This is a genomic window from Salmonella sp. SAL04202, assembly GCF_046550775.1.
In the GTDB taxonomy this organism is placed as follows: domain Bacteria; phylum Pseudomonadota; class Gammaproteobacteria; order Enterobacterales; family Enterobacteriaceae; genus Salmonella; species Salmonella enterica.
On record NZ_JBGDXK010000003.1, the window covers coordinates 112,009 to 226,820 of the forward strand.

Here is a 114,812-nt window from a genome sequence, read left to right on the forward strand (position 1 = left end):
GCTTTCTAAGCAAGCACTGGCGATCCTGAAACAGATAAAGCAGTTCTGTGGCAAGCATGAACTGATTTTTATTGGCGATCACGATCCGCGTAAGCCGATGAGTGAAAACACGGTGAACAGTGCGCTACGGGTGATGGGGTATGACACTAAAGTTGAGGTTTGTGGTCACGGCTTTCGCACGATGGCCTGTAGCTCATTGATTGAGTCAGGGCTATGGTCGAAGGATGCGGTAGAACGGCAGATGAGCCATATGGAACGTAACTCAGTGCGGGCAGCGTATATCCATAAGGCGGAGTTTATCGACGAACGCAAACTGATGCTGCAATGGTGGGCTGATTTCCTGGATGCTAATCGGGAGAAAGGGATCACGCCATTTGACTATGCGAAGATCAACCAGGGGCATGGTGAGTGAGACGAGTGCCGTTGTTTCGTGGTTGATGTTTAAATTAAAATGACCAACCAGCCCGATTAGGGCTGGTTGGTCGCTGTATTTTTTACCGTTGTTATCGGGTTTTCATCTGCCAGGTACAGAGCTGACAAATAAAAAAGATATCTGCAATAAAGCCTTGAATGTACATATAGTTGCGAGCATCATCGCAAATATGTGCTCATGGATTCTTCAATGTAATGGCCTCTGACAAAACCCTAAAGCAAGCGATATCAAGTATCACTATCTGGCGCAAAGGCGAACAGCGTGCGCCACATAAGCCATTATTGCTGCTGCACGTCCTCTCACACTATCGGCAGGGTCATGATCGCCTGTTTAACTATGGTTCTGAAATCTACGAGCCCTTGTTGGATCTTCTGGAACGTTATGGACCGCAGCGCCGTGACCAGCGCCCGGACATGCCGTTCTGGCGTCTGAAGGGCGATGGCTTTTGGGAACTACAAAACGCGGAACTGTGCTCAACCAATGGTAGCCGCCAGCCACCCCGACGTGAACTCATCGAATATAATGTCGCGGGTGGATTTGATGCCGATAGTTTTGCGTTGGTGGCAAAAAATCACAGGTTAATTGATACGCTGGCGCAGCAGCTCCTGGAGGCGCATTTCCCAGCCAGTATTCAGGAAGACATCGCTGATGAGATGGGGTTTGATATTCGCACCTCTCTCCGTCAACGCGATCCGAAGTTCCGTCAGATGGTGCTACGTGCTTACAATTATCAGTGCGCTATCTGCGGCTTCAACATGCGCCACGACAATGCGCCAATTGCCCTGGAAGCTGCCCATATCAGATGGAAGCAGAACCATGGCCCTTGTGAAGTACCTAATGGCCTGGCATTGTGCGCAATCCATCATAAAGCGTTTGATCGTGGTTCGATTGGCCTGGATGAAAATATGCGTGTGATAGTTTCCGACGCGGTAAATGGTGGTGGGGTGGTGCAGCGGCTGTTCTGGGATTTTGCGGGAAAGGCGATTGCGTTGCCCCCGGTTAAAGAAAATTATCCGGGCGAGCGGTTTGTGGAATGGCATAGGAAAGAGGTGTTTAGAGGAGAGCATTGATCTGGGGTCGGTTTAGTGCCAGGAGCGGAAGTTGCTACCATTTATTGTGTTAAAATCCACTGAGCGTAAGATAGGAAGTTAAATTGCTCCTCAAATATTAATCTCGAAAATTGCAAAAGGAAATTTCTATGGCTACTACTATGTTTTTCGAAGAAACAATCAAGGATCAAGGAGGTAAAACCTCTATGGTTCTAGAACTCGGTCGTTCTTCATTCTATGCCGAAGACAGCATCTATTTAACTGTTGATGGAAAAACCGTGATAATGGATCGAGAAATGGCGAAGAAATTTGTTGATGCCGTGATTTCTGTCGGTTCTTATCATGGCCTAGTGGAATAATAATGTGGCACCTGCCACTCATTACTACCGATGGCACAGGGTTAAGATTGTTTCTTAACTAGGTGTGATACCTGCCCTTGACATGAAGTTGTTCTTCTTCGTTTGAACTGCTTCGTGCCAGGAGCAAACGTTATTAATATCCGTCTTGTTATTTAACAGGTGAGTAGATCAGGTCTGAGCTAATACAAATATAACATCACCACTGTTTTAATACATCTTCGGGCACGTTTAATTCATTTCTTAACCTCTCAAACAGATCAAATGCATATTTTTGTGCAGATACAATCAGTATGTTAAAGTTGTCGATACAACCTGCTGTGCTATGTGAATTGATAAGATATGAAGTAGGATGCAACAATTTTGAAAATAGTTTAAATAACGCCGCGTACTCTTCCAATTCACCAACTTTTTCAGCAATGCTTTTGACTGTTTCAGGACTTTTGACACTTTTTAAGTCATGTTTATCTAAAATGGAGTTATTTAGTCTTTTTTTATTTTCGAACAACTCCAGTTCAGCGGCGTGGTTATCATTAGCAATCGTTGAAATAGCATCTAGAATTTGATTTTCATCCATAACCATCTCACTCATCCATGTGTTAAGCGAGTTTTCATCTTTAACTATCGATCTTAGTCTGATATTAAGCTCAAAAATATTTCTCGTGCATAATGCTACTAATGTTATGTCATAGTCATCTGACAGATTATTGGCCAGTAAGCTTAAAGAACGATGTGTTCCTTTTGCAATATTAGTTAGCGCTACATTTTTATTAGTTCTTTCAATATTTTTAGAACCTGAGCAAAAATGAATAAGTCTTTTATAATTCGAGTCTATTTTAAATAGATTTCTTTGGATATTTTTGATTGAGTCATGTTTCACAAACTCCCTAAGAGTTTTTTTAGACATATTTCCCCCTTCGAAAAATAAACTCATTACCGATTTAATGAAACCATTACATCACAGAGAATCCATAGACTGCATCAGCTCTAAAATAATTACAAGTTATATTTAATGACTTTGAGGTCCAGCCTTTCGTGAAATTGTGCCGTAAGATGCAAAGTTTGAGGTATAACTCATACATCACAGTTGTACCCGGTCAAAACAGCAGCACATGGTATTAAAGCCATGTTAAAAGTTACGGATGACCTTGATGAACAAGCCGGTAATGCACTAATGGCATGGTGGGAAGGGAATGGTGCTGCACAGGTGATTGCACATGAAGATGAAGCAATTCTTCTCTCAAGAGCCACAGGTCCTTCTTGATATTCGGGTATCCAGAAGTCAATAAAAAGGCAATCAGCTTATTCAATATTAGAGTAAGCTGATTGTTAATATTATTTCATTGATAGCATATTTAAACTATCGGATATAATTTTTTGATATCCATTGCTTGCTCAGTTAGCTCAGGGTATAGATAGCTCCTCGTTATACCTAACGAAGCTAGGTTGTCTAATATTTCTTTTTTTGCTTGAGCATTTATTGTTACACGCGTAGGAGCACAAAATCTCTCAATTCCCCAAAATTTATTCTCCATTGGAGGCCAGATAAGAAACAAGCCCTGCTGACGTTTAATTCTTTCATTGTTCATTTGAGAATGGACAATATTAAAAAAGGCGAACTGCTTTATAAAATAATCTAAATTATTAGTTAAACCATTCTTTAAACCAACTAAATTGGACAATACTTCAATGATAAGTTTTTGCATCTCATTAAAACGTCTATTAAATTCAAGGGCAAAAAGTTTTGTCTTAAGGCATGCTTGATGATCTAGCCCAATTTCAACATGAAGTTCATCATTTTGCCATCGTTGCGAAAAATCGACAATTTTGTCATGGATGCTTTGAAAAATACAAGCAATAGATAAAAAATCATTGATTTCTACTGTTGAGCCAATTGTTAATAATGCAGATGTACAGAAATCTAATAGTTGTATATATTCAGAATCAATCAATATATATCCACAGGTACGCTTTCTCTCTGCTGTAAAAAAATCAATTAGATAATTCACACTTCTATTGCTGAGATCATTAAATTGTATTTTATTTTCCACCCCAGCAAATGAGGCATCAGGAATTTCGCATGGATATAATATAGAATCCCTTCGCGGATTGAATAGAAAAATTTCACCATCATTATTCCATTCATTTTCACAAGCAAAAAATAATGCTACTAGCGGACTTTCCGTAAGATCCAATAACCGAGTAGGTAATCCGTGATGCTGCATTCGAATTAACCGTTCAAAAACTGATTTATCCTTTTCGAAAGCATCGGGACTACGACGTAGCATCTGCTGATATAAGTCATATTCATGAGCCCGATAACTTTTCCCTTCGCTATCTGTTCTGTATACACTTGGCTGGAGTTGCCATTTTTTATCAGCATGTCCTCGGTATAGATTTAAATTCCCTTTTTTTTCTTTGCTGGTGTCTTTCACCCATACCATGTATTCCGATAAAGATGATATCCTAATCTCATTTGACATTTTTTAACACCCTATATTATATTGCAAAATACAATAAACTAAGGAATGAGCCGAAAATAAAAACATGCCTAAATATTGCTAATCCGACTAATTCATCAAGACGATAACCTTTCCATGATGCATTCCTCCAACCTAACTGGAATAAGGTTGCCCATGATAGAGTAAATATTCCCGTGGCACTGATTACATTCTTCCAGACTAATGGAGCGGTAACTCGAAAATTCCCTGAATAAAATCCAATCAAAATAACCATGAAGAATACGCCCAACATTATCGATACTGAAACAAGAAGGGATGCTCTTAAGTCATCGCAACATTCTTCAAGATGATGTTTATGATCCTCTGGATTTAGGCTATAACGTCCTGCTTCAAGTTTCTTTTTACATTCATCTTTTTCAAGATCAAAGGCCATGCTATTAATAGCGCCAAGCGTAATAAATTTTTCCTTACTGAAGAAAAAATAAAACATTGCTTTATAAATATTTGCTTTTTTAGGTAACTGTACTGTATTCATATCTACCACAAAAAATAAAAATAACGAGGTTGACAGCAAGAAGCTGTCAACCTGAGATTTACATCGTCCAATGATTCGAAATAACTTCTGCTTGTTTTAGAATTAACTCTACCGCACCTGCTGTTTTATCCGGTGGATATTTGTACTTACGCAGCGTCTGGCGAACCAGAACCCGTAACCTCGCCCGCACGCTGTCTCGTACTTGCCAGTCTACGGTGGTGGATTTTCGCAGTTGCCGCGTGACTTCAATAGCCAGCTTTCTGAGAGTGTCGTCGCCCAGTTCACGTACTGCGCTTTCGTTTTCGGCTAACGCATCGTAGAAGGCGATTTCATCCGGGTTCAACCCCAGCGCATCATCGCGCGCCATTGCGTCCTGAAACGCTTTCGCCATCTCGATCAGCTCTTCAATTACCTGCGCGGTTTCAATCGCCCGGTTATTGTATTTGAGCAGTACGGCTTTCAGGCGGTCAGAATATTTCTTCTGCTGCACTACGTTGTTACCGGAACGTGCATGAATCCCGTCATTGAGCAGTTTTTCCAGCAATTCTACAGCCAGATTACGCTGCGGCATTTCCCGCACTTCCTCCAGGAACTCATCCGACAGCAAACCTATGTTCGGCTTATCCAATCCGGCCAAAGCAAAAACATCCTCAACCCCTGTTGCAACAACGGCATTATCAAGAATTTTACTCAGCAGCGAATTTTTTTCTGACTGGCTAAATTTGGCCTTCGGATCGAGTTTGATAAGCCCCACCCGGATCGCCGAAAGAAACGCGAACTCTTCCTGCAAAGGTTCGGCCTCATCCAGCGTGTTACATAGTGACCAGGCTTTGCTCATCGCCAGCGAGACATCAAGGTAGCGCTTTTTACCGTCCTCCAGCCCAAGAATGTAGTTCACGGCATCACGCAAGAAGGCCAGCGGATCGCGGGAGAAGCCCGTGTAATCAAACCCCGGTTTACCTGCCGAACGGGCAAACATCCCATGAATGACATCCATTTTTTCCAGCAGAATAGCAAAAGCTTCCCGGGCATCAACCGTCGTCTGTCCTTTGCCTTTTGAATCAGTATAGGTTTTCAGCGCCTGCTTCAGCTCGTTGGCAATGCCGATATAATCCACTACCAGCCCGCCGGGTTTATCCCGGAACACGCGGTTAACGCGGGCAATCGCCTGCATCAAATTATGACCGCGCATCGGTTTGTCGATATACATGGTGTGGCAGCATGGGGCATCAAACCCGGTCAGCCACATATCCCGCACAATCACCAGTTTCAGCGGATCGTTCAGATCCTTAAAGCGGGCTTCCAGGCGTTTTTTGGTCTGTTTGTTGTAGATATGCGATTGCAGATGATCTTTATCCGACGCCGATCCGGTCATGATGACTTTGATCGCCCCTTGTTCGACGTCTTCACTGTGCCATTCCGGGCGTATCGCCACGATAGCATCGTACAGTTTCACGCAGATCTCGCGGCTCATGGCGACAATCATCGCCTTGCCATTCATGGCCGCATTGCGCGTTTCAAAATGCTGAACCAGGTCAGCGGCGACCTGCTGAATACGTGGCTCTGAACCGACCAGCTTTTCCAGGCGGCTCCAGTCGCCTTTGGTTTTCTCCTGCTGCCCCGCCTCTTCGTCTTCTACCAGTTCATCGACCTGATCGGATAGCGTTTCCAGCTCTTCATGGTTCAGGTCGAGCTTTGCCAGCCGGGATTCATAGTAGATAGGCACCGTTGCGCCATCATCGACCGCATCCTGAATGTCGTAGATAGAGACATAATCGCCAAACACCGCACGGGTATCTTTATCTTCCGAGGCAATCGGCGTACCAGTGAAGCCCATAAACGACGCATTCGGCAGCGCATCGCGCATGTGTTTGGCGTAGCCGTATTTGTAGACGCCAGTTTGTCTGTCCAGCGTGGCGCTCAGGCCATACTGGCTACGGTGCGCTTCATCAGAAATCACCACGATATTACTGCGCTGATTAAGTGCCGGATGGCTCTGCTCACCATCCAGCGGCGCAAACTTCTGCACGGTGGTAAAGATGATGCCGCCGGATTCACGGGCATTAAGCAGCTCGCGCAGCTCGTCGCGGTCATTGGCCTGTAACGGCGTTTGCTTCAGCAAATCCTGCGCCTGGCAGAAGGTGGCGTATAACTGCCCGTCTAGATCGTTACGATCCGTTACCACCACAATCGTCGGGTTGTTCATCTCCGCCTGTTGCAGCAGTTTCCCGGCATAGCAGCACATGGAGATACTTTTGCCGGAACCCTGGGTATGCCAGACCACACCTGCCTTTTTACTGCCGGGCTGAATATTGCTGTGCAGCGGCAGATGTTTACCGGTCGAGGCCACAATCGTAGCTGCAACCGCTTCACGCACCGCGTGGAACTGGTGATAGGCGGCAATCTTCTTAATCAGCCGCTTACCGTCGTTCTCAAACAGGACAAAATAACGAATGTAATCGAGCAGAAGCGCACGGTTAAAGAAGCCCTGCACCACGGTTTTAAGCTGCCAGTCAAACTGTGGTTTATCATTTTCGTTCGCCACGGTTTTCCACGGCAGGAAGCGCTCTTCATCCGCCGTGAGAGAGCCAACGCGCGCGTTCTGCCCATCGCTCACCACCAGCGCTTCATTGCAAATAAACAGGTCGCTGAGTTCGTTTTTATAGGTCTGTAGCTGGTTAAACGCCGCCCAGATATCGGCGTTAGCATCAATCGGACTTTTTAGTTCGATCACCGCCACCGGCAGGCCGTTGATATAGCCAATAACATCCGGGCGACGTACCTGCTTTATTCCCTGAATGGCGACCTGGTTCACTACCATAAAGCGGTTGTTGTCTGGATGGTTGAAATCCATTAACAGCGCGTTGTCGTGAATCACCTTATCTTCATGCTTATATTCAACGGGCACGCCATTGAGCAATAGGTGATGAAAGGCTTTATTGCTGACGACCAGATCCGGGCTTTGGGCATGGGCGATACGCTGTATCACTTCTTCCAGCACGGCAACAGGGAGATGGGGATTAATGGTTTGCAACTGTTCCAGCATCACCGGGCGCAGAAACACATCATGAAATGAGGCACGTAGCGGGTTATCGCCATCCGGTGCGATATCTGGCCCGTGTAGCACTTCCCAGTCCTGTTCAGCAAACCATTGCAGGCATTGCTGTTCTAAATCGTCTTCGCTTAGCATCAGGCTTCCTCGCTGATTATCTGTTCTGCTTCCGGCAGGGTAATTTCGCCCGAGAGAAGTTTGGGGAGAAGGGTGTCGCGGAGTTGGGTTAAATTCTCATTGTATTTAACATTCGAAATCCATTTTAATATTAATCCATTAATTGATTTATTATAAATATCTATTAGATTTTCCGTTGGCTTACAGAAAACTGCGTTCTCTATAATGCCTTTATTTAAATTCTGCTGGGCTGAACCTGAAGCTTTTGATGCAATAACAGATGCACTATTGCACATTGAGAAATAAATAAAAAATGAATATTTTCTAGAGTAAAGAGCACAACAAGCCTGATTGGCAGACATTTCATTTGCAAGCAAACAAATTTTACCAGCGGTAGCTCCATACATTGCCATAACAGTTGAATACTTAGGCCAAAGCTTGGCGGTGCTATTTTGCAAACCAATCGCAGTTATTCTTTCTTTTGTCTCAAAAATTATTTTATCTCTAACTTCACCTGATGATAGCCATCGAATATCACCGTCATCCCAATAAGTCTCTTCTGATCTCTTTGGTGTTCCACCACTTTGAACAAAATCACAAAAAGAACGATAATTCTCTACACCCCATCCTTTAGGAATCGCCCCCAACTCACTTTCCTGCATCGCTGACGGAAACAGTTCTGCCGTGGCTTTTAACTCGGCATACTGCTCAGGATGTTCACGCTCAAAAACCACCAACGCATCGTCATCTTTCCCAGAAATGGCCGTCATGGCGGCAAGCGTTGCATCTGCCTGCGAACCGCCCGCTTCCAGCACCGCGATTTTGGCTTTTACCGGTTCAAAATCGATAAACCAGCTTTTAAACAAAGATTGGGCCATTTGTTCGAGGGTTTGGTTTATCTGATTATTGGTGAATACTTTCTCTTCCTGCAATTCGATGAGCTTACTAATATTACAAGCATTCTCAACAGGTAAAACACTTACTGGAATATTATTAATAAGGTCTTTGCTAACATTAGGGAAAGTTGATCCTGTCGCAGCTGCCAGCAATTTAGGAAGATAAGTCTCTAATACAGCTTTAACGTAAGGTGTCGGATATCCGTTTCGACCTCTTATTGCAGCAAGACCTCGACCTATACAATATTTTTGATCAGAATAGTTCATCCTGCCGGTTGTTGAACCACGAACACAAAATAAAATATCCCCTGGTAACGATGTTTTTTTTGCATATGCAGTATGCTGCACAGGTACAGGGTAACGGTCAGTAAACTCTGTAGGTCCATTCAATAAGGGGAGTCCTATCCCCTCATTATTAACATCTTCGCCTTTAGGGGATTGCCCCATAATAATCTCTGCAATATGCGAGAATGGGATCTCAAAACTCATAACCCAGTCCCCCCAGATTCGCCTTAATCTGCTTCTCCAGCTCAGCACTCTCTTCCAACTGGTCTTTAAGCTGCGCCGTCAGTCGTGCCATCTTCTCGGCAAACGGTTCATCATCTTCGTCTTGCTCGGCAGCACCGACATAACGCCCAGGGGTCAACACAAAGTCGTTTTTCTGAATATCTTTCAGTGTTGCTGAGAAGCAGAACCCGGCTTCGTCTTCATAGTCTTTATCCGTCTGCCAGGCGTGGAAGGTATCGGCGATTCTGGCGATATCCTCGCGGGTAAAGTCACGCAGCACGCGATCTTTCATATAACCAATCTGGCGCGCGTCGATAAACAGCACTTCGCCTTTACGGTGCGCTTTGCCGTTGCCGCCGGATTTGTCTTTGGTCAGGAACCAGATACAGGCCGGGATTTGGGTGTTGGTAAAGAGCTGGCCCGGCAGCGCCACCATGCACTCGACCAAATCGGCTTCAATCAGGTTGCGGCGGATTTCGCCTTCATTGTTGGTGTTGGAACTCATTGAGCCGTTCGCCAGCAGCAGCGCCATCGAACCTTTTGGCGCGAGGTGGTGGATCATGTGCTGCATCCACGCAAAGTTGGCGTTGCCCTGCGGCGGTGTGCCGTATTTCCAGCGCACGTCGTTTTCCAGCTTCGCGTTCCACCACTCCTTCATGTTGAACGGCGGGTTTGCCATCACGAAGTCGGCGCGCAGATCCGGGTGCTGATCGTCCAGCAGGGTATCGGCGTTTTTGCTGCCAAAGTTAAAGTCGATACCCCGGATCGCCATATTCATCGCCGCCAGCTTCCAGGTGGTCGGGTTCGACTCCTGGCCGTAAACAGAGATATTGCGCTTCTGCTCGGCGGCGTTGTACTGCTTCTCGCCCGCGTGCTCTTCAATAAAGCGGTCGCTGGAAACAAAGAACCCGCCGGAACCCATCGCCGGGTCATATACGCGCCCGTTGTACGGTTGCAGCATTTCAACAATCAGGGTGACGATACTTTTTGGCGTGTAATACTGGCCGCCCTGTTTACCTTCCGCCAGCGCGAACTGACCGAGGAAATATTCGTAGACGTGGCCGAGAATATCTTTGCTCTTTAAGCTCAGTTTCTCACCGTTATATTCCGGGTTGCTGAAGTTGGCGTCAGAGAAGGTGTTAATCAGCCCGGTCAGTACCTCGTTGCCCAACTGGTACTGGCTGATGCGGTTCAGAATGCCTTTCAGTTTCGGGTTGGTTTTTTCGATTTCATCCAGCGCGTTGTCCACCAGCCAGGAGACGGAGCGCAGCTTCACATCCTGTCCGGTCGTTTCATCCACCCACAGCACCGTACCGGTCGGCAGAATCGCTTTCGTTTTCAGCGTGTCCCAGCGAGCAGCTTTAGGGACCCAGAAGATGTTCTTTTCGGTGTAGTAATCCTCGACTTCCAGTTCATCAACTATCGCCTGCGCGTAGTCTTCGTCGGAGTCGTAATCATCGCGCGACATGGCGTAGATGTTGTCCGGGTTGCCAACATCGCGGAACAGGGTGATCAGCTCCTGCTGACGGGCTTCAAAAGCATCGGAGACATACTTCAGAAAGATAAGCCCTAACACTACATGCTTGTAGTTGGCGGCATCCATATTGGCACGCAGCTTGTCGGCGGCCTTCCAGAATTTGTTATCCAGCTCATTCAGGAACTGTTGTTCAGCGTTATTCATTAAAACCTCAAAAAATCAGCGCTACCCGGCACGATGTCCACCAGGCCGCATAAAATCGGCGAATGCGAAAGATCATACCCTGACGTCAGAGCGATACCAAGATAAGGGGAAAGTTTTCGCATCAATAGCTTGAGATTGGCGGGATTACTCTTTTGCATTTATGGCGCAAAATAACGGTACTTTTCTATCGGAGTATCCTACACATTATGACCACTCTCGTTTTTTCCTATTCTCATGCAGACGAAGCGCTGCGCAATGAGCTTGAGAAGCATCTTTCCCCCCTGAAGCGCATGGGCAAGATCACCACATGGCACGATCGCTGTATCATTCCAGGGCAAGAGTTTGAGAACCAAATAGACCTCTACTTTTCCCAGGCAGATATCATCCTGTTGCTGATTAGCAGTGATTTTATCGCTTCTGATTATTGCTATCAGGTAGAAATGACCAACGCTCTGGAGCGGCATAACCGGGGCGAGGCGGTGGTCATTCCGGTGATCTTAAGAGAGTGCGACTGGCATCAACTACCGTTCGGCAGAATTATGGCGGCAACAATTGACGGTAAGCCAATAACCAAATTTGCCAGCCATGATGACGGCTATTTTCAGGTTGCCGGTGCCGTTTCCCGCGCTATTGCCAATTTGGAAGCGAAAAAAACACATCAGGCTACGCAAATCTCTTCACCGGTTTCGGCAAACCCGACGTTTCAAGCAATAGAGACGGTTTTCGCACCACGTTCCAGCAATCTTTCGCTGCCAAAACGTTTTACCGACCTTGATAAGGATCGTGCTTGCCGTGATGGTTTTGAATATGTCGCCCGTTATTTTGAAGGATCGCTGGCAGAACTCAAAAAACGCCATGCCGGGCTAGAAGTCGATTTTCATAAGCGTGATGCAGACGCCTTCACTTGTGCGATCTACATGGGTGGGAGCAAAGTCGGTCAATGTGCAATCTGGCGTAATAGCGGGCGAAATATGGGGATGGGTGATATCGGTTATAGCCAGGATGGTACAATTGGCAATACTTACAATGAAAGCTTAACCATTGACAATAACGGTCAGATTCTCGGGTTTCGCCCATTAATGGGCGTCTTTGGCGCGGGTTCATCAAGGGAAGCATTGCTCACCAATGAAGGTATGGCTGAGCATCTCTGGGATATGTTTTTTGAGCCAATAAAACAGCGGGCCCGTTAGTGCAAGTGGGCGTCACTCATTGGCGTGACGCCCTTTCATTAGTTGTTCAAAGCTACGTAGTCTTCTATCTGCGACTGCAATGCCCAGAATGTCTGTAGCTTCTGATCTGTCCACGCTATCAGGGATTCCGAGGATAACCGGTGTAACTCCTTCCATTCGTTGTGATCGATGTCAGTTGCCAGTTCAGCCCAGCATAACAGTGTTAACCTTTCTCTGATCCCTGGCCCTTTGAATTGTTGAAACAATGACTGTAGCTTATTGCTGAGACGACGCATCCCCAGCCGCTCGCATTCGCTAAGCAGCACACCCGGCAGCAGTAACGACATCAGGCCTGTGTTGATGTCCTGCGCCGCTGTCATTGGTGCTGTTGTTGGAATATTGAGAATGCGCTGGAGGCGTTCAGGGATAACCAGTTCGGCAAGATCGCCTCCGGGAAGTGTACAGGACACTATCGCCAGCGTGTGCCATCGGATTATCTCGGGCTGGCACTGACCATGAATAATGGCCGGATGAGTATAATCGTTCAGGCAGGCCTGGTAGTGGTTGAGTAATGTGTTCATTGTTTTTTCCTTACGTTAGTTAGCAGGCAGGCAGGCAGCGGCCGCCGCAGAGTGCCGGAGCGCCGATGTGCCAGGGATGGATTGAAATCAGATAGTGCAGAGAATTATTTGCGGAATGGTTCAGGTGCTCACGAGAGGAATGGTCTTGGTGAGCCACAGGGATCAGTAGTGCATAAACACGACGTACTCATCCATCAGCGCCGTCAGCACCGTATTCTCCTCCTGCCGGTGTATCAGCCAGGTGGTAATTTGTACATCGTCCGCCAGCGCCAGCATATCCAGCCAGTCGTCTACCGGAGCCCCCATCATCAAATCGTACCAGCACAGCCAGATAAGCTTCTGGCGAAGCTCACGCGACCTGACCCGCGTCAGAAGATGGCGCAGTTTGCTGGCAAGGTGGTTTTGTTTCAGCCTGACGCATTCACTCAATAAAACCCCTTCCAGCCCGGCATGGGTGAACAACAGTTCCGTGTTGATGTCGAGGCTGATTAGAAAATCACGCTGAATGCTCAGTGGGTCGGGGCGCGTTTTGCCATAAATCATTCGGTACAGGCACTGCGGCACCACCGCAGTGGCGGCCCCAATGCTAGGGAGGTACAGCGCTGAGAGTGTAAGACCGTGGCTGGACTGGACGTTCGGGTGGCACATGCCATTTTTGATGGCGATACTGGTCAGATCGCTCAACCAACGCTGATAGGAGTTGAGCAGTACATCATGACGAGCCGTGGTTTCTTTCATCGATCGATACCTTGTAAAGCAGACAGCCGCAGCAGGTAGCTTGTCCGGCGAGGTTCAGGGAACAATGGTGCAGGAAATGGAAAACGCTACTGACGTGATTCATCAATGCGCTTCTGGAACCAGGTTTCCACCTCACTGCGTAACCAGCGGGAACTGCGACCCAGCTTTATAGGTTTTGGAAACTCGCCATCTTTAATCAGCTTGTAAAACCATTTGTCCGTTAGTTTTGAATATTTAGTAATAAATTTCATATCGACTAATTCATCGTTTACTTCAGAAGGTAATGTTGTCATGGTTAAATTCCCGGTTGAGAATGATAATCCGGAAAGGCGTTTTCATCGTTGCCTTGCTCCGTCCATAACAACCGGTGCTTACGTAAAAAATAATAATGCTGTTATCAGCGCTGACTGCATCCAAAAGAACGATTATCACGACTGTAGATTTTAGAACGTTCTTTAGCAAAATAGCTCAGGCGAAACGTTAGGCTATTGTAGATGTCAACAAAGTCAGTTGAATGAGCATGCAGGTAATACAATGGATTATCAGGAAAGTGGACCAGTGTTCGATATTCAGAGAATGCAGAAAGAGATAACGCGCTCAGCCATGCATCCGCAATAAGCGTCCCCAGATTGTCAGATTCATTTCGATAGTGTCCCAGCGTATTGAATGTGTCGTGATTGAATAATAAAACGATATGATAGTGTGGCTTTTTACCTGACTCATATTCCCTGACCCAGGCATAGCGTAACTCACTATAATGAACTCGAATATTCTGTTTGGCTTTACGTTTTTGATAGGCGGTTATCTTTTCTCTCAGTGATTCAATAAATCTGGACATAATATTTCCATTGTGGTCTGGGATGCTACTGATACTGTCGCCAATATCCCGATACTCAGGTAATCTGAGTATGGCTATTACAGCCAGAGTTCTTGAATGTTGGTTGATAGCATTATTCAACACTATCCACATTCTTTCCAGATAACGTTCGTTGAAAGGAGCATGTCTGTTATCAAGGTTATAACGTTGGTTCATTTCAATATCCTCACGGGTATGTTGGTAGTACATACCAGAAAGGTGTGTTTGTATTTTTTTAGCATAACCCTGTCATAGTAATCGAATCTCTTCAGGTATCCATGATGAGGTGATCATCCGCCGGTTATAACGGAGTAGATATATCAGATAGGGACAGAAGACATATATTACTAAACAGACAATATTCATAACCCAGAAAACCTTTCCCGCTCTGGCTTTGCCCGCCATTTTATCGTCAATTTTTACTCCGAAGTTATGTTTCCTGATTCAGGAGAAAATCATTCATTTTTTTCCTTTCCAAAGATAACCTGATGTTCCTTATTTTGTGAAATGACAAGTGCTAAGGAGGCTGTTGAACCCCATGTCGCAATGTAAAAAACAAGAAAAAGACACAAAATAATCTACGTATTTTTCTACGTAAAATGCGACGTAAATCTCTACGTAGAATCAATTAAAAATGTACTATCTGAATAGATAAAGTTGATTGTTTTTGGAGATAATATGAATAAGTCCGGAGATGGAAAAAAGCCAAACATCAGAGTAGATAACGCGCTATTTAATGTGATTAAATATAATAAAGGCGAATCTGTGTTTAGTGATGCTACAGGCAACCAAATATTTGGGTGTGAGTGGGAAAATATAAAAAATAAAATAAGCATTTATTTTCATGAGGGGAATGAGTTTAAAGATGCGTTTTCCAGTGTAATGAAATGCAAATGCGATGGTGAAAACATTGAAAAATATGTAACTGGACTTAGGGAAATAGCATTAAAATATCTGATAAATGAAAATTTATTGTCCTGGTGTAAAGGGCAGAGAGAAATGATGTTGGTATTACATACGGTAATGCGGAGATACAAACTAATGTATTCTACGCCAACAATTTCATCGTTTTGTTTTTCTACTGATGTATTTGACTGTGAAAAAGGTTGCGTAGACAAAACGGCTTTTCTACTTGCGCTGGATGAAATGAGTTTTTATATAGATCGTGAATGTGTTCAAAGCGAAATTATGGAGGCGAAAAGATCGTGGGAAGTAATCCAGGATATGGCCGAAAACCCTCTCCCATTCCCAGAGAAGACTTATTCTGCAAAATATAAAGATGATTATTTTTGGGCTATTAAGTACATAGATAAAGTTTACGGAAAAGATATCATCCTTCATATCGATAAAATTAATAACGCCTGCATATCGGATCAGTTGAGGGTATATCACAAATACGATATTTATTTCTCAACCAGAAAGATGAATGAGTCAGAACTAAAGCTTTTTGTTATGCGAATGAAAAAGACCAGAAGTCAGAATAAATATCGTGAATCCGTGAAGGATAAAAAAGTACTAAATACATATATTAGCTCCGGAGCCAAAGCGAGACTTACGGCTATGGCTAAATATCATGGAATGAATATCAATGAGGAACTGGAACAACTCATTAATCATGCCTATACAAAATATCGGTAGCCTTACAACTATTTTCAGACAGATATTATCTCCGTGACAACACTCAATAACCCGCCGTGAATCACTTCCGGCGGGTTTTCTTTTCGCGGTTTAAGGAGATAAAAATGATCTGCCCTCATTGCGGTTCTACGAATACGCAGAAGCGAAATATTGGCCGAAAAGTCGGTGGCGGGATTGGTGCCATCGCAGGCGGCGTTGCCGGTGCGGAGGGTGCCACGATCGGCGCAGCGGCAGGCTCCATTATTCCTGGCATTGGAACGATCGCCGGAGGTGTGATTGGCTTCCTCGTCGGAATGGGAAGTGGCGCTGCGCTGGGCGCAATGACTGGCGGAAGTCTGGATGGTGAGGTGCTTGATGAGTATCTCTGCCATGACTGTCTGCTGACATTCAATGATTAAATATTTTCTGGCTCTTGCCCCAGGCATCATTCCGCGTTGTACGGCTTAACCTCACTTTTCCTGCTGTAGCCCTGTTGCTTCCCGCGACAGGGCTGTTTTATTTCGTTTCTTTATTGAGGAATTAGTCTTACAGGTAGTGATGGAAGTGCGGTTATAACATATCCACGTGATTTAAATGGTTATTAAAATGTTAAAAAATGACACATCCTGTCATTTTTATTACCCCGTTATCAGTAGTTTCCCATCTTAACTCTCAGCATCCCTGATGAGAGCCGGATCGCCGCGATATGAAAAATAGTTCAGGTTGCGGACATACCCTGTCATCCCCCTTCTTTAGAATTAGATTTTTTCAGGCGCTTAACTCGTATGGAGAAACAATAATGACACGGACAGAGCGCCGCCACGACAGGCTGGCGATCAGGTTGTCACTGATTATCAGCCGTCTTGTCACGGGTGAAACGTTAGATATGCACAAGCTGGCCGCTGAGTTTGGTGTCTCGACACGGACTCTGTACCGGGATTTTCATGAACGGCTGATGTATCTGGATCTTGAATGTCACAACGGTTGCTACCGTCTGCGAAACAGTGGTGGTGGCCCGCAGGCCGAACTGGATGTCCTGACCTTTATCCACCGTGCCGGTATGTCTGGTTTATTTCCGGGCCTTAACCGCCGCCTGGTCAGTTTGTTTCTGGCCTGTGATGATGTTCCCTGCCTTGTCGGAGAGACTCTCACGGATCTTGGTACCTCCGCGCCACTCTCTTTTTATCACCTGGTTAAAGCCATCACGACCTGTCAGCGCGTGACGCTGCTGGCAGAGGGGCAGCGTTGTGAACACCTTGCGCCTTATCGCCTGGTTGCCAGGGAGAATGACTGGTATCTGATCGCTGAACATCACGGGCGGCCCGTGGTTTTTGTTCTGCGTGAAATCCATGTGGTTCAGCTTACCGGGGAGGTATTCAGGCGCAACGAACGGCTTTACCGAATGGCGGAAAACACAGGATTCATCCAGGCGCTGCCGCATTTTCGCTGCATTCAGCAGTCGTTGGATGCGCTTTCTTCACCATAACGTTTTGCACTGACCTGTATCCATTTTACGTGGATGCAGGTCTTTTTTATTTATTACACACAACAGGAATGTATCAATGAAACGAGGTCTGAACACCAGCTACCGGCTGGTATGGAATACGGTACAGGGGGCATTTGTGGTGGTCTCCGAACTGGCAAAAGCAAACGGTAAACGTGCCAGCGCCGTGCTGGTGGCTGCGGGGCTGGTGGTCAGCCCGATAGTGATGGCGGAGGAGACAACCAGCGTTCCTTTTGGTGAAGTGGTTAACGGCGCGGTCATCGACAATCACGACACACAACGGGTGTCTGGTGAAACCAACGACACGGTGATTAATACCGGCCTTGGCCCTGACAGTGAGGGCAATGGTGGAGGTCAGGGTGTTGAAGATGGCGGTGTATCAAACCGAACAACTATCAATGATGGTGGATTACAGTGGGTGGATGCTGGCGGCCTGGCCACTGATACCACGGTAAACTCCGGTGGCGGTCAGTCTGTCGCGGGGCAAACTAAAGGGACGGTTCTGAATGGGGGTGAGCAGTATGTTCATTCAGGTGGTGTTGCCGATGGTACGGTGATCAATACTGGTGGCTATCAGACCGTCAAAGCGGGAGGAACAGCAGCAAACACCGTTGTTAATACGGGTTCAGAAGGTGGTCCCGATTCAGAAAATGATGATGCCGGTCAGTGGGTTTATGGGACGGCTCAGAATACCACTATCAATGCCAATGGTCGCCAGGTTGTCCAGGAAGGCGGTGTATCTACTGATACTGTAATTAATTCAGGCGGCGATCAGAGCGTACATGGTAATGCAGAAAACACTCAGCTTGATGGCGGGTATCAGTATGTTCATTCAGGTGGAGTTGCTGATGGCACAGTAATTAATGAGGGAGGGTATCAAACGGTTAAAGCCGGAGGAACAGCGACAAATACCGTTGTTAATACAGGTTCTGAAGGTGGCCCGGATGCAGAAAATAGTGACGGCCAGTGGGTCTACGGAACCGCAGAGAATACCACCATCAATGCGAATGGACGCCAGGTTATTAATGAAGGGGGAGTTGCCACAACGACAACCATTTATTCAGGCGGCGATCAGAGCGTACATGGGTATGCAGAAGATACGGTACTCGATGGTGGGTATCAGTACGTTCATTCAGGTGGCATGGCGGTTAATACAACCATTAATTCCAGTGGCTGGCAGGTGGTCAAAGAGGGCGCTCAGGCGCGCGATACCACGGTAAACAGCAACGGCATTCTCCAGGTCAATGCGGACGGCGTGGCCTCAGATGTCACCATCAACGCCGGTGGTGCGCTGGTCACCAATACCGACGCCGATGTTTCCGGCACCAACCGGCTGGGCGGTTTTAGCGTGGATTCGGTTACCGGCAGCGCCAGCAACGTGGTGCTGGAAAACGGCGGGCAGCTCAACGTGTTCACCGGTGATTCTGCCAGTGCCACCACCGTGGATAATGGCGGCACGCTCAGCGTAGCGGCTGGCGGTACGGCGACTGATACCACGATTTACGCAGGCGGGGCGTTAATCGCCGATACCCGCTCTACGGTCAGCGGCACCAACGCGCAGGGCGAGTTCAGCATTGACGGCGCAACCGGTCAGGCCAGCAGCCTGTATCTGGAAAACGGCGGCTACTTTTCCGTACGCTCCGGCGGGAATGCGGCAGATACTCGCGTTGGCAGTGGCGGTGAACTGAACGTGGAGGATGGCGGGACGTTGAGCGGCACGACCCGTCTGACCGAAGACGCCACCCTGACGCTTACCGGCGATGCCGTCAGCACCGGCACCATCGACAGCGCCGGGACGATCACTTTTGCGCAGGCTGATGATACCGGTTTTACGCCGCATACCCTCACGACCACCAGCCTGGTGGGCAACGGCGGCACCATCAACATGTCCGTTAACCTCAACGATCCGGCGTTCCCGACCGATATGCTGATCATTGACGGCGGGCAGGCGACGGGCACCACCAACCTGAATATCACCAATACCGGCAGCGTCGGGCTGGGGCTTGCCACCACGGGTGAGGGCATCAAAGTTGTGGATGCTGTGAATGGCGCAACCACCGACGATAACGCTTTCGCTCTCAGCCAGCCGCTTCAGGCGGGCGCATACAATTACACCCTGGATCACGGCACGACGGATGAGGACTGGTATCTGTCCAGCGAAGCGGACTATCGCGCTGAAGCCGCTCTCTACTCCTCGATGCTCACGCAAAGCATGGATTATGATCGCCTGCTGGCGGGCAGCTACAACCAGCGCCGCGCGGCGCAGGGTGGTCAGGGTGTGTGGGCGCGGATTCAGGGCGGGCACATTGGGCATGACGATAATGGCGGCATTGCCGGAGGCGACACGCCGGAAAGCAGCGGCAGCTACGGTTTTATCCAGACAGGCGCTGACCTGCTGCGCAGCGACGCAGGTCCGGTCTCGCTGACTACCGGGATCTACGGCGCGGCAGGTTTGTCCTCGGTTGACGTCAAAAACGACGATCACTCTGATGCAGGCGACGTGCGCGACAACGTGTACAGCCTGGGCGGCTACCTGACGATGGTGCATAACGCCAGCGGCGGTTGGGTGGATATGGTTGCGCAGGGCTCGCGTCACTATCTTGAAGCGACGTCTGATAATAATGACTTTAACACTCACGGCTGGGGCTGGCTGGGATCGCTGGAAACGGGGCTTCCGCTCAGCGTCGGCCATGGCCTGGTGCTGGAACCGCAGATCCAGTACATCTGGCAGGGGCTTTCACTCGAGGATGGTCACGACAACGGTGGCTACGTGAACTTCGGCGACGGCAGCGCTCAGCATCTCCGCGCCGGTCTGCGCTTCGGCAATATGTCAGAAATGGCGTTTGGCCGGGGAAGCTCATCGCAGGCAGGATTCGGCGACAGCATGAAACACCGCGTCAGCGAACTGCCGGTAAACTGGTGGGTGCGCCCCTCGGTTATTCGCACCTTCAGCTCTGACGGCGACATGAGTATGGGGACCGACACGGCGGGCAGCAATGTGATCTTCAGCCCGTCGCAGGATGGCACCTCGCTGGATTTGCAGGTGGGCGTTGAAACCCTCGTGCGCCAGAACGTCAGCCTGGGCGTACAGGGCGGCTACACCCGCAGCGTCAGCGGGGAAAGCGCCGACGGATATAACGGTCAGGCCACGCTGAAGGTGACGTTCTGAGCACGTCATTAACACCGTTCCTGCTGCTCAGGTGGCAGGGGTATTCCTGACGCTGTAATCTGTTCCCGCAATGGAAAATAATGACATACTGAAAATAAGGAATATGAATAATGAGTATTGCCAAAAAAATCATCCTGTCAGCAGTGATGATGGGCGCGTGCCTGGTCTCATCCAGTTTTGCCAGTGAGCAGCGTTATATCAGTATTCGTAATACCGACAACGTCTGGATGCCGGGTAATATCTGTTCTCTCCAGTTTCGGCTGGATAATGGCGGCAGCGGCGAAGGGTTCGGTAGCCTGGCGATAACCCTGCGGCTGAAAGATAAAGGCGGCAACGTTTTGAGCGAGGGCGTCATGAATGTTGAACCTTTTGGCGACAGCGATGCTGCACGCTCGCAGGATGCTTTTCTTGAGGGTGAGTGTCAGGACGATACCAGCACTATTGAAGTGGTAAAAGCGACGGAAAGCCGGAACGGCAAAGAGGTCAACCTGCCGTTATCCATCTTTGATCCGCAGTATTACAAACCCCTGCCGGTGACGGTAAAAGGACACAAATAGCGACGCCTGTTACTGCCACAACCGCTGATTTTTACTCACGCCTCTGTTGCTGACGCATCAGGGGCTTTTTGTTTTTAAGGAACCTGATATGCCTCAACCTTTACGCCTGCCGGACGGGCCGTTTACCCGTGCGGAGGCCAGCGCCGTTGCCGCTTGCTATCAGAACGTCGCTATCGAAGATGACCAGCAGACCCACTTTCGTCTGGTCGTTCGCGATACGGACGGAAGCCTTATCTGGCGGGACTGGAACTTTGCTGCTGAAGCCGGACAGGGGCTGAACCGCTTTATTGCCGATTACGGTATTCCGGTTACTGAAGCCCCGGACAACGCCTGACCACAGTCGGTATTACCTACCCATAACCATACCATCGGACCATGTTCCTGCCCGGAGCATGGTCTTTTTTATACCGTTACCCCACTACTAAGGAATAAATCATGCGATTAGCCAGCCGCTTCGGGCGGATAAACCAGATACGCCGCGACCGTCCATTAACCCATGAGGAACTGATGCAGGTGGTCCCCAGCGTATTCAGTGAAGACCGCCACGAATCCCGCAGTGACCGATACGCTTACATCCCCACTATTACGCTGCTGGAAAACCTGCAACGCGAAGGGTTTCAGCCGTTCTTTGCCTGCCAGTCCAGAGTCAGGGATCCCGGCAAACGTGAACACACCAAGCATCTGCTGCGTCTGCGTCGTGCCGGGCAGATTACCGGGGCGCAGGTGCCGGAGATTATTTTACTCAACAGCCACGATGGTTCCAGTTCATACCAGATGCTGCCGGGGTACTTCAGAAGCGTCTGTACCAATTCACTCGTCTGTGGTCAGTCGTTTGGTGAAATCCGCGTGCCGCACCGGGGAGACGTGGTGGAGAAGGTTATCGAAGGGGCTTACGAGGTACTCGGCGTGTTTGACCGCGTGGAGGAAAAGCGCGAAGCCATGCAGTCGCTGCAACTCCCGCCTCCGGTACAGCAGGCTTTTGCCAGAGCCGCGCTGACTTACCGTTTTGGTGAAGAGCATCAACCGGTGACTGAAGCACAAATTCTGGCCCCCCGCCGTTGGCAGGACGAGTCCGGCGACCTGTGGACGGTCTATAACCGTATCCAGGAGTCGCTGATAAAAGGCGGTCTGGGCGGCCATTCCGCACAGGGCAAACGCAGTCGTACCCGCGCCGTTCAGGGCATTGATGGCGATCTGAAGCTCAACCGGGCGTTATGGGTAATGGCCGAAGAACTCCAGCAGGTACTGAGTTGAAGAGGAGGACAAATGAATACTGTAATATCACTGATACCGGCATCCGCGCCCGATGCGCCACCCGCCTTAACGCCGTATGCACAGCGCACTATCAGAAGGGCCGTGAATCTGCTGGATAAACACCTGCGCCAGCCTGGCGTGATTTTTACTTCCGCAGCATCCGTTCGCGACTGGCTGCGTCTGCAACTTTCGCCGCTGGAGCGGGAGGTATTTATGGTGCTGTTTCTGAATAATCAACACCAGTTACTGGCGCATGAGACGCTGTTCACCGGTGGTGTCCGCCATACGGAAGTTCATCCACGGGAAGTCCTGCGCGCCGCCATGCGCCATAACGCTGCGGCAGTGGTGCTGGCTCATAATCACCCGTCCGGGGATGCCGAACCCAGTCAGGCCGATCGACTAATTACCACACGGCTGGTGAACACGCTGGACCTGGTCGATATCCGCGTTCTCGACCATTTCGTTGTCGGCCACCGGGATATCCTGTCCTTTGCCGAACGGGGCTGGCTGTGAAAATCATCAGCAAGCGCCAGGCGATGACGCTTTGTTAATCCCCCTTCTTAAGGAAAACCACAATGCCCCAAAACCAACCCTCCGTGCCTGTCTGGGGCCTGCGGAGCGATATCACGCCCTCGTTTGGCGCGCGGTTAGTGCAGGAAGGCTGTCGCCTGCACTTTCTGGCTGACCGCGCCAGCCTTTGCGGTAATTTCACGCCGGAGCAACTGCAAACACTGGAGGTCACCTTTCCGCAGTTCGTGAAACAACTGGAATCGGTGCTAAAAAGCGGGGCGCTCGATCCGCGCCAGCCGCACCGCCACAGCATCACCCTCAATGGCCTGACCTGCGAGGCCGACACCAACGGTAGCCACGGCTACGTTTACCTCACTATCTACCCAGCCGAATAAACAAGGACATTACCATGCAAAACGTTTTATCACTGTCTTCACCGGCAGCGACCCCGTCACGCTTGTCGCCCGTCGAAGCCTGGCGAAAACTGCTGTCGTATTTACTGCAACGCCACTACGGCCTGGAACTCAACGACACGCCATTCTGCGACGATAGTGTTATTCAGGAACATATCAACGCAGGCGTTACGCTTGCCGATGCCGTGAACTTTCTGGTGGAAAAGTACGAACTTGTTCGTATCGATCGCAAGGGATTTAGCTGGCAGGAACAATCACCCTATCTTCGAGCTGTAGACATTCTGCGGGCGCGACAGGCTACGGGTCTGTTGCGACGTCAACGCTATCTCGCGGCACACTGAATCTTGCGAGCAGCCTTCCCATATTACATTTCCGATCTTTCTTCCCTGTTAACTCCCTGCATAATGCGCCTGCCATTCCCGGCAGGCGTGTTTGCTTTTATACGGACAAAAAATTATGCAAACAGAAGCTGAAGTGTTAACTAACCATAACGAACTTATCTGCTCGACAAATATTGAACGGATCGTCACCGGGCGGAATGCTGCGCTGCAACAGATTGAAGCCGTCATCCACCAGCTTAATGAGATTTCCCGCCTGACATCCAGTATTGGCGGCAACACGGCGGAGCACTGGGCGATGCGGCAAGGGCGGGCTTTTGACTGCTGGTTGATGCAGTCGGTGGATAAATCCTTGCCGGTAATCGCCCGCAATATCGATCGCGGTATCTGGCGTGACCTGATGCTGAAATCGGGGATGCTGACTCTGATGGACGCTGAAGCCCGCAGCCAGTGGGCAAAGGATCTGGAGGAGGGCGATCTTCCGGTCATCAGTGAAGCCAATATCCTGAGTACCTTTGAGCAGTTGCACCACAATAAGCAGGACGTTTTTGAACGCGGCATTATCAATGTGTTCAAAGGACTAAGCTGGGACTATAAAACCAATAATCCCTGCTACTTCGGTAAGCGGATTATCGTTAATAGCCTGGTGAAGTACGACAAATGGGGTTTCAGCCCGAACTGGGGCTGGCGGCGTGACCAGCTCGCCGATCTGGAGAGGATGCTGTACCTGCTTGACGGGAAGACTATTCCCGATAACCGGCATGATGTCTCCATCCGGTTTATGGACTTCGTGCGTGGCAATCCGCATCAGCAGGTTTTCGAAGACGAACTTTTCATTATTCGTTACTTTCAGAAGGGGAGCGGGCACATTACGTTCAAACGGTTGGATCTGGTAGAGAAGATGAATGATATCGTGGCAAAACACTATCCAGGGATGTTAGCCGCAAAATGAGGTTGATGTTTTTATAAGCATTGTTTTATCAAACTCCCCTAGGGCTTTTAGCGAGGTAATCTTAATGAATTCGCTTGCAATACAAACCATTAATGTACAAATTCCCGTGGAGTTGACCGCAGCTATTGAACATCTTGCAATTGAATTAGGCTGTTCCAGGAACTGTATTATTAATGAAGCGCTGACCCGTTTTCTGGCAGAAAGAGAACGGCGTCATCAGAGCATCCAGGCCGGTCTTGCCGATGTGGATGCTGGTCGTGTAGTGAGTCATTCGGATATGGTAGATTTTGACAACCGTTTAAAGGAAACCTGACAGGCAAAGATGTTGCTATCCGAGCGAGATAGTCGCCTCTCATTGCCATTTGCTTAAATACTCCCCATACTAGATACATGTGTTTATTACACGTGTAATTTCAGGAGGCTCTATGTCGGGTATGAGTGTACGACATAAAAAAACAGTCAGTGTCACGCTGGAACCTGCATTGCTTCAGCAAGCCCGTGATGCAGGTATTAATCTGTCAGCGGTGCTTACCGCCGCGCTGAAAGAGGAAATCAGTGCCACAGGCGTTGAACGCTGGAAAGCAGAAAATAGAGCGGGTTTGCAGGAGCTCAATCGTATTACTGATGAGCACGGCCTTTTATCGGACGATTACAGGACGTTTTAATCATGCAATACATGGTTTATCGCAATAAAGGAAACAGCAAGGCTTATCCTTATTTACTTGATGTGCAAAGCGATATTATTGATGAACTGCATACTCGCATGGTTATCCCATTGTTTCCTGTGAGCAGATTGGTAAATAACTCAGTTAAGCGCCTCACGCCCACTCTGAATGTGGAAGGTAATGACTATCTGGTGATGACTCACGAAATGGCGAGTATCAGGCTTTCGCAGATTGGTGATGAGGTGATGGATGTTCGTTCCCACAGGCAAACCATCAAAAATGCTCTCGATTTTATCTTTGACGGGTTCTGAATGGCTTGCATGTCAAATGGAGAGTTGTTCACCGTTCTGGAGGGGACTTGACGCGCTTGAACCTGTGGAAGAAGATGAGGCGTGATTTTAAGTTAACTGCGTTTTCAGAGAATCGCGCATGAGTATACATGTGAGTATATATAGCGGTTCTCTTGTTTTGTAATCTTATTTACTTCAATAGGTTACGTCGAGAATCGCGGTGCGGCCTTCGCACCGAGTGATGCAATAATTAGCTACCTAAGGGTGGCTTTTTTTGTGTCCATTTTCGTCCAGATTCGTCTATATCAATCTGTAATTCAAAGATAATTTATTTTTCTGTAATAGAAATATTTATTTTGTGGTCTTTCCGTATTGGTCGTTTTTCATCCATTAACATCCACGCGATCTGGGGGCAAAAAAGGGGCAAACCCGGTTCGATAGAGGAGTGCCCCCAAATGGCGCTTACAGATCTCGCAATCCGGCATGCCAACCGCCTGGCAAGGCATACAGGCTCTTTGACTGCCACGGTCTTTACATTCAGGTGAACCCCAGCGGATCCAAGCTGTGGTATCTGAAATTTCGCTTTGTAAACAAAGAGAACCGTATGGCATTAGGCCCTTATCCGCTCATTTCTCTTGCACTGGCAAGGGAGAAGCAAGCGGATATAAGAAGGCTTATTTTAGAAGGTATTAATCCGGCGGAAAAACGCAGAGAGGAAAAGCGGGGGGGGGGGGGGGGCGAACCTCTTTAATACGTTTGAGTCCGTAACGCGCGAATGGGTTTCCAGCAACGTGAACTGGTCGACGGAACATTCGACAGCGTTATTTTCTGAATTTACAGGTTCCAATATTGCACTGAACGCTGTCCAGTCGGGTTCACGGGCTTCTGGAGCGTGCTGCGCAACCGCTGGTTCAGTTATAACGCTTTTAGGTGACATGCAGCATGATATGGTCGTTTTCTGAACTCCGTATAACCTGAGTATTTTTATCGAAGCGTGAACAAAACATTGCAGCCAGCCTTTCAACGTGGACAATAGTTATCCATACGGTGATTTTATATTCGATAAATCAATGGGTTTCATTGAAACATAGGACTGGTAATGGATGACAATGCTTTAGGGTTTGCCTCATACTGGCGCAATTCGCTGGCAGATGCTGAGTCAGGAAAGGGCAGCTTTGAACGCAAAGATGCCAAAAATTTCACCCACTGGCATGGGATAGCGGCGGGACGTCTTGACGAAACTTCAGCGACAGGCTTGGACACTCCGGGGATAAGTTTCCGCTGGCAAAGGCTCAGCGCGATGCCTTAAGCCATTTTCTGGATGCGAGGCATGGCGATATCCTTGCCGTTAATGGTCCCCCGGGGACCGGAAAAACCACGCTGGTGCTTTCTATCATCGCCACGCAGTGGGCCCGAGCGGCTCTCGAAAAATCTGAGCCTCCGGTTATTATCGCGACTTCAACGAATAACCAGGCTGTAACGAACATTATCGAGGCGTTCGGGAAAGATTTTTCCCAGGGCACTGGTGCAATGGCCGGACGATGGTTGCCAGATCTGAAAAGCTTCGGCGCTTATTTTCCCTCAAGCACTCGTAAAGCCGAGGCCGCCAAAAAATATCAAACTGAAGATTTCTTCAACCAGGTTGAGTCAAAAGAGTATGTAGAGGATGCACTGCTGTTTTATCTGGAGAAAGCTAAGGCAGCCTTTCCTGAAAAAGAGTGTTCATCCCCTGAAAAGGTTATTGAACTCCTGCATGGTCAGTTGGCAGCAAAATCCGAACAACTGGTAAGGTTGAACGCTGTATGGCAAACGTTAAGCCAGGTTCGGGCAACGCGAGAGCTTATTGATAACGATATTGAGCAATATCTCGATAATTTAAATAAATTACTCTCCGGGCAAGAACAAAAAGTCACTCTACTAAAAAGTGCTAAAGCGGAATGGAAAAAATATCGGGCCAGTGAATCACTGATCTATCCATTATTTTCCTGGCTTCCAGCGGTTCGCAGTAAGCGGCAGTACCAAATACAACTGTTTCTCGAAGATAAATTAGGTGCGCTGATTGCGGGGAATCAGTGGTCTGATCCTGAAACCATCGAACGTAATATCGATAGGTTGCTTAATTCCGCCGAGCGCGAGCAAACAACCTACCGGCAGCAGATTGACTCCGCGCATGAAATCGTTCTTAAAGAACAGCAGGCGGCTCAGGAATGGCAGAGGCTGGCATTTGATTTAGGGCATGAGGGCGACGAGGAACTGAGCTTCTCACAGGCAGATGAACTGGCTGATACGCAGATTCGCTTCCCTGCATTCTTACTGACGACCCACTACTGGGAAGGTCGTTGGTTGATGGATATGGCCGGCATTGATGATCTACAGAAAGAAAAGGGCAAGAAAGGTGCTAAAGGGGTAACAGCTCGCTGGCAACGCCGAATGAAACTTACCCCATGCGTGGTCATGACCTGCTATATGCTGCCCGGCAATATGCAGATAAGTGAACATAAAGGGCAGCGTAAATTCGAGAAAAGCTATTTATATGACTTCGCCGATTTACTCATTGTCGATGAAGCCGGGCAGGTGCTTCCTGAAGTGGCTGCTGCCTCGTTTGCCTTAGCTAAAAAGGCATTAGTGATTGGTGATACGGAACAGATCCCGCCAATATGGAGTATTACTCCTGCTATTGATATAGGTAACATGCTGGCGGAAAAAATTCTGTCAGGCAGTACGCAAGAGGAGATTACTGAGAAATATACGGCAATCGCAGAGCTTGGTAAAAGCGCCGCATCTGGCAGCGTCATGAAAATAGCGCAGTGTGCCTCACGCTATCAATATGATCCCGAACTGGCTCGTGGAATGTACTTATATGAACACCGCCGGTGCTTCGATAATATTATTGGATACTGCAATACGCTCTGCTATCACGGTAAGTTGTTGCCTAAAAGAGGGTGTGAAGAGAGCAATTTAATGCCAGCAATGGGTTATCTCCATATTGATGGTAAAGGAGAGCTGGCAAGTAGCGGAAGTCGATATAATTTGCTGGAGGCTGAAACGATAGCGGCCTGGCTGACAGATAACCAGCAAAGTATTGAAGCGCATTACGGAAAATCGCTTCATGAAGTTGTCGGTATCGTGACGCCTTTTAGTGCGCAGGTACCGACCATCAAACAGGCGCTGGATAAACAAGGCATCAGCGTAGGCACCAATGAAACGTCGCTCACGGTGGGCACCGTGCATTCTCTTCAGGGGGCGGAAAGAGCGATTGTTATATTCTCGCCAGTCTATTCAAAGCATGAGGATGGTGGGTTTATTGATAGTGATAACAGCATGCTGAACGTTGCTGTCTCCCGTGCGAAGGACAGTTTCCTGGTCTTCGGCGATATGGACCTGTTTGAGATCCAGCCAGCCTCATCTCCGCGGGGATTGCTGGCAAAATATCTCTTTGAGTCAGAGAAAAATGCACTCTTTTTTGACTATAAAGAGCGTAAGGATTTAAAAACTGCCGAGACCAAAATCTACACACTCCATGGTGTGGAGCAGCATGATAATTTCCTGAATCAGACGTTTGAAAATACCGATAAACACATCACGATAGTTTCTCCATGGCTAACCTGGCAAAAGCTGGAACAAACCGGTTTTCTTGATTCCATGATTGCGGCATGTTCACGTGGTATTAACGTCACGATTGTCACTGACAGAAGCTATAACACTGAACATAATGATTTTGAGAAGCGAAAAGAGAAGCAGCAGAACCTCAAAGCGGCGCTGGAGAAACTTAATGCCCTTGGTATTGCGACAAAACTGGTCAATCGTGTTCATAGCAAAATTGTTATTGGTGATGATGGTTTGCTGTGCGTGGGATCGTTCAACTGGTTTAGTGCGACACGTGAAGCGCGATATGAACGATACGATACATCGATGGTTTATTGCGGTGATAACCTGAAGGGTGAGATTGAGGCAATTTACAATAGCCTTGAGAGGCGTCAGGTTTAGGGTGGGAATCTTGATTAGCCATCTTATCGATTGTTTTCCAGCGTAAGATGGCTGTATTACCTGGTGTGATACAGAAAATATATGATTTAGCAAACAATTATGTATGCCTGATACTGTAAGATTCACTGCGCAGTTTGTATGTACGCCCCAGAACAATTGGCAACACTATTGGCTAGCTCTCATAATTAGTACGCTCTGTTGAACGCATATACTGATCAAATATCCAGAACAAATCGTTTCATCTGGGTCAAATGAGTGATATATTTTCACCCATAAACCCCGAGGAGGCATTATGTCTGAATTCGATTTATTTGCGCAGGAACTGCTAGAAAAAGCAGAAGCAGAAGAAAAACAACAACAAGAGCGCGACAGGAAGCTGATTGATCGGGTGCTTGAAATTTACGACCAGAAGTATGTCGCAGAACTACTAAGAAAAATAGGTAAAAATGAGTGGAGCCGCGAAACACTTAACCGTTGGGTAAATGGCAAGTGTGAGCCAAAATCGCTCACCATGGCTGAAGAAGCGCTGTTACGGAAAATGTTGCCGGAGCAACCCGCTCATCATCCTGACTATGATTTCCGCTTTATTGACCTGTTTGCCGGTATTGGTGGTATCCGTAAAGGATTCGAGGCCATCGGCGGGCAATGCGTTTTTACCAGCGAATGGAATAAAGAAGCGATACGTACCTACAAAGCAAACTGGTACAACGATGAAGATGCGCACACATTCAATCTGGATATCCGCGAAGTCACGCTAAGCGGAGAAGAAGGCATCTCAGAAGAGAAAGCCTACGCTCATATCGATCAACATATCCCGGATCATGACGTCCTGCTGGCCGGTTTTCCCTGCCAGCCATTCAGTCTGGCTGGAGTAAGTAAGAAAAACTCGCTCGGACGCGCACATGGATTCGAATGTGAAGCGCAGGGCACTCTGTTTTTCGATGTCGCCCGCATAATCAAGGCAAAGCAACCAGCCATTTTTGTGCTGGAAAACGTGAAAAACCTTAAGAGCCATGACAAAGGCAAAACGTTTAAAGTCATTATGGATACCCTTGATGAATTAGGCTATGAAGTCGCTGATGCCAATATCACAGGGAAAGATGATCCTAAAATTATTGATGGTAAAAATTTCCTGCCACAACATCGTGAGCGTATTGTTCTGGTCGGATTCCGCCGTGACCTTAATATCCATCAGGGATTCACATTAAAGAATATTGATAAATTCTACCCTGAGAAAAGACCAACATTTGGTCAGCTTCTGGACTCTGTGGTTGACAGTAAATATATACTGAGCCCTAAGTTATGGGAATATCTCTATAACTATGCTAAAAAGCATGCTGCCAAAGGTAATGGATTCGGTTTTGGTCTGGTTGATCCGAATAATGAAAATAGCGTCGCGAGAACATTATCCGCTCGTTACCATAAAGATGGATCTGAAATTCTCATCGACAGAGGATGGGATAAAGAACTCGGCGAAATCGATTTCTCTAATCCAGAGAATCAGGAACAAAGGCCAAGAAGACTGACGCCCCATGAATGCGCAAGATTAATGGGATTTGAACAACCCGGAGGAAAGCCATTCCGAATCCCCGTTTCCGATACTCAGGCCTATCGCCAGTTTGGGAACTCAGTGGTCGTTCCCGTTTTTGAAGCCGTGGCAAAACTGCTTCAGCCTTATATTATGAAAGCCGCTGCTAGTAAGGTGACCAAAAAATAATATAAACAGATCCCCCCGGAATTTATCCGGGGGGAAACAGAATCAAATTATTTCATCGGCATACAATGATTTAGTTTCATCAATAAATGTTTCTAACGAAATAAGATATTCCCGTATAGCTTTTGGGTACTTATCATGAAAGCTACTGGGAACAACTAACCTGACCCTTTCCTGCTGCATCTCTTGAAATTGAGCAACAGAAACACCTTCCTGAAGGGTAAATAGATAAATATCCTGAATCCTGTCTGCCTCATTTAATATCTGCCGCCAGCGATCTTTACAGGTCGTTTTTACCGCTAACATACGCAGCTTCTGCTCTGGAAAAGCTTCATTGTGATAAGCTTGCGCAGAGGGGAATAAAAAATCTGGTTTCTTATTTCCTTCCGTAACGGCCTGAGTCTCAAAAGTTTTCAGTCCATACTCATTAAAAAGCTGTTCAAGATGCAGCTCCAGTGATTTTCCGGCTCGTGATTTTCGTCTGTTGCTCACGGAATTCGCCAGTGCAATAAATTCATTTACGGAACCAAACCCAGACTGAACTATACCCAGCACATGCATTTCCTCCACCAGCAGAAAAATTTCGTATTCAACACGACGACGTTCAATCAGTTGCTTATCCGGGCCTACGACATTGGGGGAATAGTGAGCTGCTGCATACTGGATAATCTCTTTACCCGAAGGGAAATTTGTTCTCCACTCTTCCGGAAGACAATACCCACTGGAAACCGGTTCTTTTAAAGCCAGACCGCCCAGAATCTCATTTGCGGGACCATAGACTAACGATCCGGGAACAATTTCTCCGAGCGATGACTCAACAATATCTTCTTCTTCAGCGTCATGACACACCCAGATATCAACGCATTGACAATCTGCTCCCTGACGATGATCAAACGCCAATAAGGCCAGTGCCCCCGTGTTTTCAGCGTTTTGCAGAGGATTCTTTCCTCCTCCCCATCGGGTGATACGCTTTTCATTTCGGGTCTTACCAAAAAAACGTCCATTGTAATAAACGGCTCTGGCCTCACTGTCCGGGCAACTGTGCGAGGAGGTATGTGCATTCAGCGTCACGGACGGGTTAAGATCCCTTGTATGATTAATTGAAGGGAAAAGATGCTCAACAATGCCAGAAGGTATGTAAATGCCAACCTGATGCCCGCCCGTCGCACCGGTATCGTTGGCTGACAGGCGCTTGATGAACATATAGGTGTCACTGGTTGACTTATCTAAAAGCCATGAATGTAGCCCCGACATCATCACTTCCTCGCTGTAAAAATATCTCTGATTTATAGAGGTTATCCTGCCACAGCTCTGCTTTTGTGAATACTCACGATGCCGTTTTATATGATGTCGTTCTTTTCCTTGTTCTCCCGTATTTAGTTCAGATCCCAAGATACTTTAAAAACCGTTTTCTGGTCGTTTTCTGAAATCTCAGTTAAGAGATTTTCACGTGCCAGGGTGCGCAGGTCATTACGCGCAGTGTTATCCGATACGCCAAGCGCTTCCGCTACGCCTGCCGTGGAATATTTCTTGCCAGGTTCCGCCAGAGTGATGTTCAGGAGTGTGACTTGCCGTCCACTCAGCCGCGATAAGCGCCCAGATTTATACGAAAAAAGATCAATTCGGGCAGCGCGGGCAACCAGATTGTCTACATGCTGTAAAAGCCTTGTCGTAGCTCGATGGATAATACTTGTAGTGGTCAAGTAATCGGCCACGGTTCTCGCACTATGGTCTGTAGCGCGCTGGTGGAGTCACACCTGTAGTCAAGCGACGCGTAGAGCGCCAGATGAACCATTACGAGCGCAAGCAGAATTTATAAGGGCGGTGCCTTAAAGAGCACAGGGAGATTGTAAGTAGCCCGATATTGCTGGCTTTTGCTTAGCTTGCTGACGGGATTCGTCGTATGAAACATGAAAATTACCTCATGTTTTATATAAGGATTCGACACTATATCAAAACCGGTAACTCTCAATCTTTCAAAGCTATGTGTCAGATCAGGTCGTGATAAGACACATAAATTTAAAGATCTATATATCTGGCCAGATAGACTTTTTTATAACAGCTTTATAAATTAAACAAATCTGCCATAGAGACAGATTTGTTTAATTTATAATTAGAGGTTTGCAACGTTATGATATACTTTTTGCACATCATCATCATCTTCAAGGGCATCAACAAGTCCTTCAAAGATTTCTAAATCTTCTGGTGAAAGTTCAACTTCTGATTGAGCAATCATTTCTAATTCTGTTGTTGAAAATTCAGTAATTCCAGCTGCTTTTAGCGCTGCAATTCCTTTGTGCAGGTCTGTAGCTTCAGTATAAATAACGATGTTTCCTTCTTCTTCGGTTACATCACGAACATCAACTTCAGCATCAAGCAAAATTTCAAAAATATGGTCAGGGTCTGTTCCTTTAAATACAATCACTCCAGTATTGTCAAACATATAGCTGACAGCACCTGCCGCTCCGATATTCCCGCCTTTTTTATTAAAAATTGTGCGGATATTAGCAATCGTACGGTTAACATTAGACGTCAACGTTTCAGCGATAACCATTGAACCATTGGGTCCAAAGCCTTCATAACGCCCTTGCACGAACGTTTCATCTCCGCCACCTTTGGCTTTATCAATGGCTTTATCAATAACATGTTTTGGAACCTGTGCTTGTTTCGCACGTTCAATAACGAATTTTAAAGCTGAGTTTGATTCCGGGTCTGGTTCACCTTGTTTAGCCGCAGCATAGATTTCTACACCAAATTTTGCATATACTTTAGACGTTGCACCGTCTTTAGCCGTTTTTTTAGCAACAATATTTGCCCATTTACGTCCCACTGGAAACATCTCCTCAAAAAATTATTTACATTAATGGCAGGTTAATAACCTGCATGTTTTTCTGCCGTATTATATCATAATATATAAATTCTCGTCTATGAGAAATAAAAACATCCAGCTTTTACGGGGATTACTTTGATTTTAACAATGGCTAATATGGTGGGTAAGTCATTTTTTAATTTTCTTCTGGTTCTTTTTTTATTTTTAATAATTGAATCGCAGCAATAACGTCTTATTGATGGTGGTTTCGCTCATCAGGTGAGGTGGAACGCTTGCACGTCTTGCGACATATTGTGGCAGAAACTTAATGGCGAAATTAAGAGCCTATCCCATTAGGGCTATTTTACTTGCCATTTTGGACCTGGGCAGTGCTCAAAATCCTCACGTACTACGTGTACGCTCCGGTTTTTGCGCGCTGTCCGTGTCCAAACTGGCTGCGCCAATAACGCCTGGTGGGATAGTCTCCAAGACGATATATTCCCGCCTTGAGCCGTGTTAATTTGTTGCATACTTTTAAACGGAGGTATACCTCTTGTAGGCTATACCTCCTGCTTCACGTTATCGCGCGATTAACGCAAATACGCCCCAGCCAAAGTATTCTCGCGTCCAGGTGACGTGACGTTTGGGGGCTACCGTCAGTTCTGTTCGAACCTCTTGCGCAAACTCATCGTCAGGGTTTTCCTCCAGCCAGCGGCGCATGGTCATCCACTTCGCGGCTTCATATCTGTCCCAGCCTTGCGGGTCCGCCAGCACCATTTCCACTACGTCATAGCCGAGTTGGTCGAAAAAGGCGACCAGCTCGGGCAGGGGACGAAAATCGGCGACGGATGAGACGCCACAGGCGTGGGCGATCTCTTCCGTTGCGGGGATCTGACGCCAGTACGGTTCACCGATGAGAATGATCCCGCCTGGTTTGAGGCTTTTGGCCAGCAGATCTATTGTCCCCGCGACACCGCCCGCAATCCAGGTCGCGCCTACGCAGGCCGCCACGTCATATTTTTCCTCGTCGATATAACCGGCCGCGTCGTTATGAATAAAATGTACGTATTCACTGACGCCGAGCTCTTCTGCACGTTGTTTTGCCTGTGTGGTGAAGAGCGGGCTTATGTCAATGCCAGTACCTGTAACACCGTAATCGCGAGCCCAGGTGCAGAGCATCTCACCCGAACCGCTACCGAGATCGAGAATCCGCATGCCTGGTTTCATGCGTAACGCATGGCCCAGCGTGGCGTACTTTTCCGCTGTAAACGGATTATGGATACGGTGTTCGCTTTCGCTAATGGTAAAAATACGTGGGATATCCATTGGGTTATTCCTTTTACTGAGGGCAATACCCTCAGAAGTGGATGCTTTTTCAGCCAGCAGCGCAAACAGCTTGCCTGCAAAAGTCTCGCCGACCGGCCAGGTGTGACTGTCCGGGCGCTGCAACACAGTGAAGCCAGCATCACCAAGCAGGCTGATATATTCATCATCGCGCCAGGCCTTCATTTGACTGCCGAAACGGGTGGTACAGCCGTTTTCCGCTATCGCCCAGAACTGCGTTGAGCTGGTTTGGGCCTCTTCATCCCAGGCATTTTCCGTTAACAGCAGATGAGGCTCGGCAAGAAACAGGCCGTGCGGACAACGCTGCCAGCCTGGCTGCGCCATGCCCTGGCGTTTAACTTCATCGAAGGTATGCACTTCAACAAGCAGTTTGCCATCCGGTTTCAACCACTGAGCGCAATGACTGATGAGGCTTTGCGCATCAGCAGCGCTAAAGACATTCAGTTCCCCAAACGTCATCATAATGAAATCAAAAGGTTCCGTGGGGTGGTATGTACGAATATCCTGCTGAATGTAGTCAATATTCAGGTTTGCGGCTTGCGCCTGCTGGCGAGCCCATGTGATGGATGCCGGAGAGAAATCTACGCCTGTGCAGTGAAACCCACGCTCCGCTAACAGGCGGGTATAAAAACCGGGGCCACAGCCGAGATCCAGAATGCGGGCGCCAGCGGGTAACTGACGGGTAATCCATGTTACCTGTTGCTCAATCACGGTTAGCCGGCGGCTGGCCCAGTCGTGGTCCTGCGACAGATGATTTTCCAGCATGCGTTGGCTGAAGGCTGGCTCGTCCCAGGGGATTTTGCCTTCATCGGGTAATAGCCGAATGTGATGCGTTGCAAAAATAACGGCGCTGATATCCATCATCATCTCCTTAGCGATTATCAGGCTGGGCGCGAACGCTGTTCAGCCCGGTTGTATTAATGCGGTAGGGCTGACCGTTAACGGATTTGATCAGCTTTTTGGTTTTGAGTTTTTTGAATACAGCGAGCGTGCAATCGGCGAGCAACAACCCTTCGCGGCTATAGCACTCAACGGCGGTGACGCGGCCTGACGCATCGCGGATGTGCGTAATGCGTCCGCCTTTGGCGAGAACGTGTAAGGTACGTTGTTCCTGACGGGATAAATTCATACTGAAGAACCTGTTTAATCATCATAGGCAAAACGTGCAAACACACTGCGGTGTCCGCATTCGATTTCGGCGCATTGATAATCAGTCCGGCCTGAAAAGGTCGGGGAACTGATTATCAGATGATGACATTCTCCAGCATCAAAGCCTCGGGTTGAGTTGAAAGGTATTTACGTCGTGAATGATAACACCTGATTTCTGTAAGTGAATAACCGGGAGTGAAAAATGTGATCTCAAAGGGAGGATCATGCGTTTAGTAAGTCAGTTGAATAGATCCTGCCGCTACCATAATGAATATTGATTAAACTCATATACCCGATAATGGCCGTTTTGATAATCTCGGCGTATCTTTTTAGCCATTGACAGGGTTGTTGCGTTGGAAATCTTTTTTTAACCCACTGAAAAATATCACTTAAATATTTTTCATACACAAACATTTATGGTCCGCTGAGTTCGGATCCGGTTTTGTATGGGTTAAAAAAGGTACGTTATGAAAGTCATATGGACTGTCACTCCTGTGGGGTATCAGCGCATAGCGAAACGTTGCCCTTCATGCAGCGTAAAACGGGACTTCACGCCTTCTGGGGCATTTCGGGTTAATTCGCAAAAGAAGGTACTCGATGTCTGGAGTATCTATAAATGCACACACTGCGATTACACCTGGAATATCTCCCTGTTCTCGCGCCTGCCAGTCAGCAAAATTAACCGCGATCTTTATGGCCGACTGATGGCGAATGATGCCGCCACGGTGCAATATTTTGCTTATGACAACGCGATCCTGAAGCGAAACAATGCTGAATTATCGGGGCAGCCTGATTTTCACATTCAGGAACGGTGGCTGGTCAGTATCGCCTCCCACAAGCAGGTCAGTGTTAGCGTCAGGATTTCCCGTTCTTTTCAGGTCAGCCTGCTGTCGATTTTGAAGAAGCAACTCCTGCTAAGCGCAGCCGAAATCAAGAGACGGATTGAAACAGGGCAAATAAGTGGCGTCACGATGAAAATGCTTAAATCGCGAAAACTGAAGAATGCGAAATATGATTTGCAGCTCTCAGTTGAAACACTGTATGACCGGCGAAGGATTGTTCTGACCCGTCGATAAAAATAATAAGCTCACCTTACGTTTAAGTGTGCTGGTATGGCAACGAAGTAACGGAATGAAAGAAGGGTTAAGGGACAGGTGAGCTTTAGTTGAATAACCCTTGTCTGTGGCATTCAGTGAAGACTGAATGCCATGGATAATCCAGATTTTCGCACCAGTGATGATATTGTATGGATTCTTTGCGCAAGCCAGCAGAATGACAAAGGGCGATGGGTTACAATTATCTGTAGAGTAAACAAAAGGAATATAATGTGGCGCTATACAATATCTCTGAGAAAATACTGACTACCCTTGAAAAAACATCTTTCACCATCGAAAGGCTGCAGGAACGCTATGATCTTCAGGAGGCTATCAAGAAGAATATTGATATTGTCGCGCCGGGCTGCCTTGTCATATCCGAAGAATTCTCTGATTGGGAGGATAGTCGGCGGAGGATTGATTTATTAGCGATTGACAAGCAGGCCAATTTGGTTGTCATTGAACTGAAACGTGATGAAATCGGCGCGCATATGGAACTGCAGGCGCTAAGGTATGCGGCAATGATTTCAACGATGAGTTTTGCGAAAGCATGCGAATATTATCAGGCATATCTTTGGAAGCATGGGATCGATGAGAATGCAAAAGAGAAGTTACTGGATTTTGTGGAGTTAGAAGAAAACGAACTCGCTGATTTTGGTAAAGATATTCGCATCGTTCTGGCATCAGCGGATTTCAGTAAAGAATTAACGACAACCGCAATATGGCTAAGAGATAAAGGTGTCGATATTCGCTGTGTTCGCTTAACGCCTTACAACTTTAAGGGTGAAGTGCTGATTAATGCTGAACAAATAATACCAGTCCCTGAACTGGAAGAATATCAGGTCAGATTCAGAGAGAAACGCACGGAACAAATTATTAGCAGTCAAAAGTCGGAGAGGGATTATTCCTTATATAAATATAAAGGAAAAACCTTCAATAAACGGAAGCTTGCACTTGAACTTTTCACTGACTGGATTAATAAACATAATCCTGCGAATATAGATGATCTCAAGAATAAATTGAGTGAAGACTTACAGAAAAGAACAGTAGCACTGGTTGAGCAGATCCCTGAAAAAAGGAAAAACAGATATCATATGCAGGAAGATGCGTTGATTGAGTTGCCGTCCGGTGAGCGTATTGCTATATCGAATCAATGGGGGTTAGGGACTATAGAACTGCTTATTGATTTTGTTCGTCAGGATAATTTTGTAGTTGAAAAAGTGGGTTGACAGGAAGTAATAATAAAATAGATTCCATTCATTAATGGGATCTCACGTTTCATCCGATACGAAGACCCTGGTCTCTTTGTCAGTAGCATCATAATTACGCAAGCCTCTTTACTTTGCTTATCATTTATATTTAATGTAAATATTCACGCAACACCATTAAAAAATAAGAAAAAATGGCTCACTGTTGAGCTGATATTAATACCTGAACCACTGAATTAGAGTAATGTGGCGCTATTCATAGCGTAATTTTTTCTGTTGCGGTTACAGGGGGAGGAATGCACACCTTTAGACCATACTCACTAAGGCATAGCGATCTGTTATATGAAGATATTCCGTTAGAAATACGCGAGCAAATAATCTTATTGATTATTAATACGTTAGGGAATTGCTCCTCTTTTTATGATATGACATTATACTGCTATCATAATAGTCATTCTGACGAAGTTTATCGAAGAATATGTAAAACGTTGCGCAAAGAGTATGGCTTATTCACCTTATATGCGCATTCAACGTCATATCTGGATGAAATGAGTAATCTGTTATTAAAAACAGATGATAAAAGAAAGCATATTGATACCATTGAGCTTGCTTTTAACTATATAGATACCTACCTTCGAACCTATGAAGTTACGCTTGGGTTAGAACCGGATAAGGCGATTAGTGAATTAAATAATATATTTCATGAGCATAGTTTAAAATATCGCTATGAAAATGGTAGAATTGTAAGGTTGCGCAGAATAAAACGGCTTAAAAACATATGTTATTATTTGTACTCTCCTGGAGAGTATGGCTTTGTCGAATATGATCTTATGGAAGCGTATAATCGCCTGATACTTAATGATTTTTCCTGTGTCGTAAAGGAATGTCATGCAGCCTTCAGAAGCGTTCTTCTCAGAATTCATGAGAGAAAAGGTATCGTATATCATGAACAAGATAGTTTAAATACCTTAATGGCTAATCTGATGGCGAGAGGCGTTATATCTGCTGAATATGCACATAAATTTCATTTTTTAAGTGACGTGCTGGAGTCAGAAATATTTCTGCCGATGGCGCCAGAAAAATCGCATCATCACTACGCAATGATGCTCCGTATCTCTGAAGAGTTGGCCTGTAGTATTTATTATCTTACTGAGCGGAGTATATTTTTTCTTACCCAGCGGGCTGAAGAAGATAGTGTCGCGCCATAATAATGATCGCGCTGTCGCTCAGTCAGATTGGATCATCGTTATTTAAATTTGTTCAGACGTCGGAATTTTTTGTTCTGCCGTCTGTTTTTTTAGTGATGAGCTGTTCAGTGCAATAATAAGGGGTACAGTACGATGACTGATTTTTAAACTGCATATCATCTGTGTCGCATTTACTCATGGGTATTGGGTCAGGGAGAGAGAAGAATGAGCACTATTTTAAAGCCTTTTTTATTGGCGGTAACCCTGATGTTAATCTTAATAAGGCCTGGCTTTGCAACGGAGGATGGAGCGATAACCATGGTTAAAACCTACAGCGCTTATGACTATTTGCAGACCCGAGCGCGGTTGATGCACGCTGTTGCCGATCACGGTCTGGTGTTATTTGGGGAATTTGATCATGCCAGAGCGGCACAGAATGTTAACCTGAAAATGCCGCCGACAACGGTTCTGGTCTTTGGCAATCCTAAAGGCGGAACGCCTCTCATGCTGGCGCATCCCGAACTGGCGCTGGATTTACCGTTTCGGGTGCTCATTAGCCAGCAAGCCGATGGGCGAACGTTAGTCAGTTATCATCCCGCTGAAACGCTGCAACGTTATGGTCTTGATGCCGCAGATATACAGGCTTTGAAAAAACTGGAACAGCTCGTTGAAAAAAGTCTCCACTAAAGCTGAAAATCGGGCGATGTGTTTGCACGGGTGATGTCGCGAATAAATGCGCTCACATCGTCCATTACCTGATGCGACAAGGCGGCATCGAACGTGGCGCTATCAGCATCACAGAACCCGTGCCGCGCATCGTACATTTTACACTGTACCCGGGGGCGCTTTTCCAGCGTCTGTCGCATGGCGAGGGGATCAAACGCCGGCTCATAACGCGCGATAATAACCAGTGCCGGACAGAGAGGCGCAAGATGAAGGTACTGGCGTATACGGGAACCGTAATAGCAAATGACGCCATCGCATAACCCACTGGCTGCACTTAGCCATGCGAGCGTTGCGCCGACGCTATATCCTACGACGATTAGCGTCTCGTACTGCGTTCTGAGCTCGTGGAGTAATGTGGTAACGACGGCGGGATCAAAGCCGACATTTGCTGAAAAGTGACGGTAAGCCTCCTGCTGCTGTTCATAGCGAAAGGGGGTATGGTGAGGAAACAGCGCGGGAATATAGATGTCGAATCCGCGCGTCATCCATTCATGGCCTGCGCGTTGGATATGAGCGTTAATACCATAAATTTCATGCAGAATAATCGCTGCCCGGCGATGGCGGCTCGACAAACTGGAGGCGTTGCTTCCCCCGGATACGCCTGGGGCGAAAAACACGGTGTCTTTTATCATAACGCGTTCTTGATACAAAGAGAGCGGCTGGATTTTCGCCGATCACGCTATGTCAGAGACATTGTTCCTGTCAATGTACAGACACATTTTATGGCCTGATTTTTGGTTGATAAATTTTATATTGGTAAACCAATGTGCTGTTCATATTCAGGCATCAGGGCTAAAGGTGGAACATCAGTCGTGTATTGTCTACTGCCTTTCCTTTCATCTGGCCTCACTAGCGAAACGGGGCGCATTATTATTTTGTTGGTTGACCAGTTTCGCGTTTTTGGTGTGCTATGCGTGCTATCCCTCTTTACAAATGCTATAGTCTGATACCGGGAAATCGCATCGGACGGGCACGACCAATATGAAATCAAACACTTCTCAGCAAAGACCTTACCAGGAAGTGGGCGCAATGATACGGGATCTGATTGTTCAGACGCCGTACCGCCCCGGGGAGCGCTTGCCACCGGAAAGAGAGATCGCTGAGAGGCTCAATGTGACGCGTACCGTCGTGCGTGAAGCACTGATCATGCTGGAAATTAAGGGTCTGGTTGAAGTCCGCCGCGGCGCCGGGATCTACGTGCTCGACAGCGCGGATAATAACGAGATGGAAGGCGCTGACGTCAATCACTGTAATGACGCCGGGCCTTTTGAACTGTTGCAGGCGCGTCAGTTGCTGGAAAGCAATATCGCTGAATTTGCCGCTCTGCAGGCCACCCGCGAAGACATCATTAAAATGCGCCAGGCGTTACAACTGGAAGAGCGAGAGCTCGCCTCCAGCGCGCCGGGCGGCTCAGAAAGCGGCGATATGCAGTTTCATCTGGCCATTGCCGAAGCGACCCATAACAGTATGTTGGTAGAGCTCTTCCGTCAGTCCTGGCAATGGCGTGAAAATAATCCGATGTGGCTCCAGCTTCATAGCCATCTGGGCGATACGCTTTACCGTAAGGAGTGGCTGGTCGATCATAAGCAGATCCTCGCGGCGTTAATTAAGAAAGACGCCCGCGCAGCGAAGCTGGCGATGTGGCAGCACCTGGAAAACGTGAAGCAGCGTCTGCTGGAGTTTTCCAATGTTGATGACATCTACTTTGATGGCTATCTGTTTGAGTCATGGCCGCTGGACAACGTTGATGCCTGATTATACCTGGAATAGCGTGGGCAGGCCCAGTCCACGTTTTACTTCCTGTAGCGTCTTTTGAGTGACCTCATGCGCCCGCTCGCTACCTTTTTTCAGTAATTCCATTAGCATTCCCTTATCTGCAATAAAGGTTGCCCGTCGTTCGCGTATGGGCGCGATCAGTTCTTGCAGGCAGGTCTCCAGCTCATTTTTACAGACACGGTCGCCTAATCCGCCTTGTTGATAATGTACTTTCATCGCCGCGACTTTGGCTTTATCCGGATGGAACGCATCCAGCCACGTAAAGACGACGTTACCTTCTATTTTTCCCGGATCGCTAATTTTTAAATGACCGGGATCGGTGTACATTGCGCTGACCGCACGGTGGATGGTCTCTTCGCTGGCGGAAAGAAGCAGGGTATTGCCGAGCGATTTCGACATCTTGGCGCTGCCGTCAATGCCTGGCAGACGGCCCGTATCGCTCAGGAGCGCCTGACAGGGTCGCAATACCGGCGAGGAGAAAAGACTATTCATCTTATGAACGATCTCATTCGTTTGCTCAATCATGGGCAATTGGTCGTCGCCAACCGGTACCATTTCGGCCTTAAAGGCGGTGATATCTGCCGCCTGGCTAATGGGATACGCCATGAACCCGACCGGCAGGGAACGGGTAAAGCCTTTTTGGGCAATCTCATTTTTTACCGTAGGATTACGCTCCACTCGGGCGACGGTAACAATATTCATATACAGCACCGTTAATTCAGCGAGGGCGGGTAACGCGGATTGCAGGCAGATCGTCGTTAGCGCGGGATCGATGCCGACGGCCAGATAGTCAGCTAACACTTGCGGAATATTATCGCGGATTTTTTGCGGATTACTGCCGTTATCGGTGAGTCCCTGCAGATCGGCAATCAGGACATACTGTTGGTGATCCTGCTGTAGCGCGACGCGCTGGCGCAGTGAACCGACATAATGGCCGAGGTGCAACGAGCCGGTGGGGCGATCGCCAGTCAGAATGATGGGAAGGGTGTTCATTAAGGACTCCTTTATGCTTACTGTAAAGCCGAAAGACGTCCCGAAACGCAGTAGCCGCCTTTCGGCGGCTACTTAAAAAGGGATAGTGATCCGTGCCGCCTTCAGGAAGGCAGCCACCAGCGGAGATGACGTTGCGTAGCGTTGGATCGTTTCGTGTTCATGTGATCTAACGTATCACGACTAAACGTAAGGGTAAAGCGGCTGGCGTGTCGTCCGGGCATAAAGTCATATCGCCTGAACAGAGAACATGTTACTGACTTTGAAACGCGATTTTATAATCTGCTGCCCAAAATACGTGGCGCTGAAAGGCGCATTTTTGATGCAAATCATTTATTACTGTGATAACACTGCGCGCGATAAAAACATTAAATATATTCACATAGTAAATATGTTCTATTGAAATGGTTGTTTTCGATATGACAAAAGTCTAAAAAACCCATTGATGTGAAAAGGAATAAGAATTGTCTATATTCCGATTCGGTGTAATTAAGTAATTTCTCGGATAAAAATAAGAAATGATATTGATATTTCTTTTTTGATATGGTTCTTATAGCGGCTATGGTTATTCAGGAAACGATGCTTGAATGCCTGGCGTAATAGATTTCAGGTCAGTAGCGCTATTGTAAAATGGATTGTTGATGGCAGAAGGTATTTAGCAAGAATCCAGTTATAGCAGATTGTCGGTATTTAATCTGGTATACAGAGACACCAACGAAATGGCTGGAAAATGGAACGTTCTTTCATTGTTGGCGTTCCGTCCTTGTCAGCCTGCTTTGCCGCATGATAATCACGGAGGGGGGATGGACGCCATCTATTTAAAACTGGACGGTATTGAAGGCGAAAGCCGGATCAAAGGTTTTGAAAACCAAATAAAACTTATTGCTTACAACCACAACCCGACGAAACGGGAGTCCGGCGAAGCGAGAGGGACATATATTGGAGGGTTGACGCTGACAAAGCCAGTCGATCTTGCTACGCCTGGCCTCTATGAGCACTATTGTAACGGGAAAACGGTGAAAGAAGGCGTGCTGACATTATGCCGTCGTGATAAGGGCGCAATGCTGCCATTTATTATTTATACGCTCACCAATGTGCGAATTTCACGCATGAGCAATCATGGCGACGCCGAAGGCAGCGCCACGGAGACCGTGGATTTGGTTTATAGCCATATTCGCTGGGATATTCCCGCATTAGCGTCGAAAAGCAAAACACGGCGGCCTCTTCACCGACAGGCGCTGTGGCGATGAGGACAAAACAAGCTTGCGGACTCGCAGTGGGCGATGCTGTATAGCGAAATGGCATTTAGCGGCTTGCGAAGGCTGGTGAGCGCTCATGTAACCAATCGATTGCCTGAAAAGGCGATAACGCATGGCCCTTACACCCGTTATGATTTTTACGCATAGCCGCTAATAAAACGGCATTTTTTATATACACATCAAGTTGATAGTGTGTTTCTGACCTTGACGTAAATAAGCGGGAAAAGCGATGAAACACACCATTGGGATACTGGGGGGGATGGGACCTGCGGCAACGGCGGATATGTTGGAAAAATTTGTTGAATTGCGACATGCCAGTTGTGATCAACAACACATCCCGCTCATTGTCAGCTCTATCCCTGATATTCCCGATCGTACAGCATGTCTGTTATCCGGCGGGCCTTCGCCATACCGTTATCTGGAGCGTTATCTGCATATGCTGGAAGACGCCGGGGCGGAGTGTATCGTTATCCCATGCAACACTGCGCATTATTGGTTTGATGATTTACAGAACGTCGCGAAAGCGCGAATGATCAGCATCCTGGACGCTACCCTGGGGGATATTCCGCCATCGGCGCGGCACGTTGGTCTGCTGGCGACCAATGCGACGCTGGCAACCGGGTTATATCAAAAGAAAGCGCTGGCGCGGGGGCTGACGTTAATTCAGCCAGAAGACGCGGGGCAGGCGTTGGTAATGCAGGCTATTTATACGCTTAAACGTGGCGATAAAACTGCGGCGCAAGCGCTGCTGCTGCCGCAAATCGATAGCCTTATTGCCCGTGGCGCTCAGGCAATTATTATGGGGTGTACCGAAATTCCGCTTATTGTGGCCGGACATGAACGCGCGATAGCGTGCCCGATGATTGATTCCACAGCGTCGCTGGTGCGCGCGGCGATTCGTTGGTATGAGTCCTGGCCAGACACCCGCGCCTCTTTGACCGGGGAACAACGCCTTACCGCCTGAGGTGTTTACAGCGCGGCCTGAAGTCCACGCAGGTCGCGCCAAAATGTTTCGGCTACCTGACTCATGCGGGTATTCATGCGATAAGCATAAGCCTGGATCGGGATAACCAGTTCGTCGGCATCAAGCACTATCAGGCGCCCGTCGGTAATCTCCTGACGGATAGCATACTCGGGCAACCAGGCGATTCCGCAGCCGTCCATCGCAACCTGTTTTAACAATTCACTCATCGAAGAGACGAAAAATGTACTGAAACTCAGTTCAGCATGGCGAGTCAGGGTACGATTTATCAATCGGCCCATATAGGAGTTCTGACTGTAATTAAGCAGGGGAAAGTGCGGTTGCTCAAGCGTATAGCGCGGCTCGCCCCGGCCATTGCTGGCGCAAACCGGAAACAGTCTCGACTCAAACAGGCGGATGTTATCAAACGGCGCTTGTTGCAGGTTTTCATCGTGATAAGAAAAGATAAAATCGCTTTGTCCCTCACGTAACATATCCACCGCCTGGTCGACATCTATCGCCTCAACGGCGTAGGTAAACTGCGTCGGCATCTGCTTAACGATGGTCGGTAACAGGCCGAGGGAGAGCGAGTGGGCGGCGGCAATCTTGATTTTACGCAGCGTATAATCGCTGCCGCCGCGCAGTTCGGTCAGATTACTTTCCAGTTGCTGTAACAGGTGGCGAACCTGGGAGTGAAATATTTTACCCTGTTCGGAAAGCTGTAGCGGCGAGACCTGTCGGTTAAACAGTTCAACGCCCACGGCATGTTCCAGGGCGCGAATCCGCCGGCTAAAAGCGGGTTGCGATACGTTGCGGATAATGGCGGCCTGAGAGAAATTGCGGCACTTTTCCAGCGTCAGAAAATCATACAGCCATTTTGTCTCAATATTGTGCAAACCTGCTCCAGTTACATCCATTTACCGTTATCCTGTCAGCCGTCCGAAGGGGCATTCTACGTCCATTCGGGCGGCTGACAACCGCTTATCCCGTCCTCTTTCAGAATGCCGTGATGGGGCAGCCTGAAACTAGCGGGAATTACGCCGGTTCAAAGGTACCTTTTACGCAGGCTTTCCCCTCATTGACCATGCGTTTGCCGCGCGCATACACCTGCTCAATGCGTAAATCTGCGCTAAAGACGAGCAGATCCGCATCGTTACCGGGACGGATTTCGCCTTTGCTGTCCAGACTGAGGAAGGCGGCTACGCTGGTCGTCAGCGGGCGCAGAGCATCGGTCAGGCTGAATCCGTAGTGGTTAACCAGCGTCTGCAACGTCTCCAGCAAACTTTCGAAGCCCGCGACGCCGATACCCGTCAGATTTCCGGCAGCGTCAAATAGCGGCTGGCTGCCGTTACCGTCTGAACTGAGCGTCACCCGGGAAAGCGGGACGCCGGCTTTTACCGCTCTGGCAATGCCCTCCGCCGGCGCGACGGGATCCGGGATACTGGTGGTCATGTCGATCACGCCGCCTTTAAGCGCAAACGCCAGCGCCTGCTCGAAAAGAGATTCGCTACGGTTGACGTGGGTAGGCAGCAGTTTACCGATCGGCACGTCGCTGTTTTCCAGGATGTCATACAGCGGCTGTAACCCTTTTTTGCTGCTGCCCATATGAAAAACGCTGACACCAGGTTTGCCCCCCAGCAGGCCGCCAACGCGTGATTCGGCGGCCATGCTGGCGAGTTGATTCCCGCTGGGCGCGGCGGAACGGTGGTCGGAGACTGCGCATTTCACGCCAATGACGCGGTCGATCAGCGCGACGTCTTTTTCTACCGAGCCAGTAATGGTCGGCGACGGAACGTGATAAGCGCCCGTGAGCATCCAGGCGGTGATCCCCTCCTCATTTAGCGCTCGCGTTTTGGCTAACAGCGACGCGGGATGACGGCTGACGGAGTCGGTGCCAAGCAGACCGACGACCGTTGTTATCCCGGCTTCCGTCAGGCGGCTCAGGGAGACTTCCGGCGTCCGCGTCGTCGGCCCCGCTTCGCCGCCGCCGCCGATCAGATGAACGTGTTGGTCGATAAAGCCCGGGCACAGCATACGACCGCTAAGATTAATCACCGCACAGTCCGGTACGATATCGCCGGGGATGTCAGCGCCGACGGCAATAATTTTGCCATTCGCGAGTAGAACATCGCAGATGCCCCGGTCTTCTGGCGCAAACAGGTGTGCACCCTGTAACAAAGTAAACTCCGCGGCGGATAAATCAGGCATGATAACTCCTTATTAAACAATAAGCTGCATGACCCAGATCGACAGCAGCGCATTGATGGCGCAGACTGCGATAATATGCGGGTAATATTTGGCGTTGACTTCGGCAGTACCGAGACAGCGGCCGACATTCTGTACCGGGTTTCCCATCAGGTAAATGGCTGGCAGTAGTACGGTAACATCGTGGCCGCTTAGCGCGCCGGCGGTAGCCAGACTGGCCGCCACGCCAACGGCGCCGCCCATACTCATCAGCGAAGCCAGAAGCACCGTAGCCGCTTCGCCGGGAAGCCCCCACAACGCCATCACGGGCTGGCAGATATGGCCTACCCAGTCGAGCAGACCGGTAATTTTCAGCGCCTGAATAATGACAAATGCCATGACCACATTGGGTAACAGGTTGGTCGTGGCGATGGTAAAACCGCGGCGTGCGCCATCGATAAACATATCCATGACATTCTTACGTACCTGAGTCGTCATGATTGGGCTCCTTGCGCAGGGTGACGGCGTTCTTCGATGTTAATCCAGACGCGCAAAAGGTTTGCGCCGATAAATTTGAATAGCAGAATGACCACCAGCGGAATGATGACTGACGTCCCCAGAAAGGCGAATACCGCAACGCCGGAGGAGAAATAGTTGGTGATAATAGCGCTGCCGCTGGTCTGCCAGGCGGCAAAAATCACTTTATCGCGTTCGGTGATTTCGCCTTCCTGCGCCAGCTCTTTGGTCATACCCGCCGCGGCGTCGGTATTTTGCAGGTTGGCGATCAGCGCCAGTGAGCAAATACCGGGAATGCCAAGCAATGGTTTCAGGATAGGCGTCATCAATTGCTGCGCCGCCCGCAGACCGCCCAGTCCATCCGTAATCGCGATGATACCCAGAGAAAGGATAACCGACGGTGCCAGCTCCAGCGCAAAAAGGAAGCCATCTTTCGCGCCCGTTCCGCCCGCGCCGCGAAAGGTCTGCGTACCGGTCACATGACCGAATGACCCGTTGAGTACGGTAAAATCAAAAACGCGCCACCAGCCTTCGCTTCCGGAAAATACGCCGGAAAAGAAAATAATGGTGAGAAAAAACGCCAGGTATCCCTTTATCCCGACCTTTTCTGTATCAAGCGGCATGGCCGCCCCGTCCACTTGTTGCGCCATAGCGATCCCCGAATTTTTTTGATGATGTGTTGGTTGTAGCCACAGGCCAAAAAGCCCGAAACAGAAAGACCTTATCAGTCATGAGGGTAAGGGCAAAATGCAAGTATGTATCGTGCTATGCGTTTCTTGCATAGCAGCGCGAAAAATCACCATCCTCGCTACTGCCGGAGACGCGGGGAACCGTGGACGGTATAACGCGCGGTAAAAAAGCAAAGAAACAGGTGTTGACGCAGGCCGGAGCCGGGAGCAGGAAAAAGGAGAAATAAATTTGACGTTAGTCAATTTCACGCCACTTAATTATCGTTGTTAAAAAATAGGATTTTTTAACCTAAATTTTACTTTTTTACTGTAATTTTTCACGCCTTAAGAGGAATTGTCACGGTCAGGTCAGTAGCCGCTGATGGGTCAGCTTGCGCCCTAAGAATCCTACGGGCAGGTAATAAAAAACGAATAATCGAATTAATTTCATGATGTGATTTATTTATAATTGTGATGATTTGAGAGGCAGCGAAAATCATCATAATGGAATATATAGCCAAAATAATTCGAGTTGCGTAAAGGCGGCAAGGGAGTGAGTCCCCAGGAGCATAGATAACGATGTAACTGGGGTGAGCAACGGCCCGTCAGGGCGAGGCCCATGGATGGGCCGGGTAATCCGTAGCCAACACATAATCCACTTGAAGTATGAAGGGTATATAAAATAATAGGCAGATTGATAACACTAAAAACCATAGAATAAGTATAGTTTTTAGTGGCATCTTTACCTTGAAATAACGTGTTGAGGATGTGCTATTAAAAACAGATCCGCATTGCGCCGCGAATAGCGTTAAAGATACAACCCGGTGCGGATAGCGCGGGTTTACTCTACCGCTTATTCACGTATCACAAACCGTTTTTGTTTTATCTGCTGCGCGGCGCTGATCAGCGCGGCAAAAAAGAGCGCCGCGGCACCGCAAAGCGTGGCGTTGATAATTGCCGACGCGCCATTGCCTGACAGACTGGCGGCGAGCGGACCGAGAATTTGCCCAATACCATACGTTAGCGTCACCAGGCCTAACAAATTAATATTGCCCGGCGCGCTGAGTTGTCGGGCTAGCGGCATCACCAGCGAGGTTGTGCCCATAAACGTGGCGCCAAAACCAATACTGCTCAGTATTAACAGCAACAATGAGTCGCTGGCGAGAGACAGCAGCACGCAGGCGCTCTGGATCAACAGGTTCGCGGTCAGACATGGCAGGACGCCCCAATGTTTTGCCGCCCACAGCCAGCCGAAGCAGCCGGGAATGATCGCCAGGCCGACCAACGACCAAAGATGCGCCGTGAGTAGCGGAGAGCCCGCGCTTTTCGCCATCAGCGGCAAATAGGTAGCGACAATGATGTAGCCGAATCCGGCGAAACCGTACAACAGCGCCAGTTGCCACCAGGGCATAGGCTGATTTTCGATTCTTGCTAAGGGCGCAGGCGGCAGCGCATGAGCGCGGGGGGGAATCAACATTGCCACGATTAATAGCAATATACCGGCGAGCGCTCCGGCCCCCAGCCATAGCGAATGGGCCGAAAGCGCATAATGTAAACCGCCAATGACATATTCGTTGCCCAGTGCAATCCCGGCCCCGACGCCGGAAAAGAGCGCGGCGATCACAAACGGATGGCGGGTATGATGCAACACAATCATTGATCCAAAAATCATCATTCCCGCGCTCGCGACGCCTGCCAGGAAGCGCACCAACATGACGACCACGGGTTGGGTAAATATCGCCATGGCCAGAATAAGAATACCGGTGGCGACCGCCGAAGCCAGCAGCATGGGGCGTAGACGAGAGGGGAGATGAAAAAGGCCAAAGGAAAACAGTAAGCTTCCCGCCAGGTACCCTGCATAATTGGCGCTGGCAATCCAGGAGAGTTGGTTAAACGTTAGCTGCTTTTCCGCCAGCATTACCGGCAGCATGGGCGTATACAGAAAGCGGCCAACTCCCATCCCCAGCGTCAATACCATCATACCGAAAAGCGCCGTAAAAATGGGATGGCGAGGTGAAGCGCTCTGAGCATGAACCATGGTTTTTCTCTTTGCTAAAGTAAGGCAGGAATGCCGGATTGTTGTTGCAAATGATAATAAAAAGTAAAATTAATGTTTCAAATTTGCAAGAAAAGAAAGTGAAGCGCAGGCGAATAACGGATTGAGAAGAGGGGCATCGGTGGGAAATGGCATTAAATTAATGCCTCCCACGTGCGGGGTTTGGCAGTTAATCTGAACGAGAATTGCGCCTTCCCCTTCTTAGATACTGAGCAGTGCCGGTATTTGCGACAGTAAATATAACACCAGACCGATAGCGCCGCCGACCAGCGTGCCGTTCACGCGGATAAACTGCAAATCTTTACCGATATTAAGCTCAATCTGCTGCGACATATCGCGCGCATCCCAGCCTTTTACGGTATCGCTGATGTGGCGCGTCAGGAAGGCGGCGAATTCCGGCGCGACGCGGTGCGCGGCCTGTTCCAGATGACCGTTAAGCGAAGCGCGTAATGCGTCGTCGGCGATCAGCGTCTCGCCAAACCATTGTCCGGCATGAGCGATGCGCTGCTTCACCTTTGAGTCTTCGGCGTTGATATCTGTTTTTAACCACTGACGTAGATCCGCCCAGATCTCGCCGAGATAACGATTAAACGCCTCATCTTCCTTCAGGTAACTTTTAATGTTTTCTGCCCGGGCAGCCATTTCCGGATCATGTTTAAGTTTATCGATCAGCTTATACGTCGCGCGATCGAAGGCATGACGAATCTGATGCGCGCGGTCGTGACTGATATCATCCAGCAGAGAATTCACCGCGTCGGAGACCAGTTCAGCGCTGTGTTCTCCCAGCCATTCGGTCGGCAGAATCTTCGCTTTTAACGGATGCTCGGTTTCCAGCCAGCGTATGATCTGTCTGGCGATAAATGTTCGGGAGCTGTCACGCTGTAACAGGGCGATAAGCTGGGCGATCAGCGTATCGAGTAACACCTGGTGACGATCGTTTTTGGTCATGCTTTCCAGCATCAGGGCGCTGGTGCCGGAAAGATCCACTTTATCAATCGCCTTATGTACCGCTCGCTTGAGCAGCCGCTGAATACGGGCGTCATCGGTCAGTTCCAGAAAGCCGCTCATAATTTGCAGCAGATGCTGCCCGACCCGGCTGGCGTTGTCCGGCTGGCTGAACCAGTTTCCGATAAGCAGCGCGGGTTCATGGCGGCGGATTAGCGCGATCAGCGACTGCGTATCAAGGAACTTCTCCTGCACAAATTGCCCAAGGTTTTCGCCGATTCGGTCTTTGTTACGGGGAATAATCGCCGTATGTCGTGAAATAAACGGAATGGGAATGCGGCGAAACAGCGCCACCACGGCAAACCAGTCCGCCAGCGCGCCAACCATCGCCGCTTCGGCAATAGCTTTTACGCCCAGCACCCAAAAACTGGGCGGCAGGAAAAGCGTGGTTACAAACGTCGCGGCGGCTATCAGCAACAGTGAGAGCGCCAGGCGTTTGGCGCGTTTGAGTTCGGCGATTTTATTCATAGGGTTAAGGATAGAGCCAGACGGCAGGAACGTGCAAAAAACATCAGATTATCCTGTGCCGGATAAGCCTCTATCCGGCAGAGTGTTTACTTCTCAGCGGCCAGTTCTGCTGCCTCATGCTGGCGCACGCGCTGTAATAGTGTCGCCAGGGTGAAGACCACAATCACCCCGGCCACCGCTGCCAGCAGGTGAAACGGCAGTCTCCCGCCGTGAAACCACAGCCAGCGGCCAACTTCGACCGACACCGCCATCACCGTCAGAATCACCATGTTCAGCGAGGCCGAAACCGTCCCTTTTGGCAAGTTGTTGGAGAAAAGCGTGAAGCGAAACAGCGTCGGGAAAATCATGCCAATACCGAACGCGTACAGGCTGGTGCCCAGCACAGACCAAAGCCAGACGTGCGGCAGAAGAAGATTACCGAGGAGTAATGTCGCCAGCCCGCTTAACTGGATTGGTACGGCGCGCCAGATAAAACGCGGTCGGGTCGGATCTTTCACCAGGCGCACAACGATCATATTGGCCACGATCACCGCGCCGAATACGGGCACCTGCGCCCAGGCGAATTGCGAAGTACTCATCCCGCCGGCATCGATCAGGATCACCGGCGACACCGCCACCCAGCTCATCATCGGGATGTAGCTCAACGACAGCGTCGCCGCCCCGGTGAGAAAAATCGGGTTGCGAAACACATTACGAAAATCGCGCAGTACGCTCACCGCGCTGAACGGCACCGCGCCGCGTTGCACCGTTTCTGGCATCGCCAGCAGCAGGCCGCACAACGCCAACAGTCCCATCACCGCAATAATACCGAACAGCACCTTCCAGTGAACGAAGTGCATCAGCGCGGCGCCGGAGAGCGGGCCGATAACCGGAGCGACCAGCACAATGGAGGTAATAATCGCCATCAGCTTAATGGCTTTGGTTTGACCGAAGGCCTCCTGTACCGTGACGTAGCCGACCGTTGCGATAAAGCAAATGCTGGTGCCCTGCACAAAACGGGCAATCAGAAACTGCGTCATTGAGGTCGTCAACAGCGTTGCCGCGCAGGAGAGAGTAAAAATTAATGCCCCTGCGATCAGCACTGGCCGGCGGCCAATCCTGTCGGATAGCGGCCCCAGAAGCCATTGCAACGCCATTCCTCCCGCCAGATAGAGACTGACCGAGGCCGGCGCAAGACTGACGTCAGCATTAAAATCGCGCACGACGTTAATGATGCCAGGCTGAATCAGATCCGTCGTCAGATAGGCGGCAAAATCGTACAAAATCAGCGCCATCGGGAAAAATAACGTTGTGGCGCGTTGGGAGAAAAACTGAATAATCCGTTGCATAAAAAATGCGCTCCATGTCGGAGAACCCCATGATGGGACAGCGAAACTCAATACCGTCATCGTGACGTCAGGCAGGCGATGGAAACAGCGGCTGCGGATGTACTGAATTTCATGTAATCAAAAACGCTGCCGGTGAAAACACAGACAGGAAGAGACGCGTTCTGAATCTCGTCAGAACGTGTGGCGATTACAGATAACAATCAGCACATCACACCTCGGGAAATTTACGTTGCACGGAAAATATACACATTAAGTGTAATTAAATTTTGATGTTAATCAAAAGAGTTTGTCTGGTTAATAAAGATAAAGGCAGGGCGCGCAGGCTGGTATTTTGCGTGTTCAGTTCCGAAAATGCATGTGCATTACAGATAACAGGATTTATCTTCCGTCGCGCCTCGCAATGCTGAAAAGGTACGGATGAGAAAGGAATTTTCAGGAGGTAGAGTCGCAGCATCCTGGTTTGGGGTGACGGAGCGCCATGAAAAAATCGACGACCTCAACACCGCATGATGCGGTGTTTAAAACCTTTTTGCGCCACCCGGAAACCGCCCGCGATTTTATGGAGATTCATCTGCCGGTGTCGTTACGCCAGCTTTGCGACCTGCGGACGCTAAAGCTGGAGCCCGGCAGTTTTATTGAAAAAAATCTGCGAGCCTATTATTCCGATGTGCTTTGGTCGCTGAAAACGCGCGAGGGCGACGGTTATATCTATGTCGTGATTGAACATCAGAGCACGCCGGATGCGCATATGGCGTTTCGGCTGATACGGTATGCGATGGCGGCAATGCAACAGCATCTGGATGCGGGGCATAAGCATCTTCCGCTGGTGGTGCCGATGCTGTTTTATCACGGTGTTGATAGCCCGTATCCTTTTTCGCTGTGCTGGCTGGATGAGTTTGCGAACCCGGAAGTGGCAAGAAGACTCTATGCCGCTGCCTTTCCGCTGGTCGACATTACGGTGGTATCGGATGATGACATTATGCAGCACCGCCGCATTGCGCTGCTGGAGCTCATCCAAAAACATATCCGCCAGCGCGACCTGCTGGGACTGGTTGAACGAATTGCTTCGCTGTTAGTTACTGGTTGCGCTAATGACAGGCAGCTTAAAGCGCTGTTTAATTATCTTATGATTCAGCACGGACATACGCCTCGTTTCACCACGTTTATTCGTGATGTGGTAGGGCATGTCCCGCACACTAAGGAGAGACTGATGACGCTGATAGAGAGGATCCGCGCAGCGGATCGCAGAAAAGGGGAACGGCAAGGAAGACAGCTCGGTCTGGAGGAAGGATTAGCAGAAGGATTAGAAAAAGGGCTGGAAAAAGGTCAGCATGTTGCCGCATTGCGTATCGCCAGACAGATGCTGGCGGACGGACTTGACCGCGAGACTGTCCAGCGGTTCACCGGCCTTACGGCTGAAGAGCTTCAGGATGTTAGTCACTAACGCGGCTCCAGTCTGAATGTTGCAGGCCCGGTGCCCACCGGGCAACGCGCTCTATAATTATCGTTGATAACCGTACGAATATACCGAACTTTACCGATAGCGCCAGCCATCTCTACTACCCTTATTGTTCTGAGCGGCATTTCCGGCTGCCTTAATGACGATAACAAGGAGACATGTGATATGGCTTACCAGACAGTGAATCCTGCCAATAATCAGCTCATTAAAGAGTATCCCCCGCACACGGACGCGGATATTGAAGCCGCGCTGCAAAAAGCTGACGCGCTCTATCACTCCGACTGGTCCAGGGGAGAGATTGACCAACGTTTGCCGGTACTGCATAAGCTGGCTGACTTGATCGACAGCCGTGTTGAAGAACTGGCAAAAATCGCCAGCCAGGAGATGGGCAAGCTCATCGAGCAGAGCCGTGGCGAAGTCAAACTGTGTGCGCAGATCGCTCGCTATTATGCGGATAACGCGAAGCAGTTTCTTGCCCCGGTGCCTTATAAAACCGAGTTTGGCGACGCGTGGGTAGAACATCATCCGATTGGCGTCATCATGGCTGTTGAGCCGTGGAACTTCCCGTACTATCAGTTGATGCGTGTGCTGGCGCCGAACCTGGCCGCAGGTAACCCGGTGCTGGCGAAACATGCCAGCATCGTACCGCACTGCGCCGAGACGTTTGCCCATCTGGTGCGTGAAGCCGGCGCGCCGGAAGGCGCATGGACCAACCTGTTTATTTCCTCCGATCAGGTGGCGAACATCATCGCCGACCCGCGCGTGCAGGGCGCGGCGCTGACCGGATCTGAAAAAGCGGGGAGCGCCGTGGCGGCACAGGCGGCGAAGCACATTAAAAAATCGACGCTGGAACTGGGCGGGAACGATGTGTTCGTCGTGCTGGACGATGCCGATCTTGAGAAAGCGGTGAAAATTGGCGTGCAGGCACGACTCACTAATGCAGGGCAGGTATGTACGGCGGCGAAGCGCTTTATCCTGCATGAGAAAATCGCCGATCAATTCCTCAGCCAGTTCACCGAGGCATTCAGGAAGGTGAAGGTGGGGGATCAGATGGACGCTTCTACCGAACTGGGGCCGCTGTCATCGAAAGATGCTCTGGATACACTGACCAGACAGGTCGAGGAAGCGGTGAAAAATGGCGCGACGCTGCACGTTGGCGGCAAGCCGCTGGAAAGCAAAGGCAACTTCTTTGAGCCGACCATTCTGACCCACATTACGCGTGACAACCCGGCGTACTTTGAAGAGTTCTTCGGCCCGGTGGCGCAGATGTATGTGGTGAAAGACGATGACGAGGCGGTAAAACTCGCCAACGATTCCCACTACGGTCTGGGCGGCGCGGTGTTTAGTCAGGATATTGAGCGTGCTAAACGCATGGCCTCCCGGATTGAAACCGGGATGGTTTATATCAACTGGCTGACTGACACCGCAGCGGAGCTGCCGTTCGGCGGCGTTAAGCGTTCGGGCTTCGGACGCGAGCTATCGGATCTGGGGATTAAGGAGTTTGTGAACCAGAAGCTGGTAGTGGTGCGCCGCTAATCCCTGTTGCCCCTCTGAAAACGGGAGGGGCCTGGCTTTTTTGCAGCGAAGGACGCGGATCTTAAATCAGAACGAAATAAGCGAACAAAACACCCTCAATCGCCCTCCTTATTTATCCACGTTGCACTAACCGTGCTTTTTATCCCGATATTGTTTGTACAGACATTCATGATGCCCGCATTTTCTGTTCTATGCGGAGGTCGGTATGGAATTTTACGAGAACCGCCCCAGACAACCATTTATTGGCTTTGTGCAGCTCAGACGGGCGCTAAAAAGGTGGTGGCTGCGTAAGCGGGCCTGTCAGGCGCTGCGACGAATGAGTGACGAGCAGTTAAGGGATATCGGGTTGGAAAGGAAGGATGTGGAATAACAGATAAGAGCCAGTAAAACTGGAAAGGCTGGATAATCTTATCTTAACCTCTCCAGTAGGCGGGTATCCTGGAACGCTAATTTTCCTGCCAGGCTTTCTCGATCAGCAGTTTGGCTTTATCCAGATCGTGTTCGTTACGCACAATCAATTCGACGTCGCCGGTTCCCCAGTGGCCAATGTTTGTGACGTCCCGGCTAAATCCTTCTTCAAGCTGGATATGTTGAGGATTGATTTTCAGCCACAGGCGTAGGTGTGGGTCGGTCACGGGATAAACGGCCACGCACAGAAAGTTACGAATGAGGTGGAAGGCGTCATAGAGCTTAAGCTCTTTAAACTGAACCTCATCACTGAGTGACAGCACATAACTTTTTAGCTGTTCATATAATGAAAGCAGCGCGGGAGAGGCCGAAGAGAGCTGTTCGCGCTGCGTGCGGGTATGGCGTTTACCGCTGCTGACGGAACCGTTCGCGATGATGTGCTGAGGGCTATTTTCGACCACGGCGTTAACCAGTTCCAGCATTAACAGGTCGTCGGCAAAAAGCTTGTAGCGAATCAGGTTGATATTGCGGTTGATTTGCTGAACGGCATGTTCGTCGTATTTATTAAAATCGGCGGCAATACAGATTAACCGTGTGCCGGACCAGTCAATGGCTTTGGCCGCGGTTTTACTTATTTTCTCCATCACCAGCAACTGAAATTCCGCTTTATGATCGAGCAGCCAGTCGAGATAAAACAGCCCTTGGTTAATGACGTTTTCATTGCTGTGGCGCTTATATTCAATAATCACCGGGCAGTTATTTTCATCGAGGCCGAGGGAATCAATTCGCCCACGATGGGTTTTACCCGTGCGGTATTCGGTGCCGAGAAAGCGGACGCCAAGGAATGTTTCCATATGGGATTCGATCAGCATTTGCAGATCTTTTTCAATGGCTGCGGCTTTGCCCGGTAGTTCTTGTACTTTCCCGCCACCGAGGCGGAAAAGCTGGATATCGCTCATGGATCCCTCCTGAATTTCATATTACCGGGTATGATACTGCACAGAGTAGAATCAGAAAGCATAAAATTGAGTCTGAGGATATGTTATTTGTGGTAATTTATTAATTTGAAAAGAGAAAATGGCAGGAGCGCCAGAATGAGTACGTTTGACACGACGAAAATTGCTTTAAAAGATATCCTGGGGCAGATTACTGATGGACGGGTACAGTTGCCTGATTTCCAGAGAGGGTGGGTATGGGATGATGAGCATGTCCGGTCTTTGCTGGTCAGTATTGCCCGTTCTTTTCCCGTTGGTGCGGTTATGCTGCTGGAGACTGGGGGAGAAGTTCGCTTCCAGGTGCGTCCAGTTGAAAATGTAGAATTGCAGAAAACCGAGCCTGAGATGTTGATTCTGGATGGCCAGCAACGTTTAACGTCCTTGACTCAAGTCCTGATGCTGGATACGCCCGTTAAGACTTTTAACGAGAAAGGAAAGCAGATAGACCGTTTTTATTATATTGATATTGAGGCCGCTCTGGACAATAGGCTTGATGAAGCTTTTATTTCTGTTGAAAAGTCTAAAAAAGTAACGATGAATTTTGGTCGTGATATAAAAACTTTTGTTAACTCCTTTGGAGAAACGGTTGAAATGGATTTTTCTACCGTGCAAAAAGAGTGCGAAGCATTATTTTTCCCTTGTAACCAAATTATCAACTCTGATGCATGGGAAAGTCATTTATATAAGTGTTCACAAGAAAAGTTTTTCACTTATATGCAGTTCCGTGAAAAAATTCTGAATGCCTTTAGGAACTATTTGCTGCCTGTTATCAAATTGGGTAAATCAACTAGCAAAGAGGCCGTTTGCCTGGTGTTTGAAAAGGTTAATACCGGTGGTGTTCCACTATCCGTATTTGAACTGGTGACCGCCAGTTTTGCGGCTGATGGGTTTAATCTTCGGGATGACTGGTTTGGCAGTAATTTGCGTCAAAAATTTGGCCGCCGAAATGTACTGAATAAAGAAGCTATCCTACAGGGCGTAGAGCCGACTGACTTTTTACAGGCTATCAGCATATTGAATACGCTAAAAAAACGGCGTGCCGATCTGGCTGAAGGGAAGACAGGGAAATCAGTTACTGCAGTAAGTGCTAAACGAGTTTCAGTATTAGCGCTTTCTCTTGAAGATTATCATTGCTGGGCCGACGATGTGGAAAAAGGCTTCTTACTTGCCGCTAAATTTCTCCATCATGAATGTTTTATGCACTCATGGGATCTTCCTTATCGTACGCAGCTTGTGCCGCTGGCGGCAGTATTATCGCAATTACAAGGCAATTGGCTGGAGCCCAAAATTTATGACAAACTGGCGCGCTGGTTCTGGTGCGGTGTCCTGGGGGAACTGTACGGCGGCGCGGTAGAAACACGTATCGCAAACGATGTGGAAGAGTTACTAAACTGGATTGAGAGGGACGGTGAAGAACCGCGTACCATTTATGAAGCATCATTCCAGCCCGGGCGTTTATTGACGTTACGCTCCCGATTGAGCGCCGCGTATAAAGCGCTAAGCGTGTTGATCCTACGCAATGGTGCTCAAGACTTTTTCTGGAAGTCGACGATCCAAAAGTTAGATTATGGTGAGATTGCACTCGATATTCACCATATTTTCCCAAAGATATGGTGCGAAACTAATAATATTAGTCCAGCAGTGTATAACTCTATCATTAATAAAACATCAATCTCCTATAAGGCCAATCGAATGATTGGTGGGAGATCTCCGGCTGAATATCTGTCGCAGATCCAGACGCATCCGCAGGTAGGTCTGGAGAATGCCGAGATGGATGCGATCCTACGCAGCCACTTTATTGAGCCTTCGCTGTTACGGCAGGATAGTTTCGAGGCATTTTTTGCCGATCGAAAAAAACAATTGCTGAAATTGATCGAAGCGGCAATGGGGAAAAATATTAGTCAGGATGATGTTGCTGAATTAGAGACAGCAACAGACGAGATTGATGTCTGATACTGCAACCCAGGTACGAATTAAATCGCACCTGGGTTTCCTGCCTATTTAGAAGAAATCACGCGGATAAACGTTTGAACTTGCTTTTGTTTACGTACTGACAGCTTGCTTACTTGCCGTAAAGACTCAACCAGCTCAGGCTCTGGTGGTTTCACGGTCAGCACGATGCAGCCTTCCATCACCTTAATATCCATTTTGGTGCCGGTGGCAAAACCGGCAGCTTCCAGCCACTGGCCTTTCATGATAATCGCCGGGATACGCTGATGATCTTCAAAGCGGCTCGCATAGCTGACGGTGCCTTTACGGTTATTTTCCGGGGAGACTTCTGGATCGGTGAATTCTGCAATAGAATGCGGGTAGTCATGGTGGCTATTCCTTGAAAATAGTGATTGTGATTAGCGAGGCGCTCGTGTTGCAGCACGGGCGTCTTGCGAAAAATACCTGGATATATCATCAGGGAATAGACGGAAAGTCCAGCTGAAAATGAATGAAAATAACGGCGGGGATAAAGGGAAGGATTATTTCTGGTGATGGGAATAAAGCGGCTATTTAGCCGCTTTATTGGTTTCTGGGGGCGGGTTAATTTATGGCGGCGTCGGTGAGGGCGTCGGCCAGGTGGAGCTGGGTTTGTTGGGCGGATTGAATTTGTAATTTAAGTTTTTCACATAATTCATTAAAATCATTCAATTTGAGCATGATTTTTTCTGCTTCACTACTTGGAGGGATCGCTACAGGGCAACCTCTTAACTGAGTCTTATTAATGGATGCTAAGTTGGTTGTTTGCTTGCTTGCACTAGCAAAATAATCTCTTGAATAAGGACTATTCATGTATGTCTCAAGCCAGTAAGGATCAATGCCTTGTCCTATAATTCTTCCTTTGAAAACATGGTTTTGATTTGCTATATACCAATCATGGCACCACACAGTTGTTCTACCAACAGTATCCCAGTCACCACCTTCTGTTATTAAAAGATCTCCTTTAATAACATGATATTTATCCTTCTCTTCCTCAGGGATATCAATCTCTTTAACTTCTGAAAGGTCAAGATAACCACGCTGAACGTTAGCCACACGTAGATAAGGGATTGAAATCAGCTTTCGGTTGGCTAAATTTCTTCCTTTAGTTATACCACTTTGAATATCAACGACGTCTTCGAATAGGCTCCATTCCCACCCCTCCGGCAGTTCAAACGGTTTTTCCTCATCACTAATCGGCGGCAGCGGTTTTTGTTTTTTAATTTTCCCGTCTTTTACCAGTTGCGCTTTTTCCTGCGCAATACGTTTAAGTAGTTCAGAGGCCGGTTCATCGTTCGGATCCTGCGGCACCAGTTTGCCCATCACCGCCAGTTGCAGAATGGTCTGTTTTAAGGCGTCAATGCTGGCTTCGGTGGTAAATAGCGTGCCGAAATGCTCGCTGATATGCGCCCAATTTTCAGCCAGTTCTTCGGCGTTCTGGCTGTCGGTTAGCGTGGTTAGCAGGGTTTCAACCAACTGTTGGTGGGCGTCCAGACTGGTCAGTGAGTGCTGTTCCAGTTGGTCGCAGAGATTCAATAATGTTTGAACTCTTGAACATATTTTATTTTGCTCATTACTTGGTGGCAGTGGGAAAAACATTTTTTTTAATGTATTTCCATTTACATTAGGCTGACCAGTACCAGTAACTCCGTTATATAATTGTAACCAGTATAATTGGCTACCTAAGAAGATTTTAGTATAGTTTGCATTTGTGAATTTTATATATTTAAGGCGTATTAGGTATGAGGCAAAAACAGCAATATACTGAAGGTCATCAACAAGATAAGATTTCCCGACCGTTCCGCCAGTCCGGGCAATGACAATGTCATTAGGTTGGAGCTGATACTGTTCAATATCGCTATCCTTTATTTCACAACCCGGAACATTACGCCAAATGACTTTATCATCTTGGATATCAGTAATCCTCAATAACTTTACTTTTTTTGTTACATCGGCTGATGCGGTATATCCATAATGGATATTATCTGTAACATCTTCTAATCGCACCCATTCCCACCCTACCGGCAGCTCAAACGGTTTCTCCTCTTCACTAATCTCCGGCAGCGGCTTCTGCTTTTTAATTTTTCCCTGCTTCACCAGCTCGGCCTTTTCCGCCGCAATACGTTTTAGCAGCTCCGACGCCGGTTCATCGTTCGGATCCTGCGGCACCAGCTTGCCGCGCACCGCCAGCTCCAGAATCAGCTCGCGCAGCTTCTTAATGCCGTACAAGTCAATCTTACCCGAACTGCCGCGCCCCGCCGTGGAGCGGGTTTGCAGCGCCGTGGTCCAGGTGTCGATATGGTCGACAATCAGTTTTTCCACCGCCATCAGTTGGCCTCCTTACCGGAGAGCGCCGCGCCGAGGATATCGCGCAGCTGGTGGCGCAGGGTCTGAATTGCTTCCTGCTGCTTCGCGTATTGTGTGAGCAGTTCGTCCGGGTCGTGGCTGACGGTTTCCGCCTGGTGCGGGTTCTTGATATCGAGGTTAAAGTTGCGGGCAATCACTTCGTCGATGCTGACCTTCCACGCTTGCTCGTTCTCGACGCGGCTGGCGAAGCCGTCGGCTTCGTTGCCCCACCAGTCGATCTCGGCCTGAAATTCTTCAAACTTCATCGGCTTGGTTTTGCTGTAGCTCTTCACGCCCGCCGGGTACGGGTGCTCGTAGAACCAGATGTCTTGGGTCGGCTGGCCTTTGGTAAAGAACAGCAGGTTGGTTTTGATCCCGGTGTACGGGTTAAACACACCGTTCGGCAGACGCACGATGGTGTGCAGGTTGCACTCCTCGGTGAGCAGCTTTTTGATCTTGGTTTTCACGCCTTCGCCAAACAGCGTACCGTCTGGCAGCACCACCGCCGCACGGCCGTTTTTCGCCAGCACTTCAATAATTAGTTGCAGGAACAGATCTGCCGTTTCGCGGGTCTGCATATCGGAAGGGAAGTTCTTCTCGATGCCGTCTTCTTCGGTGCCGCCGAACGGCGGGTTGGTGATAATCACATCCATCTGCTCGTCCCAGGAGGAGAGCGGTTTGTTCAGGGTGTTGTCGTGACGGATCTGTACCGGTACTTCAATGCCGTGCAGCAGCATATTGGTGGTGCAAAGCAGATGCGGCAGCTGCTTTTTCTCCACGCCGTGGATCTGTTTTTGCAGGATCTGGTGGTCGGTGACCGTGTGCGCATAATGATTTTTAACATGATCAAACGCGCAGGCGAGGAAGCCGCCGGTGCCGCAGGCCGGATCCATAATCGATTCGCCGAGTTTCGGATCGACGCGCTCGACCATAAAACGGGTTACGGCGCGTGGGGTGTAGAATTCACCCGCGTTGCCCGCCGCCTGGAGATCCCGGAGGATCTGTTCGTAGATATCGCCGAACAGATGACGTTCGCTGGCGCGGGTAAAATCGATCTCGTTCAGCTTGTTGATCACCTGACGCAGCAGGGTGCCGTTTTTCATATAGTTGTAGGCATCGCTGAACGCCTGCTTAACCACATAGCCGCGCGGGTTGATATCGATCTGCGCGGGCAGATCTTTCAGTGTCGGAAACAGGTCGTCGTTGACGAACGCCAGCAGTTTATCGCCGGTGATCCCTTCGTTATCGGCCGCCCAGTTGCGCCACAGGTAGCGCTCCGGCATCGGCAGCCTGTATTTTTCCTGCTCGATTTCCAGCGCCTGTTCCTGGGCGTCGAAGATCTTCAGGAACAATAACCAGGAGAGCTGACCCAGACGCTGTGCGTCGCCATCGACGCCTGCATCTTTGCGCATGATGTCTTGTAATGATTTGATAGCCGAGCTGATTGACATGGGGTCGTCCCTTTATAAAAAAACAAAGCCACCTGCGGCAGACGGGCCGCAGGTGGCGTAATCAGGATGTTCAGGCGGAGCGGGGAGGAAGCTGGTAAATTTCGCTTTCCAGGTCACTCACTGCCTGCATATAGGTGCCTTTGTCACCAAAGCCGTCGGTGATGATCTCCTGCAGAGTGCCCATCTGGTCGAACGGTTTGAGCTTCAGTACCTGAATATTCTCGATTTCTTCCACGCCCGCATCGGCGTATTTGTCCAGCAGATTGCTGAGTACGCTCTGGGCGGCATCGGAATATTTGGTGAAATAATTACGCTTGCGAACATTGTCTGCGCGCTCTTTGCGCGTGAGCGGCGGCTGACCATACACCACATGACAGAGCATGTCGAACGGGTCAAGATCTTTGCCCACCTCTTCCGCCAGAACATCCCAAAGGATGCCCTGTAATTCGAGCTCTTTGATCACCGCCGCTTTGCGGTCAGCATCTTGCCATTTCCGGACAAAATCATCCAGCGAGGCGCATTCTTTGAGCACGGTTTTACGGGTGTAATCTTTGAAGGATTCGGTGACCAGCCTGCCGTCGGCGTCGTAATACTGGACGCGTTGCGAGACCACACCAACGGTGACGCCGTTAATGTGGAATTTACGGACCCGGTTGTCTTCCTCTTCCGGTAACGGGCTGGAGTCGCCCATCGGGCTGGTGGTGTAGGTGGCCGGATCTTCGTCTGCCCCGTTGATATCTTCGTCGGCAAACACGTCAGGCGTTTCTTCCTCCAGCGTTTCGTTGAACCCGGAGTCCGGGTCCGCAATGTCATCTGGCGTGGCTTCCATCACTTTTTCCGGGATACCGTCAAAGCGCTCGTCGGCAAACAGTTCAGTGGCCTTTTTGAAATCAAGAATGGTGAACCACAGTTTGCCGTAGTCTTGTTCGATGCGGGTACCCCGGCCAATGATCTGTTTAAATTTAGTCATTGAGCGGATGGTTTGGTCCAGCACGATCAGTTTGCAGGTCTTAACGTTTACGCCAGTAGTCATGAGTTCTGAGGTGGTCACAATCACCGGCCATTCTTTTTTCTTGTCGCTGAAATTCTGCAGCTGGCCTTTCCCTTCTTCGTCATCACCGGTGATTTTCATCACATATTTATCGTTACGTTTTACCATCTCCGGGTTGAGGTTGATCAGCGCCCGGCGCATGCGTTCAGCATGCGGAATGTCTTCGCAAAACACGATGGTTTTATCCATCGGATTGGTGCGTTTGAGGTAATCGGTAATGGTTTTCGCCACCAGTTCAGTCCGCTCGTCGATGACCATGGTGCGATCAAAATCTTTCTGGTTATAGATTCTGTCATCGATCAGTTCACCGTTGAGGTCGCTCTGGCCGCGCACGGGTCGCCAGCCTTGTAAATCAACATCAATATCGACACGAACCACTTTGTAAGGAGCGAGGAATCCGTCCTCGATCCCTTCTTTCAACGAATAAGTGTAAATAGGATCGCCAAAGTAGTCGCTATTGGAGACCTCGTGAGTTTCCTTCGGCGTGGCGGTCATACCAATCTGTGTGGCGGAGCTGAAATAATCCAGAATTTCACGCCAGGCGCTGTCTTCAGAGGCGCTGCCTCGGTGGCATTCGTCGATGATAATCAGATCAAAGAAATCCGGCGAAACCTGCTTAAACGCTTTTTGATGCTCTTCATTGCCGGTTAACGCCTGATAGAGCGCAAGATGGATTTCGAAAGCGGGGTCGAGAGTGCGCCCGGTGATTTTGGTCATTGCGGAGCCGAAAGGCTGAAAGTCATCAAGTCGGGTCTGGTCAACAAGGACGTTTCGGTCTGCCAGGAACAGGATGCGTTTTTTAACGCCTGACCGCCATAAACGCCAGATGATGTGAAACGCCGTCAGCGTTTTACCGGTTCCTGTCGCCATGACCAGTAATAATCTGTTTTGCCCGTTAGACACAGCCTCCAGCGTTTTGTTGATGGCCTGAAGCTGGTAGTAGCGCAGCCGCTTTTCGCTGCCGTCGTTGTAATAATCCTGGGTGACGATCGGCATTTGCGCGGCGGTGTACCCTTTCCACTGGCAGTATTTTTGCCACAATTCGTCAGGCGTTGGGAATTCGTCGAGGGTAATTTCTCGCTCAATCGCGCCGGTTGCCGTTTTATCATGGAAGATAAAGCCATCGCCATTGGTAGCGAAGACGAAAGGAACGTCCAGTAGGTGCGCATAACCCAGCGCCTGCTGCATCCCTTTGCCGATTTCATGCTTATTGGCTTTGGCCTCAATCACCGCCAGCGGCATGTTTAATTTATGATAGAGCACGATATCGGCGGATTTCACCGTTCTGCGTGCCGCCACCTTACCGCGTACGATGACCTTTCCATCCCGGAGTTTAACCTCCTGTCTGATCTGTACCGTATCATCCCACCCTGCGCGAACGACCGCGGGCATAATGCGTTTGGTGATGATGTCTGCTTCCGTCAGGGTACTCAGGTTCAGGTCAGCCATTGGGGATTCTCATCGAATAGCGATGCGCAAATTCTACACACAAAATCAGATGAAATCATTACACTCTGTGTGCATTATTGGTGTTAAGTCTCTGTTTTAGATGAATTCGTGAATTCTGTACCCAACATATAAGGTTTTAATATGGAAGTTATTAAGATTTGGAGATCCTTTCTTAAACATTTTAAACAGAAAAAATTAGATTCTGCGGTGATTGTCTATGGCGTGATCGCAATCTATTTAATCCCCTATAAATTTCCTTTAAAAAGTTACCTGGTTGCATTTCTCTTTGTATCTGTTCTAATATTCTCTTTCACTCAAGGAAATCGAGTTAGGGAATATATCAGTTTCTTTGTACGCACAGACAATGATCATTTATTGACTCGGTTTGCTGGTATTCTATCGCTAACTGCATGGTCAATTTTTTTGCTTTTGTTGTTGTCTGCTAATGTGTTTGTCAACACCATAACGTATTGGTTAGCTATTTTATTTTCAGTCTCTATCCTCATTAGTAGCATTTTGACTATTTTAGATTTTGCCAGAAATAATACAGCAAAAACCTTTAAGGTAATCGGCCTGGCGGTTACCGCATTTTCAGGTGTTTTTGCTTTTACTAGTAGTTACTCTGCCAGCATTTTCTGGCAAATCAGTAATCTGGAGCTATCCTCTTCTCCATGGTTAGAATATTGTTGGAAAGCCACCGCATTTCTTATGTTTTTCCTGTGGTTATCACAACCTATTTGCTATGGGCTATTTCTGCGTTACGGTGATAAAGCAAAAGGGTATCGAATTTTTACATTAACAGGAGCTTTTATTATGTCTATGTTTTTGTTTCTGCTTGTTCCTATGTTGATTGGTGATGTCGCTTATTTTGTGCTAAAAAAGACCATCAATCATGAATGGCGCAATGAAGCAAAGTGCGGTGAATTGGAAGTGAAGAATAAAAACGAAAAATATTTTGGTTTTAATACTGATAAATATACTGTGTTTTATTCGGATAAAAATGATAAGTGGGGTTTCTATGAGATCACCTGCAAAAAAGGGAGCGACAGGAGAGATACTTATAGTGTGGAGCCTTTGCCGGAGTATAATATCCCCTCGTGGTTAAGGTAGTTTGTATTTATCATTATGTAGTGGTGCGCTGGTGGAAGATATAATATGGTAACGGTGAATAGAGAGTGCCATATCTGCTCTGAAGGCCATCATTCTGTGATGGCCTTGATGCGGGTTACTTCCTTAACCCCGCAAACGCCGCTCTGATCTCGTCTTCCGGCAACTGGATCCCAATAAATACCAGCGTGCTGTGCGGCTTCTCATCGCCCCACGGTCTGTCCCAGTCGGCGCTGTAGAGACGCTGCACGCCCTGGAACAGCAGGCGGTTGGGTTCGCCGTCGATCCACAGCATCCCTTTGTAACGCAGCAGTTTATCCGCTGATTCCAGCAGCAGGTTTTCCATCACCCGCGACACCTCGCTGATATCCACCGGGTAATCCAGTTCCACCACAATTGACGATACATCGTTCTGTTTATCGGCAATAAAGTGGAAACGCGGTTGGCTTGCCAGCACGTTCTCTTCCAGCATAAAGCCGCTGGTATTAAACAACTGACTCAGGTCAATATCGCCGTGTACCACGGTGTAAACCGGGGCGCGGGCGTTGATACGCGCCAGCCGCTCGCGCAGTTTCTCGCTGTCGCCTGCCACGTCGGTTTTGGTCAGCAGGATACGGTCGGCGTAGCCTATCTGCGACTGGGCGATGGTGAACTGGTTCATCTGCTCGTTAGCGTGCACCGCGTCGACCAGCGCAATCACGCCGTCTAACAGGTAGCGTTCGCATAATACGTCATGGGAGAAAAAGGTCTGAATAATCGGGCCGGGGTCAGCCATGCCGGTGCATTCAATCACCAGGCGGTCGAAAGCAATATCGCCGCGGTCGCGGCTGTCGAGCAGGTCTAATAGCGCATCTTCCAGCTCGTTGGAGCGGGTACAGCAGATGCAGCCGTTAGTCAGGGTTTTGATCTGTGTGGCGCGATCGCCAATCAGTTGATCGTCAACGGAGACTTCGCCAAATTCGTTTTCGATAACGGCGATTTTAAAACCATGTTGTTCGTTGAGGATATGGCGTAGTAGGGTGGTTTTGCCGGCACCAAGAAAACCGGTAAGTAGGGTAACTGCAATCGGGATCATAGTCTCTCCATTAACAACAGCGCATACCGCCTTTGCCATCGCCGCCGTAACGTGCTTGCTGACGTTCGCGGAAGAACTCTTCATAGGTCATGTACGGCTTGTCGGGATGATTAGTTTTCATGTGCTCGACATAGTTGTCGTAGTCCGGAATACCAATCAACATTTTTGCCGCCTGGCCGAGATATTTTTTTGCCTGACCTAAAGTATCAAACATTCTGCCGTCCTGTTAATGAATAAAGCCGGATGGCGGCTTGCGCCTTATCCGGCCTACACTAGCCGGGATCGCTGTGCGCTACCCGGCATCAGTTTTAGTGGTGTGAAGAGATCTTCACGCCGCCTTCCGGCACGGGCACATACGGGGTTTCTTTATCGGTACGTTTATCGCTGTTGCGTACCTTCATCCAGGTGGTGAAACCGTAGAAGATAATACTGTACACCACCACCAGGAACAGAATACTCAAACCAGCGTTAGTGTAGTTGTTCACCACGATATGGTTCATGTTGGCAATCTGCTGCGCGGTCAGGTTGGTGCCGTTGGCAATCTTCTCTTTATACAGGTTTGCCATGTAGAAGAAACCTTCCATCTGTGGGTTGGCGCTGAACAGTTTCAGGCCCAGTGCCCAGGTGGTGCAGATCAGCAGCCATACCGCCGGGATTACCGTCACCCAGATGTATTTGGTGCGCTGCATTTTGATCAGTACCACGGTGCTCAACACCAGCGCCACGGCGGCCAGCATCTGGTTAGAGATACCGAACAGCGGCCACAGGCTCTTCACGCCGCCCAGCGGGTCGACCACGCCCTGATACAGCAGATAGCCCCACAAACCGACGCAGCCTGCGGTACCGATGATACCCGCGACCAGAGAATCGGTTTTTTTCAGGAACGGGACGAAGTTACCCAGCAAATCCTGCAACATAAAGCGGCCGGAACGGGTACCCGCATCTAGCGCGGTCAGGATAAACAGCGCTTCGAACAGAATACCGAAGTGATACCAGAAGCCCATATCCGCCATCGGCAGGACTTTGTGGAACACGTGCGCGATACCTACTGCCAGCGTTGGCGCGCCGCCTGCGCGGTTCAATACTGACGGTTCACCGATATCTTTCGCAGTTTGCAGGATTTGTTCCGGGGAAATCACAAAGCCCCAGGAGCTGACGGTCGCCGCTGCATGTGCGGTAACGTCTTTCAACTGCGCCATAATCAGCGGCGCGTTCTCGCCGCCCATCTCGTGCAGGTTTGGCATGGTAATGCCCAGACCCGCCGGCGGGGTGTTCATCGCGAAGTAGAGACCCGGTTCAATGATCGAGGCCGCCACCAGCGCCATCACCGCAACAAAGGACTCCATCAGCATCGCGCCGTAGCCGATAAAACGCGCATCGGTCTCACAGGCCAGCAGTTTCGGCGTGGTACCGGAAGAGATGAGCGCGTGGAAGCCAGAGACGGCACCACAGGCGATGGTGATGAACAGGAATGGGAACAGAGCGCCTTTCCACAGCGGGCCGGTACCGTCGACGTACTGCGTCAACGCCGGCATTTTCAGTTCCGGGTTGAGGATCACAATCCCCAGCGCCAGACCGACGATCACGCCGATTTTCAGGAAGGTAGCGAGATAGTCGCGCGGGGCGAGGATCAGCCATACCGGCAGCAGCGCGGAAACAAAGGCGTAGCCGATCAGCGCGAAGGTAATGGTGGTGTCTTTAAAGGTCAGCGCCGGGCCCCAGTACGGGTCGTGGGCAATCACGCCGCCGAAGTAAATAGACGCCACCAGCAGCACGATACCAATAACGGAGACTTCGCCTACGCGTCCCGGACGCAGGAAGCGCATGTAGATGCCCATAAACAGCGCAATCGGCACCGTGGAGCAGACGGTGAAGACGCCCCACGGGCTTTCGGCCAGCGCTTTAACCACAATTAATGCCAGCACTGCGAGGATGATGATCATGATTAAGAAGCAGCCGAACAGCGCGATGGTGCCTGGAACGGTACCCATCTCTTCTTTGATCATCTCGCCAAGAGAGGCGCCGTTACGGCGGGAGGAGATGAACAGCACCATAAAGTCCTGCACTGCGCCCGCGAGCACTACGCCCGCCAGCAGCCACAGCGTCCCCGGCAGATAGCCCATCTGCGCGGCCAATACCGGCCCGACCAGCGGACCTGCGCCGGCGATGGCGGCGAAGTGGTGACCAAACAGCACGTAGCGGTTAGTCGGCACGTAGTTCAGGCCGTCGTTATTGATAACCGCCGGCGTCGCGCGCGTCGGGTCGAGTTTCATGACCTTCTGGGCGATGTACAGGCTGTAGTAGCGATAAGCCACCAGATAGACGGAAACGGAAGCGACCACGATCCACAGGGCGCTCACGTGTTCACCCCGACGTAGGGCAACGACCGAGAGGCAGAAAGCACCGATGATTCCGAGAATCACCCAGGGTATGTGCTTGAATATCTTTTTCGTATCCATAGTAAAACCTGGTTGTAAGTTTAATTATCAGCCGAAGCTGGGTGGACATTGAGTTCGTGTTTGAGGAGGTAGATTGACTGCTATGCTGAGAGGATCTTGCCAGATCATCGCGCGCGTAAAGTTAGGTAAATCAGTGAGTGGTTGTATGGCGGTTTAAGCGGTCGGACGTACCGGTAAGCGGTTTCGCGGAGGAGGGCGTGGGCTATTTTATGTGATTGAGATCACGATATAAAATGGGACGATCCTTGTTGCGCGGGGCGTCATAACGACTTCACTGAGCTAATCGTGATATTAATGGCGCGCATCCCATAAAGTTTTCCCTTTCCAGGCCGAAAATTCTGTATCTGTCTAGCGGAAAGAGAAAACATGTTAAAGCGAATTAAAATTGTTACCAGCTTACTGCTGGTATTGGCGCTATTTGGCCTTTTACAACTGACATCCGGCGGGCTGTTCTTCAACTCGCTGAAGAATGACAAAGAAAACTTCACCGTATTGCAAACTATTCGTCAGCAGCAGTCTGCCCTGAATGCAACCTGGGTGGAGCTGTTGCAAACGCGTAATACCCTGAATCGCGCGGGTATCCGCTGGATGATGGACCAGAGCAATATTGGCAGCGGCGCAACTGTCGCTGAACTGATGCAGGGGGCGACCAATACGCTGAAGCTGACCGAAAAAAACTGGGAGCAGTATGAGGCGTTACCGCGCGATCCACGTCAGAGTGAAGCGGCTTTCCTTGAGATCAAACGAACCTATGATATCTACCACGGCGCGTTGGCGGAGCTTATTCAGCTTCTTGGCGCGGGTAAGATTAACGAGTTTTTTGATCAACCGACTCAAAGCTATCAGGACGCTTTTGAGAAGCAGTACATGGCCTATATGCAGCAAAACGATCGTCTGTACGATATTGCTGTTGAGGATAACAACAGTTCCTACAACCAGGCGATGTGGGTACTGGTCAGTGTGCTGATTGCCGTTCTGGTGGTCATTATCGCCGTCTGGTTCGGCATCAAACTGTCGCTTATCGCCCCGATGAATCGTCTGATTGAAAGCATTCGTCATATCGCCAGCGGCGATCTGGTGAAGCGTATCGACGTGGAAGGCTCCAACGAAATGGGGCAGTTGGCTGAAAACCTGCGTCATATGCAAAGTGAACTGATGCGTACCGTTGGCGATGTACGTAACGGCGCGAATGCAATCTATAGCGGTGCCAGCGAGATTGCGATGGGTAACAACGATCTCTCTTCCCGTACTGAGCAGCAGGCAGCGTCTCTGGAAGAGACCGCCGCCAGTATGGAACAACTGACCGCCACCGTGAAACAGAACGCCGAAAACGCCCGTCAGGCCAGTCACCTGGCATTGAGCGCCTCTGAAACAGCGCAAAAAGGCGGCAAAGTGGTGGATAACGTCGTACAAACAATGCGCGATATCGCCTCCAGTTCGCAGAAAATCGCCGATATTATCAGCGTAATCGACGGTATTGCTTTCCAGACCAATATCCTGGCGCTGAATGCGGCGGTAGAAGCGGCGCGCGCAGGCGAGCAGGGGCGCGGGTTCGCGGTGGTAGCCGGTGAAGTCCGTAATCTGGCCCAGCGTAGCGCGCAGGCTGCACGGGAGATCAAGAGTCTGATTGAGGATTCCGTGAGCCGTGTTGATGTGGGGTCGACGCTGGTCGAAAGCGCCGGTGAAACCATGGATGAGATCGTCAATGCAGTGACCCGCGTGACCGATATCATGGGCGAGATTGCCTCGGCGTCTGACGAGCAAAGCCGTGGTATCGACCAGGTGGGCCTGGCGGTAGCGGAGATGGATCGCGTAACGCAGCAGAACGCCTCGCTGGTGGAAGAGTCCGCCGCCGCGGCTGCGGCGCTGGAAGAGCAAGCCAGCCGTCTGACCCAGGCCGTCGCGGTGTTCCGTATTCAACAGCAACAGCAGCGTGCGCGTGATGTGGCTGCGGTAAAAACCCCGGCAGCCGTGTCGTCACCAAAGGCCGCAGTGGCCGACGGCAGCGATAATTGGGAAACGTTTTAAGGGCGTATGGTGAACAGTCGGCCTACAGATGATCGTAGGCCGGATGAGATGTTCACACTTTTGCCTGATGGCGTAGCGCTTACCAGGCCTGGCAGTCCGCGCAGGCCGATTTTAAACCAGCATCAGGCGCATGGCGCAGCGTGATTCATACGCCAGGCCGTGCGCCGCTTCCTCCTCTCTTTTCTGATATCGCGCGCTAATCCAACGTTGAGTGAAGGTGTGCGGTGATCCACAAAAAATGAATAAAGCGAGAGAACGCACGACAGGAGAGCCTTGTTTCGCGGCATCATAATTGCTGATGTGATAATCGTGAGAGGATACGATGCGCAAAGATGCCCTGCTTGCTTTCCTGATGAACCAAACGGATTTTTTTGATCCGGAAAATGTCAGTGAGGTGTTTACCGCGCGCTATCTGGCGCAGCGTTTTAATATGCAGCGCAATACCGCCAGCCATTATCTGAACCAACTGGTGGCGCAGGGCGTGCTCTGCAAAATCAATACCCGTCCCGTCTATTTCCTGCATAAGCAGGCATTTAGCCAACAGTTTTTTACCCTTTCGCGTAATGAATACGCCAGCGTCGCGGAGCTGTTAGCGCACGGGGAGCAGGAGTGCGCGCCGGACGATCACTTTTCCCTATTGATTGGCCATAACGAAAGCCTGAAGCGTCCGATTGAGCAACTGAAAACCGCGCTGTTTTATCCCGACGGCGGACTGCCGCTACTGATGACCGGCGAAAGCGGCACCGGGAAAAGTTATCTGGCGCAGCTCATGCACGAATATGCTATCGCCCAGGCGCTTCTGTCGCCGGATGCGCCATTTATCAGTTTTAATTGCGCCCAGTATGCGAGCAATCCCGAACTGCTGGCGGCGAATCTTTTTGGCTATGTGAAGGGCGCGTTTACCGGCGCGCAGAGCGACAGACCGGGCGCGTTCGAGGCGGCTGACGGCGGCATGTTATTTCTGGATGAAGTCCACCGGCTGAGCGCCGAAGGGCAGGAGAAGCTCTTTACCTGGCTCGATCGTGGTGAAATTTATCGGGTAGGCGACACCGCGCAGGGGCATCCGGTTTCGGTACGTCTGGTATTTGCGACGACCGAAGAGATACACAGTACCTTTCTGACGACATTTTTGCGACGCATCCCGATTCAGGTCAACCTGCCGGATCTCCAGCACCGCAGCCGCCAGGAAAAAGAGGCGCTGATCTTACTGTTTTTCTGGACGGAGGCGAAAAAACTTTCGGCCACGCTTATCCTCAAACCGCGTTTGTTGCAGATCCTCAATCAGTATGTTTATCGCGGCAACGTCGGCGAGCTGAAAAATGTGGTGAAGTATGCGGTGGCGACGGCATGGGCGAAAAAGCCTGGGCAGGAAACCGTTACCGTGTCGCTGCACGATCTGCCGGATGCCATGCTGTCGGCATTGCCGTCACTGAATGAACCGCTGGCGGACGACACGCCGGTGAGCATCTCGCCCGACACGAACCTGACCTGGCTGCTGCGCGCCCGCGACGAGATGCAGGGCATGATCCATGATACGCAGTGTCATGTGCTGGCGCTATACGAACTGGTACGTAGCGGGAAAGAGGAGTGGGAGACGGTACAAAAAAGAATGGGCGATGAAATTGAGACTCTCTTCGATCGCCTGATTTTTACCGGCGACGATAATGTGCACTCCCAGCGGTTGCTGTTAATTACAAGCCAGGTGCGGGAAGAGTTTTATCGTCTGGAGAAGCGTTTCAATATGCAGATTAACGGCAACTGTATTTACGCGCTTAGCCACTATTTAATCCATCGTACCGCACTGGCGCCTTCTCGTCTCAACAGCGAGCAGATCCGCCAACTGGACGCCTTCCTCGCCCAGAAATATCCGCTGCTGTACAGCTTCTGTTTACAAATTCTGGAGACGCTGGGCCAGAAGCTGGATCTGGAGCCGAGACGCATTGATATGCTGCTGCTGGCGCTTTGGCTGCATAAACAGGGGGCTAACAACCAAAAACAGGTGACGCATGCGGTGATTCTGGCGCATGGCTATGCCACAGCCAGCAGTATCGCCAACGTCGCCAACCGGTTACTGAAAAATACGATTTTTGAATCGTTCGATATGCCGCTGGACGTCACGCCGGAGGCGATAGCGCAGCAGGTGATGCGCTATCTGGAAGAGCATCCGCTCGCCTCCGGCCTGATGATTCTGGTGGATATGGGATCGCTCAAGGCCATTCATCGTCATTTTGATCGCGCGCTTTCCACGCCGGTGACGATTATCAACAACGTCTCGACCAGCATGGCCCTGTATGTAGGAGAGCGTATTTTACAGGGGCATTTTATTGAAGAGATCGCTCGCGATATCGCCCGGGATGTGCCGGTCGAGTATCAGCTCTACTGGCCGAAAAGCAACAAACCGCGCGCCATACTGACCACCTGCGCGACCGGTATCGGTGTGGCGACAAATCTTTGCGCATTACTGAGCGCCAGTATTCCGCAGGCGCTGGAGATTGACGTCGTCGCCTGCGATTATGCGATGCTGGCGAGCAATAAAACCCAGGAGCCGGTATTTATGCGCTACGACGTACTGGCGATAGTCGGCACGCTGGATCCGCACATCGCCAGCGTGCCGTGGATTTCGCTCGACTCGCTGATCTCCGGCGAGGGGAACCACTATCTGATGCGGCTGTTTGGTTCGCTGACCACGCCGGAGCAGGTGGCGGAGATCAACAACCTGCTGCTGAAAAACTTCTCGCTCCGACGAGTGATCGAATCCGTCACCATCCTCGACACCAGCAAAGTCATCAACCACGTTGAGCAGTTTCTGCTGCGCTATGAGCATCTGGCGGGCGTTACCGTCTCGAATGAAAGAAAGGTGGCGCTCTATGTGCATATTAGTTGCCTGATTGAGCGTCTGATCCGCCATGCGGGTATTACTGCCTGGAGTGGGCAACAGTGTCCGGAACAGGAACTGAATCGGCTACGGGAAGCGTTTAGTGTCATTGAGAGTAACTACAGTGTCAAAATCCCCACCGCCGAGCTTGGCTATATCCATAATATCCTGACCTTCGAAACAGAACTTATCGAGCAAGATCAACAGTTTTAACTATTTCCCTCTGTTAACCCGCATCTTTTTTCGGCGCGCCACTTTTTCTGGCACGCCGCTTGCTCTCTCTTATCACAGTGGAATGTGTTTTAGAGGTCAGGATGAAGAGACATTATATTTTCGCCAGCCACGGCACGCTGGCCAGCGGGGTTTTAAACTCCGTGGAGCTGATTTTAGGCAAACGGTCAAATGTCTGGACGCTGTGCGCTTACGTTGAAGAGAGCGTGGATTTAAGCCAGCAGGTAGATACGCTAATTGCCCGGATCCCGCCGGAAGATGAAATTATTGCGCTGACCGATATTTTTGCCGGCAGCGTGAATAACGAATTTGTCCGTTATTTATCACGGGAAAATTTTCATCTGCTGGCAGGGATTAACCTGCCGCTGGTTATCGATCTCTTTATGTCGGAAAACGATGGCAATACCACGCATACCATAATGACGGCGTTAGCGGATTCAAAAGAAAATATTCAGTATTGCAATCAAACTATCACCAGCGCCATGCAAAGCGATAAAGATTTTTAAGGGGAGGAAGCGTCATGATTGTTTTTTTACGGGTGGATCATCGTTTATTACATGGACAGGTCGCCTTTTCCTGGACGCAGTACGTTGGCGCCGACTGTATTTTAATTGCCAACGACAGCGTACCTAATGATGACCTGCGTAAAACCACCATTAAAATGGCGAAGCCGCCCGCGGTGAAGCTGGTTATTAAAAATATTGCCGATTCAATTGAAGCGATAAAAAGCGGCGTTACCGATAAATATAAACTTTTTATTGTTGTTGAATCCGTGGCGGATGCGTACCGGCTGGCGCGCGAATTACCCGACATTAAAAGCATTAATTTAGGCGGCACGAAGGTACGTGAAGGGAGCCAGAATATTGCTAAAGCCATCAATCTGTTAGCGGATGAAATGACTCAACTTCGGGAGCTGGCGGCTGGCGGAGTAGAGATAGAAATTCGGCTGGTGCCTAACGATCGTAAACAACTTTTTGCCTGAGCGGATACCCTCCTGAGGACATATTATGGTAGAGGCGCTTTTACTTGGACTGGTGGCGTTTATCGCCCAGTCTGAATATGCATTAGGGACGTCGCTGATTTCCAGACCTATCGTGACCGGACTTTTAACCGGACTGGTGCTGGGCGACATGGAAACCGGAATTGTGATGGGCGCGACGCTGGAGTTGGCGTTTATCGGTTCCTTTTCGGTGGGCGCGTCGCTGCCGCCGGATGTGGTCACTGGCGGTATTTTAGGTGTGGCCTTTGCAATTAATTCCGGCGCTGGGGCGGAAACCGCGCTGTTATTAGGTTTGCCAATCGCGACACTGGCGTTAATTGTGAAAAATATCTATAACGGAATGTTTATTCCGTTGCTCTGTCATAAAGCCGATGCTTACGCTGAGGTGGGGGATTCCCGGGGCATTGAGCGTATGCATTTAATCTCCGGCATTGGGCTGTCGCTGACGCTGGGGATTATCGTCACGGTCTCTTATTTAGCGGGCGTGAATATGGTTAAAGGTTTTCTGGATGCCATTCCAGAATTTATTAAACATGGATTAAGCGTTGCCACCGGTATTATTCCCGCGCTGGGTTTTGCCATGCTGGCGCGCTTATTAATTAATAAAAAGGTCGCCCCCTATTTTTTCCTCGGTTTTGTTTTAATGGCGTATTTAAAAATTCCGGTGACGGGTATTGCGATTCTCGGCGCGATCGTCGCCGTCGTGATGGTCAATATGCCGAAATTTGCGGCCTCGCAACCGGCACCTGCGCAAGGAGCGTCTCATGACGATGAAGATGATTTCTGATAAAGACCGCCAGCAGGCGGAAACCACTGGTCTGGTCACCGCGCGTGATTTACGCCGCGTCTTCTGGCGGTCATTCCAGATGGAGTTTTCCTGGAACTATGAACGACAAATGAACCTGGCGTTCGTCTATACGCTCATTCCGGTATTAAAGAAACTGTATAGCCGAAAAGAAGATCTTGCCGAAGCGCTAAAACGCCATCTGGCTTTCTTTAATACCACGCCGCACATTGTGACGTTGATCCTCGGTATTACCGTGGCGATGGAGGAGAAAAATAGCCAGCAGAAAGAGATGGACGCCAGTTCTATCGATAACGTCAAAGCGTCGTTAATGGGGCCGCTGGCGGGTATTGGCGACTCTTTTTTCTGGGGAACATTGCGTCTTATCGCCACTGGCATCGGTACCAGCCTGGCGCTGAAAGGCAATATTCTGGGGCCGATTTTATTTCTGCTGGTGTTTAACGTACCGCATATTCTGGCCCGCTGGTTCTTTACCCGCTGGGGCTATGTGCTGGGAACCGGCGTACTGCAACGTATTCAGCAAAGCGGAATGATGGAAAGCCTAACCTATGGCGCCTCGATTATCGGTCTGATGGTGGTTGGCGCGATGACGGCCTCCATGATTGATATCACCATTCCCATTACGTTTGGTACGGGAGAGGCGAAAACCCATGTCCAGGACATTATTAACGACATCATGCCTTGTCTGCTGCCGTTAATTAGCTTCGCCATTGTGTACTGGCTGTTAGGGAAAAAAGTGAAACCGTTAACCATCATTGGCGGTATAGCGCTGGTGGGAATTTTCGGTTCCTGGATAGGGTTATTTTAAGAGGGATACACAATGTCACCAACCATGCTGACCTATATTAACGAAGAGTCTGACGTCCTGGCGAATATTATTCGCCGCCATCGCCAGTCGCTGGAAGATGTATCGCGGTTCGCCAGCCAAAAAACGTTACGACGAATCCTGATATTAGCCACCGGATCGTCATTGAATGCCGCCTTTTGCGCCCGTTATTTCTTTGAGCTCTGCGGTATCTCTATCGATATTAAAGAGCCGTACACCTTTAGCCAGTATGAGAATAGCGATCCGCAAGCCGATATGGTTATTGCTATTTCCCAGAGCGGGAAAAGCGCTTCTACCCTGGAGGCGATGCGTAAAGTTCAGGCGCAGGGACGTCCGGTATTCGCTCTGACCGCCGATCCGCAAAGCCCTCTTGGCAAGGCCAGTGATTATCCACTGGATATTCTGACCGGGATTGAGTCCGTCGGCTTTGTTACCCGTGGATTTAGCGCGACGGTACTGAATCTGTTGCTTATCGCGTTGTTAATTGCCCGTCAGCAGCAGCGACTGACGGAATCGCAGGTCGAGGAGTATGTGGCGCAGCTTCAACGCATCGCGGCAACCCTGCCGTTGGTTATCGTGCGTACGGAAGCGTTTATTCACCAGCACCAGGCCGTTTTACGAAACGGGACGCGTTTTGTGGCGACAGGCTACGGCGCGCTGGTTGGGGTGGCAAAAGAGTTGGAAACTAAATTTACCGAGACGGTACGTGTTCCCTCAAGCGGGTTTGAGCTGGAAGCCTATATGCACGGCCCGTATCTGGAAGCCAATGCGGAACACGTGATGTTCTTCTTTGAGGACCGGCCCGACGCACGCTCCAGGGCGCTACGGGAGTATATGACGCCTGCGGTTGCCAAAACCTTTACTCTCACGCTGGCGAAGGCGGCGCAGGATGACCAGACGCTTGCGCTGGATGTAGCGGTTGATCACCATTTCTCGCCATTGCTGTTGATTGTGCCGGTACAACTCATGGCGTTTCATATCGCCTCACTGAAAGGCATCGACCTTTCGGTACGCATTTTTGACGATTTCGATCGCGTTTTAAAAAGTAAAATCTGAACAATCAGGAGAAAAATATGTTGGGTTTTAATCAGGACGAGTACCTGACGAGTGCTCGTGAGATCATCGCTGCGCGCCAGAAGGCAGAACAGGTTGCTGACGAGATTTATCAGGCCGGGTTCAGTTCTTTATTTTTCGCCTCTGTTGGCGGTTCACTGGCGCCAATGATGGCAATTAATGAATTTGCCAAAGAATTAACAACGTTGCCGGTTTATGTTGAGCAGGCGGCAGAATTAATTCATAAAGGAAATAAGCGGCTGAATAAAGACTCTGTGGTTATTACGCTGTCTAAATCCGGTGATACCAAAGAATCGGTGGCGATCGCCGAGTGGTGTAAAGCGCAGGGAATACGCGTAGTCGCCATTACCAAAAATGCGGACTCTCCGCTGGCGCAGGCGGCGACATGGCATATTCCGATGCGTCACAAAAATGGCGTGGAATATGAATATATGCTGCTGTACTGGCTGTTTTTCCGCGTGCTGTCGCGCAATAACGAATTCGCCAGTTACGATCGCTTCGCCAGCCAACTGGAAATTCTGCCGGCGAATCTGCTGAAAGCGAAACAAAAATTTGATCCGCAGGCCGATGCTATCGCCAGCCGTTATCATAACAGCGATTATATGATGTGGGTCGGCGGCGCGGAGATGTGGGGCGAGGTCTATCTGTTCTCCATGTGTATCCTGGAAGAGATGCAGTGGAAGCGCACGCGCCCCGTCAGCTCTGCGGAATTTTTCCACGGCGCTCTGGAGCTGCTGGAAAAAGAGGTGCCGCTCATTCTAGTGAAAGGGGAAGGGAAATGCCGCGCGCTGGATGAACGCGTTGAGCGCTTCGCCAGTCAGATTACCGATAACCTGGTGGTGATTGATCCGAAAGCGTATGCGCTGGACGGTATTGATGATGAGTTCCGCTGGATCATGGCGCCGAGTGTTGTTTCGACATTGTTAGTTGACCGACTGGCGGCGCACTTCGAGAAATATACCGGCCACAGTCTGGATATTCGTCGTTACTACCGTCAGTTCGATTATTAACAGAAAGGGGCGTGTAATATATACAGTGCCTGATGGCGCTTCGCTTATCAGGCCTGTGCGCCAGTTTATGGATAAAGATGATGTGTAGGCCGGGTAAGGCGCAGCCGCCACCCGGCATATATGACCTTCTCTTTTAACCCTCAACATTCACCACTTTGATCTCCACCATGCCAATCCCCAATTTGCGCGGCGAATGGCCCAAAATATTACCTTCGTTGGTGGAGACGGGAGCGGGCGGCGCAATGACTAGGGTATTCGCATCCGTCGGGTTGTTGAAATGCAGCGTGATAGTGGACACATCGTGACCCAGCACCAGCGTCTGTTCTTCGTTGCCTACGCGTACCGGGATCGGCCGATTCGCGTTGTCGCCGAAGGCTTTGGCGGTGATCACCAGATCAAACTTTTTCGGCAGCGGCGCTTTATATTCGATTTTAACCTCATCGCCCAACTGCGCATTTGACCAGCGCCCCCAGGACTCCGGCCGGGAAATGCCGCTAAACTGCTTCACCTCCTCCGGGGCGCCCGCCACGTTAAAGATAAAGCTATCGGCTTTATAACGAATATCGTTATCGACAATCTTTAAGGTATCAACATTGCCTTTGTAGCGTTCCATATCGATCATCGTGTCTTTAAACGCCGTCTTACCCTGCCACTGCGCTTTATCGACATGCTGTACGGTTTGCTGCCCGCCAAGCTGCCCCTGCGAGACGCACCAGTCGGTGGAGAGCGCCAGCGCCGGCGCCCATAGCTGCGCCATTTTGTAGCAGCGATCGACCCAAACGAAATTATCGCGCGGGGCGAAGTCGGCCAACTGGAACCGTAGCGGAGCGGAGTATTCACTTTCCGGTAACGGCTCGACGCGCTTATCCGATACGCGCAGTAGTAACGGCAGGCGGAAGTGGCTCCCGGAAAAAGCGATCATGTTTTTGTCCCGATCGACGGTAAAATCTTTTATCTCTTTCGGAAAATTCCACAGGCGAATAATATCCGGCTTCATCGCCAGCACTTTCTCTTTTACATTCAGGAATACTTCCGACAGCGACTGCCCGGAAAGGCTGCTACGTCCCAGACCGATAAAATTATCGCCGCCGAGAATATCCAGCACCGTTGCGCCGTTGTCCATCGTGTTGCGTTTGACCGCCAGCGTCTCCTGCTGCGGTTTATCGCCGCGCAGAATGAAAAACAGATTGTTGCGATCTTGCTTATTCAGGTACTTCCAGGCCGTATTATTCATCGCCAGATGGTCGGAAGAGACGACGATAACGGTATCTTTAAACCACGGTGACGCTTTGATTTTGTTGATAAACTCGGCGATGTTTTCCTGGCTGCAACTTACGGCGCTAAAGGACTGGTTGGGCTTGCCGTCGTAATCGTAGCGTTTACGGTTGCAGGTGCGTGAGATAAACCCGTCCGGATGGTGAGTATCTACGGTCAGCGTAAACAGCGAAAACCGCTGGCCTGAGCGGGAAAGCGCTTCAAATTTCTTCCATGCCTCATCGAGCACCGTATCGTCGTAGAAGCCCCAGTCGTTACGATAAGACGGGTCCGCCACCACCGTTTTTAGCTCTTCAGCGCCGTACAGATGATCAAATCCATGTGATTTCAGGAACACGTCTTTCCCGGCAAAACGCAGGTTAGCGCCCTGCACGAAATAGTTCTGGTAGCCGGAGTTTTTCAGAATATCGCCGAGGCAGATATTCTGCGGGAAGAAGCTGGAAACCGACGCTGAGGCATTGCCCTCAAACGGCGCAAACAGCGGAATACCACACTGGGAAGCCACCATCCCGGCGATGGTGTAATCCGTTCCCGGCAGTTGCATGGTATGGCTGAAATCCAGCCCTTCATTTTTCAGCGCGCCCAACTCTGGCGTGAGATTGGGGAACGCGTCATTATCAAAATAGGTCCGTTCCAGGCTCTCGCCGTAGATATAGACCAGATTGAGCTTCGGATTAGGAATGGTTTTTGCTGGTTCTTTATAATAAACGGCAAAATCCGGATCGCCATCGCGCATTTGTGATTTTACCAGTTCGGTAATCTGGCGAAACGCCGGGCTGGCGTCGACCGAACCCAACGCCAGCAGTAACGCCAGCAGGCTGTAACCGACATGATGAGGATGATGACGGCGGCGGCGTAGTACCCATCCCAGCGCGCCGAATACCGCCACTAACGCCAGGGCAATGCCGATTCCCGGCAGAATATATTTGCCGACTCCCGCTCCCGTCAGACTATTCGTGAGCGTATAAAGCACTGCGTCGTTGATCCCGTCGCCGGTAAAATAGTCGCTGGCATACAGGGTAATATTCAGAATGACAAAAAGTCCCAGCACCGTGAGAGTGGCGGCAAACCACCAGGTGTTACGACCCGCCTTCCAGGCATATATCAGCACAGAGGCGAGAAACAGAGCGACAGAGAGCAACTCGGACAACTGACGATCCTCAATAAACCAGGCTTATCGCTGGCAGGAAAAAATTTCTAACAATGTAATAGCGATGTCACATTGCTGCAATTCTAATGACTTTACACGGCGCTGTTATTTAGAATGAGTTTAGAAAGTTGGTTTTTTGATCGGCATCACTTCCTGACATAGCGGTTAATAACAGGAAAAGACGAAGAGAAAAGTCGGGTTAATGCCGTGTTGGCGGGTAAAAGGCCAAAACACGGCTTTTAACAGGGCGTCCCGGCGTGGCGCATGGTCAGAAAAGCGCAGTCAGGAGAGGAAATTCAGCCCTTGCTGCAACACCAGATCGCAAGCTTTGGTTTTCACCTTTTCCGCCAGCGGCGTACTGCCGATATTATTGAGGTTCAACTGCTGGCCGTCCTTCGTCTTGAGCAACCCTTGCAGGCCGTTCAGGTAGTTAGTGTCCTGTTCCTGCTGTGTGGTATCCAACCCCAACTTGTTCAGAATCTGATTTTTAACGTTTTCCACGTTGGTAGCGGACGCCAGTTTCTGTTTTGCGCAGTACTGCAAAATACCGGCGGCATTATTCATATTATCGGCGCTGAGCGACTGGGCACCTCTGCTGAGCAGACCGGTTAGCGCAGAAAGCGACATCCCGCCCTGCTGTGCGTTCGCGCCCTGAGCGCTTAACTGACTGGCGGCGATACCGCTGGTGGAAATCAGTATGCTGGCGATCGCCGCGCAGCACAGAACATGTTTCACTGTATTCATGGTAATCACCTGTGTTATGCCAGCCAGGCGTCGTATCGCCCTGGCCACGTTGCAATTTAATACTCTTTACCCGTCACCCGGCTGCGGTAACTGTCCCAGGTAAAATTAACCCATAAACTGTTGCCGAGACGCATACGGTCCATGACGCGTTCGCCAAGCATTTTCGTCATCTCTTCCATATTGCTGTTCGTCAACATGCCGGTGGGACGTTTTGACGAGGAACGACGATCGACAATTTGATTGATGATCACTTTTTCATAGCGGGATTCGGTCTGCACGCCGATCTCGTCGATCACCAACAGATCAACGTTACTCAGATCGTTAAGCAACTGCTCTTCGCTGGTTTCCCGATTGCTGAACGTGTCTTTCATCGCTGACATAATATCCGCTACGGTGATAATCAGTACCGACTTTCCGCGCAGCAGCAGCTCGTTACAAATAGCCGCGGCGAGATGGTTTTTACCGGTTCCAGGCTTGCCGGAAAAGACAAAGCTGGCGATATTGCCGTCAAACTCATCAACGTACTGTCGGGCTTTGCTTAACGCGTTCATTTGTCCGTCGCACTCAACCCGATAGTTATCAAACGAACAGTTCTGATGCAGCGGTCGAATGCCGGAACGGTTAAAGGTGCGCTGCATTTTCATCGCCCGGTTTTCCCGCGCCAGCGCTGCCGCCCGGATCTCGCCTTGCTCTTTCTGCCACGCCAGCAATTCTTCGCCCGTTTTAAACGCCGGCGTAATATGCGCAGGCATCATTTTTTGTAGACGCTGCATCAGGTCGCCAACATTTTTCATCGTTACCCCCTAAAACCTGGTGGAATATGATTGTCAGGTTCGCTGACGCTATTGATGTCGCGCTGCGGCATTCCGCCATTGCTGGAACGGCTGATTTGCACGCTGCGCGCCAGCTTTTGCTGCCACTGGATATGGTGAAAAACCTTACCTTCCGCCTGCCAGTAGGCGATAAACGCCGCCAGCTCTTCTGCGGTGACCGGCTCCCGAAGCGCCACGCCCCAAAGGGCAGCCTGACGCTGAAAATCCGCATCCGGTTGCCAGGCGGGATACATGGCGAATTTTCCGCAGGGAATCGCAACGGGGGCGGCTTCGGGTTCTTCGTAAAATTGCGCGTCTAACGCCACATCGCTTCCCGGACGCGATAACTTTTCTTCAAGCGCCAGCAGTTCAGCCATGCGTGCAGGCGTCACGGCATAAAAGGCAGGCGCATTATTAGCGAATACCGCCACTGCGCCGCCCGTTGACTTCGCCAGCACAGCATGATGATCGTGTAAAAGGGCGTCAATACCGATGACGTTCGACGTTAAAATTCTGGAAGACATAATGTTTCTCAATATGGAACAACAACCGAGAAGGGCGACTGTTTTTATAGTACCACACAGACCTGTAAGAACAGCAGGAGGCGTTCCACCGATCACACGCGGGGGCGTTTGCGGTACAGCCATAATCCCGGTACAGAGAGGCCAATTGAGAGCGCGCCAACAATGGAAGAGGCTTTCAGAAAATTGGTCAGCAGCGTAATCATCATCGGTTCGCTATAGCCCAGATGGCTAATTTTTACTGCGGAAATCATCGCGGTATAGGCGGAAATCCCCGGAAACATCGGGATCACGGCCGCGACGGTAAACACTTTAGGGTGAGCGAGATACCAGCGTGACCACTGAATACCAATACTGCCGACCAGCAGCGAAGCCATAAACGTCGACCATTCGATATTAAAACCAGCGCTCATCATCAGCATACGCGAGCCATGACCCAGCGCCCCCAGTAGCGCGCACCACGGAAGCGCCCGGTGGGGAACATTAAAGACCATCGCAAACCCGACGGCGGGGATCGCAGACAAGATCATGTCCTGCATTAGCGCCAGTAAAAAGTCGATTATACCCATCCTCGTAGCCCCCATATTGTCATTGACATCACTACGCCCACACAGGTGGCCAGTGTCAACAGGCTGGCGATAGCCCAGCGCGCCAGCCCGGTATTAATATGTCCTTTAAACATATCTGCGACGGAATTAATCAGCGGAAAGCCCGGCACCAGTAGCAGTACGCTCGCCGCCATGGCGATAGTGGGCGTCTGGCTAAAGGCGGGAAGGGTGAGCATCAGCCCGGAAATCGTGGTAGCGACAAAGGCGGTAATGCAAAAATTGATCTGCGGATGTAAATGCCGCTGCGCCAGCATCTGGCGGATATACATGGCTATCATACTGGCGAAAAAGGTGATAACCGCGCCATCCCAGCCGCCATTATTCAGCTTACAAAAGCAGGAGCAGGAAAGACCGACCATAAACGCCACCAGCCAGCGCGGATAACGCAGCGGGCGGAGCTGGCTAAAGCGTTTTTCCACGCCTTTGTAATCCAGCAGACGATGTTCCGCGAGGATAACGATATGCTGAACCTCCGTGACGACGTGCATATTAATGCCGCGATCCTGGTTTTTACGTGTCGATGTCAGACATTGTCCGTCTTTAATGGTCGTCAGGACAATGGCGTTAGAGGAGATCGCGCTTTCGACGCTATCCATACCGAGCGCCAAACCGAGGCGGGTGGAAAGCTCATCAACCAGTGCGCTTTCCGCCCCGTGCTGCAATAAAAGCAGCCCGCATTGAATACATAACCGTGTTACTGCTCGTTGAATTGATTGCTCTTCTTGCATGACTCGTCCTGTCCGAAAAGACATTCTATGCGCCGCCACTATGACAGAGGCTTTCTTTTTAACACGAAGCGCAGGCATGATGGCGTTGGTTAAGATCAATTTCTTGTTGATAAAAACGTCAACCGCCAGACGCAACGCATAAGCTTCCTGAGACGTGCGCTTCGTCACAGGCAGGATATCCTTATGGGCGACGGTTCTTGTATGTCCGTTTCCAGAATAGAGGCATTATGCCAGCCTGGCCGCTCATTTTTGAATCAATGATGTGGTGAATTTTATCAACAATATGCATTAATGGTTTAACCACAATGGCGTGAGCAGCGGGCGTAAAAATAGGCATGACTTAGTGTAATTCGTAGATATTACATGGGTTTTATGGATGGTGGACAGTATTGCTGGGCTTTTGTTTTAGGACTTAGCAATATGTATGAAGGGCGAACTCATATTTTAAATTTATTAATATGATGAGTTTTCGTTAGAATTGCTAATGTGCAAATTTAGTTAATTTAATTGTCTTGCTTCTGGTTTTATGAGTAACTATGCGATAGTGATTTCATGTTTTTGTGCTATGTGGATTGTAGCGCAATCAATGTTAGATATTTAAAAATAAAACAAGGATAATTAATCCACTCGGCTTATATTTCTTTGCGATCATTGTTAATAGTGTTTTTATTAATGGGGCAATGAAAAGGGGCGGCGTGGGTGCGGAGGAATTATGCTGCCAGGATGCTGCAAAAATGGACTTATTATCAGTAAAACCCCTCTTATACAGGAAGGCCTTAAAGGGGCTATAACAGGTAATTTCCCCGATTATAAACTGGCGTATTGTCGTACGATAGAAGAGCTAACGCTGCTACAGCTACGCCGGAGTAATTTAGTTATTGCTGATTTAGCAGTTAACAATGCCTCTTCCCGCGCTATCTGCGAATATTTTTATAGCTTAATCTCGCAATATCGCGACATACATTGGGTATTTCTGGTTCCTAAATCCTGCTATCCACATGCGGTTGATCTCCTGATGGGCCCCGTCAGCACCTTGCTTTCAGACGAAGAGCCAATCGAGAATCTTATTAGCGTTATCCATGCGGGAAACGCTCGCTCAGAAAGAATAAGTAAAACGTTATTATCGCCTCAGGTACCGTCTGAAATTCAGCAGGCCCACGACAGGCCGATTGTCCTTACGCTGTCTGAACGAAAAGTATTACGCCTTTTAGGAAAAGGGTGGGGCATTAACCAAATTGCGGCGTTACTTAAAAAAAGTAATAAAACAATTAGCGCCCAAAAAAATAGCGCCATGCGACGCTTATCAATACACAGTAATGCAGAGATGTATGCATGGATAAACAGTTCTCAGGGAGCCAGAGAATTGAACCTACCTTCGGTATATGGAGAAACCATGGAATGGAAAACAGAATCAGCAAGAGAAATGTTGCGCTCGTAGAAAAATGCGTGATGAGCACCATTGGTATTAAAGGGCTATTTGATGCAATGCCGGATTGCCGACATACGCTTCATATTTTTTCAAAACCATCCGCGTTTTATAAGGCTGCGCTAAAGACGCCGTTTTCTGCCGTTATTTTTTCTCTTTCTGCGTTAAGAACTGAACGCCGGACAGGATTATCCAGCCTGACGGAACTGGCGATAAATTATCCCCATATGCGGCGTCTGGTGATTGCCGATGATGATGCTGAAGCCCGCTTAATCAGCGCATTATCCCCGCTGCCGCTGGATGGGGTCATCAGCAAAGCGTCGCCGTTGGATGTTTTACAGGATGCCTTATTTACATCGCTTAATAGCGCCCGACGGACAACGGAGCGTACAGACAACCTTTGGGAGCTTCACCAGAATTGTATGCTTAGTCCAACCGAGCGGGAGATTCTGCGTTTCATGTCGAACGGCTACTCAATGCCGCAAATTGCCGTCCAGTTAGAACGTAACATTAAGACTATCCGGGCGCATAAGTTTAATGTGATGTCCAAGCTGGGCGTGAGTTCTGATGCCGGGTTACTCGATGCGGCGGATATTCTGTTATATCTGCGCGCCGGAGATGCTACCGCGCTCCAGCATCGGGTATAGCCCGCGCCGGATGCGCCGTGCTTGTTCGGGGAATCCGGGTGTCAGGCACGTTATTGGCACACGTCTACCCAGGTCGCCGATGTCAGTTCTGCCATTCTTTCCGGCGTGATGCGTACCGCGCTGTGCGTGGCGCCTGCGGCAGGCAATACTTCGTTATACCCCTTCAGAGAGATGTCGCAATAAACGGGCAGCGGGTGCTCCAGCCCGAAAGGACATACGCCGCCGACAGGATGTCCGGTTGCATTGACCACTTCATCGCTGCTCAACATACGGGCTTTTGCGCCGAAAGTGGTTTTAAGCTTCTTATTATCCAGGCGGGCATCGCCTTTCGCGACCACCAGGATAATGGTGTCTTTTACTTTAAGCGAGAGCGTCTTAGCTATCTGCCCTGGCTCTACGTTGTGTGCTTTGGCTGCCAGCTCGACAGTCGCTGTACTTTGATTTAATTCGATAATTTCAATATCGGGAGCATGATCGGCCAGAAATTGCCGTACAGATTGCAGACTCATTCTTCTCTCCTGAGACCTTACCAATAGCCACGGTAGACCCAAAAATGGCAAAACGTAATTTGGCATACGGAGAGCGCCGCTGTAAATATAATAATGTGACAGGCCAGCAGCAGTAAGCCGTGACGATAACTGAAGGCAACGTAACGCAGTTTACTTTAGCGTGCAGTCGCCGCACTGCTGTACGTCAGGTAAGCGGTAACGTTGGCAGCAGGTTCTGCGTACCAGAAGACCGTCGCGCATTACGACGGTCCGCCACAGCGGGTTATCCTGACCGTCGGATAGCTGCTTTTCAAAAAAACAGCGCTGGCGTAGCGTTGCCAGCAGGGCTTCGCCAAGCAGCGGTTTCATCTCAGTCAGATACCAGTTAATTAAATAACCGGTATTGCTCCAGATAAGTTTCGCGTTGATGTCGCCAGTCGCCTCCAGCGCCTGAATGACCGGCTGTAGTGCGGAGACTATCAGCGTTTCCATTCGTTCTTCCGGGGAACGCCCCGTTGCCAGGTTATCCTGATGCACATCAAGCCAGAAACACGCGGCGCGCCCGGTTTCATGAAATTCAACGTGAATATGTTCTGCCGAGACATTGATAGCGCGCGCTTGCGTCAGTAATGCCAGCATCAGCGGCGGCGTCATCAGCCCGATATACCATTGCGCCCACAGGGAGAGTAACGGCTTATTTTCACGTGGCAGGCCTGGCGTGTGCCGATAGATGTGATCGGAATAGGCGGCCAGCAATGAACGAAACGCCGCGGGGCGCGTCCACTGGGCAAGAGTCATCGCCGTTGGCGGCGGCGTTTCATCCAGCCGGATGAAGTCCAACAGGTGCTTACGGGTAGAGGCGATCGTCTCGCGTACTGCGTCCGCCAGCGAGGCGTCTTCCGGCTGGGGAGCAGCTCGCCAGATAATATCGTCAGCAATCGGTGCGGAACGGTAGGCCATAGCGCAGTTTAATGATGTTAATCTAAATGATAATGATTGCTAATCCTATCGATAGCGATAAACGATGGCAAGCGGTTTATGGTTAACGCTGTTGGCGTAGCACGATTACGTCAGCAGGATTCATAGGGCGCGCATGTCGTCGCTGACCAGAATGTGGTTACGTCCAAGATGCTTGGCTTCGTAGAGCGCTTTATCCGCTTTTTCGATAGCGTCTCCGATATTGCGATCCGTCAGGGGCGCAATGCCGATACTGACAGTGACATTGGTGGCGACGCTTTCGTTAAACATATGCGGGATTTTAAGATCGTATACTTCCTGTCGGATACGTTCTGCGGTAGCGCGGGCTTGCTGTGGTTCGGCGGTGGTCAGCAACACCAGAAATTCTTCCCCGCCAAAACGGCAGACGACATCGCGCGATCGCACGGCGTCCCGAATTGCCGCTGAGACGCGGATTAACGCCTGATCGCCCATCATATGACCGTAGTGATCGTTGTACGCTTTGAAATGATCGATATCCAATAGCAGGACGTAGTGTTCATGGCTGCCCGGCGCCTGTAACGTATCCAGCCGATTTTGCAGGCCACGGCGGTTATATAAGCCGGTTAATGGATCAAGCATACTCAGGCCATTGAGAGTTTCCCGCTCGGCCAGCAGCTTAAACATGAGCTGTTGGGCAAAATTATCGTAGCGTTTCTGGATAACATGTTGAATAGCGATTCCCACCATTGGCAGGGCCAGCAAATAGAGAATTCGCAAACCTTGTTCATTACCGTTCAGCCACAGGCAGACTACGACTGGCGGTAGCGAATAGAGCGTAAACGCGACGATATTCGCGGCAAAGGCTATCGAGCCGATAAACAGAACGCTAAGCAGGGAGATCAGTAAAAAAGAGAAATCATAATGGCCTAACGCCGGATACTTTAGCGCAATATGCGCCGCCCATATTCCCCCAAAGAGTAGGGAGATAAAGGGGAGATTAATTCTTTTTTGTCCATATTTCCCATGCCATATCAACAGTAATACGCTCAGGACCACTATCCCGATCATTGGCGTGCAAAATACATTGATCTGATAAAGGGGGAAAACGAGAGTAAATAGCGCCGACACGGCGTTGAGAAACAAGAAAAGACGTAAAGAAAACTGATACTTCTTAATACGAAGCGACCGCCAGGATGGTGTTGTCATGGGTAATTGTCGTTATTTATCGGTGATATACACGGAATCGGGCGCCAACATGAAAATAACGTATGAGAAAAGGTCGCCTAAAGCGAGGTGTTGTTGTTTTTACGTTAACAGTCGGACAATTTATCACCTTACTGAATACGTGTCATCAACCGTTAAGTAAAACTCATCTCTTTAGCTTTCTCCCTGGCTGACAAATGAGAAAATATATCATATGATATTGGTTATCATTATCAATTCCAGAGGTGAAACCATGTTGCAGCGGACGTTAGGCAGCGGATGGGGCGTGTTATTGCCTGGAGTGATTATCGTTGGACTGGCGTTTATCGGCCTGTCAGCTTATGCGCTGAAGCTGTTGATTGTATCAGGATTGCTACTGTCTGCGCTGATGTTGTATCACAAACAATTACGGCATTTTGTACTGCTGCCATCGTGTATAGCGCTTATTGGCGGCATGATGTTGGCAATGATGAACTGGAATCAGGGATGAAAATGAAGAGACAAAGGAAGGATAAGATAATTGGTGCGAGGGGGGGGACTTGAACCCCCACGTCCGTAAGGACACTAACACCTGAAGCTAGCGCGTCTACCAATTCCGCCACCTTCGCATACCATCGATTCTTGAAAAGAATCACTACCACGGAGGCGCATTCTAGTGGTTTTCAGCTATTCGTCAACAGTTAATTGCATGGGACAGATTGATTGCTGCAAAAATGGGCGCGAGACGTAGGTTGGATAAGACGCCTGGCGTCGCCATCCGGCACATGCAACCAGATGGCGCTGCGCTTATCAGGCCAACTATTTCTTCGCCTGACGGGTCATCACGGTACGATAAACCTTAAAGCGCCCGGTTTGCGCGATGACTTCATGGAAGCCAAAAGTCTCATCCAGAATCTTAGGATAGGGCAGAAAGGCGTTCGCCACGATGCGTAACTCTCCGCCGCTGTTCAGATGGCGCACTGCGCCGCGAATGAGCGTTTGCGCCGCATCAAGGCTGGTTTGCATTCCGTCGTGGAACGGCGGGTTGGAGATGATCATGTCAAAACGTCCTTTGACTTCCGAAAAGACGTTGCTGGCGAATACCTCGCCTTCAAGACCATTAGCGGCAAGCGTGGCGCGGCTGGCTTCCACCGCCGGCGCGCTGACGTCACACAGCGTCAGGCGCACTTTCGGCGAATGGCTGGCCAGCGCGGCGGAAAGCACGCCAGCGCCGCAGCCGACATCCAGCACTTTACCTTTGGTGTGCGGCGTCAGCGTAGACAGCAGCAGTTGGCTACCAACATCCAGTCCGTCGCGGCTGAATACGCCCGGCAACGTTTTGATGGTCAGCCCGTCGATATTGTACTCGGCCCACCAGGATTCAAGACTAAACTGCGGCTGCTTTTCCAGACGACCATGGTAAAGGCCGCAACGTCGCGCGCTATCTACTTTGTTCAGCGGCGCATAGTCCGCCAGCATCGGTTCGGCGCTACGCACGCCGCTGCGGTTTTCTCCCACGACGAAAACATCGCTGCCCACCGGCATCAGCGACAAAATATTCATCAACTGGAACTGCGCTTCGGGTTTATTTTTCGGCCAGTAGTAGATCAGCGTATCGCAGTCAGCGACATCGCTGGCTTGCGCGACCAGGCTAAAACGGACGTTATCGCCCATCTGGCGGCTTAACGCCTGCCAGTGGTGAAACTGTTGCGTATACGCGCGGCTGGCGGCGCATTCAAAGCGCGCGGGCAGGTCATCCTGCAAATCTCCGGCAAAAAGAATACGGCTTTGTTCGAAATCATCACTGTGGCGCAGCAAGACTTCACTTGCCGGGGTAAAAGCAGACATGGAATGCTCCTTAATTCAGACTGGCGGCGATTATAGTAGTTTGATGGCGGAGATTCGACAGATTTGCTATATTTGCGCCCCTGATTACAGGAGCGTTTCGCTATGACATCCCGACGAGACTGGCAGTTACAGCAACTGGGTATTACGCAGTGGGCGCTGCGACGTCCTGGCGCGCTACAGGGCGAGATTGCGATTTCCCTTCCCGCGCACGTTCGTCTGATCGTGGTTGCAGAGGAATTACCCGCGCTGAACGAGCCGCTAATGCGCGATATCTTACGCGCGTTGACCGTGAGTCCCGATCAGGTTTTACCGCTGACGCCTGAGCGCGTCGCCATGCTGCCGCAGGGCAGCCGTTGTAATAGCTGGCGGTTAGGAACTGACGCGCCGCTCCAACTCGAAGGCGCTCAGGTCACGACGCCGGCGTTTAATGAACTCCGGGCAAACCCGGCGGCACGCGCCGCACTATGGCAACAAATCTGCGAACATGAACACGATTTCTATCCTCAGCACGACCGATCTCCCCGCAGCCTGGCAGATTGAGCAACGCGCTCATGCGTTTCCGTGGAGCGAAAAAACGTTTTTCGGCAACCTGGGTGAACGGTATCTCAACCTTAAGCTGACCGCTGATGACAGAATGGCCGCGTTTGCCATTACACAGGTGGTGCTGGACGAAGCGACGCTGTTCAATATTGCCGTCGATCCGGATTTTCAGCGTCGGGGGCTGGGGCGTATGCTGCTTGAGCATCTGATTGATGAACTGGAAAAACGCGGTGTTGTAACGCTATGGCTGGAGGTACGCGCCTCTAACGCTGCCGCCATCGCGCTGTATGAAAGTCTGGGGTTTAACGAGGCGACGATTCGCCGCAATTACTATCCCACGGCACAAGGGCATGAGGACGCCATCATCATGGCGTTACCGATAAGCATGTAATAAAAGAGGCAAGGTGTAATGATGAAGTGGGACTGGATTTTCTTTGATGCCGATGAAACGCTGTTTACGTTTGATTCTTTCACCGGCTTACAGCGGATGTTCCTTGACTATAGCGTCACCTTTACCGCTGAGGATTTCCAGGATTACCAGGCCGTGAATAAGCCGCTATGGGTGGATTATCAGAACGGCGCGATTACCTCATTACAATTGCAGCACGCGCGCTTTCAAAGTTGGGCTGAACGGCTAAACGTTGCGCCGGGGCTGCTGAATGACGCATTTATTAGTGCGATGGCGGAGATCTGTTCTCCTTTGCCGGGCGCCGTTTCGCTACTTAATGCGATTCGCGGGCAGGCTAAAATCGGTATTATTACTAACGGTTTTACCGCGCTACAACAAACTCGTCTGGAGCGCACCGGGCTGCGCGAGTATTTCGATCTGCTGGTGATTTCCGAGCAGGTTGGCGTCGCGAAGCCCGATCCGAAAATCTTTAACTACGCCCTGGAGCAGGCGGGGAATCCTGACCGCTCGCGCGTATTAATGGTTGGCGATACCGCGGAGTCCGATATTCTTGGCGGCATTAACGCCGGGCTGTCGACCTGCTGGCTTAACGCGCATCATCGCGAGCAGCCTGCGGGTATTCATCCAACCTGGACTGTGGCGTCATTAAGCGAACTGGAGCAGCTCCTGTGTAAACACTGATTGCCTCCCCCAGGTTGATGGGTAAAATAGCCGCATTTTTCGTATTCAACATGCGTGGTCAAACGCCGCGCTTACTCAAGAAGATTTGACTATGACGTTGTCTCCTTATTTGCAAGAGGTGGCCAAACGCCGCACTTTTGCCATTATTTCTCACCCGGACGCCGGTAAAACCACCATTACCGAAAAAGTGTTGCTGTTCGGACAGGCGATTCAGACCGCCGGTACGGTAAAAGGCCGTGGCTCCAGCCAACATGCAAAATCTGACTGGATGGAGATGGAAAAACAGCGTGGTATCTCTATCACCACCTCGGTGATGCAGTTCCCGTATCACGACTGTCTGGTGAACCTGCTGGACACCCCGGGGCACGAAGACTTCTCCGAAGATACCTACCGTACCCTGACGGCGGTGGACTGCTGTCTGATGGTGATCGACGCCGCAAAAGGTGTTGAAGACAGGACTCGTAAGCTGATGGAAGTTACCCGTCTGCGCGATACGCCGATCCTGACCTTTATGAACAAACTCGACCGTGACATCCGCGACCCGATGGAGCTGCTGGATGAAGTCGAGAACGAGCTGAAAATCGGCTGCGCGCCGATCACCTGGCCGATTGGCTGCGGCAAGCTGTTTAAGGGCGTTTATCACCTTTATAAAGATGAAACTTATCTGTATCAGACCGGTAAGGGCCACACCATTCAGGAAGTGCGCATCGTTAAAGGGCTGAATAACCCGGATCTGGACGCTGCCGTCGGTGAAGATCTGGCGCAGCAGCTGCGCGACGAGCTGGAACTGGTGCAGGGCGCGTCTAACGAGTTTGATGAAGAGCTGTTCCTGGCAGGGGAAATTACCCCGGTATTTTTCGGTACCGCGCTGGGTAACTTTGGCGTTGACCATATGCTGGATGGTTTAGTGGCGTGGGCGCCCGCGCCGATGCCGCGTCAAACCGATACCCGCACAGTGGAAGCCTCGGAAGAGAAATTCACCGGTTTTGTCTTTAAAATTCAGGCCAATATGGACCCGAAACACCGCGACCGAGTGGCGTTTATGCGCGTGGTTTCCGGTAAGTATGAGAAGGGCATGAAGCTACGCCAGGTCCGTACCGGCAAAGATGTGGTGATTTCCGACGCGTTAACTTTTATGGCGGGCGACCGTTCGCACGTTGAAGAAGCGTACCCGGGCGATATTTTGGGTCTGCATAACCACGGCACCATTCAGATCGGCGATACCTTCACCCAGGGCGAGATGATGAAGTTTACCGGTATCCCGAACTTTGCGCCGGAACTGTTCCGTCGTATTCGCCTGAAAGATCCGCTCAAGCAGAAGCAGCTACTGAAAGGGCTGGTGCAGCTTTCTGAAGAGGGGGCGGTGCAGGTATTCCGTCCCATCTCCAACAACGATCTGATTGTCGGCGCCGTGGGCGTTTTGCAGTTTGACGTGGTTGTCGCGCGCCTGAAAAGCGAATACAACGTTGAGGCGATTTATGAATCCGTCAACGTGGCGACGGCGCGCTGGGTGGAAAGCACCGATGCGAAGAAATTCGAAGAGTTTAAGCGTAAGAATGAAACGCAACTGGCGCTGGATGGCGGCGACAACCTCACCTATATCGCCCCAACAATGGTTAACCTGAACCTGACCCAGGAACGTTACCCTGACGTTCAGTTCCGTAAAACGCGCGAACACTGATCCCTTTCCGGGCGCGGCATCCGCCGCGCCTTCGTACTTTCCCTGCCTTTTTAACCGCTTACGGAATGTTCTTAAATCCCGCGTTTTTTCTCCGATCTGCCTGTTTTTTATACGCACCGACAAGCGATTTTAAAATTGTGATCTATATTTAACAAAGTGATGACATAAATGTCGGCTTTAATGCCTGTTCAATGCGTGAATATGAGAGCTTAAAGCTGAGATTTGTTTCAGTCACGATATTAATAACTGAAACGGAAGGGTGGCAGGCGACGCGTCGTTACAAATTCACGAATGTGATGCCAGTCATTGACTTCAGAAACCGGTGAGTTTCACCGCATTCAGCAATGCAACCTCGTGTTGCCTGAGCTCAAATTACGAGCAAACTATACAGGACAAAATCGATGACTATGACAAGACTGAAGATTTCTAAAACTCTGCTGGCCGTAATGTTGACCTCTGCTGTTGCGACAGGTTCTGCCTTTGCAGAAAACGCAACAACGGACAAGGCGCAAAGCGGAACCGAAACCGCAGGGCAAAAAGTCGATAGCTCTATGAATAAAGTCGGTAACTTCATGGATGACAGCGCCATCACTGCGAAAGTAAAAGCTGCGCTGGTAGACCATGACAATATTAAAAGCACCGATATTTCTGTCGAAACCAATCAGAAAGTCGTCACCCTGAGCGGCTTTGTAGAAAGCCAGGCGCAGGCTGAAGCCGCCGTGAAAGTGGCGAAAGGCGTAGAAGGCGTGACCTCCGTTAGCGACAAACTTCACGTTCGCGACAATAAAGATGGTTCCGTGAAAGGTTATGCCGGCGATACGGCCACGACCAGTGAAGTCAAAGCCAAGTTGCTGGCGGACGATCTCGTCCCTTCCCGTAAAGTGAAAGTGGAAACGACCGATGGCGTCGTACAGCTCTCCGGTACCGTTGAAACTCAGGAACAAAGCGACCGCGCTGAAAGCATCGCGAAAGCCGTTGATGGCGTAAAAAGTGTTAAAAACGATCTGAAAGTTCAGTAATTCGTCGTAATTCGTCCTCCCGACGTTTGTCGGGAGGCGTAATGTGCACCACACTAAAAATATCGCGAATGAGTAGCCTGAGCGCTCATATTTAGCGGTCGACATTAACTATGGTAAAGGAGAGGCTTATGTTTCGTTGGGGCATTATATTTCTGGTTATCGCGTTAATTGCCGCCGCATTGGGTTTTGGTGGACTGGCTGGTACGGCTGCCGGCGCGGCGAAAATCGTCTTCGTCGTCGGGATCGTGCTCTTCCTGGTCAGCCTGTTCATGGGCCGTAAACGACCCTAGCAGGCATCTGTAAAGATATATTGCTATCAAGCCAGTCCAGCGGACTGGCTTTTACGGTTTTAGCCGTTAACGTTTTGCGTTACCTTGTCAGCCTGGAAAAAAATGAAAAACAGGAAGGCAGAGGTGGGCCAGCGAATACCGGTTACGCTCGGCAATATTGCGCCGTTATCATTAACACCGTTCCGGCCAGGCCGTATGGCGCTGGTCTGTGAGGGCGGGGGGCAGCGGGGCATCTTTACCGCAGGCGTGCTGGATGAGTTTATGCGTGCGCAGTTTAATCCTTTCCATCTCTACTTCGGCACATCAGCCGGTGCGCAAAATCTCTCGGCGTATCTCTGCAACCAGCCCGGCTACGGGCGCAAAGTTATTATGCGCTATACCACCAGGCGCGAATTTTTTGATCCGCTGCGATTTGTACGCGGAGGAAACCTTATTGACCTCGACTGGCTGGTGGAGTCCACCGCCGCCCGGATGCCGCTGCAGATGGATACCGCAGCGCGCCTGTTCGACAGCGGAAAATCCTTTTATATGTGCGCCTGCCGGGGGGATGATTACACGCCGGGCTATTTCTCGCCGACAAAACAAAACTGGCTTGATATCATTCGCGCCTCCAGCGCCATACCGGGTTTCTACCGTACCGGCGTTACGTTAGAGGGCATCAACTATCTGGACGGTGGCATTAGCGACGCCATTCCGGTTCAGGAGGCGGCAAAGCGGGGGGCGAAAACCATTGTGGTGATCCGCACCGTACCCTCGCAAATGTATTACACGCCGCAGTGGTTTAAGCGTATGGAGCGCTGGCTGGGAGAGAGCAGTCTACAGCCGTTGGTCAACCTGGTGCAGCATCATGAAACGTCCTACAGCGCGATCCAACAATTTATTGAAAAGCCGCCGGGTAAGCTGCGGATCATTGAAATTTATCCGCCGAAACCGCTGCACAGCATGGCGCTGGGCAGCCGTATCCCGGCGCTGCGTGAGGATTACAAAACCGGGCAATTATGCGGGCGTTATTTCCTTGCCACCGTTGGTAAATTGCTCGCCGCAACGCCGCCTCTCCTGCGCCATACGTCGCGGATTGCTGTGCCAGAAACGGTGGTCGTGCCTCCGGCGCCGGTGGCCAATGATACGCATGTGGCGGAGGTCATTAGCGCGCCGCAGGCAAACGACACCACATTTACCGACGAGGATCTGGCGTGAGCTGGCGCTTTATCGATACACATTGCCATTTTGATTTCCCGCCCTTTACGGGCGATGAGCGCGCCAGTATTCAGCGTGCCTGTGAGGCGGGCGTTGAAAAAATTATCGTGCCGGCGACCGAGGCGGCGCACTTTCCCCGCGTGCTGGCGCTGGCGGCGCGTTTCCCGTCGCTTTATGCTGCGCTGGGATTGCACCCCATTGTGATTGAGCGTCATGCCGATGACGATCCTGATAAGCTGCAACAGGCGCTGGCGCAACAACAGAACGTCGTGGCGGTAGGCGAGATCGGTCTCGATCTCTATCGCGACGATCCGCAGTTCGCCAGGCAAGAGCGATTGTTAGACGCGCAACTGCAACTGGCAAAACGCTACGATCTGCCGGTGATCCTGCACTCGCGGCGCACGCATGACAAACTGGCGATGCACTTAAAGCGCCAGGATCTACCGCGAACCGGTGTGGTGCATGGTTTTGCCGGCAGTCTGCAACAGGCCGAACGCTTTGTGCGACTGGGCTATAAAATCGGCGTCGGCGGCACCATCACCTACCCGCGCGCCAGTAAAACCCGTGATGTTATGGCGCGGTTGCCGCTGGACGCGCTGTTGCTGGAGACCGATGCGCCGGATATGCCGCTAAAGGGGTTTCAGGGGCAGCCGAATCGCCCGGAGCAGGCGGCGCGCGTATTTGATGCGCTCTGCGAATTACGTCCGGAGCCCGCAGAGGTGATAGCCGATACGCTGTATCGCAATACCATTACCTTGTTTCGGCTCTGATGGCATCGCAGCCGCCGTCCGGCAGGCGACGGTTACAAATATAGCGCCGGCAAAATCAGCTTCGCCACCCCACGCGCGCGCAATCCGTCTGCCAGCCGTTCCACCTCTTGCGGCGTCGCGCCTGGCCAGGCTTTCGCTTCGCCATAGACGCCGTGCGCATGAAAGGCATTCAAACGCACCGGAACCTCGCCCAGCGAAGTAATAAACGCCGCCAGTGAATCGATATACGCCGCATAGTCCACCTGACCCGGGATAACCAGCAACCGCAGCTCCGCCAGTTTTCCCCGCGCAGCAAGAAAGCGGATACTGTGCTTAATATGCGTGTTATCACGTCCGGTCAGACGGTGATGACACTCGCTCTTCCAGGCTTTCAGATCGAGCATTACGCCGTCGCAAACCGGCAGTAGTTTCTGCCAGCCGGTCTCGCTTAACTGACCATTACTGTCCACCAGACAGGTCAGCCGTTGTAACTGCGGATCGGCTTTGATCGCCGTAAATAGCGCCACAATAAACGGTAATTGCGTGGTCGCCTCTCCGCCGCTGATGGTAATACCTTCAATAAACAGCGATGCTTTACGAATATGACGCAGCACATCGTCAACGCTCATGGTCTGCGCCATTGGCGTTGCCTGCTGTGGGCACATTTTCAGGCAGGTATCGCACTGCTCGCAGACGTCCGACCGCCATACCACTTTCCCGCCATCAACGCTGAGGGCGTGATGCGGACACTGCGATACGCATTCCCCGCAGTCGTTACAGCGTCCCATCGTCCACGGGTTATGGCAATTCTTGCAGCGCAAATTGCAGCCCTGTAAGAATAATGCCAGGCGGCTGCCTGGCCCATCGACGCAGGAAAACGCAATGATCTTACTGACTAAAGCGCATCTGTTGTTCATGGCTGACTACGCGTGGCTGTCGTTCCAGGATGCGGGTATTACGTGCGGCTTCTTCTCCCAGCCAGGTGGTATTCGTGCGCGAGCCTTCGGCGCGAAATTTCGCCAGATCCGACAGGCGCACCATATAACCGGTGACGCGCACCAGATCGTTGCCGCTGACATTGGCAGTAAATTCCCGCATCCCGGCTTTGAACGCGCCAAGACAAAGCTGAACCAGCGCCTGCGGATTACGCTTGATGGTTTCGTCCAGCGTCAGAATGTCGCTGATCCCGGCATGGTAAAAGGCATGGTGCGGCGCGACGGTTTGCAGATGGGTGATAGGGTCCGGTTCATCGCCATACGGCAAACGTGCGCCCGGCGTAGTGCCAATATCGGAACTGATGCCAGACTGGGCATGGAGCAGCGCCCGTTGCTTCCAGCCATACTTCACTGGCGTATTTTCGACGAAATCCGCCAGTTGGGTGCTAATACGGTAGCCCAGCTCGTTCGCCGTATCATTCTTGCCGTAACGGGCGGTCAGGCCCGCGTTTTCGCACAGCAGGTTCACGGCTTCCGCCAGCCCGTACATACCGAACATCGGCGCAAAACGTTCGGGATCGATCAAACCTTCCTGTACAAGAAAGCTATTCTCAAAGAAATGTGACTTTTCATAGAGGAATTCACATCGTGAATTAATGATGGCGATCTGCTGTCGGCAGTAGTGCGGTAGCGTGCGTGAAAAGAAGTCATCGACAGACGTACTGCGTTCTGCCACGGCTTTCAGGTTGAGACGTACCAGCGTACTGCCGCCGCCGCCAAGCGGTAGCGAGTTATAACAACTGACGATGCCATAATGGCCTTTTGTGAAAATTTTATCATTTACAGGGCCGTTGGAAATGTGTGGCTTACTGCATTCGCAAATGTTTTTGGCGACCTCCAGCAGCAGATCGTCCGGCGTAATTTCCGCATCGTAGATAAACGTCAGGTTAGGCGCCACCTGCTTTAGCTCGGCATCGGCGCGCAAAATCGCTCGTGTGACAGGCGTATCGGCAGGGCCAATATTGGCATGCATAAAGGCGTCTGGCAGCGTTCTGTCGAGATAACGCCAGAAACGTTTTATTCGAATATCGATCGCATCTTGTGTTAGAATTCTAACATACGGTTGCAGCAACGCATCAAGCTGGCCGAGATAAACCGGCATGGACGTCACGGAAGGAACGTGATGATACAGAATGGTGAGTAGGGATAACGCATCATCCAGATCTTTCGCGCCTTCCAGTTCCAGCCACTGTGAACCGTTAGCCAGAAATCGGGCGTAATCGGGCAACACGTAGCGTGGTTTGAAGGGGGCGTGCCCCTCAAACATATCGCAAATGACGCCTTCATCCAGCGCCTGGCGGGCATCTTCCGGCAGGGTGGGATAAGGCAGGGCGTTTTCAGCTTCCAGCGCCAGAAAATGGCGTTTTTGTTCAGGCGTGAGCACCGGGCTGGTCACAATTTGCTGGCAACGCTGCTGGAGCGCAGTTTCGCATGAGGCAGGCATCTTCGTTTCCTCTTTATGCCGGGACGATGCGCTATTGTAGAAAATGGCGGCAAACCGACTTTGATCCTGATGCGCTTATCGCTCGAAGAACAGGCGGTGACGGCGGGATAATTTGATTCAGATCTCATTACAGTAATGCAAATTTGTACGTAGTTTTCATTAACTGTGATGTATATCGAAGTGTAATCGCGAGTGAATGTTAGAATATTAACAGACTCGCAAGGTGAAATTTTATACGGCAATGCCGTTGGAGAATGTCATGACTGATTTAAAAGCAAGCAGCCTGCGTGCGCTCAAACTGATGGATCTGACCACTCTGAACGATGACGACACCAATGAAAAAGTGATCGCGTTGTGTCATCAGGCAAAAACCCCGGTCGGGAATACGGCGGCGATTTGTATTTACCCGCGTTTTATCCCGATTGCGCGTAAGACTCTGAAAGAACAAGGTACGCCGGACATCCGCATTGCAACGGTGACTAACTTCCCGCATGGCAATGATGACATCGATATTGCGCTGGCGGAAACCCGTGCGGCGATCGCCTACGGCGCTGACGAAGTGGACGTGGTATTCCCGTACCGCGCGTTGATCGCCGGTAACGAGCAGGTGGGTTTTGACCTGGTAAAAGCCTGTAAAGACGCTTGTGCCGCAGCGAACGTATTGCTGAAAGTGATCATCGAAACCGGCGAGCTGAAAGAAGAGGCGCTGATTCGCAAAGCCTCTGAAATCTCCATCAAAGCCGGTGCGGATTTCATCAAAACCTCTACCGGTAAAGTGCCGGTAAACGCTACGCCGGAAAGCGCGCGCATCATGATGGAAGTGATCCGCGACATGGGCGTTTCCAAAACCGTTGGCTTCAAACCGGCGGGCGGCGTACGTACGGCGGAAGACGCGCAGAAATTCCTCGCGATTGCAGACGAACTGTTTGGCGCTGACTGGGCAGATTCTCGTCACTACCGCTTTGGCGCATCCAGCCTGCTGGCAAGCCTGCTGAAAGCGCTGGGTCACGGCGACGGTAAGAGCGCCAGCAGCTACTAAGCTCTGATTTGCCGGATGGCGCTGTGCTTATCCGGCCTACAAATCCAGGCCTGTAGGCCGGATAAGGCGTTAGCCACCATCCGGCGATGTAAGCCTTCTACTCTTTTCCCTCAGGAGGGTACCGTGTTTCTCGCACAAGAAATTATTCGTAAAAAGCGTGATGGTCATGCGTTGAGTGACGAAGAAATTCGTTTCTTTATCAATGGTATTCGTGACAATACTATCTCTGAAGGGCAGATTGCCGCCCTGGCGATGACCATCTTCTTCCACGATATGACCATGCCGGAGCGTGTTTCGCTGACCATGGCGATGCGGGATTCCGGTACTGTCCTTGACTGGAAAAGCCTGAATCTCAATGGCCCGATTGTCGATAAGCATTCGACCGGCGGCGTAGGGGACGTGACGTCTCTGATGCTGGGGCCAATGGTAGCGGCCTGCGGCGGTTATGTGCCGATGATCTCCGGTCGCGGCCTCGGACATACCGGCGGTACGCTCGACAAACTGGAAGCGATCCCGGGCTTCGATATCTTCCCGGACGACAACCGTTTCCGCGAAATTATTCAAGACGTGGGTGTGGCGATTATTGGGCAAACCAGCTCGCTTGCACCGGCGGACAAACGTTTTTACGCCACCCGCGATATTACCGCGACGGTGGACTCTATTCCGCTGATCACCGGTTCCATCCTCGCCAAGAAACTGGCCGAAGGGCTGGATGCGCTGGTAATGGACGTAAAAGTCGGCAGCGGCGCGTTTATGCCAACCTATGAACTTTCTGAAGCCCTTGCTGAAGCGATTGTCGGCGTGGCAAATGGCGCGGGAGTTCGCACTACGGCGTTGTTAACCGATATGAACCAGGTGCTGGCTTCAAGCGCCGGTAACGCGGTGGAAGTGCGTGAAGCCGTGCAGTTCCTGACCGGTGAATACCGCAATCCGCGCTTGTTTGACGTTACCATGGCGCTATGCGTGGAGATGCTGATCTCCGGTCAGCTGGCGAAAGACGACGCCGAAGCGCGAGCCAAACTGCAGGCGGTGCTGGATAACGGTAAAGCGGCAGAAGTCTTTGGTCGTATGGTGGCCGCGCAGAAAGGGCCAAGCGATTTCGTTGAGAACTACGATAAATACCTGCCGACCGCCATGTTGAGCAAAGCGGTATATGCTGATACCGAAGGGTTTATTAGCGCAATGGATACGCGTGCGCTGGGGATGGCGGTCGTCTCGATGGGCGGTGGGCGTCGTCAGGCGTCTGATACCATTGATTACAGCGTTGGCTTTACCGACATGGCTCGTCTGGGCGACAGCATCGACGGGCAGCGTCCGCTGGCGGTGATTCATGCCAAAGACGAAACCAGTTGGCAGGAAGCGGCGAAGGCCGTCAAAGCGGCAATTATCCTTGACGATAAAGCGCCAGCAAGCACACCTTCGGTCTATCGTCGAATTACTGAATAGTTGTATACTGATCTGATCAATTATTTTTGAAGCACTAAGTACGGAGAAGATATGAAACGTGCATTTATTATGGTGCTGGACTCATTCGGCATCGGCGCTACTGAAGACGCGGATCGTTTTGGCGACGTAGGTTCCGACACTCTGGGCCACATCGCAGAAGCTTGCGCCAAAGGCGAAGCTGACAATGGCCGTAAGGGCCCGTTGAATCTGCCTAACCTGACTCGTCTGGGGCTGGTGAAAGCGCATGAAGGCTCTACCGGTAAAATTGCCGCCGGCATGGACGGCAACGCGGACGTTATTGGCGCATACGCATGGGCGCACGAACTGTCCTCCGGCAAAGATACGCCGTCCGGCCACTGGGAAATCGCCGGCGTGCCGGTGCTGTTCGACTGGGGCTATTTCAGCGACCACGAAAACAGCTTCCCGCAGGAACTGCTGGATAAGCTGGTAAAACGCGCCAACCTGCCGGGCTATCTCGGTAACTGCCACTCTTCCGGTACGGTCATTCTGGACCAGCTCGGCGAAGAGCACATGAAAACCGGCAAGCCGATTTTCTACACCTCCGCTGACTCCGTGTTCCAGATTGCCTGCCACGAAGAGACCTTTGGCCTGGATAAACTCTACGAGCTGTGCGAAATCGCCCGTGAAGAGCTGACCGAAGGCGGCTACAACATTGGCCGCGTTATCGCGCGTCCGTTTATCGGCGACAAGGCCGGTAACTTCCAGCGTACCGGCAACCGTCACGACCTGGCCGTAGAACCGCCAGCGCCGACTGTGCTGCAGAAACTGGTCGATGAAAAACAGGGCCACGTGGTGTCCGTCGGTAAGATTGCCGACATCTACGCCAACTGCGGCATCACTAAGAAAGTGAAAGCGACCGGTCTGGACGCGCTGTTCGACGCGACCCTCAAAGAGATGAAAGAAGCGGGCGATAAAACCATCGTCTTCACTAACTTCGTCGACTTCGACTCTTCCTGGGGCCACCGTCGCGACATCGCGGGCTACGCCGCAGGTCTGGAGCTGTTTGACCGCCGTCTGCCGGAGCTGATGGAGCTGGTGGGGGAAGATGACATTCTGATCCTGACCGCTGACCACGGCTGTGACCCGAGCTGGACTGGTACTGACCATACCCGTGAGCACATTCCGGTGCTGATCTACGGTCCGAAAGTCAAACCGGGCTCTTTAGGTCACCGTGAAACCTTCGCGGATATCGGCCAGACGCTGGCGACCTACTTTGGTACATCGCCGATGGACTACGGTAAAAACATGCTGTGATACCCGTTGTCTTTCGCGCTGTAGATGCGTTGACTTCATTCGCTCACCCCGGTCACATAGTTAATCTATGCTCCCGGGGATTCACGAATTCGTCGCCTTCCTGCAACGCGAAATCCTTAGGGTATTTCACTGTTTTAACACACGTTTTGTAGGCCTGATAAGGCGTAGCCGCCATCAGGCAATAACAACAAATTTAAAGGGAACTGAAGATGGCAACTCCACATATTAATGCAGAAATGGGTGATTTCGCTGACGTCGTATTGATGCCGGGCGACCCGCTGCGCGCGAAGCACATTGCTGAGACTTTCCTCGAAGATGTTCGCGAAGTGAACAACGTTCGCGGCATGTTAGGTTTCACCGGGACTTACAAAGGCCGTAAGATCTCCGTGATGGGCCACGGTATGGGTATCCCGTCCTGCTCCATCTACACCAAAGAGCTGATCACCGATTTCGGCGTGAAGAAAATCATTCGCGTCGGCTCCTGCGGCGCTGTGCGCATGGACGTCAAACTGCGCGACGTGGTGATCGGTATGGGTGCCTGCACCGACTCCAAAGTGAACCGTATCCGTTTTAAAGATCATGACTTCGCGGCTATCGCTGACTTCGACATGGTGCGTAACGCGGTTGACGCGGCAAAAGCGCTGGGCGTAGACGCGCGCGTGGGCAACTTGTTCTCCGCAGACCTGTTCTATTCTCCGGACGGCGAAATGTTCGACGTGATGGAAAAATACGGCGTACTGGGCGTGGAGATGGAAGCGGCGGGCATCTACGGCGTTGCGGCTGAGTTTGGCGCGAAAGCGCTGACCATCTGCACCGTGTCCGACCATATCCGTACCCACGAGCAGACCACTGCCGCTGAACGTCAGACGACCTTCAACGACATGATCAAAATCGCGCTGGAATCTGTGCTGCTGGGCGATAAAGAGTAAGATTGTGAAGGGGGCCAGATCAGGCCCCCTTCATCGTTTATTTCGTCAGCACTTCCCACTGTAAATTGCTTTCCAGCATGACCGTATCGGTAGCATGCGTAAATTGATTATCGTTCAAGACAGGTGTTAATGTCAGCGTGACGTTCATCATTTTCCCACTGACCTGCTGGTTATTATCCATCGCGATGATACCGTTGTTATTATGTAGCAACAGACTATCCAGGGCACTGTCATTGGGAGCAAAGCTCACTCTATCAAGGGTGCTGGCAATAGGATAACTTTTACCATCTACTGTCATCTGACTAACACGTACGGCGAGACCACCGTTATTTCCAAAATAAAATCGTCCCTTTTCCCCCGCTGAGGCCTGCACAAAAAGAGCAATATTCTGGCTTTCTGGGCAACTCACACTAACGTGAACCTCCTGTGAAGACATTTGATTCCAGCCTTGCTGAGAATTGACGATATCATCTTGCTTAAGCCAGCCAAAGCTGACGTTTGGCGAAGAAAACGTTATTTGGCAGTCATCGTCGGCCCGGGCTGATGGAGGGAGTAGTGCGGTGAAGATACAACATATAGCAATCCCCAACCATTTGCTGTTGGATTTCATTGACAGACTCCCTTTGCCGTTTCATAAAATGCCTCTTTATCCTGGGTTTTCTGCAGCGTGTAGTGGATGCGACACAGACGATTCATATCATCATCAGCGGCATATAACGCAGGATTATCCCCAACATCGGTGATAAATACGCGTCCGCTGTCGACAGCGCTGACCAAATAGTTATTTTTTTCATCTACAATGCTGGTGCCTTTAGGTAGCCATGAGCCGTCCGGACGCTTTACTGTCAGCATCACACGGCGTGTATTCAGCACGTTGAAATCCAGTACCCTAAAAGCGCTGTGCGCGACGGTAATATTCTTAATACCGTTTGCCAGTTCCATACTCTTTGGTAGCGTATTCGCATTAACCTCTACGCGGGATTTCCGCCATTCAGTTAGCCCCGGAATGACGGCCTGCCCCCAGCGGTCAGTCCAGATTCGCCCCTGTGGCGTGGCGATTTCAATGCCGCTTTCTGGTTCACTCAGGCGTGCGATAGCAAAGGTATTTTTGATGGTGTAAGGCGAGAACGTTATGCCATGTTCGTGTGCAGCGATGCCCCCGCTGAAGGTTGCGTTATAGTTGCGGTAATTATCGCCATCAGTGCCGCCGCCCACGCTGAGTTGAGTGTAATGGAGATTGCTATTGAGATTACCATTGAAGCTATTTTGCTGGTTTTTTGCATCACGATCCGCAGAAATATAGTAATGGGTATCTTTACTCAGCGAACCATTATTTTGTAGCCCGTAGGTTGTTTTATCACCTTGATTACGCATATAAGCGCCGACGCGCTGCTCACCTAGTGGAATGCTGATGTTGATGTAAAACATATCATCATCATTACTGCCGTTATGATTCTCATCATCCTGATTAACAGCGTGCTGCCAGTTAGCGGTAATTGAGGCATATTTAAATGTTTTGCCCCAGGAAGCCATTATGCTGCGAGAGTCGTTGTCATTATCCGTAGCCTGATAAGTGTAATAACCCAGTGAGAAGGTACCTAACAGATTATGGTTCCAGGCGATATTAGCACTGGAGCTACTTTGGTATTCGTAAGCATCTTTATTGAGCGCATCCGTTAACTCACGGTATCCGTCGCTGTAGCGGGCGGTACTGACGTCAAGTCTAATTTCCCCGGGCAGCGCCATGCTGGCGCGTAGTTCACTTTTCGCACCCTGCAGAGATTCGCCAAAGGACGCTTTACTGCCCAGCATTGAGCCGGAAAACGTCCATTTGTTGGTTGGAAGCCATTGCAGCATACCTCCTGCCGCTTGATAGTCTTGTGCCAGTACGCCAGACGCCTGCGCCAGCCAGTTTTCACTCAGTTTCCAACCATCGCTGATGTTATAGATCCAGGGGAGAGAATAGTCGCTGGTGGTATCACGTACGCGCCCTATGGACATTGTCAAGCCTGCGGGCGTGAGTTCGCGTAAATTAAAAGATACTGCCGGCACCGTGAAGGTTGTCGTTGAGCCATCGGTTTCAACGACGCTGACGTTAAGGTCGGTATTGCTGCGTATGATGGGGACATTTTCAAGGGTAAATGCCCCAGCGTTCACTGGTGCGGTATAAATAATCTGTCCGGACTGACGAACTTCAACGCGAGCCTGGTGGGTTCGGGCAATACCGTTAATGGTTACGCCTTGGGTATCCTGTGCCAGCCCTTGTTCAGGGATAAGCTGTACGCCGTTGATCGGCGCGCCACTGAATAGACTGGAGTTGACGTTGATCTGCCCAACTTGCGCACGCATTTTTTGTGCCTGAAATACGTGCTCCGCATAGGTATATAGACTATCGGTACGGTATTCTCCATCATTATTCGTCAGCATGTAGCGGCTGCGCAGCGTCCATTCCGCGAAGTTTAAGCCAGCTTCAAGGTTTGCCTGGGCATAGTTTCGGCTATCGCTACCGGATGACTCGCTGCGACTGGCGTACAGGTTATAGTTAAATAACCCGGCGGTGCCGCCTTTAATCACGTTGTTTAGCGAGAGTAAGTTATTATCCAGAGCCTGCGCCGGAACAAAAAGCTCCAGCGATTCACTGTTTGGCAGTGGGGTAATAATCGCTGAGGGATAATCTTCTTGTAGGCTATGGCATGTTTCTTTGGCGCTGATATTAAGCGGTACGAGCCCGCTGGCGCTGAGGAAATCGTCATCCACGCAAAGCTGGCCTTCTGTGTCGAAACGCGCGACCAACGACCCTCTATTTACGCCATTGATCTTTACCATGACGGTGTGGCTGCCTGGTAGAAAGCGCGGCGCGCGCGAAAAATATTGTGCGACGTTGGGGCTAATGCCTCTGGAGGTGAGAATACCCATGTCAAAATTCAGCTCCTCCGCCAGAGCTGAAAACGTCGTGGTCGCCAGTGAGCAATAAAGCGCAGTTTTGATGTATAGCGGCAGTTTTAAATACTTCACGTGCTAGCTCTCATTACGGCACCAGCGGTGAGGTAAAGCTGGGGACTTCAATGCCGTAACGGCTGGCAGGATAAAAACGTACGGATGTATCAGCAGCAAGGGGCGTTTTTATACTGACGTTCAATGTTTCGCCGGGGAGAATATAGGTTTTTTTAATCGTGCCTTCGCCCCCGGAAGGTAAGAAGGTAATATTTTGGGCTAAACGTACAACGTAGGGAGACGGATTTTTGACGTTGATTGTTTGTCCGTTTCTGGACCAGGTTAATAATTTCCAGGCATCGGTAACGACCGGTAGATTTTTAGGACGAATTAATACCGGCAAATCCTGGCGTAGATTAAAACCTATTTTCATTCCCTTATCGGTAGATTTCGGAGGAATACCTTCAAACGTGACGCGCTTATAGTGCTCGACGGTGAGCGGTTCCGTGCTTTCCATAATAAAGCGTAGTTGCTGCTGCTGGCCTGCTTCAACGCGAACAACCGGTTGAGTGACATCCAGCTTCACACCATTGTCGTCAGGTAAATCAACGATGGTGGTATATAACAAAGCCGGATTGCTGTCGGTGTTTTTAACATTCATTACGCCGCTGTGTGTGGATTCTTCAATCACCAGTAGCGTAGTTTCCGGTACCATGCCGGCAGCGTTAGCCTGTGAAAAGAGTGTTGAAAAAACAAAGGGGACGCTGAGTAATAATAATGGAAGTTTAGTCACTGCTGGCATCAGGATTAGTCCTTTAATTTTAATCTGTCTCCCCATAATAAGGGAGACAGATCAATAACCTTTTTATACGGTCTGGATCAGAGATATTTAAGCGTGATGGTTGCCTGACCATCCAGATCAGTATCATCAGTAATGGCCAGCGTTGCAGTATCCTGAATGGCCAGTGAGGTTTTCAGCGGGAAAATGGCAAGGGTATACGGAACCGGTTCGGTGGTGCCTTTTGTAGCAACGGTAAACATTTCCATATTGCCGTTTTTGATAATCCCGGTGGTGGACTTCTGCCAGACTGGGCTATCAACGGTTCCTGAGATAGCGTCAGATTTTACACCATCAGCGGTAACGTTCGCGGTATCGGTATAAATAGAGAACGCGCCGATTTTTACACCTTCGGTTGTTTTGCCAACGCCGTAGGACATTGTGGTATCAGATACTATACCATTAGTCATATTGCCATTGGCTATGGAGATAACGGATGCGCCTGGGTGGGTGTCCGCACGGTCATCGGTAATAGTCCATGCTGCTTTGGTTGCAGACGGACAAGAGATACTCAGCGAGACATCTTTAGTACCCAGTTGGTTTACATCGGTTGCGGAAAGTGTGGCGAGGCGGATAGTACCGTAATCAACCACGCCACCGCCGCTGAGTTCTGGGGTACAACCACCAACAACCAGTTGACCGGTGACTTTTAATACGGCTGTGGTGTCAGCATTCACGCTGGTTGTAGCAAAGGAAGCTGCAATTGCAGTAATAAGCAAAATTTTTTTCATTATAGTTCCATTAAAGAGGTGTTGAATATTCCACGTGAATGCTGGAGTTACAGATATACGAGTGTAAAGGTCGCCTGACCATCAAGCGTGGTGTTATCGGTAATAGCCAGTGTGTCCGTTCCCTGTATAGCGGCAGCTACGCGTATAGGAAATGTTGCGGTGGTAAAAGCGACGGGGCCATTGTCATCGCCAACACTATATGTATTGCGGGTTGGAAATGTATTGGTAAGCGCAACGTATTCGTTTGATGCTAAAGCCCAGACACCAGGATTCGAATCATTTGACGCTAGCATCTTCGTCTTAACTCCATCGACGGTCGAATTATTCGCGTCTATGGAGAGGCCGTATGCACCAATCTTGATACCATCTGCGGTTGTACCCAGACCTAGCTGATAGTTTGGTATTCTATTGTTCTGACCGCTAAATGTTGCGTTATCGATAGTCAGCGTTGTCGCCGAATCGGCATGATTATCGGTAGCGACCCAGCCAACTTTTGCCGGTGCAAGGCACTGAATCGTGAGTGTTATATCTTTGTATCCCAGTTGATTCGTCTGAGTTGGCAGCAGATCGCTAACGGCCTTGGTACCGAAATCTACAACGCCACCATCACTTAACTCTGGTATACATGCGCCGTTGGTTAAAACGCCAGTCAGTTTTAATACAGCAGTGGATTCAACCGCTTGCGCTGAAGTTGATAATCCTATTATGACAGAGGTCGCTATTAATAATTTTTTCATCAGTAATCCCTAACGATTAAGTATATTTCCAAATGACATGTAATGCGCGGGTCGGGATTCTATGAAGATAATGATATGTTGTAAATTTAATAAAATTAAATCTTGGTTAAGAAAAACTTTAATCATCATTGGTGATGATAAATGGTTTATAATTCGCTGGGTTTATGAAGTGCGGGGAAATAATATTAATTTTAAAGAATATAGTAGTTAGTGAGTGTGTTTTAACTATTTGTGCTATTCACTCATTTTTCAGAATATGTTGTTATGTTTAAATAATATCAGAGACACATTCGTCTCTCTGATATTATTCATTTAGCGCACAGCTTCTGCAATCCACGCCGATAATTCCCGCAGTTCTTTTTCCTGCTCCGGGAAATCAATCAGCAGCGCTTCGCACGTTTCCTGTAGTTTATCCGCGCGGTACAAACAGCCGTGCAGCCTCCCTGCCAGCGCTTCCAGCGGTGCCGGGTTCAGGCTATCGGTAAACGCCTGCGCGCGGGTAATCACACCTTTCTCGACGTCAAAATGCAGCTCGACGCCGCCCCAGGTGAAACGTTCGTCCAGCAGATGGCTGAACGCCGGTGCCTGGCCGAAATTCCACTCCCAACTGCTCTGGCGCGCAAAGGTTTCGGCAAAATTCGGTAGATCCGGCGTTTTATCCGGTGAAATCACTTCCGCGTCGACGCGTTCGCCGTAATGGGCGAAAAAGGCTTCCGTGACCGCCTGGCAGACCTGTTCATGGGTGATACCCGGTAATAGCTCGGTAAGATTGGCCACGCGGGAGCGAACGGAGGTAATCCCTTTCGCCGCAAGTTTCTTTTTATCGGGATTCAGATAGTTCGCCAGACGGCTGAGGTCTGCATTCAGCAGCAGCGTACCGTGATGGAAGCCGCGATCTTTGGTTTCGCGATAGGCTGAACCGGAAACTTTGCGATCGCCGTCCGGCGTTTTTACGACCAGATCGTTGCGTCCCGAAGCATCGGCCATGACGCCCAGCGAATTCAGCGCCGCGAGCACAATATGGGTGGAGATGGTTTTATCGTATTCCGGTTTACCGGCCATAAAGGTAAAGCAGGTATTACCGAGGTCATGGAATACCGCGCCGCCGCCGCTGCTACGGCGGGCCAGACGGACATTATCTTCTTCCATACGCCGCGTATTACACTCTTTCCACGGGTTTTGCGCGCGTCCAATGACCACCGTATCCGCGTTGCGCCACAGGAACAGCACGCGCTGGGTGGCGGGCATCTGGCGGAAAATGCACTCCTCGACCGCCAGGTTAAACCAGGGGTCATAAGAGTCAGAAATAAGCAGGCGTAATGTAGTCATGGTGGTTTTCCTTACCTTTATTAAGCCGTCATTTTACTCTTTTTCCTCACGCTCTTCCTCTTCCGGAACAGGCTTGCTGGCCGTTAGCAGGAAGGGCGACTGCTGCCAGCGGGTGCGTTTACCTTGTAGCAAGGTGCGCGTCAGCACCACGCCTATCGCCAGCGAGAGTAGCAGCATCAGGCGTAGAATGTTGGTGGTGTTATCGACCTGCTTTGCTTCGGTGGCCAGCGTGTGGGTATCCAGCGTCAGACGCAGGTAGCCCAATGGGCCGTTTTTCCCCTGGATAGGCTCGACAATTTGTTGGTTAAAATAGCTGCCCGCTTTTTTGCCATCCAGCGCCAGCCTGTCGCGCACGTTGACGCTTTCGCCAGCGCGAGTAATAAGATCGCCCTGTTCATCATAGACGCCGGCATCCAGAATACGGCTCTCTTGCGTGAGCTGACGCAGCACGGCGTTGATGCGATTTTCATCCGGTGTTTCGCTGCGCATCAGCGGGGCGATGTTGAGCGTCACCTGGCGCGCCAGCGTGCGGGCCAGCTCTTCCAGCTGCGGATTGCGCTGTCGCTGGTGGTTTTGACTAAACCATGAAGCGCCCTGCATGAGCGCGACGAGCAGTGTGAGACAGAACAATACAATGACTGCACGATGCAGCCGAAATTTCAGTTTTGCGCGAGCCATATTCCACCTGCTGAAAATTTGAGGCTTAATGTTGCCAGAAGCGATGGTTACAAGGTAGCCTCATGCGTTATTTTCCGCGGGGCGGTTACCGGCCTGAACGATTTACAGGAGCTTTAATGCCTAACATTACCTGGTGCGATCTGCCTGAAGATGTCTCTTTATGGCCTGGTTTGCCTCTTTCTTTAAGCGGCGACGAGGTGATGCCTCTGGATTACCATGC

At 50.1% G+C, this 114,812-nt stretch carries 108 protein-coding genes, 1 tRNA gene and 3 pseudogenes (2 of these 112 only partly in view); 58 read left to right on the forward strand and 54 right to left on the reverse strand.

Annotated features, from left to right (window positions below):
* The 3 genes from ACLJQJ_RS14330 to ACLJQJ_RS14340 form a co-directional block, all read left to right on the forward strand.
* Positions 1-412, forward strand: the 3' portion of a protein-coding gene (locus ACLJQJ_RS14330) for a tyrosine-type recombinase/integrase (protein ID WP_063808983.1). The gene continues 857 nt to the left of window position 1, outside the view; only the last 412 of its 1,269 coding nucleotides appear in the window; the start codon falls outside the window, past its left edge; the stop codon is at positions 410-412.
* A gap of 215 nt (positions 413-627) precedes the next feature.
* Positions 628-1,503 (forward strand): phosphorothioated DNA-binding restriction endonuclease, encoded by an 876-nt coding sequence (locus ACLJQJ_RS14335; protein ID WP_063808982.1) that lies wholly within the window; start codon positions 628-630, stop codon positions 1,501-1,503.
* Positions 1,504-1,631: 128 nt separating this feature from the next.
* The gene (locus ACLJQJ_RS14340) at positions 1,632-1,841 is read left to right on the forward strand and encodes a hypothetical protein (protein ID WP_052932383.1); all 210 of its coding nucleotides are present in this window, start codon (positions 1,632-1,634) and stop codon (positions 1,839-1,841) included.
* 196 nt (positions 1,842-2,037) lie between these two features.
* Here the strand turns inward: ACLJQJ_RS14340 and ACLJQJ_RS14345 are convergent, their stop codons facing one another.
* Positions 2,038-2,745 carry a DUF5677 domain-containing protein gene (locus tag ACLJQJ_RS14345; protein ID WP_063808981.1) on the reverse strand — a complete coding sequence of 236 codons (708 nt, stop codon included), beginning with the start codon at positions 2,743-2,745 and terminating at the stop codon, positions 2,038-2,040.
* A gap of 162 nt (positions 2,746-2,907) precedes the next feature.
* On the opposite strand from ACLJQJ_RS14345, the gene ACLJQJ_RS14350 reads away from it, so the two are divergent.
* Positions 2,908-3,102 (forward strand): aminoglycoside phosphotransferase family protein, encoded by a 195-nt coding sequence (locus ACLJQJ_RS14350; RefSeq protein ID WP_371061915.1) that lies wholly within the window; start codon positions 2,908-2,910, stop codon positions 3,100-3,102.
* 91 nt (positions 3,103-3,193) lie between these two features.
* Here ACLJQJ_RS14350 and ACLJQJ_RS14355 read toward each other — a convergent pair whose 3' ends face one another.
* Genes ACLJQJ_RS14355 through ACLJQJ_RS14375 form a run of 5 tightly spaced genes read right to left on the reverse strand, consistent with a single transcriptional unit; the run spans position 3,194 to position 11,088 of the window.
* Positions 3,194-4,321 carry an FRG domain-containing protein gene (locus ACLJQJ_RS14355; protein WP_077950913.1) on the reverse strand — a complete coding sequence of 376 codons (1,128 nt, stop codon included), beginning with the start codon at positions 4,319-4,321 and terminating at the stop codon, positions 3,194-3,196.
* Positions 4,322-4,337: 16 nt separating this feature from the next.
* On the reverse strand, positions 4,338-4,835 hold the full coding sequence (locus tag ACLJQJ_RS14360) for a hypothetical protein (RefSeq protein ID WP_063808979.1): 498 nt from the start codon (positions 4,833-4,835) through the stop codon (positions 4,338-4,340).
* Between the two features lie 58 nt (positions 4,836-4,893).
* Positions 4,894-8,025, reverse strand: coding sequence for a type I restriction endonuclease subunit R (locus ACLJQJ_RS14365; RefSeq protein WP_063808978.1), 3,132 nt, complete (start codon positions 8,023-8,025; stop codon positions 4,894-4,896).
* Positions 8,025-9,389, reverse strand: coding sequence for a restriction endonuclease subunit S (locus tag ACLJQJ_RS14370; protein WP_063808977.1), 1,365 nt, complete (start codon positions 9,387-9,389; stop codon positions 8,025-8,027). The genes ACLJQJ_RS14365 and ACLJQJ_RS14370 overlap by 1 nt, the downstream gene beginning before the upstream one ends.
* Positions 9,379-11,088: a type I restriction-modification system subunit M gene (locus tag ACLJQJ_RS14375; RefSeq protein ID WP_063808976.1), complete on the reverse strand. Its 1,710-nt coding sequence runs from the start codon at positions 11,086-11,088 to the stop codon at positions 9,379-9,381. Before ACLJQJ_RS14375 ends, ACLJQJ_RS14370 begins: the two co-directional genes overlap by 11 nt.
* A gap of 206 nt (positions 11,089-11,294) precedes the next feature.
* On the opposite strand from ACLJQJ_RS14375, the gene ACLJQJ_RS14380 reads away from it, so the two are divergent.
* Positions 11,295-12,278 carry a toll/interleukin-1 receptor domain-containing protein gene (locus ACLJQJ_RS14380; RefSeq protein WP_023253002.1) on the forward strand — a complete coding sequence of 328 codons (984 nt, stop codon included), beginning with the start codon at positions 11,295-11,297 and terminating at the stop codon, positions 12,276-12,278.
* A 38-nt stretch (positions 12,279-12,316) separates the two neighbouring features.
* On the opposite strand, the gene ACLJQJ_RS14385 is transcribed toward ACLJQJ_RS14380, so the two are convergent.
* The 4 genes from ACLJQJ_RS14385 to ACLJQJ_RS14400 all read right to left on the reverse strand — a co-directional run bounded on the left by ACLJQJ_RS14385 (position 12,317) and on the right by ACLJQJ_RS14400 (position 14,609).
* Complete coding sequence (locus ACLJQJ_RS14385) at positions 12,317-12,838, reverse strand: hypothetical protein (protein ID WP_020898309.1); 522 nt, start codon at positions 12,836-12,838, stop codon at positions 12,317-12,319.
* Between the two features lie 162 nt (positions 12,839-13,000).
* A complete protein-coding gene (locus ACLJQJ_RS14390; RefSeq protein ID WP_020898310.1) occupies positions 13,001-13,576 on the reverse strand; it encodes a hypothetical protein in 576 nt (191 codons plus the stop codon).
* Positions 13,577-13,662: 86 nt separating this feature from the next.
* A complete protein-coding gene (locus ACLJQJ_RS14395) occupies positions 13,663-13,869 on the reverse strand; it encodes a helix-turn-helix transcriptional regulator (RefSeq protein ID WP_001620335.1) in 207 nt (68 codons plus the stop codon).
* Between the two features lie 104 nt (positions 13,870-13,973).
* Complete coding sequence (locus tag ACLJQJ_RS14400) at positions 13,974-14,609, reverse strand: inovirus Gp2 family protein (protein ID WP_024142939.1); 636 nt, start codon at positions 14,607-14,609, stop codon at positions 13,974-13,976.
* A 501-nt stretch (positions 14,610-15,110) separates the two neighbouring features.
* Between ACLJQJ_RS14400 and ACLJQJ_RS14405 the strand changes: the two genes are divergently transcribed.
* The 17 genes and pseudogenes from ACLJQJ_RS14405 (at position 15,111) to ACLJQJ_RS14485 (ending at position 31,405) form a co-directional block, all read left to right on the forward strand.
* The gene (locus ACLJQJ_RS14405) at positions 15,111-16,070 is read left to right on the forward strand and encodes a hypothetical protein (protein ID WP_063808975.1); all 960 of its coding nucleotides are present in this window, start codon (positions 15,111-15,113) and stop codon (positions 16,068-16,070) included.
* 104 nt (positions 16,071-16,174) lie between these two features.
* Complete coding sequence (locus ACLJQJ_RS14410) at positions 16,175-16,468, forward strand: hypothetical protein (protein ID WP_000562957.1); 294 nt, start codon at positions 16,175-16,177, stop codon at positions 16,466-16,468.
* 380 nt (positions 16,469-16,848) lie between these two features.
* The gene (locus ACLJQJ_RS14415; RefSeq protein ID WP_020898315.1) at positions 16,849-17,535 is read left to right on the forward strand and encodes a WYL domain-containing protein; all 687 of its coding nucleotides are present in this window, start codon (positions 16,849-16,851) and stop codon (positions 17,533-17,535) included.
* 76 nt (positions 17,536-17,611) lie between these two features.
* Entirely contained in the window at positions 17,612-20,722 is a 3,111-nt protein-coding gene (locus ACLJQJ_RS14420) for an Ag43/Cah family autotransporter adhesin (protein ID WP_020898316.1), read from the forward strand.
* Positions 20,723-20,832: 110 nt separating this feature from the next.
* Positions 20,833-21,279 (forward strand): IrmA family protein, encoded by a 447-nt coding sequence (locus tag ACLJQJ_RS14425; RefSeq protein WP_020898317.1) that lies wholly within the window; start codon positions 20,833-20,835, stop codon positions 21,277-21,279.
* A gap of 88 nt (positions 21,280-21,367) precedes the next feature.
* Complete coding sequence (locus tag ACLJQJ_RS14430) at positions 21,368-21,613, forward strand: DUF905 domain-containing protein (protein WP_020898318.1); 246 nt, start codon at positions 21,368-21,370, stop codon at positions 21,611-21,613.
* A 101-nt stretch (positions 21,614-21,714) separates the two neighbouring features.
* Positions 21,715-22,533, forward strand: a complete 819-nt coding sequence (locus ACLJQJ_RS14435) for a DUF932 domain-containing protein (RefSeq protein ID WP_020898319.1) — start codon at positions 21,715-21,717, stop codon at positions 22,531-22,533.
* Positions 22,534-22,545: 12 nt separating this feature from the next.
* Positions 22,546-23,046: a RadC family protein gene (radC, locus tag ACLJQJ_RS14440; protein WP_020898320.1), complete on the forward strand. Its 501-nt coding sequence runs from the start codon at positions 22,546-22,548 to the stop codon at positions 23,044-23,046.
* A 62-nt stretch (positions 23,047-23,108) separates the two neighbouring features.
* The gene (locus ACLJQJ_RS14445) at positions 23,109-23,438 is read left to right on the forward strand and encodes a type IV toxin-antitoxin system YeeU family antitoxin (protein WP_020898321.1); all 330 of its coding nucleotides are present in this window, start codon (positions 23,109-23,111) and stop codon (positions 23,436-23,438) included.
* A gap of 14 nt (positions 23,439-23,452) precedes the next feature.
* Positions 23,453-23,797 (forward strand): TA system toxin CbtA family protein, encoded by a 345-nt coding sequence (locus ACLJQJ_RS14450; protein WP_020898322.1) that lies wholly within the window; start codon positions 23,453-23,455, stop codon positions 23,795-23,797.
* Between the two features lie 115 nt (positions 23,798-23,912).
* On the forward strand, positions 23,913-24,746 hold the full coding sequence (locus ACLJQJ_RS14455) for a DUF4942 domain-containing protein (RefSeq protein ID WP_063808974.1): 834 nt from the start codon (positions 23,913-23,915) through the stop codon (positions 24,744-24,746).
* Positions 24,747-24,810: 64 nt separating this feature from the next.
* Positions 24,811-25,059, forward strand: a complete 249-nt coding sequence (locus ACLJQJ_RS14460; protein ID WP_020898324.1) for a CopG family ribbon-helix-helix protein — start codon at positions 24,811-24,813, stop codon at positions 25,057-25,059.
* Positions 25,060-25,171: 112 nt separating this feature from the next.
* Positions 25,172-25,411: a type II toxin-antitoxin system CcdA family antitoxin gene (locus tag ACLJQJ_RS14465; RefSeq protein WP_000016244.1), complete on the forward strand. Its 240-nt coding sequence runs from the start codon at positions 25,172-25,174 to the stop codon at positions 25,409-25,411.
* A 2-nt stretch (positions 25,412-25,413) separates the two neighbouring features.
* Positions 25,414-25,722 (forward strand): CcdB family protein, encoded by a 309-nt coding sequence (locus ACLJQJ_RS14470; RefSeq protein WP_020898325.1) that lies wholly within the window; start codon positions 25,414-25,416, stop codon positions 25,720-25,722.
* Between the two features lie 434 nt (positions 25,723-26,156).
* Positions 26,157-26,452 (forward strand): annotated as a pseudogene (locus tag ACLJQJ_RS14475) (Arm DNA-binding domain-containing protein).
* Between the two features lie 348 nt (positions 26,453-26,800).
* Positions 26,801-29,688, forward strand: a pseudogene (locus ACLJQJ_RS14480) (AAA domain-containing protein).
* 292 nt (positions 29,689-29,980) lie between these two features.
* Positions 29,981-31,405: a DNA cytosine methyltransferase gene (locus ACLJQJ_RS14485; protein WP_063809725.1), complete on the forward strand. Its 1,425-nt coding sequence runs from the start codon at positions 29,981-29,983 to the stop codon at positions 31,403-31,405.
* 42 nt (positions 31,406-31,447) lie between these two features.
* Here the strand turns inward: ACLJQJ_RS14485 and ACLJQJ_RS14490 are convergent, their stop codons facing one another.
* From ACLJQJ_RS14490 to ACLJQJ_RS14510, 5 genes are all read right to left on the reverse strand, one after another.
* Entirely contained in the window at positions 31,448-32,656 is a 1,209-nt protein-coding gene (locus ACLJQJ_RS14490; RefSeq protein ID WP_063809724.1) for a type II restriction endonuclease, read from the reverse strand.
* 122 nt (positions 32,657-32,778) lie between these two features.
* Complete coding sequence (locus tag ACLJQJ_RS14495; RefSeq protein ID WP_223229619.1) at positions 32,779-33,105, reverse strand: DeoR family transcriptional regulator; 327 nt, start codon at positions 33,103-33,105, stop codon at positions 32,779-32,781.
* A 410-nt stretch (positions 33,106-33,515) separates the two neighbouring features.
* Positions 33,516-34,232 carry a YebC/PmpR family DNA-binding transcriptional regulator gene (locus tag ACLJQJ_RS14500; protein WP_000532939.1) on the reverse strand — a complete coding sequence of 239 codons (717 nt, stop codon included), beginning with the start codon at positions 34,230-34,232 and terminating at the stop codon, positions 33,516-33,518.
* A 558-nt stretch (positions 34,233-34,790) separates the two neighbouring features.
* The gene (locus tag ACLJQJ_RS14505; protein ID WP_001541445.1) at positions 34,791-36,422 is read right to left on the reverse strand and encodes a class I SAM-dependent methyltransferase; all 1,632 of its coding nucleotides are present in this window, start codon (positions 36,420-36,422) and stop codon (positions 34,791-34,793) included.
* Between the two features lie 4 nt (positions 36,423-36,426).
* On the reverse strand, positions 36,427-36,684 hold the full coding sequence (locus ACLJQJ_RS14510; RefSeq protein WP_001054381.1) for a YjhX family toxin: 258 nt from the start codon (positions 36,682-36,684) through the stop codon (positions 36,427-36,429).
* 487 nt (positions 36,685-37,171) lie between these two features.
* On the opposite strand from ACLJQJ_RS14510, the gene ACLJQJ_RS14515 reads away from it, so the two are divergent.
* The 4 genes from ACLJQJ_RS14515 to ACLJQJ_RS14530 all read left to right on the forward strand — a co-directional run bounded on the left by ACLJQJ_RS14515 (position 37,172) and on the right by ACLJQJ_RS14530 (position 40,880).
* Complete coding sequence (locus tag ACLJQJ_RS14515) at positions 37,172-37,780, forward strand: DUF1062 domain-containing protein (RefSeq protein ID WP_000864865.1); 609 nt, start codon at positions 37,172-37,174, stop codon at positions 37,778-37,780.
* Between the two features lie 251 nt (positions 37,781-38,031).
* Complete coding sequence (locus ACLJQJ_RS14520) at positions 38,032-39,027, forward strand: membrane protein (RefSeq protein WP_001240360.1); 996 nt, start codon at positions 38,032-38,034, stop codon at positions 39,025-39,027.
* Positions 39,028-39,302: 275 nt separating this feature from the next.
* Complete coding sequence (locus ACLJQJ_RS14525) at positions 39,303-40,214, forward strand: STM4504/CBY_0614 family protein (protein ID WP_023207039.1); 912 nt, start codon at positions 39,303-39,305, stop codon at positions 40,212-40,214.
* A gap of 204 nt (positions 40,215-40,418) precedes the next feature.
* Positions 40,419-40,880, forward strand: coding sequence for a DUF302 domain-containing protein (locus tag ACLJQJ_RS14530; protein ID WP_001654330.1), 462 nt, complete (start codon positions 40,419-40,421; stop codon positions 40,878-40,880).
* On the opposite strand, the gene ACLJQJ_RS14535 is transcribed toward ACLJQJ_RS14530, so the two are convergent.
* Positions 40,877-41,551: a dienelactone hydrolase family protein gene (locus ACLJQJ_RS14535; protein ID WP_039590222.1), complete on the reverse strand. Its 675-nt coding sequence runs from the start codon at positions 41,549-41,551 to the stop codon at positions 40,877-40,879. The genes ACLJQJ_RS14530 and ACLJQJ_RS14535 overlap by 4 nt on opposite strands.
* Before the next feature lie 349 nt (positions 41,552-41,900).
* On the opposite strand from ACLJQJ_RS14535, the gene uxuR reads away from it, so the two are divergent.
* Entirely contained in the window at positions 41,901-42,674 is a 774-nt protein-coding gene (uxuR, locus tag ACLJQJ_RS14540; RefSeq protein ID WP_000841654.1) for a Uxu operon transcriptional regulator, read from the forward strand.
* Here the strand turns inward: uxuR and trpS are convergent, their stop codons facing one another.
* A complete protein-coding gene (gene trpS, locus ACLJQJ_RS14545; RefSeq protein WP_001523659.1) occupies positions 42,675-43,688 on the reverse strand; it encodes a tryptophan--tRNA ligase in 1,014 nt (337 codons plus the stop codon).
* Between the two features lie 716 nt (positions 43,689-44,404).
* Between trpS and ACLJQJ_RS14550 the strand changes: the two genes are divergently transcribed.
* Positions 44,405-44,935, forward strand: coding sequence for an Hcp family type VI secretion system effector (locus ACLJQJ_RS14550; RefSeq protein ID WP_000907671.1), 531 nt, complete (start codon positions 44,405-44,407; stop codon positions 44,933-44,935).
* 238 nt (positions 44,936-45,173) lie between these two features.
* Positions 45,174-45,908 (forward strand): aspartate/glutamate racemase family protein, encoded by a 735-nt coding sequence (locus ACLJQJ_RS14555; RefSeq protein WP_000683247.1) that lies wholly within the window; start codon positions 45,174-45,176, stop codon positions 45,906-45,908.
* 5 nt (positions 45,909-45,913) lie between these two features.
* On the opposite strand, the gene hypT is transcribed toward ACLJQJ_RS14555, so the two are convergent.
* The 7 genes from hypT to mdtM all read right to left on the reverse strand — a co-directional run bounded on the left by hypT (position 45,914) and on the right by mdtM (position 54,130).
* On the reverse strand, positions 45,914-46,822 hold the full coding sequence (gene hypT / locus ACLJQJ_RS14560; protein WP_000383513.1) for a hypochlorite stress DNA-binding transcriptional regulator HypT: 909 nt from the start codon (positions 46,820-46,822) through the stop codon (positions 45,914-45,916).
* A gap of 118 nt (positions 46,823-46,940) precedes the next feature.
* Complete coding sequence (iadA, locus tag ACLJQJ_RS14565; RefSeq protein ID WP_063809601.1) at positions 46,941-48,113, reverse strand: beta-aspartyl-peptidase; 1,173 nt, start codon at positions 48,111-48,113, stop codon at positions 46,941-46,943.
* Between the two features lie 12 nt (positions 48,114-48,125).
* On the reverse strand, positions 48,126-48,587 hold the full coding sequence (locus ACLJQJ_RS14570; RefSeq protein WP_000211979.1) for a YjiG family protein: 462 nt from the start codon (positions 48,585-48,587) through the stop codon (positions 48,126-48,128).
* Positions 48,584-49,255, reverse strand: a complete 672-nt coding sequence (locus tag ACLJQJ_RS14575; protein WP_000068752.1) for a nucleoside recognition domain-containing protein — start codon at positions 49,253-49,255, stop codon at positions 48,584-48,586. The genes ACLJQJ_RS14570 and ACLJQJ_RS14575 overlap by 4 nt, the downstream gene beginning before the upstream one ends.
* A gap of 871 nt (positions 49,256-50,126) precedes the next feature.
* Entirely contained in the window at positions 50,127-51,311 is a 1,185-nt protein-coding gene (locus ACLJQJ_RS14580; protein ID WP_063809600.1) for an MFS transporter, read from the reverse strand.
* Between the two features lie 219 nt (positions 51,312-51,530).
* The gene (locus ACLJQJ_RS14585) at positions 51,531-52,802 is read right to left on the reverse strand and encodes a DUF445 domain-containing protein (RefSeq protein WP_001033033.1); all 1,272 of its coding nucleotides are present in this window, start codon (positions 52,800-52,802) and stop codon (positions 51,531-51,533) included.
* An 86-nt stretch (positions 52,803-52,888) separates the two neighbouring features.
* A complete protein-coding gene (gene mdtM, locus ACLJQJ_RS14590; protein ID WP_063809599.1) occupies positions 52,889-54,130 on the reverse strand; it encodes a multidrug efflux MFS transporter MdtM in 1,242 nt (413 codons plus the stop codon).
* A gap of 478 nt (positions 54,131-54,608) precedes the next feature.
* Between mdtM and ACLJQJ_RS14595 the strand changes: the two genes are divergently transcribed.
* Positions 54,609-55,574: an Rpn family recombination-promoting nuclease/putative transposase gene (locus ACLJQJ_RS14595; protein ID WP_023236870.1), complete on the forward strand. Its 966-nt coding sequence runs from the start codon at positions 54,609-54,611 to the stop codon at positions 55,572-55,574.
* A 180-nt stretch (positions 55,575-55,754) separates the two neighbouring features.
* Complete coding sequence (locus ACLJQJ_RS14600) at positions 55,755-57,125, forward strand: NAD-dependent succinate-semialdehyde dehydrogenase (RefSeq protein WP_023253852.1); 1,371 nt, start codon at positions 55,755-55,757, stop codon at positions 57,123-57,125.
* Between the two features lie 95 nt (positions 57,126-57,220).
* On the opposite strand, the gene ACLJQJ_RS14605 is transcribed toward ACLJQJ_RS14600, so the two are convergent.
* Complete coding sequence (locus ACLJQJ_RS14605) at positions 57,221-57,364, reverse strand: hypothetical protein (RefSeq protein WP_001541460.1); 144 nt, start codon at positions 57,362-57,364, stop codon at positions 57,221-57,223.
* Between ACLJQJ_RS14605 and yjiS the strand changes: the two genes are divergently transcribed.
* Positions 57,331-57,495, forward strand: coding sequence for a DUF1127 domain-containing protein YjiS (yjiS, locus tag ACLJQJ_RS14610; protein ID WP_000397917.1), 165 nt, complete (start codon positions 57,331-57,333; stop codon positions 57,493-57,495). The two genes, ACLJQJ_RS14605 and yjiS, sit on opposite strands and share 34 nt — an antisense overlap.
* 76 nt (positions 57,496-57,571) lie before the next feature.
* Here the strand turns inward: yjiS and ACLJQJ_RS14615 are convergent, their stop codons facing one another.
* Positions 57,572-58,492: a DUF5655 domain-containing protein gene (locus tag ACLJQJ_RS14615; protein ID WP_063809598.1), complete on the reverse strand. Its 921-nt coding sequence runs from the start codon at positions 58,490-58,492 to the stop codon at positions 57,572-57,574.
* A gap of 135 nt (positions 58,493-58,627) precedes the next feature.
* On the opposite strand from ACLJQJ_RS14615, the gene ACLJQJ_RS14620 reads away from it, so the two are divergent.
* Entirely contained in the window at positions 58,628-60,481 is a 1,854-nt protein-coding gene (locus ACLJQJ_RS14620; RefSeq protein ID WP_063809597.1) for a DUF262 domain-containing protein, read from the forward strand.
* Positions 60,482-60,525: 44 nt separating this feature from the next.
* Here the strand turns inward: ACLJQJ_RS14620 and symE are convergent, their stop codons facing one another.
* The 4 genes from symE to hsdR form a co-directional block, all read right to left on the reverse strand.
* A complete protein-coding gene (symE, locus tag ACLJQJ_RS14625; protein ID WP_063809596.1) occupies positions 60,526-60,828 on the reverse strand; it encodes an endoribonuclease SymE in 303 nt (100 codons plus the stop codon).
* Positions 60,829-61,060: 232 nt separating this feature from the next.
* Complete coding sequence (locus ACLJQJ_RS14630) at positions 61,061-62,824, reverse strand: restriction endonuclease subunit S (protein WP_063809595.1); 1,764 nt, start codon at positions 62,822-62,824, stop codon at positions 61,061-61,063.
* The gene (locus tag ACLJQJ_RS14635; protein WP_063809594.1) at positions 62,824-64,293 is read right to left on the reverse strand and encodes an N-6 DNA methylase; all 1,470 of its coding nucleotides are present in this window, start codon (positions 64,291-64,293) and stop codon (positions 62,824-62,826) included. The genes ACLJQJ_RS14630 and ACLJQJ_RS14635 overlap by 1 nt, the downstream gene beginning before the upstream one ends.
* A 70-nt stretch (positions 64,294-64,363) precedes the next feature.
* Positions 64,364-66,793: an EcoAI/FtnUII family type I restriction enzme subunit R gene (gene hsdR, locus ACLJQJ_RS14640; protein WP_063809593.1), complete on the reverse strand. Its 2,430-nt coding sequence runs from the start codon at positions 66,791-66,793 to the stop codon at positions 64,364-64,366.
* 141 nt (positions 66,794-66,934) lie between these two features.
* Here hsdR and ACLJQJ_RS14645 point away from each other — a divergent pair, with 141 nt between their 5' ends.
* Positions 66,935-67,903: a hypothetical protein gene (locus tag ACLJQJ_RS14645; protein WP_063809592.1), complete on the forward strand. Its 969-nt coding sequence runs from the start codon at positions 66,935-66,937 to the stop codon at positions 67,901-67,903.
* Between the two features lie 115 nt (positions 67,904-68,018).
* Here ACLJQJ_RS14645 and yjiA read toward each other — a convergent pair whose 3' ends face one another.
* The 3 genes from yjiA to btsT all read right to left on the reverse strand — a co-directional run bounded on the left by yjiA (position 68,019) and on the right by btsT (position 71,434).
* The gene (gene yjiA / locus ACLJQJ_RS14650) at positions 68,019-68,975 is read right to left on the reverse strand and encodes a GTPase (protein WP_063814089.1); all 957 of its coding nucleotides are present in this window, start codon (positions 68,973-68,975) and stop codon (positions 68,019-68,021) included.
* A gap of 10 nt (positions 68,976-68,985) precedes the next feature.
* The gene (locus ACLJQJ_RS14655) at positions 68,986-69,189 is read right to left on the reverse strand and encodes a YbdD/YjiX family protein (RefSeq protein ID WP_000460616.1); all 204 of its coding nucleotides are present in this window, start codon (positions 69,187-69,189) and stop codon (positions 68,986-68,988) included.
* A gap of 94 nt (positions 69,190-69,283) precedes the next feature.
* A complete protein-coding gene (gene btsT / locus ACLJQJ_RS14660; protein ID WP_000379928.1) occupies positions 69,284-71,434 on the reverse strand; it encodes a pyruvate/proton symporter BtsT in 2,151 nt (716 codons plus the stop codon).
* Between the two features lie 366 nt (positions 71,435-71,800).
* On the opposite strand from btsT, the gene tsr reads away from it, so the two are divergent.
* The gene (tsr, locus tag ACLJQJ_RS14665) at positions 71,801-73,462 is read left to right on the forward strand and encodes a methyl-accepting chemotaxis protein (protein WP_023238064.1); all 1,662 of its coding nucleotides are present in this window, start codon (positions 71,801-71,803) and stop codon (positions 73,460-73,462) included.
* A gap of 111 nt (positions 73,463-73,573) precedes the next feature.
* Here the strand turns inward: tsr and ACLJQJ_RS14670 are convergent.
* Positions 73,574-73,648, reverse strand: a pseudogene (locus ACLJQJ_RS14670) (GNAT family N-acetyltransferase); the annotation flags it as partial.
* A 136-nt stretch (positions 73,649-73,784) separates the two neighbouring features.
* Here ACLJQJ_RS14670 and ACLJQJ_RS14675 point away from each other — a divergent pair.
* From ACLJQJ_RS14675 to ACLJQJ_RS14705, 7 genes are all read left to right on the forward strand, one after another.
* On the forward strand, positions 73,785-76,550 hold the full coding sequence (locus ACLJQJ_RS14675; RefSeq protein ID WP_001224203.1) for a sigma 54-interacting transcriptional regulator: 2,766 nt from the start codon (positions 73,785-73,787) through the stop codon (positions 76,548-76,550).
* A gap of 101 nt (positions 76,551-76,651) precedes the next feature.
* Positions 76,652-77,074 carry a PTS sugar transporter subunit IIA gene (locus tag ACLJQJ_RS14680; RefSeq protein WP_000820693.1) on the forward strand — a complete coding sequence of 141 codons (423 nt, stop codon included), beginning with the start codon at positions 76,652-76,654 and terminating at the stop codon, positions 77,072-77,074.
* Positions 77,075-77,088: 14 nt separating this feature from the next.
* Complete coding sequence (locus tag ACLJQJ_RS14685; RefSeq protein WP_000634729.1) at positions 77,089-77,550, forward strand: PTS sugar transporter subunit IIB; 462 nt, start codon at positions 77,089-77,091, stop codon at positions 77,548-77,550.
* A gap of 25 nt (positions 77,551-77,575) precedes the next feature.
* A complete protein-coding gene (locus tag ACLJQJ_RS14690; protein ID WP_063809590.1) occupies positions 77,576-78,355 on the forward strand; it encodes a PTS mannose/fructose/sorbose/N-acetylgalactosamine transporter subunit IIC in 780 nt (259 codons plus the stop codon).
* Positions 78,333-79,181: a PTS system mannose/fructose/sorbose family transporter subunit IID gene (locus ACLJQJ_RS14695; RefSeq protein WP_000178065.1), complete on the forward strand. Its 849-nt coding sequence runs from the start codon at positions 78,333-78,335 to the stop codon at positions 79,179-79,181. The genes ACLJQJ_RS14690 and ACLJQJ_RS14695 overlap by 23 nt, the downstream gene beginning before the upstream one ends.
* A gap of 12 nt (positions 79,182-79,193) precedes the next feature.
* Entirely contained in the window at positions 79,194-80,255 is a 1,062-nt protein-coding gene (locus ACLJQJ_RS14700) for an SIS domain-containing protein (protein WP_063809589.1), read from the forward strand.
* Positions 80,256-80,272: 17 nt separating this feature from the next.
* The gene (locus tag ACLJQJ_RS14705; protein WP_063809588.1) at positions 80,273-81,283 is read left to right on the forward strand and encodes an SIS domain-containing protein; all 1,011 of its coding nucleotides are present in this window, start codon (positions 80,273-80,275) and stop codon (positions 81,281-81,283) included.
* Positions 81,284-81,416: 133 nt separating this feature from the next.
* Here ACLJQJ_RS14705 and opgB read toward each other — a convergent pair whose 3' ends face one another.
* From opgB to ACLJQJ_RS14735, 6 genes are all read right to left on the reverse strand, one after another.
* Entirely contained in the window at positions 81,417-83,708 is a 2,292-nt protein-coding gene (opgB, locus tag ACLJQJ_RS14710; RefSeq protein ID WP_023138455.1) for a phosphatidylglycerol--membrane-oligosaccharide glycerophosphotransferase, read from the reverse strand.
* A gap of 282 nt (positions 83,709-83,990) precedes the next feature.
* Entirely contained in the window at positions 83,991-84,452 is a 462-nt protein-coding gene (locus tag ACLJQJ_RS14715) for a DUF2501 domain-containing protein (protein WP_001098858.1), read from the reverse strand.
* A gap of 56 nt (positions 84,453-84,508) precedes the next feature.
* Positions 84,509-85,246: a DNA replication protein DnaC gene (gene dnaC, locus ACLJQJ_RS14720; RefSeq protein WP_000799924.1), complete on the reverse strand. Its 738-nt coding sequence runs from the start codon at positions 85,244-85,246 to the stop codon at positions 84,509-84,511.
* A 2-nt stretch (positions 85,247-85,248) separates the two neighbouring features.
* Positions 85,249-85,788 carry a primosomal protein DnaT gene (dnaT, locus tag ACLJQJ_RS14725; protein WP_000098581.1) on the reverse strand — a complete coding sequence of 180 codons (540 nt, stop codon included), beginning with the start codon at positions 85,786-85,788 and terminating at the stop codon, positions 85,249-85,251.
* 92 nt (positions 85,789-85,880) lie between these two features.
* A complete protein-coding gene (locus ACLJQJ_RS14730) occupies positions 85,881-86,354 on the reverse strand; it encodes a threonine/serine exporter (protein ID WP_000511329.1) in 474 nt (157 codons plus the stop codon).
* Positions 86,345-87,121 carry a threonine/serine exporter ThrE family protein gene (locus tag ACLJQJ_RS14735; RefSeq protein ID WP_001747536.1) on the reverse strand — a complete coding sequence of 259 codons (777 nt, stop codon included), beginning with the start codon at positions 87,119-87,121 and terminating at the stop codon, positions 86,345-86,347. Before ACLJQJ_RS14735 ends, ACLJQJ_RS14730 begins: the two co-directional genes overlap by 10 nt.
* A gap of 712 nt (positions 87,122-87,833) precedes the next feature.
* Between ACLJQJ_RS14735 and ACLJQJ_RS14740 the strand changes: the two genes are divergently transcribed.
* Positions 87,834-88,559, forward strand: coding sequence for a response regulator transcription factor (locus ACLJQJ_RS14740; protein WP_000936665.1), 726 nt, complete (start codon positions 87,834-87,836; stop codon positions 88,557-88,559).
* Entirely contained in the window at positions 88,520-89,194 is a 675-nt protein-coding gene (gene bglJ / locus ACLJQJ_RS14745) for a DNA-binding transcriptional activator BglJ (RefSeq protein WP_000431546.1), read from the forward strand. The genes ACLJQJ_RS14740 and bglJ overlap by 40 nt, the downstream gene beginning before the upstream one ends.
* Before the next feature lie 50 nt (positions 89,195-89,244).
* Here the strand turns inward: bglJ and ACLJQJ_RS14750 are convergent, their stop codons facing one another.
* From ACLJQJ_RS14750 to ACLJQJ_RS14760, 3 genes are all read right to left on the reverse strand, one after another.
* The gene (locus ACLJQJ_RS14750; RefSeq protein WP_000058276.1) at positions 89,245-89,703 is read right to left on the reverse strand and encodes a YbaK/EbsC family protein; all 459 of its coding nucleotides are present in this window, start codon (positions 89,701-89,703) and stop codon (positions 89,245-89,247) included.
* 150 nt (positions 89,704-89,853) lie between these two features.
* Entirely contained in the window at positions 89,854-90,642 is a 789-nt protein-coding gene (fhuF, locus tag ACLJQJ_RS14755; protein WP_063809587.1) for a siderophore-iron reductase FhuF, read from the reverse strand.
* A gap of 120 nt (positions 90,643-90,762) precedes the next feature.
* The gene (locus tag ACLJQJ_RS14760; RefSeq protein ID WP_024156547.1) at positions 90,763-91,827 is read right to left on the reverse strand and encodes a GGDEF domain-containing protein; all 1,065 of its coding nucleotides are present in this window, start codon (positions 91,825-91,827) and stop codon (positions 90,763-90,765) included.
* Between the two features lie 250 nt (positions 91,828-92,077).
* Here ACLJQJ_RS14760 and ACLJQJ_RS14765 point away from each other — a divergent pair, with 250 nt between their 5' ends.
* Positions 92,078-92,314, forward strand: coding sequence for a DUF1435 domain-containing protein (locus ACLJQJ_RS14765; RefSeq protein WP_000941878.1), 237 nt, complete (start codon positions 92,078-92,080; stop codon positions 92,312-92,314).
* Between the two features lie 31 nt (positions 92,315-92,345).
* Here the strand turns inward: ACLJQJ_RS14765 and ACLJQJ_RS14770 are convergent.
* Positions 92,346-92,432, reverse strand: a tRNA-Leu gene (locus tag ACLJQJ_RS14770).
* A 190-nt stretch (positions 92,433-92,622) separates the two neighbouring features.
* Complete coding sequence (gene rsmC, locus ACLJQJ_RS14775) at positions 92,623-93,651, reverse strand: 16S rRNA (guanine(1207)-N(2))-methyltransferase RsmC (protein ID WP_001272293.1); 1,029 nt, start codon at positions 93,649-93,651, stop codon at positions 92,623-92,625.
* A 102-nt stretch (positions 93,652-93,753) separates the two neighbouring features.
* On the opposite strand from rsmC, the gene ACLJQJ_RS14780 reads away from it, so the two are divergent.
* The 8 genes from ACLJQJ_RS14780 to ACLJQJ_RS14815 all read left to right on the forward strand — a co-directional run bounded on the left by ACLJQJ_RS14780 (position 93,754) and on the right by ACLJQJ_RS14815 (position 100,238).
* Complete coding sequence (locus ACLJQJ_RS14780; protein WP_000203998.1) at positions 93,754-94,191, forward strand: DNA polymerase III subunit psi; 438 nt, start codon at positions 93,754-93,756, stop codon at positions 94,189-94,191.
* Positions 94,136-94,582 (forward strand): ribosomal protein S18-alanine N-acetyltransferase, encoded by a 447-nt coding sequence (gene rimI, locus ACLJQJ_RS14785; RefSeq protein WP_001092431.1) that lies wholly within the window; start codon positions 94,136-94,138, stop codon positions 94,580-94,582. Before ACLJQJ_RS14780 ends, rimI begins: the two co-directional genes overlap by 56 nt.
* Before the next feature lie 21 nt (positions 94,583-94,603).
* Positions 94,604-95,281 carry a pyrimidine 5'-nucleotidase gene (yjjG, locus tag ACLJQJ_RS14790; RefSeq protein ID WP_000870686.1) on the forward strand — a complete coding sequence of 226 codons (678 nt, stop codon included), beginning with the start codon at positions 94,604-94,606 and terminating at the stop codon, positions 95,279-95,281.
* Positions 95,282-95,372: 91 nt separating this feature from the next.
* Positions 95,373-96,962, forward strand: a complete 1,590-nt coding sequence (gene prfC, locus ACLJQJ_RS14795; RefSeq protein ID WP_000175966.1) for a peptide chain release factor 3 — start codon at positions 95,373-95,375, stop codon at positions 96,960-96,962.
* A gap of 401 nt (positions 96,963-97,363) precedes the next feature.
* Positions 97,364-97,981 carry a molecular chaperone OsmY gene (osmY, locus tag ACLJQJ_RS14800; protein WP_000178962.1) on the forward strand — a complete coding sequence of 206 codons (618 nt, stop codon included), beginning with the start codon at positions 97,364-97,366 and terminating at the stop codon, positions 97,979-97,981.
* A gap of 128 nt (positions 97,982-98,109) precedes the next feature.
* Positions 98,110-98,271, forward strand: coding sequence for a DUF1328 domain-containing protein (locus ACLJQJ_RS14805; protein ID WP_000490276.1), 162 nt, complete (start codon positions 98,110-98,112; stop codon positions 98,269-98,271).
* Positions 98,272-98,394: 123 nt separating this feature from the next.
* The gene (locus ACLJQJ_RS14810) at positions 98,395-99,468 is read left to right on the forward strand and encodes a patatin family protein (protein ID WP_000531540.1); all 1,074 of its coding nucleotides are present in this window, start codon (positions 98,395-98,397) and stop codon (positions 99,466-99,468) included.
* Positions 99,465-100,238, forward strand: coding sequence for a metal-dependent hydrolase (locus ACLJQJ_RS14815; RefSeq protein WP_000119012.1), 774 nt, complete (start codon positions 99,465-99,467; stop codon positions 100,236-100,238). Before ACLJQJ_RS14810 ends, ACLJQJ_RS14815 begins: the two co-directional genes overlap by 4 nt.
* Positions 100,239-100,270: 32 nt before the next feature.
* Here the strand turns inward: ACLJQJ_RS14815 and ACLJQJ_RS14820 are convergent, their stop codons facing one another.
* Positions 100,271-101,134, reverse strand: a complete 864-nt coding sequence (locus ACLJQJ_RS14820; RefSeq protein ID WP_063809586.1) for a YjjW family glycine radical enzyme activase — start codon at positions 101,132-101,134, stop codon at positions 100,271-100,273.
* Positions 101,106-102,656, reverse strand: a complete 1,551-nt coding sequence (locus ACLJQJ_RS14825) for a YjjI family glycine radical enzyme (protein ID WP_001111689.1) — start codon at positions 102,654-102,656, stop codon at positions 101,106-101,108. The genes ACLJQJ_RS14820 and ACLJQJ_RS14825 overlap by 29 nt, the downstream gene beginning before the upstream one ends.
* A 259-nt stretch (positions 102,657-102,915) precedes the next feature.
* Between ACLJQJ_RS14825 and deoC the strand changes: the two genes are divergently transcribed.
* The 4 genes from deoC (at position 102,916) to deoD (ending at position 107,345) form a co-directional block, all read left to right on the forward strand.
* Positions 102,916-103,695 (forward strand): deoxyribose-phosphate aldolase, encoded by a 780-nt coding sequence (gene deoC / locus ACLJQJ_RS14830; protein ID WP_001519713.1) that lies wholly within the window; start codon positions 102,916-102,918, stop codon positions 103,693-103,695.
* Between the two features lie 123 nt (positions 103,696-103,818).
* Positions 103,819-105,141: a thymidine phosphorylase gene (gene deoA / locus ACLJQJ_RS14835; protein WP_000477840.1), complete on the forward strand. Its 1,323-nt coding sequence runs from the start codon at positions 103,819-103,821 to the stop codon at positions 105,139-105,141.
* 51 nt (positions 105,142-105,192) lie between these two features.
* On the forward strand, positions 105,193-106,416 hold the full coding sequence (gene deoB / locus ACLJQJ_RS14840; protein ID WP_000816454.1) for a phosphopentomutase: 1,224 nt from the start codon (positions 105,193-105,195) through the stop codon (positions 106,414-106,416).
* Between the two features lie 209 nt (positions 106,417-106,625).
* Positions 106,626-107,345: a purine-nucleoside phosphorylase gene (gene deoD, locus ACLJQJ_RS14845; RefSeq protein ID WP_000224864.1), complete on the forward strand. Its 720-nt coding sequence runs from the start codon at positions 106,626-106,628 to the stop codon at positions 107,343-107,345.
* 37 nt (positions 107,346-107,382) lie between these two features.
* Here deoD and ACLJQJ_RS14850 read toward each other — a convergent pair whose 3' ends face one another.
* The 7 genes from ACLJQJ_RS14850 to ACLJQJ_RS14880 all read right to left on the reverse strand — a co-directional run bounded on the left by ACLJQJ_RS14850 (position 107,383) and on the right by ACLJQJ_RS14880 (position 114,592).
* Positions 107,383-107,955 carry a hypothetical protein gene (locus ACLJQJ_RS14850; RefSeq protein WP_063809585.1) on the reverse strand — a complete coding sequence of 191 codons (573 nt, stop codon included), beginning with the start codon at positions 107,953-107,955 and terminating at the stop codon, positions 107,383-107,385.
* A complete protein-coding gene (locus tag ACLJQJ_RS14855; protein ID WP_045341644.1) occupies positions 107,952-110,360 on the reverse strand; it encodes a fimbrial biogenesis outer membrane usher protein in 2,409 nt (802 codons plus the stop codon). The genes ACLJQJ_RS14850 and ACLJQJ_RS14855 overlap by 4 nt, the downstream gene beginning before the upstream one ends.
* Before the next feature lie 13 nt (positions 110,361-110,373).
* Entirely contained in the window at positions 110,374-111,081 is a 708-nt protein-coding gene (gene stjC / locus ACLJQJ_RS14860; protein ID WP_063809584.1) for a fimbrial biogenesis chaperone StjC, read from the reverse strand.
* Positions 111,082-111,158: 77 nt separating this feature from the next.
* Positions 111,159-111,848 (reverse strand): DUF1120 domain-containing protein, encoded by a 690-nt coding sequence (locus ACLJQJ_RS14865; protein ID WP_063809583.1) that lies wholly within the window; start codon positions 111,846-111,848, stop codon positions 111,159-111,161.
* Positions 111,849-111,895: 47 nt separating this feature from the next.
* A complete protein-coding gene (locus ACLJQJ_RS14870) occupies positions 111,896-112,585 on the reverse strand; it encodes a DUF1120 domain-containing protein (RefSeq protein WP_039590255.1) in 690 nt (229 codons plus the stop codon).
* A gap of 312 nt (positions 112,586-112,897) precedes the next feature.
* A complete protein-coding gene (gene lplA, locus ACLJQJ_RS14875) occupies positions 112,898-113,914 on the reverse strand; it encodes a lipoate--protein ligase LplA (protein WP_063809582.1) in 1,017 nt (338 codons plus the stop codon).
* Between the two features lie 33 nt (positions 113,915-113,947).
* Positions 113,948-114,592, reverse strand: a complete 645-nt coding sequence (locus ACLJQJ_RS14880; protein ID WP_000090067.1) for a YtjB family periplasmic protein — start codon at positions 114,590-114,592, stop codon at positions 113,948-113,950.
* 116 nt (positions 114,593-114,708) lie between these two features.
* Between ACLJQJ_RS14880 and serB the strand changes: the two genes are divergently transcribed.
* Positions 114,709-114,812, forward strand: the 5' end (the start) of a protein-coding gene (gene serB, locus ACLJQJ_RS14885) for a phosphoserine phosphatase (protein WP_001132983.1). Its footprint extends 865 nt past the window's final position; only the first 104 of its 969 coding nucleotides appear in the window; the start codon lies at positions 114,709-114,711; its stop codon lies off the right edge, out of view.

What these genes read in the sequence shown, in the direction of transcription:
- deoC (WP_001519713.1), top strand. Translation starts at nt 102,916, where the DNA reads ATGACTGATTTAAAAGCAAGCAGCCTGCGTGCGCTCAAACTGATGGAT.
- ACLJQJ_RS14865 (WP_063809583.1), bottom strand. Translation starts at nt 111,848, where the DNA reads ATGAAAAAAATTTTGCTTATTACTGCAATTGCAGCTTCCTTTGCTACA.
- trpS (WP_001523659.1), bottom strand. Translation starts at nt 43,688, where the DNA reads ATGAACACCCTTCCCATCATTCTGACTGGCGATCGCCCCACCGGCTCG.
- ACLJQJ_RS14435 (WP_020898319.1), top strand. Translation starts at nt 21,715, where the DNA reads ATGCGATTAGCCAGCCGCTTCGGGCGGATAAACCAGATACGCCGCGAC.
- ACLJQJ_RS14675 (WP_001224203.1), top strand. Translation starts at nt 73,785, where the DNA reads ATGCGCAAAGATGCCCTGCTTGCTTTCCTGATGAACCAAACGGATTTT.
- ACLJQJ_RS14470 (WP_020898325.1), top strand. Translation starts at nt 25,414, where the DNA reads ATGCAATACATGGTTTATCGCAATAAAGGAAACAGCAAGGCTTATCCT.
- ACLJQJ_RS14635 (WP_063809594.1), bottom strand. Translation starts at nt 64,293, where the DNA reads ATGTCAATCAGCTCGGCTATCAAATCATTACAAGACATCATGCGCAAA.
- ACLJQJ_RS14400 (WP_024142939.1), bottom strand. Translation starts at nt 14,609, where the DNA reads ATGAACCAACGTTATAACCTTGATAACAGACATGCTCCTTTCAACGAA.
- rsmC (WP_001272293.1), bottom strand. Translation starts at nt 93,651, where the DNA reads ATGTCTGCTTTTACCCCGGCAAGTGAAGTCTTGCTGCGCCACAGTGAT.
- ACLJQJ_RS14345 (WP_063808981.1), bottom strand. Translation starts at nt 2,745, where the DNA reads ATGTCTAAAAAAACTCTTAGGGAGTTTGTGAAACATGACTCAATCAAA.
- ACLJQJ_RS14695 (WP_000178065.1), top strand. Translation starts at nt 78,333, where the DNA reads ATGACGATGAAGATGATTTCTGATAAAGACCGCCAGCAGGCGGAAACC.
- ACLJQJ_RS14430 (WP_020898318.1), top strand. Translation starts at nt 21,368, where the DNA reads ATGCCTCAACCTTTACGCCTGCCGGACGGGCCGTTTACCCGTGCGGAG.
- ACLJQJ_RS14575 (WP_000068752.1), bottom strand. Translation starts at nt 49,255, where the DNA reads ATGGCGCAACAAGTGGACGGGGCGGCCATGCCGCTTGATACAGAAAAG.
- ACLJQJ_RS14405 (WP_063808975.1), top strand. Translation starts at nt 15,111, where the DNA reads ATGAATAAGTCCGGAGATGGAAAAAAGCCAAACATCAGAGTAGATAAC.
- ACLJQJ_RS14420 (WP_020898316.1), top strand. Translation starts at nt 17,612, where the DNA reads ATGAAACGAGGTCTGAACACCAGCTACCGGCTGGTATGGAATACGGTA.
- ACLJQJ_RS14705 (WP_063809588.1), top strand. Translation starts at nt 80,273, where the DNA reads ATGTTGGGTTTTAATCAGGACGAGTACCTGACGAGTGCTCGTGAGATC.
- ACLJQJ_RS14850 (WP_063809585.1), bottom strand. Translation starts at nt 107,955, where the DNA reads ATGAAATCCAACAGCAAATGGTTGGGGATTGCTATATGTTGTATCTTC.
- ACLJQJ_RS14750 (WP_000058276.1), bottom strand. Translation starts at nt 89,703, where the DNA reads ATGAGTCTGCAATCTGTACGGCAATTTCTGGCCGATCATGCTCCCGAT.
- ACLJQJ_RS14555 (WP_000683247.1), top strand. Translation starts at nt 45,174, where the DNA reads ATGAAACACACCATTGGGATACTGGGGGGGATGGGACCTGCGGCAACG.
- dnaT (WP_000098581.1), bottom strand. Translation starts at nt 85,788, where the DNA reads ATGTCTTCCAGAATTTTAACGTCGAACGTCATCGGTATTGACGCCCTT.
- ACLJQJ_RS14370 (WP_063808977.1), bottom strand. Translation starts at nt 9,389, where the DNA reads ATGAGTTTTGAGATCCCATTCTCGCATATTGCAGAGATTATTATGGGG.
- ACLJQJ_RS14485 (WP_063809725.1), top strand. Translation starts at nt 29,981, where the DNA reads ATGTCTGAATTCGATTTATTTGCGCAGGAACTGCTAGAAAAAGCAGAA.
- ACLJQJ_RS14730 (WP_000511329.1), bottom strand. Translation starts at nt 86,354, where the DNA reads ATGGGTATAATCGACTTTTTACTGGCGCTAATGCAGGACATGATCTTG.
- mdtM (WP_063809599.1), bottom strand. Translation starts at nt 54,130, where the DNA reads ATGCAACGGATTATTCAGTTTTTCTCCCAACGCGCCACAACGTTATTT.
- ACLJQJ_RS14525 (WP_023207039.1), top strand. Translation starts at nt 39,303, where the DNA reads ATGCACACCTTTAGACCATACTCACTAAGGCATAGCGATCTGTTATAT.
- ACLJQJ_RS14630 (WP_063809595.1), bottom strand. Translation starts at nt 62,824, where the DNA reads ATGGCGGTGGAAAAACTGATTGTCGACCATATCGACACCTGGACCACG.
- ACLJQJ_RS14655 (WP_000460616.1), bottom strand. Translation starts at nt 69,189, where the DNA reads ATGTTTGATACTTTAGGTCAGGCAAAAAAATATCTCGGCCAGGCGGCA.
- yjjG (WP_000870686.1), top strand. Translation starts at nt 94,604, where the DNA reads ATGAAGTGGGACTGGATTTTCTTTGATGCCGATGAAACGCTGTTTACG.
- btsT (WP_000379928.1), bottom strand. Translation starts at nt 71,434, where the DNA reads ATGGATACGAAAAAGATATTCAAGCACATACCCTGGGTGATTCTCGGA.
- ACLJQJ_RS14450 (WP_020898322.1), top strand. Translation starts at nt 23,453, where the DNA reads ATGCAAAACGTTTTATCACTGTCTTCACCGGCAGCGACCCCGTCACGC.
- ACLJQJ_RS14380 (WP_023253002.1), top strand. Translation starts at nt 11,295, where the DNA reads ATGACCACTCTCGTTTTTTCCTATTCTCATGCAGACGAAGCGCTGCGC.
- ACLJQJ_RS14880 (WP_000090067.1), bottom strand. Translation starts at nt 114,592, where the DNA reads ATGGCTCGCGCAAAACTGAAATTTCGGCTGCATCGTGCAGTCATTGTA.
- ACLJQJ_RS14360 (WP_063808979.1), bottom strand. Translation starts at nt 4,835, where the DNA reads ATGAATACAGTACAGTTACCTAAAAAAGCAAATATTTATAAAGCAATG.
- iadA (WP_063809601.1), bottom strand. Translation starts at nt 48,113, where the DNA reads ATGCCTGATTTATCCGCCGCGGAGTTTACTTTGTTACAGGGTGCACAC.
- ACLJQJ_RS14515 (WP_000864865.1), top strand. Translation starts at nt 37,172, where the DNA reads ATGAAAGTCATATGGACTGTCACTCCTGTGGGGTATCAGCGCATAGCG.
- ACLJQJ_RS14615 (WP_063809598.1), bottom strand. Translation starts at nt 58,492, where the DNA reads ATGAGCGATATCCAGCTTTTCCGCCTCGGTGGCGGGAAAGTACAAGAA.
- ACLJQJ_RS14760 (WP_024156547.1), bottom strand. Translation starts at nt 91,827, where the DNA reads ATGACAACACCATCCTGGCGGTCGCTTCGTATTAAGAAGTATCAGTTT.
- ACLJQJ_RS14780 (WP_000203998.1), top strand. Translation starts at nt 93,754, where the DNA reads ATGACATCCCGACGAGACTGGCAGTTACAGCAACTGGGTATTACGCAG.
- dnaC (WP_000799924.1), bottom strand. Translation starts at nt 85,246, where the DNA reads ATGAAAAATGTTGGCGACCTGATGCAGCGTCTACAAAAAATGATGCCT.
- tsr (WP_023238064.1), top strand. Translation starts at nt 71,801, where the DNA reads ATGTTAAAGCGAATTAAAATTGTTACCAGCTTACTGCTGGTATTGGCG.
- ACLJQJ_RS14505 (WP_001541445.1), bottom strand. Translation starts at nt 36,422, where the DNA reads ATGATGATGGATATCAGCGCCGTTATTTTTGCAACGCATCACATTCGG.
- fhuF (WP_063809587.1), bottom strand. Translation starts at nt 90,642, where the DNA reads ATGGCCTACCGTTCCGCACCGATTGCTGACGATATTATCTGGCGAGCT.
- ACLJQJ_RS14340 (WP_052932383.1), top strand. Translation starts at nt 1,632, where the DNA reads ATGGCTACTACTATGTTTTTCGAAGAAACAATCAAGGATCAAGGAGGT.
- ACLJQJ_RS14510 (WP_001054381.1), bottom strand. Translation starts at nt 36,684, where the DNA reads ATGAATTTATCCCGTCAGGAACAACGTACCTTACACGTTCTCGCCAAA.
- ACLJQJ_RS14620 (WP_063809597.1), top strand. Translation starts at nt 58,628, where the DNA reads ATGAGTACGTTTGACACGACGAAAATTGCTTTAAAAGATATCCTGGGG.
- uxuR (WP_000841654.1), top strand. Translation starts at nt 41,901, where the DNA reads ATGAAATCAAACACTTCTCAGCAAAGACCTTACCAGGAAGTGGGCGCA.
- ACLJQJ_RS14680 (WP_000820693.1), top strand. Translation starts at nt 76,652, where the DNA reads ATGAAGAGACATTATATTTTCGCCAGCCACGGCACGCTGGCCAGCGGG.
- ACLJQJ_RS14585 (WP_001033033.1), bottom strand. Translation starts at nt 52,802, where the DNA reads ATGAATAAAATCGCCGAACTCAAACGCGCCAAACGCCTGGCGCTCTCA.
- ACLJQJ_RS14600 (WP_023253852.1), top strand. Translation starts at nt 55,755, where the DNA reads ATGGCTTACCAGACAGTGAATCCTGCCAATAATCAGCTCATTAAAGAG.
- stjC (WP_063809584.1), bottom strand. Translation starts at nt 111,081, where the DNA reads ATGCCAGCAGTGACTAAACTTCCATTATTATTACTCAGCGTCCCCTTT.
- ACLJQJ_RS14355 (WP_077950913.1), bottom strand. Translation starts at nt 4,321, where the DNA reads ATGTCAAATGAGATTAGGATATCATCTTTATCGGAATACATGGTATGG.
- ACLJQJ_RS14425 (WP_020898317.1), top strand. Translation starts at nt 20,833, where the DNA reads ATGAGTATTGCCAAAAAAATCATCCTGTCAGCAGTGATGATGGGCGCG.
- ACLJQJ_RS14825 (WP_001111689.1), bottom strand. Translation starts at nt 102,656, where the DNA reads ATGCCTGCCTCATGCGAAACTGCGCTCCAGCAGCGTTGCCAGCAAATT.
- ACLJQJ_RS14735 (WP_001747536.1), bottom strand. Translation starts at nt 87,121, where the DNA reads ATGCAAGAAGAGCAATCAATTCAACGAGCAGTAACACGGTTATGTATT.
- radC (WP_020898320.1), top strand. Translation starts at nt 22,546, where the DNA reads ATGAATACTGTAATATCACTGATACCGGCATCCGCGCCCGATGCGCCA.
- ACLJQJ_RS14690 (WP_063809590.1), top strand. Translation starts at nt 77,576, where the DNA reads ATGGTAGAGGCGCTTTTACTTGGACTGGTGGCGTTTATCGCCCAGTCT.
- ACLJQJ_RS14460 (WP_020898324.1), top strand. Translation starts at nt 24,811, where the DNA reads ATGAATTCGCTTGCAATACAAACCATTAATGTACAAATTCCCGTGGAG.
- ACLJQJ_RS14740 (WP_000936665.1), top strand. Translation starts at nt 87,834, where the DNA reads ATGCTGCCAGGATGCTGCAAAAATGGACTTATTATCAGTAAAACCCCT.
- ACLJQJ_RS14375 (WP_063808976.1), bottom strand. Translation starts at nt 11,088, where the DNA reads ATGAATAACGCTGAACAACAGTTCCTGAATGAGCTGGATAACAAATTC.
- lplA (WP_063809582.1), bottom strand. Translation starts at nt 113,914, where the DNA reads ATGACTACATTACGCCTGCTTATTTCTGACTCTTATGACCCCTGGTTT.
- deoB (WP_000816454.1), top strand. Translation starts at nt 105,193, where the DNA reads ATGAAACGTGCATTTATTATGGTGCTGGACTCATTCGGCATCGGCGCT.
- hypT (WP_000383513.1), bottom strand. Translation starts at nt 46,822, where the DNA reads ATGGATGTAACTGGAGCAGGTTTGCACAATATTGAGACAAAATGGCTG.
- ACLJQJ_RS14550 (WP_000907671.1), top strand. Translation starts at nt 44,405, where the DNA reads ATGGCTGGAAAATGGAACGTTCTTTCATTGTTGGCGTTCCGTCCTTGT.
- ACLJQJ_RS14570 (WP_000211979.1), bottom strand. Translation starts at nt 48,587, where the DNA reads ATGACGACTCAGGTACGTAAGAATGTCATGGATATGTTTATCGATGGC.
- osmY (WP_000178962.1), top strand. Translation starts at nt 97,364, where the DNA reads ATGACTATGACAAGACTGAAGATTTCTAAAACTCTGCTGGCCGTAATG.
- ACLJQJ_RS14445 (WP_020898321.1), top strand. Translation starts at nt 23,109, where the DNA reads ATGCCCCAAAACCAACCCTCCGTGCCTGTCTGGGGCCTGCGGAGCGAT.
- yjiA (WP_063814089.1), bottom strand. Translation starts at nt 68,975, where the DNA reads ATGATCCCGATTGCAGTTACCCTACTTACCGGTTTTCTTGGTGCCGGC.
- ACLJQJ_RS14410 (WP_000562957.1), top strand. Translation starts at nt 16,175, where the DNA reads ATGATCTGCCCTCATTGCGGTTCTACGAATACGCAGAAGCGAAATATT.
- ACLJQJ_RS14765 (WP_000941878.1), top strand. Translation starts at nt 92,078, where the DNA reads ATGTTGCAGCGGACGTTAGGCAGCGGATGGGGCGTGTTATTGCCTGGA.
- deoD (WP_000224864.1), top strand. Translation starts at nt 106,626, where the DNA reads ATGGCAACTCCACATATTAATGCAGAAATGGGTGATTTCGCTGACGTC.
- hsdR (WP_063809593.1), bottom strand. Translation starts at nt 66,793, where the DNA reads ATGGCTGACCTGAACCTGAGTACCCTGACGGAAGCAGACATCATCACC.
- ACLJQJ_RS14870 (WP_039590255.1), bottom strand. Translation starts at nt 112,585, where the DNA reads ATGAAAAAATTATTAATAGCGACCTCTGTCATAATAGGATTATCAACT.
- ACLJQJ_RS14580 (WP_063809600.1), bottom strand. Translation starts at nt 51,311, where the DNA reads ATGGTTCATGCTCAGAGCGCTTCACCTCGCCATCCCATTTTTACGGCG.
- ACLJQJ_RS14530 (WP_001654330.1), top strand. Translation starts at nt 40,419, where the DNA reads ATGAGCACTATTTTAAAGCCTTTTTTATTGGCGGTAACCCTGATGTTA.
- ACLJQJ_RS14335 (WP_063808982.1), top strand. Translation starts at nt 628, where the DNA reads ATGGCCTCTGACAAAACCCTAAAGCAAGCGATATCAAGTATCACTATC.
- ACLJQJ_RS14715 (WP_001098858.1), bottom strand. Translation starts at nt 84,452, where the DNA reads ATGAATACAGTGAAACATGTTCTGTGCTGCGCGGCGATCGCCAGCATA.
- ACLJQJ_RS14645 (WP_063809592.1), top strand. Translation starts at nt 66,935, where the DNA reads ATGGAAGTTATTAAGATTTGGAGATCCTTTCTTAAACATTTTAAACAG.
- ACLJQJ_RS14395 (WP_001620335.1), bottom strand. Translation starts at nt 13,869, where the DNA reads ATGACAACATTACCTTCTGAAGTAAACGATGAATTAGTCGATATGAAA.
- ACLJQJ_RS14385 (WP_020898309.1), bottom strand. Translation starts at nt 12,838, where the DNA reads ATGAACACATTACTCAACCACTACCAGGCCTGCCTGAACGATTATACT.
- rimI (WP_001092431.1), top strand. Translation starts at nt 94,136, where the DNA reads ATGAACACGATTTCTATCCTCAGCACGACCGATCTCCCCGCAGCCTGG.
- ACLJQJ_RS14595 (WP_023236870.1), top strand. Translation starts at nt 54,609, where the DNA reads ATGAAAAAATCGACGACCTCAACACCGCATGATGCGGTGTTTAAAACC.
- ACLJQJ_RS14455 (WP_063808974.1), top strand. Translation starts at nt 23,913, where the DNA reads ATGCAAACAGAAGCTGAAGTGTTAACTAACCATAACGAACTTATCTGC.
- yjiS (WP_000397917.1), top strand. Translation starts at nt 57,331, where the DNA reads ATGGAATTTTACGAGAACCGCCCCAGACAACCATTTATTGGCTTTGTG.
- ACLJQJ_RS14685 (WP_000634729.1), top strand. Translation starts at nt 77,089, where the DNA reads ATGATTGTTTTTTTACGGGTGGATCATCGTTTATTACATGGACAGGTC.
- bglJ (WP_000431546.1), top strand. Translation starts at nt 88,520, where the DNA reads ATGGAAAACAGAATCAGCAAGAGAAATGTTGCGCTCGTAGAAAAATGC.
- ACLJQJ_RS14700 (WP_063809589.1), top strand. Translation starts at nt 79,194, where the DNA reads ATGTCACCAACCATGCTGACCTATATTAACGAAGAGTCTGACGTCCTG.
- ACLJQJ_RS14820 (WP_063809586.1), bottom strand. Translation starts at nt 101,134, where the DNA reads ATGAACAACAGATGCGCTTTAGTCAGTAAGATCATTGCGTTTTCCTGC.
- ACLJQJ_RS14390 (WP_020898310.1), bottom strand. Translation starts at nt 13,576, where the DNA reads ATGAAAGAAACCACGGCTCGTCATGATGTACTGCTCAACTCCTATCAG.
- prfC (WP_000175966.1), top strand. Translation starts at nt 95,373, where the DNA reads ATGACGTTGTCTCCTTATTTGCAAGAGGTGGCCAAACGCCGCACTTTT.
- ACLJQJ_RS14605 (WP_001541460.1), bottom strand. Translation starts at nt 57,364, where the DNA reads ATGGTTGTCTGGGGCGGTTCTCGTAAAATTCCATACCGACCTCCGCAT.
- ACLJQJ_RS14415 (WP_020898315.1), top strand. Translation starts at nt 16,849, where the DNA reads ATGACACGGACAGAGCGCCGCCACGACAGGCTGGCGATCAGGTTGTCA.
- ACLJQJ_RS14535 (WP_039590222.1), bottom strand. Translation starts at nt 41,551, where the DNA reads ATGATAAAAGACACCGTGTTTTTCGCCCCAGGCGTATCCGGGGGAAGC.
- ACLJQJ_RS14465 (WP_000016244.1), top strand. Translation starts at nt 25,172, where the DNA reads ATGTCGGGTATGAGTGTACGACATAAAAAAACAGTCAGTGTCACGCTG.
- ACLJQJ_RS14805 (WP_000490276.1), top strand. Translation starts at nt 98,110, where the DNA reads ATGTTTCGTTGGGGCATTATATTTCTGGTTATCGCGTTAATTGCCGCC.
- ACLJQJ_RS14490 (WP_063809724.1), bottom strand. Translation starts at nt 32,656, where the DNA reads ATGTCGGGGCTACATTCATGGCTTTTAGATAAGTCAACCAGTGACACC.
- ACLJQJ_RS14365 (WP_063808978.1), bottom strand. Translation starts at nt 8,025, where the DNA reads ATGCTAAGCGAAGACGATTTAGAACAGCAATGCCTGCAATGGTTTGCT.